This window comes from Acinetobacter towneri DSM 14962 = CIP 107472 (assembly GCF_000368785.1).
Lineage (GTDB): Bacteria > Pseudomonadota > Gammaproteobacteria > Pseudomonadales > Moraxellaceae > Acinetobacter > Acinetobacter towneri.
This window is the reverse complement of sequence record NZ_KB849688.1, coordinates 292,615-407,957: the sequence shown is the minus strand read 5'-3', so window position 1 is coordinate 407,957 and position 115,343 is coordinate 292,615. Positions and strand designations below refer to the sequence as shown.

The following is a 115,343-nucleotide window of genomic DNA, read 5'->3' as shown; positions in this document are numbered from 1 at the left end:
TCAGTGAATTTTTGCTTTGCTTCTTCTAAAGTTTTTACGATAGAAGCGCGAGCGCGTTCAATCAAGTCATTGGTTTGGTTTGCAGTGATGTATTCTGCAGCAATATACGGGTCAAGTGTAAGTACTTGTACCACAGTGATTTTACTACCAAATGCTTTTGCAAGTTCAGCAGCTTTTGCAACAGCGGCAAAAGAAGTTTCAGAACCGTCCACTGGTACGAGGATGTTTTGGTAAGCCATGAGTGTTTCTCCTTATTGTAATTTCAATACTTTAATAAAATATTCGCTCTGAGTCCTGTCTTATCTTACGCTGAATTCATATAGAATAAAACCCAGTAATTTCATAAAGATAATTGAGTGCTGTAAGTTCTTATTTCACCTTAATTTAGCATGAAATTATGAAGCTGTGCTTTCAATTCAACTAAAGTTTTAGTCATTTTTTGTTTGCATGTTTGTCAAAAAATCGATCAGTTGATTGACATCATTACTCTGCAATTGTTCGCGGATTTTCAGTAAATATTTTTCATCAAAATCATACAGTTTTAGCGCCAAAAGTTGAGCAATCTCTGTTTCACTAAAGCGGTATTTAATTACTTTGGCAGGCACACCTGCCACAATAGCGTAAGGCGGTACATCTTGCGTAACCACTGCACCTGTCGCCACAATTGCACCTTCGCCTAGTTCAACACCTTGCATAATCATGGCGCGACTGCCAATCCAGCAGCCATCGCCAATTGTGGTATCACCTGCCGCAACAAAACTGCGAGTATCAAACGGAAAAGCCGAAACCCAGTCACTGCGATGCAATTGATTGCCACCCATCATAATCACGCATTCCGCACCAAAACAGACAAAATTGCCAATATGTAATTGATCAATTGGCTTGTCTGCTGTTGCAGGTTTGTCATGTAAATAACGCACCACACAACGTTCAAAACCCTGATCCCAATAGGCTGAATAATAAGAGTAATTGCCTTTGATGTGGATGTTGGGGTTTTTCACAGTTTTGGAGATGAACTCAAATTCGCACCAGTGTTTAACAGGGGAATTAATCAGCGTTTCGGACATGGTTTTTTCGTGTGGAGAGATGAGGGGATTATATCTGAAATTTTGAACCTCTCCCTAGCCCTTTCCTAGAAGGAGAGGGAATGTTCAAAATATTAGTTGACCACTACACTTTAGTGATTTGAAAGCTTAAAGTATCTATCTTAAAAAATTCCACAAATACATAAAAACATTTTTAACACTGTTTGGAAATAAGAATCCCCAAATAGCAAAAAAGAGTGATGATGCCAATACGATACTGACAGGACTGGTTTGTGTATTGATAAAGAGTCCCCAGACTGGAATTAAAATCAGTCCTAACACAGCCCCAGAAAGCGCATAAACAAATGCATGAATGATGCGATTTTCCATCTTATTTTCCTCTATTTTTATCGCAGTATAATCTATAAGCTCGGCTGTATGATTTATAGGCAATAAAAAACCCCTCAAAGAGGGGCATCGCGTGTAGTCATCTTTATTAAAACTTAAAGATATTCTACATTCACAATTTCATATTCCACTTCGCCTTGCGGAGTGACAATTTTGGCTTCATCGCCTTCATTTTTGCCCAACAAACCGCGTGCAATAGGCGAATTCACTGAAATTTTATTGATTTTAAAATCAGCTTCATCATCACCTACAATTTTGTAGGTTTTTTGCTCTTCGGTGTCTAGGTTTTCAATGGTCACAGTCACACCAAAAACCACACGTCCGTTTTGTTCCAATTCTTTAACATCAATTACTTGGCAAGCGCCTAATTTACCTTCGATGTCTTGGATACGACCTTCGCAGAAACCTTGCTGTTCACGTGCGGCATGGTATTCAGCATTTTCTTTTAAATCGCCATGTTCACGCGCTTCTGCAATCGCTGCAGTAATACGTGGACGTTCAACCGATTTAAGTTGTTGTAATTCTTGCTCTAAAGCGTGTTTACCTTCAGGCGTCATAGGATAACGTTGCATGTTGTCCCTCTTTAAAAATATTGAAGTCTATAAATGAAAAAAGCCCGCCACCCGAAAGGTGACGGGACTTTATTGAAATGTATTAACCTACAGTAAGATCTTGCAGGCGATATACATCCATTGGTAATTTAATCGCTAAGGCTTGGCATACAGCATCTGCGCCATTCAAGGTCGTGGTGTAATACACTTTACCTTGCAATGCAGAACGACGGATTGAGAATGAATCCTGCTGAGCTTGTTTGCCTTCAGAAGTATTGATGATGAGGTGAATCTCACCATTTTTCAAGCGGTCTACAATGTGTGGGCGACCTTCAGTCACTTTATTCACACGTTCACACTCAATACCTGCATCGGTGATGACTTTATGCGTACCACCCGTTGCAACAAGTTTGAAGCCAAAATCAGCCAATTGTTTTGCAATACGCGCCACATGCGGTTTATCTGACTCACGTACAGACAAGAATGCATGTTTCACTTCGCCTTCAGTTGGGATTCCTGGTAAGCGATCATTCGAGCCTAGCACAGCTTTATAGAATGCTTCACCAAAAGTTTTACCTACGCCCATGACTTCACCTGTAGATTTCATCTCAGGCCCAAGCACTGGGTCTACACCAGGGAACTTGTTGAATGGGAACACAGCTTCTTTCACAGAGAAGTGTTGCGGAATAATTTCTTTAGTAAAGCCTTGAGCTTCTAAAGATTGACCCGCCATACAACGTGCTGCAACTTTAGCCAATGATTCGCCAATACACTTAGAAACGAACGGAACAGTACGTGATGCACGTGGGTTCACTTCCAAGATATAAACGTCATTGCCTTTCACTGCAAACTGTACGTTCATTAGACCAATAACGCCCAACTCTTTTGCCATTGCAACAGTTTGACGACGCATTTCGTCCTGTACTTCATCTGACAATGAATAAGGTGGAATTGAACATGCTGAGTCGCCAGAGTGAATACCTGCTTGTTCGATGTGCTGCATAATACCGCCAATCACCACATCTTTACCGTCAGATACGCAGTCTACGTCAACTTCAATCGCATCATCCAAGAAACGGTCTAACAGTACAGGTGCATCGTTAGATGCTTGAACTGCATCACGCAAGTAGCGTTTCAATTCTTCTTCGTTATACACGATTTCCATTGCACGACCACCCAATACATAAGATGGACGAACAACGAGCGGGTAACCCACTTTCGCTGCTTCTGCGATACCTTCTTCAGCAGATTTTACAATGCTGTTGTTAGGCTGACGCAATTGCAGACGTTGAATCATTTGCTGGAAACGCTCACGGTCTTCTGCACGGTCAATTGCATCTGGTGATGTACCAATAATTGGCGCACCTGCCTCTTCTAAAGCGCGTGCCAATTTCAATGGAGTTTGACCACCGTACTGTACGATAATGCCTTTTGGCTTTTCAGTACGTACGATTTCAAGTACATCTTCCAAAGTAATTGGTTCAAAGTACAAACGGTCTGAAGTGTCGTAATCGGTAGATACTGTTTCAGGGTTACAGTTCACCATGATGGTCTCAAAACCATCTTCACGCATTGCAAGCGCAGCGTGTACACAGCAGTAATCGAATTCGATACCTTGACCAATACGGTTTGGACCACCGCCAATCACCATGATCTTGTCTTTCGCTGAAGGATTTGATTCACACTCTTCATCGTAAGTTGAATACATATATGCTGTGTCAGATTCAAACTCTGCAGCACAGGTATCCACACGTTTGTAAACTGGGGTTACGCCCAAGTTCCAACGGTGTTTACGGAATTGCTTTTGTGAAATACCCATCAAGTTCGCAATACGTAGGTCAGATAAACCTTTACGTTTGAACGAACGGATGTTGTCAGCGTTTAGATCACCAAAACCTAAAGTTTTGATTTCATTTTCAGTGTTCACGATGTCTTGAATTTGAATTAAGAACCAACGGTCAATTTTGGTCGCTTCAAAAACCTCGTCCAAGCTAAAGCCATGACGGAATGCGTCAGCCACGTACCAAATACGCTCAGGGCCTGGAACTTTTAATTCAACTAAAATTTTGTCGCGTGCGCCTTCAGCACCCACTTCAATTTGTTCGTCAAAACCACACGCACCAGTTTCTAAACCACGAAGCGCTTTATTTACAGACTCTTGGAAATTACGGCCAATTGCCATGACTTCACCTACAGATTTCATCTGTGTGGTTAAAGTCGCGTCTGCTTGCGGGAACTTTTCAAAGTTGAAACGTGGAACTTTAGTGACAACGTAGTCAATTGATGGTTCAAATGCCGCAGGAGTGGTACCGCCTGTGATGTCATTTTTCAGTTCATCAAGGGTATAACCCACAGCCAATTTCGCTGCAACTTTTGCAATTGGGAAACCAGTGGCTTTAGATGCAAGTGCAGATGAACGAGATACACGTGGGTTCATCTCAATCACAACCATACGACCAGTATTCGGGCAAATACCGAACTGAACGTTAGAACCACCTGTTTCTACACCAATTTCACGAAGTACCGCTAAAGATGCATTACGCATCAATTGGTATTCTTTGTCCGTCAAAGTTTGCGCAGGAGCAACGGTGATTGAGTCACCAGTGTGCACGCCCATTGGGTCAAAGTTTTCGATTGAACATACGATGATACAGTTGTCGTTTTTATCACGTACAACTTCCATCTCATATTCTTTCCAACCAATAAGTGATTCATCAATCAATAATTGTTTGGTTGGAGAAAGATCGAAACCGCGTTCACAGATTTCAAGGAATTCTTCTTTGTTATATGCGATACCGCCACCAGAACCACCCATGGTGAATGATGGACGAATAATCACAGGGAAGCCAAAGCGAGATTGAATCTCAAGTGCTTCTTCCATAGATTCAGCAATTGCTGCTTTTGGACACTCAAGACCAATTTTGCGCATTGCTTCATCAAACAATTTACGGTCTTCGGCTTTTTCAATCGCGTCTTTGGTTGCACCAATTAATTCAACATTGTATTTGGCTAAAATACCGTTGGCATCTAATGCAAGCGCACAGTTCAATGCAGTTTGACCACCCATGGTCGGAAGTACTGCATCTGGACGTTCTTTTTCAATGATTGCTGCAACAGTCTGCCAAGTGATTGGCTCGATATAAGTTGCATCTGCCATTGCAGGGTCAGTCATGATGGTCGCAGGGTTCGAGTTTACCAAAATAACGCGGTAACCTTCTTCACGCAGCGCTTTACATGCTTGAGCACCAGAATAGTCAAACTCACAAGCCTGACCAATAACAATAGGACCAGCACCAATAATTAAGATGCTTTTAATATCCGTACGTTTAGGCATTATTTCGCTCCTTAATTACTTCTTAGCGGCTTCAATAAGTTCGATGAAATGATCGAACAAGAGTGCGCAGTCATGTGGACCTGAACTTGCTTCTGGGTGACCTTGGAAGCTAAATGCAGGCTTGTCTGTACGATGAATACCTTGGTTTGTGCCATCGAACAATGAACGATGCGTTGAACATACATTGCTTGGTAAGGTGCTTTCATCTACCGCGAAGCCGTGGTTCTGAGAAGTAATCATCACTGTACCAGTTTCTAAGTTCTGTACAGGATGGTTTGCGCCGTGGTGACCGTGCGGCATTTTCATTGTTTTTGCACCTGATGCAAGTGCAAGAATTTGGTGACCTAAACAGATACCAAATACAGGAATATTCGTGGTTTCTACAATTGTTTTTACAGCTTCAATTGCGTAGTCACATGCAGCAGGATCGCCAGGGCCATTTGACAAGAAAATGCCATCTGGGTTTAACGCAAGGACTTTTTCAGCAGGGGTTTGTGCAGGAACAACGGTTAATTTGCAACCGCGGTCTGCGAGCATACGCAGGATGTTGGTTTTGACACCGTAATCGTATGCAACCACATGATATTTAAGTTCAGGTTGAGTAAAGCCTTTGCCAAGTTCCCATGAACCTTCAGTCCATTCAAAACCTTCAGGGTCGCAGCATACTTTTGCAAGATCCAAGCCGTTTAAGCCGCTAAATGCACGTGCTTTTGCAATTGCTTCTTCTTCAGTGATATTTTCACCAGCAAGAATACAACCGTTTTGCGCACCTTTGGAACGTAAAATACGGGTCAATTTACGGGTATCAATATCGGCAATTGCAACAACATTGTGTTGTTGTAAGTATTCGCCTAAAGATTGAGTAGAACGGAAGTTACTGTGTAATAAAGGCAAATCACGGATAATTAAACCGTTTGCCCATACTTTATGAATTCGACCTGACTCAACATCTTCATCATTGCAACCAGTGTTCCCAATATGTGGGTAAGTTAAAGTCACAAGTTGTTGTGCATAACTCGGGTCGGTCAAAATTTCTTGATAGCCAGTCATGGCAGTGTTAAAAACGACTTCACCAGTCGTGCTTCCCGTTGCACCGATAGACGTACCTTTAAAGATTGTACCGTCGGCGAGGGCTAAAATGGCGGGGGTGCTCAAACCAAAGCTCCTGAACTAAAACCACAAAAATAGGGCTGTAAAAAAGCGAGTAGACGAAAAAAAAGGAAGGTCAATATTTAAACCTACCCTCCTATGTCTGCTCGCTTGAACTTAACATTGCATTATACGCATGAGCTCGCCAAAAGTCCATTGTGAATCTGACGAATATGTAAGATAAAAGACTTGCTTTTTTTGCTAGGTTTATGTTTTAGCGTGTAGTCCAAATGTAAGCAATCTACGATTGTTAGACAATCCAAAACCCATTTTAGTCTAAATTGCCTTATGCTTAATTTATAAACAACAACGACCTTGGGTAAAAGCGAATGACTGAACAAGATAAATCAGCCACTGAACCACAAAACAGTGCAATCAAAGCAGTAAGTGAAGGCGCTGAAAAGCTTGAAAAAGTAACGCATGATGCCAAAGAGCAGGTGCTTGATGTGGTTGCAGAAACGCAAGAAAAACTTCAAGCCGAAGCAAAACAACTCAATGCCAGCGTGCAAGAGCAATTGGGTCAGTTAAAGCAAGATGTGTTGCAAAAAATTGAAGCTTTAAAAGCACAATTTGGCAGTTCACCTAAAGATTTGGGCGAATTAAAAGACTTTGTAAAAACTGAATTTAGCGCAATTATTGAAGATCTTTCTAAACTTGGTAAAGAGTTGAAAGAAGATGTCAGCAGCATTTCAGTGAAACACAAAGACCAATTGGCTGAAACGTTTAAGCGTTCTAAAGAGCACACACTAGAAGCGTGGAAAAAAGTAAATCCATCAAAAACTGAAACTAATGATGAAACTGATCAAGCATAATCCAGTTTAATCTGTTGCTGATTCAGCCATAAAAAAAAGTGAGGTCATGCGCCTCACTTTTTTATTTAAATTTCTTGCTCAAACCAAAAACTAGTTGTTTCAATCTAAACTACTATTAATCACAGTTAGAACTGATGTAGCCAATCGCGCTTATTGTGAAAATCGGCGGCAGGGCTGCTGTGTTGCATGGCATAAAACTGCTCGCCCTGACTGGTTTTTAATACAGCTGTGAGCCCAATAAACAAATCTGTCCATTTCAGTTTATGTTTCAGTATAAATTCGGTTAAATCCAAACTGACATTTAAACCGTAATGCGTACGTTTTAGCTGATTCAACTCAATATCATAAGCGGCCACAGGTGGCATTTGCTCAGGATAACGATATTCTTCAAAGGCATAGGCTTGCCAAGCTTGAGAAGGGGAGAGATTGATTTCACGATAAAAATCTTCGCCCTTAACGCCAATGAAAATTTCAAAGCAGGTCTGTTCCCACAAAAAGTCATGACGTGGATGTGAAGTCACCAATGCAGGCCATTCGACCCACTGATTCGGATCACGCAGCCAATAACCTACATTTAAGCTAAACGGACTTTGTTGTTCAATTGCACCGACCAAAGAAATCGCTTGAAACTGACGATCAAAGGCGCTGAGTTCGTAACTTGCCATATAAGCTTAGTTAGACAAATGAGCGTGACGAACTAAATTTGACAACTTGGCATTTTGTTTTGCTGCTTTTTTATAAAGCAAAGCAATTTTACCAATTGTTTGTACCACTTCAGAACCTGTTGCTGCAGCAATTTCAGTAATTACAGCTGCACGTACTTCACGGTCTTCACCACCAATTTTAACTTTAATCAATTCGTGATCGTTTAAAGCACGGTTGGTTTCTTCAATTACATTTTCAGTCAAACCTTGACCGCCAACCATCACTACAGGGTTAAGTGCATGACCAATTTGACGTAAACGCTTGCGTTCCTGAATAGAGAGAGCCGCCATAAAGATAACCTAATTTTAAAAACGGCTTAGTATAACAAAAGCCAATTTGAAACGCTGTAAATTCTATGCAAATAATCCGCGAACATGCAGCAGTGCAAAAATATCAAAATCGAACATTTGCTTAGGTTTATCCATTAGTGATGAGAGAGGTTTTTTATGCCACAGTACAGAAATAAGCTATGGATTTAATAGAAAAAACTTGTTAGTTATTGGCATTTAGATACAGATGTCTACTGCAAGCTTGCTAATTTTCACGTACAATCGCAATTTAGATGGCTATTCGTTACTAAGAGAGTTATGGCAACACGCATTACCAACCAAAAGTTATCCAAAAGTAGTCGTGCGTGGATGAGAGAGCACCTAGATGATCCCTTTGTGAAAAGAGCGCAAAAAGAAGGGTATCGTGCACGTGCTGCATACAAACTACTTGAGATTCAAGAAAAATATAAACTGATCAAACCGGGCATGACGGTGGTGGACTTAGGTGCAGCACCGGGTAGTTGGTCGCAAATCGCAGGGAAACTTGTCGGCGACAAAGGTTTGGTGATCGCTTCCGATATTTTGGAAATGGACGCACTACCAGATGTGACCTTTTTACAAGGTGACTTCCGCGAAGAAGAAGTTTTCGAAAAATTGTTAAATATTTTAAACGGACGCACGGTAGACGTTGTAATTTCCGATATGGCCCCCAATACATCAGGTAATAAAGCTGTAGATCAACCGCGTCAAATTTACTTATGTGAGTTGGCTCTCGATTTTGCCAATCGCGTATTGGGACCTAATGGTCAGTTTGTGGTCAAAGTGTTCCAAGGTTCGGGATTTGACGAATTTCGTAAACAGGTCGTGGACAGTTTTGATGTGTTAAAGACAGCAAAACCCGCTGCTTCACGCGCGCGTTCCAAAGAAGTATTCCTTATTGGACAAGGACGTAAAAAAGCGTCTAAATAAAGTTTACTTGCCAAGCCGTTAAAAATTGTGCATTTTGTACGTTTTTAATGAATTGTCTAGCTGATCTTCAGCTTTTTGAATGAAAGGTCACCCAGTAACGGGCATGATCAAATTAGATTGATATGGGAATAAAGCTTTGAGCGATCTCTTCAAGAATGCCGTATTGTGGCTGATTATACTTGGTGTGCTGATTCTAATTTTCAGCAACATCAATAACAGTGAAAAGCCAACTGCAATGAACTATTCAGAGTTCGTTACAGCGGTGAATGCTGGTCAAATTAAGCAAGTCACAATTGATGGCGAAAGAATTAGTGGCGAAAAAGTCAACGGCTCGTCCTTTGAAAGCATTCGTCCAGCAGTTCAAGACCCTGAACTGATGCCGAATCTGATTAAAAACAACGTTGTTGTTGAAGGTACTGCACCTCAACGTCAAGGTTTGTTAATGCAACTATTGATCGCAAGTTTCCCTGTACTTTTAATCATTTTGTTATTCATGTTCTTTATGCGCAACATGGGTGGCGGTGCAGGTGGTAAAAACGGCCCGATGAGCTTTGGTAAATCTAAAGCCAAAATGTTGTCTGAAGACCAAATTAAAGTCACATTTGCCGATGTAGCAGGTTGTGACGAAGCAAAACAAGAAGTGGTTGAAATTGTAGATTTCTTAAAAGACCCTGCTAAATTCAAGCGTTTAGGTGCAACTATTCCTAAAGGTGTGTTGATGGTAGGTCCACCGGGTACAGGTAAAACCTTATTGGCGAAAGCCATTGCAGGCGAAGCCAAAGTTCCATTCTTCAGCATTTCTGGTTCTGACTTCGTTGAAATGTTCGTGGGTGTAGGTGCTTCTCGTGTTCGTGATATGTTTGAGCAAGCTAAACGCCATGCACCATGTATCATCTTTATTGATGAGATTGATGCGGTAGGTCGTCACCGTGGTTCAGGTACAGGTGGTGGTCACGATGAACGTGAGCAAACACTTAACCAAATGCTTGTTGAAATGGATGGTTTTGAAGGCAATGAAGGCATTATTGTTATCGCTGCGACAAACCGTGCCGATGTACTGGATAAAGCTTTATTGCGTCCAGGTCGTTTTGACCGTCAAGTAATGGTTGGCTTGCCAGACATTAAAGGTCGTGAGCAAATTCTGAATGTTCACTTGAAAAAACTGCCTTCAGTTACAGGTGTAGATGTCAAAGTCTTGGCACGTGGTACACCAGGCTTCTCTGGTGCGCAATTGGCGAACCTTGTGAATGAAGCTGCATTGTTTGCTGCCCGTCGTAATAAAAATACGGTGGATATGCACGACTTTGAAGATGCTAAAGATAAGTTGTATATGGGCCCTGAACGTAAGTCGATGGTGCTGCGTGAAGAAGAACGTCGTGCAACGGCTTATCATGAAGCAGGTCATGCGATTGTTGCTGAAATGCTGCCGGGTACAGACCCTGTGCATAAAGTGACGATTATGCCGCGTGGTTGGGCATTGGGTGTGACATGGCAATTGCCTGAACATGACCAAACTAGCCATTATAAAGACAAAATGCTGAACGACTTGTCTATCTTGTTTGGTGGTCGTATTGCAGAAGAAGTCTTTATTAATCAAATGTCGACAGGTGCATCGAATGACTTTGAGCGTGCGACTAAATTAGCACGTGCGATGGTGACCAAATACGGTATGTCTGACAAGTTAGGCGTAATGGTCTATGAAGACGATACACAACAATCATTCATGGGTAGTTTAGGCAGCCGTACCATTTCTGAAGCCACCCAGCAACAAGTGGATGCTGAAGTTCGTCGTATTATTGATGAGCAATATAAAGTTGCCCGCGATATTTTGGAAAATAACCAAGACATTGCCCACGCAATGGTAAAAGCATTGTTGGAATGGGAAACCATTGATCGTGACCAAATCCGTGACATTATGGAAGGTCGTGAGCCACAGCCACCGAAGGTGTATATTGCAGACAATCCTGTGATTGATGTAACACCAACCGATGGTCCAAGCACACCGCCACCATTACCAGCGAGCTAATCAGCTCACATGATGTTAAAAAAGAGTCTTTGTATAAAGGCTCTTTTTTTATTCGTGTGGTTTATGTGCAGTTGTGACCGGAATATTAGGGTCTGTTGACGCTCATCGAAAAGAATTCCACATCTTTAAAATTAGCCTTGTTAAAATAAGCTTTTCAAATTGAAAGGAAGACCAGCATGCAGCTAATGCCATTACCCAAACGTGTATTGCAATGTGGACGTTTGCGTTTAGATTTATCTCAGCCGCATGTGATGGGAATTCTAAATGTGACACCAGACTCGTTTAGTGATGGTGGGCGACATAATGAAAAAGATGCTGCTGTGGCGCGTGCTTTGGAAATGATGGCAGAAGGTGCAACCGTGATTGATATTGGCGGCGAATCAACACGTCCAGGAGCTAGTCCTGTGAGTGTAGAAGAAGAAATTCGTCGTGTGGTTCCTGTGGTAGAAGCCTTATCTGCTTATGATGTGGTACTTTCGATTGATACGTCACAGCCCGAAGTGATTCGTGCTGCCGTAGCTGCAGGGGCGCATATCTGGAATGATGTACGTGCGCTGACCCGCCCCAATGCGTTGCACACAGCCGCTGAGTTAAATATCCCCGTGATTATTATGCACATGCGTGGTGAACCGACCACCATGAACAATTTAGATCAATATGATGATGTCACTGCAGATGTGATTGCAGAATTGCAGCAACGTGTCGCTGATGCTTTGGCGGTAGGGGTCAAGCCTGAAAATATCATGATTGATCCAGGTTTTGGTTTTGCGAAAAATGCACAACAGAATCTGAAATTGTTAAATGAGTTGCATCAACTTAATGGTATGGGGTATCCAATTTTATCGGCATTGTCCCGTAAACGCTTTATTGGTGAAGCTTTGGGTGGGGCAGAGCCAACACAGCGTGCAGTTGGTTCTGTAGCGGCACATTTACTCAGTATTCAGCAAGGTGCTTGTATGGTGCGTGCGCATGATGTGAAAGCCATGTCTGACGCCATTAAAGTCTGGCAAGCAATGCAGTTGGCAAATTAATCGCAGTATGCAAATTGGGGCGAAGCTAGAATTAAAGCCTTGCTTATGCTATATAGGCACGCTTGAATCTCTGTATTTTTGAGTGCTTGTATGTTTGCAGATTTACTTCTCCCGATGTTTGATGATGAGTTTTATCCTGATATTTTAGTTGCTGAGTTAAAACAACTGATTCAACAGTTTGCAAAACACGTGTCTAAATCCAATTTATCTGAAACCGATATTTATCATTTTGCAGATCAGACCGTGCAAGCCATTAATAAAATGAAACCACAATTTAAAGATCTGGATTCAGATTTGGACGATACCGCAGCAGATTATATTGCTGAGGCGATGATGATGGTGCTGCAAGATCAAGGCTATTTCGAGATTGAAATGGAAGAGTTGATTGCAACGAGAGAGTGGTGATAGGTCACTCTCTTTCAGCTTTAATATATGGGTGATTCAATAAATCATCTAAAACATCATCCAAATGGCAACTTTGCTGTGTATGTAGTTCTGCAATTTCCCGAACATTCAACGTATATAGCCCATTATGTTCATTCGGCTGTGCAATTAAATTGACCCAAAACTTTGTATTTTGTTGCAGCAAAGTTTTGAGTTGCTTTTCTTCTTCAGGATTTTGGAAATTTAATAAATATAAATTGTTGCCTAAGCTGCAACGACGTAATTGTAATTCTTGATTTTTATATTGCAATGTTCCTGCAAAAACATCATAAAATTCTGCATCAGTTTCAATTGGGTTTACGGATTCGGTTGCTGACTCAAGGCTGGGATTTTGTGCATGGCTTGCAAAACTGAGCAAGCAGCATAAACAGATCACCCATTTGAAAGAGAAGATAAAGCGTTGTAGAGACATTTCAAATCATCGGAACATAAGTGTTATCGTTTTCAATATTATATTTTTTAGGCATAAAAAAACCAGCTTAATGCTGGAGTTCTTTATTTGCACCATTTGAATGATTTGATTCATTAAAATGGTGCCCGAGGCCAGACTCGAACTGGCACGCTTTGAGGGCGGGGGATTTTAAATCCCCTGTGTCTACCGATTTCACCACTCGGGCATGTGCGCAATAATAGAGGACGAAATAAATCTTGGCAAGTAAATTTATTTACAATTGCTTTCTTTTCAATCAATTCAACTTATTAGCTTGAAAAAAGTTCGGTTTGCAGTATATTTCTGCTGTTTGTCATCAATATTTCATGAATTTGAGATCAAAGCGAAATCATAAATTTCTATGTTGAGCGCTCAAGAAAAATAAAAGGAATATTCATGAACATTCGCTTAACTCGCCGAGAGCTGATTCAAAAAAGTTTGGCTGGTTTTGGGGCGTTGTCATTGCCAGTCGCATTAACTGCATGTGGTGATGACAATGAAAATACAGCAGAAAATGCATTAAAGGTGCAGTTTTTGCATGGTGTCGCCAGTGGTGATCCGCTGCATGATCGTATCATTTTATGGACACGTGTAACGCCAAGTGACATGGCAGCATGCATTGAAGTGGTTTGGGAAATTGCCAGCGATGAGGCGTTTAAGCAATTGGTAAATACTGGCAAAGTACAAACCAGCGCAGCGCAAGATTTTACTGTTAAAGTGGACGCAGATCGTTTACAGGCAGGGACTAAATATTATTACCGTTTCCGCTTTGGTAATACGGTTTCTGCTATAGGACAGACCAAAACCTTGCCACAACGCAGCGATCAAGTGAAATTTGCGGTCTGTTCTTGCTCAAACTATCCCGCAGGTTATTTTCATGTGTATAAAGAAATGGCACAGGAAAACAATCTGGATGTGATTATTCACTTGGGTGATTATATTTATGAATATGGACAAGGTGGCTACGCGACTGACGATGCAAAACAGTTAGGACGTACCTTTGCTGCAGACAATGATAAAGAAATTATCAAGTTAGATGATTATCGTAAACGTTATGCTTTATATCGTACCGATGCTGATTTGCAGACTGCTCACCAACGCCATCCATTTATTGTCATTTGGGATGACCATGAACTCAGTAATGATACTTGGGAAGCGGGTGCAGATAATCATCAAGAAGGTGAAGGCAGCTTTATAGAACGTAAAATTGCGGCATTACAGGCTTATTTCGAGTGGATGCCAATTCGTCCAGTTGCAGAAAATGATCATTTGAATATTTATCGCCAGTTTGATTTTGGTGGTTTGGTGAATTTGATGATGCTGGATACGCGTATTTTGGCGCGTCATAAGCAATTAGATTATGCTAACTATATGACGGCAGAAGGTATTGATGCTGCTAAATTTCAGGCAGATTTATTTAGTGATCAACGCACATTGATGGGTGGAGTTCAACGAGAATGGTTGCAAAAGCAGTTGGGGCAGTCTAAGGCTACTTGGAATGTTTTGGCTCAACAAGTGTTGATGGCGAAAATACTGATTCCACAAGAGCTGTTATTGCTTTTAGAACAAGTGACCAGTGGCAATGCTACTGTAGAAACGCTTGCACAGATTAAACAAAAAATTGCTGATTTACTCACACTGAAAATGCGTTTAAAAGCTGGTGATCCTACGCTATCAGCAATGGATAAAGCACGTTTGAGTACAGTTGCACCCTATAACTTAGATGCCTGGGATGGTTATGCCTACGAGCGCGAAGTTGTGTATGGTACCTTGCAACAGTTAGGCAAAAAAGCGGTAGTGTTGGCGGGTGATACGCATAATGCTTGGGCATCCAGCTTACATCCACAAAATAGCAATCATGTGGTTGGGGTAGAGCTTGCGACCAGTTCCGTATCATCGCCAGGAATTGAGTATTACTTAAATGTGCCTGCAGCGGAAATGGTAGAGTTAGAGAATGCCTTTAAATTGCTGATTGATGAGTTGGATTATTGCAACTTAAATCAGCGTGGTTATTTAACGGTGACTTTTGATCGTGCGCAAGTGGTTGCCGATTGGAAGTTTGTGGATACGGTGAAGGCACGTGAATATAAAATAGATTCAACACGTAGTCATCAAATGACCTACGATGTTCAATTGAATCCAATCATCGATGTTGCAAAATCGGCCTAAATTTATATGTTCTAAAAACCGAGCTCAAGTTGCTCGGTTTTTTTATAGATAAGTTGGATGAAAGAGATGATTTTTAATCCAGTTTATCTTGAATATAACTGTCTAAATCAATGTATTTAATACTTTTACATAAGGCTTGCTCAGCCTGCATAATCTGTTGATGTAACTGAATTGCATGTTGATATTGCTGATTCAATTGGGCAAAACGAGGGCTATTTTTATTGGAAAAATACATCCGATATTGAATTTTAGCAGCTTGACGATATGACCAATACGCAGCACGGCGAAATTGCGTTAAGCAATATTTTTGTTCAAGGCTTATGTGGTCACGGAACATATTCTCTTTATAGAAACGTACAAAACCAAAACTGATGCAGAAAAAGAATAAAATCCCTTGCAGAATTGCACTCTGAAAATAGGCGAAATTTACCGCTTGTAGCAGAATCAATACTGCTATTTTTATGGTGGCATGTTGCTGTAGTTGATACCACGATGCCGAACTGTGTTTAATTTGATACAACACATAAGGTAGAAGCAGCATAAAACCTAACATGATGGCTAAAATCGCCAATGCCTTGGCTTGAAAGGCATCGTACTGCGGTGCAAAGTTTTGAATCCCGTGCGCCAGACTGATTGAAATAGGAATAAAAATCAGGCAGGCCAAGACCCATGGAATCATTTCTTTCCAATCATCCAGCATGCCTTTGCTTTGAATAAAACCATAAAACAAAATATTTCTTTTAAATGCAGCAGGGTATTGTTGTTGCAATTGCTGCAAATCAAGAAGCGCTTGTTTAGGGTTCATAGAGGCATCATTGAATATTGAATAAAGAGGGGAAAACCTAAAATTTAGGCATAAAAAAACCAGCTTAATGCTGGGTTCTTTATTTGGACCATTTTAATCTATTTTAAAATGGTGCCCGAGGCCAGACTCGAACTGGCACGCTTTGAGGGCGGGGGATTTTAAATCCCCTGTGTCTACCGATTTCACCACTCGGGCATAGTTTTACAAGATTGGAGGCGGAGGTCGGAATCGAACCGGCGTCCACGGAGTTGCAGTCCGCTGCATGACCACTCTGCCACCCCGCCGCGTCTTGTGATGCGTATATTAGCAAGCTCTGAAAAAAAAACAATACTATTAAATGAGCAGATGCACATTAATTCGACATATAGAATAAAATAGTCTAAATAATCATGTATTATTTGCAAAATTGATTCATATCAACATTTGGAGATGTGCCGTGGCATTAATTTTAGACGGTCGTGCATTGGCAAAACAAATTGAAGCTGATCTGTTAACACGTGTAGAAGCGTTAAAAGCAAAATCAGGTCGTACCCCAATTCTAGCGACTATTTTGGTCGGTGATGACGGTGCATCTGCAACTTATGTACGCATGAAGGGCAATGCTTGCCGTCGTGTGGGCATGGATTCTTTAAAAGTAGAATTGCCAACAGAAACCACCACAGAACAATTATTGGCAGAAATTGAAAAATTGAATGCCAATCCTGATGTGCATGGTATTTTGTTGCAACACCCAGTTCCTGCGCAAATTGATGAGCGTGCTTGTTTTGATGCGATTTCACTTGCAAAAGACGTAGATGGTGTGACCTGTTTAGGTTATGGTCGTATGGCAATGGGCGAAGCTGCATATGGTTCTGCAACACCTGCAGGCATTATGACCATTCTTAAAGAAAAAAACATTGAAATTGCAGGCAAACATGCCGTTGTTGTGGGGCGTTCGGCAATTTTAGGTAAACCAATGGCTGCGATGCTTCTTGAAGCCAATGCAACAGTAACCATTTGCCATTCACGTACCCAAGATCTTGCAAGTTTTGTGAAACAAGCGGACATTATTGTTGGTGCGGTTGGTAAAGCTGAATTGATTCAAAAAGACTGGATCAAACCAGGCGCTGTGGTTGTTGATGCAGGCTTCCATCCACGTGATGGCGGTGGTGTTGGTGATATCCAATTGCAAGGCATTGAAGAGATTGCTTCTGCATATACGCCTGTACCAGGTGGCGTTGGCCCAATGACCATTACAACTTTGATTCGTCAAACGGTTGAAGCGGCTGAGAAAGCGTTAGGTTGATGAAGACCTCTCCCTAACCCTCTCTTGCGCTTCAATTTAAAAGCAGTGCTTTAAATTTTGCTCAGGAGAGGGGAAATTCATTGTGAAAATAATGGATGCTCCTTCTCTTGCGCCGTATACGGCTCAGGGAGAAGGCTGGGATGAGGGCTTAAAAATTCTGTCCCTAACTCTCCTAAAAAAGAGTGGGGAATTCATTAGATCTCTTGCGAAAGTATCGTTTTACCTAGGTATTGAATTAGCTAAAACCTTATAAAATGTAGCTTTGGGCTGTTTAAATTTTGACTAACGCAAGAAGTCTATTGTAAAAATAATGAATGCTCCCTCTCCTTTAAAAAAGCAGAGGGAACTTTTTAAATTAGAACGAATAAAAATCCAATGAGCTGTACCTTTCAATTTCCTAAAGCCCCTGAACATCTTTTAGATGCTTTACATGATGTAATTCCAAATTGTGAATTACTGGCACAGCAATTGCCTGAAACGCCTATTTCACTTTGGCTTATTCCACCAGTATTTCCTACCGACAAGCTAGATGATGAAGTGATTCGTCGTATTTGGAATGATACGCCGTACTGGATTTTCTGTTGGGCTTCAGGACTTGCAATGGCGCAATGGTTATTGGCAGAACCGCAGCAAGTAAAAAATAAAGTCGTTTTAGACTTTGGTGCAGGTTCGGGCGTGGTGGCGATTGCTGCAAAAATGGCAGGTGCCAAACGGGTAATTTGTTGTGATATTGACCCCATTAGCCTTGCAGCCTGTCGAGCCAATGCTGAATTGAATGATGTGGTGCTTGAATATTTAGATGATCTATACAAAGCAGAACAAGTGGATGTATTGTTGGCTGCCGATGTACTTTATGATCAATGCAATCGCTTTTTTTTAGATGAGTTCTTAAAGTTCGCCCCAGAAGTTTGGGTGGCAGACAGCCGAGTGAAAAACTTTAGTCATCCACAATATATAAAAATAGATGAACGCAGCGCGACCACATGGCCAGATTTGGATGAAGCCAAAGAGTTCCGTAATGTGAGTTTTTATAAGACGCGATAACTCATCACGTCTTATAGGAAGCCAGTTTTGTGGCGCGAATTAATTGCAGCTATAACGCACAATGCGCAGTGTGCTTGGGCGAGCATCTAAGGCCTGACGTGTAGCATAGTTTTCACTGCTATGTAGCTCAGGTGTGTTCGATAAGCCAATAGAGGTGCGGCTTTGCCCAAGTTGGCGACCATACGGGTCTTGTTGGTTGGCTGCAGGATTCACCACTTCATTAATACTTAAAATCCGCAATTGATAAGTTTTATGCGCACCAAGTTCTTTTTGGCAGGCACGCTGTAATTTACTTTCATCGCGCTGTTGGTTTTGACGTCCTGCAAGCGTATAAGCCAATACGGCAGTGCGATCAGTTTTGCTTTCGACTTTATAGCCAACAAAACTATTCTCGTTTTGCTCTGGCAAACTTTGACAAGCGGATAAACCTAACCCAAGTCCCGTCATAGCCAAAATAATCATTGTATTCTTCATGGTTTTGTTCATGATCATGTCCCATGTTTTTGATGTCATTTCATTCTTGTTTTAAGTATGCCATAGCTGAGAGGACAAAGCATGGCTTTGTTGGCGGTGTAGCAGGCTGTCTATATTTGAGCTGATAAGCGTGTGCTTGTGATGTCATGTTTTTACCTTGAATCTTCGTATTATTTAGTATTTACACATCAGGTGGGATTGTTGAAGAGCGGATTTCGGTGCTTTTAACACATAAAATATTAGGGCAATAAAAAAGGTCACCGAAGTGACCTTTTTTTAGTCATCAGCGTTGAATTACGCAGACTTAACCGCTTCAAGTAAAGCAGCTTGACGTGCTTTCAATGCAGCAGGTAAGCGCTCACCAAGTTTGTTGAATAACTCAGTGTGGCTTTCTAACTCTTTGATCCATTGTTCTTTGTCTTGCGCTGTTACAGTTTCAAATTGCTCTTTAGAGAAATCTAAACCAGTCCAGTTCAATTGCTCATACGTTGGAACAAAACCAATTGGAGTTTCAACAGCTTCTGCACGACCTTCGCAACGATCAATGATCCACTCAAGTACACGCATGTTTTGACCAAAACCAGGCCATACGAAGTTGCCTTCTGCATCACGACGGAACCAGTTTACGTTGTAAATACCTGGTAATTTGTTGCCTGCAGCTTTTGCTTTTTCGCCAACTTTCTCACCCATTTCTAACCAGTGAGAGAAGTAGTCTGCCATGTTGTAACCAGCAAATGGAAGCATTGCAAATGGGTCGCGGCGTACAATACCTTGTTGACCAACGGCTGCTGCAGTAGTTTCAGAACCCATCGTTGCAGCTTTATATACGCCATCTACCCAGTCAAATGCTTCTGAAATTAGAGGCACTGTGTCTGCACGACGACCACCGAAGATGAACGCTGAAATTGGAACACCTGCTGGATTTTCCCAGTCAGCATCAATAGAAGGACATTGACCTGCTGCAACAGTGAAGCGCGCATTTGGATGAGCTGCTTTTTCTGCGCCAGTGTGTGGTTGACCTTTCCAGTTGGTTAGGTTTGCAGGAACTTCTTTAGATAGACCTTCCCACCATACTTCGCCGTTGTCAGTCACAGCAACGTTGGTATAAATCACGTCTTTGTGCAGAGTTGCCATACAGTTCGGGTTAGTCTTGGTGTTTGTACCAGGAGCAACACCGAAGAAACCAGCTTCTGGGTTAATTGCATATAAGCGACCATCTTCACCTGGTTTGATCCAAGCAATATCGTCACCTACAGTTTCAATTTTCCAGCCTTCGTAACCTGCAGGTGGAATTAACATCGCAAAGTTGGTTTTACCACATGCAGAAGGGAATGCTGCAGCGATGTAGTGTTTTTCGCCTTGTGGATTGGTCACGCCTAAAATAAGCATGTGTTCTGCTAACCAGCCTTGTTCACGGCCCATTGCAGAAGCAATACGAAGCGCTAAGCATTTTTTACCCAATAATGCGTTACCGCCGTAACCAGAACCATACGACCAGATTTCACGAGTTTCTGGATAATGTACAATGTATTTTTCTTTGTTACATGGCCAAGCAACGTCTTTTTCGCCTTCAGCCAATGGTGCGCCCACAGTGTGTACGCAAGGAACAAATTCGCCATCTGTGCCCAATACGTCATAAACAGCTTTACCCATACGAGCCATTTTAGACATGCTGACAGCAACATAAGGAGAGTCAGTTAATTCAATACCGATGTGAGCAATGTGGCTACCTAATGGGCCCATAGAGAATGGAACCACATACATGGTACGACCAGCCATTGAACCGTCGAATAAACCGTTTAATTTAGCGCGCATTTCAGCTGGCGCTTCCCAGTTGTTCGTCGCACCAGCATCTTCTTTGTTTTCAGAGCAGATGTAAGTACGGTCTTCAACACGAGCAACGTCAGAAGGATCTGAATTTGCAAGGTACGAACCAGGGTGTTTTTCTTGGTTTAATGCTTGCATGGTGCCGTTAGCGATCATCAAGTCGATTAGACGTTGATATTCTTCTGCGCTACCGTCACACCATTCAATTTTTGCTGGTTTCGTTAACTTTGCAATTTCTTCAACCCATGCAATAAGCTTAGGGTGACGAACGAATTCTGGTGCGTTCACTTGGGTCATGGTGAGGCCTATCTTAAATGTGTACAAATCGTGTACAAAGTACAATCTGAACGATGGGGTACATGGTTCAGATGAAATATGAAAAAAAAGTGGCTGTATTAAAGCACAAAAACATAAAAAAAATAAGACATAGGCTTGATTTAGCTTTATGTGAAAAATACCCATATAAATAATGAATAACATATATGAAACATGGGCTTACAACTTTTTTGTGTTCCATTTATCATTATTTAAAAAAATTATGGGCATTATTTATTTTAATTATTTTTAATTAAAACATGTACTTATATCTTAAATTTTATAAAGAATGATTATTGATTTAATGAATGGTCGTCATTCGATTTTTACATAAAGCTGCTTTTCATTCTGCATCTATTGGTTGAAATTAGAGCAAAAGCTTTAAAATGATTGAAGAAAATGTCGACAACATTACAGCCTTTATCTCTTATTTATAATCAAAAATCAGGATTTCATGCCACACAGCAAGAAGGTGTATATGAAGAACTGTTGCATGTTTTGTCACAGCATGGTTTTGAAATCCAATTGTTTGAAATGGGTGAAATCGCCAATTTTGATCAACTGATGCAACAGGTGTTAGCACGGCATCAAGCAGCGCAGTTAAGCGGTGTTGTGGTTGCAGCGGGTGGAGATGGTACTTTAAATGCGGTTGCTGCAAAGTTAAAAGGGACATCTATCCCCATGGGTATTTTGCCTTTGGGCACGTTTAATTATGTGGCGCGCTTACTGAATATTCCGCTAGATTTAATTGAAGCAGCGCATGTCATCGCAACTGGCAGTACGCGTGCTGTGCATGTGGCACAAATCAATCAACACATCTATTTAAATAATGCCAGTTTGGGTTTATACCCTTTATTTATTCAAAAACGTGAGCGTTATAACCGTTATTTAGGACGCTTTCCTTTACATGCCTATACCTCGGCTTTAGATGTACTGCTGCGTGACCGTAAAGAATTAAAATTAGAAATAGAGGTCGATACAAAGCGCTATCCGCTGAAAACGCCGCTCATTTTCTTTGGGAATAATCAATTACAACTGTCTGAAATGAATTTACGTATTGCCAAAGCTGCTGCAGCAGGCAAAGTCGCAGGTGTTGCAGTGGCAAAGTCCGATAAATTGACTTTATTTAAAATTCTGTGGCAATTAATTCAGGGGAAGGCTGAGCAAGCCAATGATATGTACAGTTTTGCAGCAGAGCAGGTGGTCATTCATAGTAAACGCCAACAACTGACCGTGGCGCTTGATGGAGAAATTGTCAAAATGCGCCCACCACTGCGTATTTCTGTATTGAAAAATGCATTGAAGATTAAGGTGCCGCATGCTGCTGCATCTGTCTGATTTGCACTTTGGCACTGAAAATGTGGCTTGTATGCAGGCAGTACAACAACTGTGTGCAAGTATGCGACCGGAAGCGGTTGTGGTCAGTGGTGATTTAACCCAACGTGCACGCTATGCACAGTTTTATGCTTGTAAGCATTTTTTAGACAGTTTGAATTTACCGTATTTGGTTGTGCCAGGAAATCACGATATTCCGCTATATCATCTTTGGAATCGTTTTTTTAGTCCGTTTGCGCGGTATCAGTTGTTTTTTGGGCGCATGGAAAGTGTGTTGGAAACGCAACATTTTTATCTGATAGGCGTAAATAGTATTCGACGCCGTTTTCATACTCGCGGGCATATTTCTTTAAGTCAAATTCAGGAAGTTGAAGCTTTGCTACAAGTTGCGCCAAGTAATAAGTTTAAAATTTTGGTGGCGCATCAACCATTTTATACACCACCAGATGATCGCCACAGCATTAAAGATTGCCCAGTGTTGGGGCGAATTGCCTTAGAGCAGTGGAGTAAAAATGGTTTATATGCCTTGCTGCATGGGCATTTACATCAACCCGCAGTATATGACTTAAATCAAATTTATGCCTTAGGCGCAGCGCATCCTGTGCTGGATATTCATGCGGGTACTGCAATTTCATATCGTTTGCATCAAGGTATGCCGAATAGCTTAAATGTATTGTATAACAATGGTGATGTGCAGCATTACATTTTTGATGCTGAAAAAAAGCAATTTGTGTTGTGGCAACAAAATGCAGAATAAATCACCGATCTAGCCAACTTGTCTAAAAAAACAACAAAAATTGAAAAATTTTTAGCTTTTCCCCTTGAAGCGTTTTTTTCCATCCCCACAACTGTGTCATCTAAAATTTATTTTGATGATGACCAAAGGAATAATTAAGTCGTCATCAGGAATCTATACATTGACTTAGTCTAATGGAGTTATTTATGAGCAACATTCGTCCATTACATGACCGCGTAGTTATTCGTCGTGTTGAAGAAGAAACAAAAACAGCTGGCGGTATCTTGCTTCCAGGTTCTGCTGCAGAAAAACCAGCCCAAGGTGAAGTGATTGCAGTAGGGAATGGTCAAATTACAGACAATGGCGTACGCGCTTTAGACGTAAAAGTGGGCGACAAAGTCTTGTTTGGTACTTATGCAGGCACCACAGTTAAAGTAGACGGTGAAGAACTTCTAATTATGAAAGAGTCTGATATTTTAGCGGTACTTGAAGGCTAAGTTCAGAACTCATATTCAAAGCAAATTTGAACATTATTTAAAAATATTTGGAGTTAAACATGTCAGCTAAAGACGTAAAATTTGGTGATTCAGCTCGCACAAAAATGATCGCAGGTGTAAACGTACTTGCAGACGCAGTTAAAGTAACTTTAGGCCCTAAAGGTCGTAACGTAGTGATTGACCGTTCTTTCGGTGCGCCGCACATCACTAAAGATGGTGTATCTGTTGCGAAAGAAATCACCTTGAAAGACAAGTTTGAGAACATGGGTGCTCAGCTTGTACGTGAAGTGTCTAGCAAAACCAATGATATCGCAGGTGACGGTACGACCACTGCAACAGTACTTGCACAAGCCATTTTAAATGAAGGCATCAAATCTGTAACTGCGGGCATGAACCCAATGGATTTGAAACGTGGTATCGACCTTGCTGTAAAGGCAGTCGTTGCAGACATTAGAGCAACGGCTAAACCTGCTTCTGACACGAAAGCGATTGAGCAAGTAGGTTCTATTTCTGCAAACTCGGACACTACTGTGGGCAAGTTAATTGCAGAAGCAATGGAACGCGTTGGTAAAGAAGGCGTAATCACTGTTGAAGAAGGTTCAGGCTTTGAAGACGCGCTGGACGTTGTCGAAGGTATGCAGTTTGACCGCGGTTATATCTCACCATACTTTGCAAACAAACAAGATACTTTAACTGCAGAACTTGAAAACCCATTCATTTTGTTGGTAGACAAAAAAGTGGGCAACATTCGTGAATTAATCACAGTGCTAGAAGCAGTTGCGAAAACAGGTAAGCCATTATTGATTATCGCTGAAGATGTTGAAGGCGAAGCGTTGGCAACACTTGTTGTAAACAACATGCGCGGCATCATTAAAGTATGTGCAGTGAAAGCACCTGGTTTTGGTGATCGTCGTAAAGCAATGCTTCAAGATATTGCAATCTTGACAGGCGGTACGGTTATTTCTGAAGAAATTGGTATGTCTTTGGAGCAAACATCACTAGAGCATTTGGGTAGCGCGCACAAAGTTACAGTCTCTAAAGAAAACACCGTGATTGTGGATGGTGCTGGTGATGCAAATCAGATTTCTGAGCGTGTTCAGCAAATCCGTGCGCAAATCGAAGAATCTACTTCTGAATATGACAAAGAAAAACTTCAAGAACGTGTTGCTAAATTAGCAGGCGGTGTAGCAGTCATCAAAATTGGTGCTGCAACTGAAGTTGAAATGAAAGAGAAGAAAGACCGTGTGGATGATGCGCTTCACGCAACTCGCGCTGCGGTTGAAGAAGGTGTTGTTGCAGGTGGTGGTGTTGCACTGGTGCGTGCTGCATCTGCACTTGATGGTCTGACTGGTGCTAACGATGACCAAAACGTAGGTATCAACATTCTTCGTCGTGCAATTGAAGCTCCGCTTCGTCAAATCGTAGCCAATGCTGGTGATGAGCCATCTGTAGTAATCAATGCTGTGAAGAACGGTGAAGGTAACTATGGTTATAACGCTGCGACTGGTGAATATGGCGACATGTTGGAAATGGGTATTCTTGACCCTGCAAAAGTAACTCGTTCTGCACTTGAGCATGCAGCGTCTGTTGCTGGCCTGATGTTAACAACAGAATGTATGATTACTGAAATTCCAGAAGACAAGCCAGCAATGCCAGATATGGGTGGCATGGGTGGTATGGGCGGTATGATGTAAACCTCAGCGTACCCAAACTTCAAAAACCTCGTATCGTCAGATACGGGGTTTTTTTTATGGCGTAGTTTTTGTAATGTAGAGATTGCACACATGAAAAGACAAAATCACCTAGCTATTTTTTATTTACACATTAAATGTGTAATATGTATCTAAACTCCTTTTTTTTGTGAATAAAACTCATTATTCTTTTTAGAACAATAAGAAAAACAAATGATTAAATAAATGTAATGCAGATTGGAGTAGGCATAAAGGGGATAAAAATGGATAACCGAGAACACGAAATTATAGGCAGTATTTATGATGCCGCTGTAGATGTGAATTTATGGCCGCAAGTAATTGAAAAAATTGTTCAATATACAGACAGTAAAACCGCCATTTTTACTGCCTTAGATCAATTTAGTCCAAGTTACGATTTTTTATTTAGTCACAATATTCCAGATGAAGCTTTGCATGCCTATCGTGATGAGCGGATTCGTGTGATTGACATGCAGTTACACCGAGTATTGTGGGAAAATTTAGGTGTGGGCCAAGTAGCGAGCTCGGATTTATCGCATTATGGGGAAAACCCTGAAAGTGATGAATATATCTTTTATGAACGGTGTTTGAATCCGACGGGAATTAGTTATATCTCGGCTGTTTTGCTCGATCAGGGTTCACATCGCTGGGCGGTTTTGGGATTACACCGTGCGCCAGATGTAGCGCCGTATCAACAAAAAGAGTTGGATTTTTTAAAGCATTTGGGTGTGCATTTACGCCGTGCTTTACAAATCCATCGTCAGTTTAGTTTGGTTAAACAAGAAAATTTAAGTTTGTATAGCGTGCTCGATCATTTAAAAACAGGTGTAATTTTGCTTGATCATCAGCTGAGTTTGACTTATTCAAACCCTTTAGCTCAAAGCATGCTGGAACACGATTCATGTTTAGATTTGGATTTGTATAATCGATTAAAAACCCATGCTTATGATCAAAGTCGTTTAGATCAACTATTACATTCAGCGTTGTTGGGACAGTCGGCATTAAACGCAGATGTAGGCGGTGTATTGTCTTTGTCAGATGCGAAAGGACAACAATTAATGCTGACTATCGTACCTTGTTCTAAATTAAAAAATATGCAGCATCAAAATGCAGGACAACATCAAATTGCGGTATTTCTGACCGATAAACATCAGCACTATGCCTTGTCTAAAGCCTATTTGCAGCAAGCTTATCAATTATCTAAACGTGAGTTTGAGTTGTGTGAGTTGTTGTTGAATGGTTATAAGTTAGAAGAAATTGCGGAACATTGCGGGATTACCCTCAGTTCGGTGCGCACTTATTTTAAAAATATTTATGAAAAAACCCAATGCAACTCGCAAATTGAACTTATGCATTTATTAATGGGTTGTACCATTCATTTTGAGCATATTGGTTAAAGCTGCCTAAGTTTGGCTTAGGCAGCTTTAAAATATGTTTAGTTACTACGTTGTAGGGTAACAGAGTCTTCGCCTTGCGGATGCAAGGTTAGGCTTGTTCCGGAGATGCTATAAGTTGCATTCACTTTACTGCCATCCCAAGAGTCTTGTAAGCCACCGCAATCGTTGGTGTCATATAACACTTCTGTTGCGGTAAGTGTATTGGCTGTCATTGAATATTTGCCATATTCAATACCTGGGTTAGCGCAATCATCATCGCCTTCAGTGTCTAACAAGAAATAGAATCCTGTGTCAAAGAAAGCAAATAAATGAGTTTGATTAAATTGCCAAGTGCCGACTAAACCTGATGATTGTTTGACTTTAGTTAAAATATAGGTGCTATTACTTCCTACATCAGTCAGCACTAAATCTGTACCGTTATAACTTAGGCGGTAATGACCATCATTGTCTGGATGTGAAAGCCCGTAGTCTCCATTAGTATCTACTGAGATCACAGGGCTCAGCGCTGAAGTTAAAGCATTCCAATTTAGTCGTCCTGTTTCGATACCAGACTTCCCTGTTTCATCAGCTACATCTGCTTCACCTAGCGCATAACGTCCGTCTGGTAAAATATGTAATATAACAGCAGTGCTTTCAGTACGCCCAATTTCCCAAGTGCCTGCAATATCTTTATAGAAAGTGGCTTGGAAGTTTTCTGCAGCTTTTTCAGGTGTCACGATTCGATCTAGTGGGATATCGGTTTTAGGGATCACTTCATTGACAAACGTAGTTGAAAACTCTGCGGGTGTTTGCTCGAAATTCATATTCACAGCGGTTAAGGCTGTTTGAGTGTCTGCAGTAATTTCAATTCCATTGCTATGGTCGCCATCGCTATCTAAAGATTGTAAAAATACCATTAAGTTGGTACGGGCATTTTCACTTTCAGCCAAATCTAGTGGGGTAATACGTGCTTTAGCTTCAATGGCTTCACCAAGTTGCACATCACCAATAAAGAAGCGAACAGTATCACCCTCAGCATATTCAAACTCACCTTTATCATTGGTGATACCTTCAATACTTTCACCTGAACTCGAAGCTCTGAGATATTTAACCCCAGTTACAGGGCCATCGGTCAGTACACCAATCTGTGTTGCTGAACTCGGTGGCGGATTCTGATTGCTACCAGAATCATTGTCTGACCCGCCACATGCACTGAGTAAACCTGCTAAGGCTAAGCAAATTAACGTTTTTTTCATCATGATTTCCTTGTCATCTCGTTGTTTATAGACAAAGTATAAAAACATGGCTGAGTCGCTGCATATCCTAAAATGAGGAGGTTAAGGGCTTAAATCTGTGAGAAAAAATGAAGAAAAAACAATATTTTTGTGAAAAAGTATAATTTTTTGATTTTCAGTCACGGAAGATCCACTCGCCTATGTTAATTTGAAGAAAAATATTGCGTGTTTAAGCCCAATCGCCACCAGAAAGTGATCTTGTTCTATGCTGTCTAAATTTTTTATTGAACGTCCTATTTTTGCAGGTGTGCTCGCCATTGTGGTGATGGCACTGGGGATTTTTTCAGTATTAAATTTACCTGTAGAACGCTACCCAGACATTGCACCACCTCGTATCACCGTCAGCGCAACGTATACAGGAGCTTCGGCAGAAACTGTTGAAGAAAGCGTCACACAGGTTTTGGAACAGCAAATTAAAGGCTTAGATCACTTACTGTATTTCAGTTCTAGCAGTGATTCTTCAGGACGAAGTCGCATCAGCATTAGCTTTGAAAATGGTACCAACCCCGATACCGCACAAGTCCAGGTACAAAATGCGATTAATGGCGCAATTAACCGCTTACCTGAAGATGTGCAACGTCAGGGGGTAAATGTCTTTAAATCATTGGGTGATACCCACATGGTCATTGGGCTGTACGATGCCACAGGCAAAAGCAGCAATATTGCATTGTCTGACTATATGATGAGTCATTTAGAGCAAGAGTTGGCACGCATTGAAGGTGTGGGTGAGGTCGATGTTTTTGGTGCGCAATATGCAATGCGGATTTGGCTGAATCCGATAAAGTTAAAACAATATGTGCTGATGCCAAGTGATGTACGTGCTGCGGTATTGGCACAAAATACTCAAGTTGCAGCAGGGGCAATTGGTGAATTACCCACAGCACAAGAACAATATCTCAATGCCAAAGTCACCTCAGGTTCACGCTTAAAAACGGTAGAAGAATTTGAAAATATTATTTTAAAAGCAGATCAGGCAGGTGGCTTTGTTTATTTAAAAGATGTGGCACGTATTGAACTTGGTGCAGAAAATTATCAAAACTTTAATACCATTAATGGTTTTCCATCGGCAGGGATGGGGATTTCTTTATCGTCTGGTACCAATGCGTTACAAACTTCAGCCTTAATTCAAAAACAAATTGAGCATTTAAAACAACAATTGCCCGAAGGTTACCAAATTGTCTATCCACGCGATAACACACCCTTCGTGCAGGAATCAATTAATGAAGTGGTGAAAACTTTAATTGAAGCGGTGATTTTAGTTGTCATCGTGATGTTCTTGTTTTTACAAAACTGGCGCGCGACGCTTATTCCTACCGTAACCGTGCCTGTGGTGATTTTAGGCACTATGGCCGTGTTGCAACTCTTTGGCCTAAGTATTAACACGCTGACCTTATTCGCTTTGGTTTTAGCGATTGGTTTATTGGTGGATGATGCGATTGTCGTGGTGGAAAACGTCGAGCGTTTAATGCACGAACAGCAGCTCTCGGCTAAACAGGCATCTATCGCATCTATGCAGGAAATTAGCGGTGCTTTGGTCGGCATTACCTTGGTTTTGACCGCAGTATTTATTCCAATGGCATTTTTTGGTGGTTCGACTGGAGTAATTTATCGCCAGTTTTCTATCACCTTAGTGACTGCGATGGCGCTGTCTTTAGGTGTGGCCTTAATTTTAACGCCTGCTTTGTGTGCTTTGATTTTAAAACCCAATTCACAACCTGCTCAATGGGCCATCTGGTTTAATCAAAAACTGGAAAGCTTAAAACAACACTATCTCAAATTATCAGGCTGGACGATTCAGCATAAAGCGATTTGTCTGGTTATTTTTGCAGGCTTACTGACGGTTTTTGCTTTGTTTTACCGTGCCCTACCTACCAGTTTTATTCCTAATGAAGATCAGGGCATGTTGTCGGTGCAATTTAAATTACAGGAAGGTGCGCCGTTGTCTAAAAGTCGTGAAGTGGGCGAAAGCATACGCGAATACTTTATGCAGCATGAAGCCCATAATGTCGATTTGGTGATGATTCGTTATGGACGTAATTTTTCAGGAACAGGGCAGAATTTAGGTCAGGGTTTTATTGCGCTAAAACATTGGGATGAGCGTCAAGGGCAGCAACATACTGCACAAGCCATTCGTGAACGTGCCATGCAGCATTTTCGACAGCACCCCAATGCACAAATTACCATTGGTATGCCCGCGGCAGTCCGTGGTTTGGGACAAACCGATGGCTTAGAGTTTTGGATGCGAGATGTGAATGGTACAGGACGTGATTTTTTAACCCAGCAATTTCAAAATTTGCAGCAGCAAGCCACTCAATATCAAAGCTTTAAGAATTTAGATCAACGTGCCAATCCTGAAAAAGCAGAGCTAAACGTCACGATTGATCAGAAACAGGCGATGGCAGCAGGTTTAAATCAAACGGCGATTAACAGCACTTTAGCGGCAGCTTGGGGCGGTAGTTATATCAACGACTTTATTGACCGTGGTCGAATTAAACGTGTGATTATGCAGGGTGATGCCGAATTTCGTGGTAAACCTGAAGATTTGAATCAATGGTCGGTACGCAGTCAGCAAAATCAAATGGTACCTTTTAGCCAGTTTGCTCAACTCAGTTGGAGCGGTGGGCCAGAAGTCGTCAATCGTTTTATGGGGTATAGCGCCGTGCAAATGGAAGCCGATACTGCCGAAGGATATAGCTCAGGGCAGGCGATGCGTGATTTAGAACAGATGGTGGCACAGCAGCAGGGCATTGACTTGGCATGGAGTGGGTTGTCTTTTGAAGAAAATCAGTCTAGCAATCAGGCTTTGTTACTGTATTTGGTTTCCATCGGGTTTATTTTCTTGTGCCTTGCGGCCTTGTATGAAAGTTGGAGTATTCCAACAGCCGTGATGAGCGCCATTCCTTTAGGGATTGGTGGAAATATTATTTTTAGCTATTTGGCAGGTTTCCCGAACGATATTTATTTCCAAATTGCCTTGCTTACCACCATTGGTTTGTCATGTAAAAATGCCATCTTAATTGTGGAATTTGCTTCGGCTGCGCAGCAACAAGGCAAACAAGTCATCCAAGCCGCTTTGGAAGGTGCGAGTTTGCGGCTTAGACCAATCTTAATGACCTCATTGGCATTTGGTGCAGGTATTTTACCGTTGGTATTTGCGTATGGTGCAGGTGCAGCAAGTCGTCAGGAAATTGGGGTGAGTGTTTTGGGTGGGGTAATTTTTGGCACAATTTTAGTGCTCGTTTTTATTCCATTTATGTACGTGCTGATTCGTTCTATATTTCAAGTGAATCGTTCATCACCCATAAACTAAAGATGTTTTTTATTAGGCACTTAGCAAAATTATAGGCTATGATATGAAACGCTAAAAATCTTGCATAAATCTACAGATTTTCGGTTTTTTAAGGGTTGGTTTGGGCCGAGACACTGCGCCCATTCTTCATTTTACGTTTTTGGAATGATGGAGTGGGTGAGAGCAATGACCAATCTGCACGCTGAACAGTTAGAACAAGCCTTACAATTGCATCAGCCAAGCACAGTACACAGCCTGATCGACAGTATCAATCCTGCCGATTTAGCCGACTTAATGCAGTATTTAAGCCTGAAAGCACAGCTGAGTTTAATTGAACAAATTGACAGTGCTGCCTTGGTGATGGAATTTTTACCACTGCATTCACAACTTCAAATTGCCGAAGCGATTGCACCGCAGCAATTGGTCAAACTGATTTCAGCCATGCATTCAGATGACCGCACCGACTTATTTAAGTTACTTTCTCCGCATTTACAGCGTTTTGTCAGCTTACACATTACGGAAGAAAAACGCGCACAGATTCAGACTTTAGCGCGCTATCCTGAAGAATCTGCGGGCGCGATTATGAGTTCGGATTTCGTGGTGCTCTCGCCAGAACTGAACATGCAGCAAGCTATAGATGAATTGCGCAGAATGACCACAGATCGGGAAACTTTGTACCTGATTTATATTGTCGATGAACTAATGAAACTATTGGGGGTTATTTCTTTAAGGGAAATTATTCAAAACCCGCCTGAACAAAAAATTAAAAATGTGATGTGCACCGATTTGGTCACAGGTTTGGTGACTGAAGATCAGGAAAGTATCGCGCAAAAACTCAGCCATTATGATTTTTTGGCCTTACCGATTGTAGATGATGCACAGCATTTACTGGGGATTGTCACCTATGATGATGCGATGGACGTGGTACAGGCAGAAACTACAGAAGACTTTTTAAAATCCAGTGCGGTAGCGTCTTCACCTGGCATGAGTATAAAAACTGCGCCAATTTTATTTTTATATCGCAAACGTGTGTTTTGGTTGGTGATTTTGGTATTTGGCAGTTTATTGTCTGGAATTGGCATTGCGCATTATGAAGACACTATTGCAGCACATATTGTACTGGTTTTTTTCTTGCCGCTTTTGGTCGGTAGTGGTGGTAATGCGGGTTCTCAGTCTGCGACCTTAATGGTACGGGCACTGGCTACAGGTGATGTGCAATTTAAAGATTGGCTGCATTTACTCGGACGTGAAAGTTTGGTGGCGCTATGTTTGGGTGGAACTATGGCTTTTGCGGTTTCAATTTTAGGCTATTACCGTGGCGATATGATGGTGTCTGTGGTATTGGCACTGAGTATGCTGGGCATTGTGCTGATGGGCTGTTTAATTGGCATGAGTTTGCCTTTTATTTTGCATCGCCTGAAACTAGACCCTGCCAGTGCCTCTGCGCCTTTGGTAACCTCGATTTGTGATGCAACGGGCGTGGTGGTGTACTTATTTATTGCTTCACAGTTGTTACTTTAAACACTGTCGGTGATGATGACTTATTCAAGACCTCATCTTAAACTTTTTGCATTGATCAAAATTCTGTTTATAAAATCATAACAGACCTGAGTAAAAAACTGCTTTATTCTCAAGTAGATTGCATTTACCCAACGATACGTTTTCTATGCCAGAACCTGCATCTTCAAAAAAACTTAGCCAGCAAGAGGTGATTCGCTTAGAGCGCGATTTAGCCAAGTTTGCCAATATGATGGATTCTGTGGTGCGTATTCCATTTACCAAGCAGGGCGTGGGAGCAGATGCCGCATTAGGCACTGTACCTGTCGCGGGGGATGTCGCAGGTTTTGCACTGACCTGTTATGCGATTTATAAAGCCAAACAAATTGGTGTACCACAAACCAAACTCACTCCCGTGATTAAACTTGCTGTGATGGATGCAGTAGTTGGTTTTGTGCCAATTGTCGGCACAGTATTTGATGTATTTATTCGTCCAAGCCGTAAAGCTTTAGATGTAGTGCATACGCATATCCGTGAAGAATATCAGATTCACAGTGAGCATCATGTGGTACATCCTTTTTTACATGAGCGATTGGAACGTAAACAGCAGCAGTCAGCATTTTGGCGTAATCCTGTAGTGGCATGGCTGTGGCTACATTTGCCTGATTTGCTTGGTGTGATTTTTCTTATTTTCTTTATTTGGGCAGCATGGCTCGGTGCAAGTTGGTTGTGGCACTGGTCACAAAGTTTTGCTGTTTAAATGAACCTGTTTAAAGTACAAAACCATCTGGCAGATCTAATTTACAGACATGAAAAAAGCTTCCCTGAGGAAGCTTTTTGGTGTCGCTGTTACAATATCTTGCTAGCAGTATTAAGGTAAATTTAATTGCTGTAGAGCTGCAACACGTTGTTCAATGCTTGGGTGAGTTTGGAATAACGCTGCCAAGCTAAAACCTTCTTCTTTACCTGCAGAAATCGCAAAAGCTTTCATTTCTTTTGGCATTGCATCTGGCATTTCAGATTCTGCTTGTAAGCGTAATAATGCAGAAATCATGGCTTGTTTACCTGCCAAACGTGCACCTGCTTCATCGGCACGGTATTCACGTTGACGCGAGAACCACATCACGATTGAAGAGGCCAAAATACCAAATACGATATCCAGTACAATGGTAATTGCAAAATAAGCCAAGCCTGGTGCTTCGCCATCTTCACGACCAAATACGTTACGGTCAATGAAGTCACCTGCAACACGGGCAAAGAACATGACGAATGCGTTGACCACACCTTGAATCAGTGCCAAGGTCACCATGTCACCATTGGCAACGTGACCAATTTCGTGTGCCAAAACTGCACGTAATTCATCTTTGTTCATACGCTCAAGCAGCCCTGTAGATACAGCGACTAAAGCATCGTTTTTATTCCAACCTGTTGCAAAAGCATTCGATTGGTAAGAAGGGAAAATACCCACTTCTGGCATTTTGATACCAGCACGTTGCGACAATTGCGCAACTTCATTTAATAACCACGCTTCAGCTTGGTTACGAGGGGCATTCGGGTCAATTAATTCAGTCCCAGTTGTTTTTTTCGCCATCCATTTAGACATGAATAGTGAAATTAAAGAGCCAACCATACCAAAGACAAAACAGATGACCAACAGGTTGCCTAGGTTTAAGCCACCCGCGCCATGGTAACTACCGACACCGAAGAGTGACAAAATTATGCCAGCTACAACCAGTACCGCGAGGTTGGTTAGCAAGAACAAACCAATCCGCATCATTGAGTAAATCCTCTTATATTAAAAATGTAATCTGATTTATTAATAAACCATGCCGTAAATATGCGGTGTATGTATTAAAAATTCAAGAAAAATAATAAAACTGTACTAAAAATATTTTGAGCTGATACTGCAATCGGCACTTCATTTGAGCTTGCGGCAACGCAAGCTCAAATGAAGTGCTGTAGCTTTTATTCTGAAATAAAAATACGTGCCGAAGCCGTGGCATTCCCTGTCGCGTAAGAACCTGCAGGTGCATCGGTAAAGCGACCATCGGCAGCCATAATAATTTGACGTTGTGGACGTTTGTTTGCCGCCACTTGATGATTACTGGCAGTGTAATTGTCTGACTGCGCAATCACTTGTGCATTTTGACTCTGAGTATTGCTATTGTTATTTGCCGTAATCGCGTTACTGCCAGAACTTGCACTAACGCCGCTAGCATATAGGTTGCTATAGCGACTGGTCACACGACGTACATAATCCTGTGTTTCACGAAAAGGCGGTACGCCGCCGTATTTTGCAACATTGCCTTCGCCTGCGTTATAGCCCGCCAAAGCTAAAGTGGTGTTGCCATTAAAGCGTTTGAGTAACCAAGCCAAGTATTTTGCACCCGCCATAATGTTTTCATGCGGGTCATAAGCATTGCTAACATTAAAACGTCGTGCTGTCGCAGGCATGAGCTGCATTAAACCTTGCGCACCGACAGGCGAGCGGGCGTTGACATTAAAACCTGATTCGGTATGCATCACTGCTTTAATTAGACCTTCTGAAACACCGTGTTGTTGTGCTGCTTGCTGAATAATGTGGTCAAAGGCGTTTTTATTGCGGCTATAACTTGGCAATACCGACGCTTCGGAATTGCCCCAGTTGCGATAACTGTGAATATTGCTGTCTGGATAATATGTGACTTTTACTTTTGTCAGTGAACGATCTGCACTTTTACGGTTGGTCAGCAAGGTACTGCCATTGCTGTCCTTATACATATAAATTTGACCTGCGTGCGTTGTCGTTGCCAAAGGCATGATGCTGGCAGTCCCCAAAATATACAGTAAAAAGGCATTAATTTTATTGTTCATGCTGTGAATACACTAAAAGCTGTCCCCAAACAGTTATGAGGAGTTTAACAAAAATCTCACAGATGAAAAGGCTTTGTACAAATTCATTTACAGTAGTGTCGAAAAAAATCAAGCTTAATTGCTGACAGAGTAATCAAAAAAAATATTTATTTTTTTTTAATTGGATCAGCTTGACACACTTAAGTGTATGATTTTAAATTAAAATAAAATCGATTAAAAAGTGATCAATTTAAAGAGAAGCCTTAGAATAACGGCAAGAGGCGTTGTCAAGTTGTTTTAAATCCACAAAGTTATCCACAGCTTTTGTGGAAAACTGTGGAAAAGTCCAAAAGATAAGCATCTTGGCGAAAAAGTGAACCTGAGGGTTCAAACTTGCCACAGAAAAAAACGATCTGCGCAGATAGAAATAAAGTGTGTAAACAGAAATGAACGCGCAGTCAGAAATTAAGTTCTTTGACGAAAAGGAAGATTGCGATGAAATTACATTCTTTTGATGCGGGATTGGTCTGAATCGGCTAAAATTGCGCGGTAATTTTTTTCATGGGTTAATCGCGTCTATGTTCTCACCAGTTGAGTCCGATCAAGGCTTTAATTTCAAACCAGAACTTCCAACCAGCTCTGCGTATTATCGTTTGTTGAAAAAGCTGCGTCGTCAAGTCGGGCATGCGATTCGTGACTTCAACATGATTGAAGATGGCGATAAAGTCATGGTGTGTATTTCTGGTGGTAAAGACAGTTATACCTTGTTGGACATTATGTTGCAGTTCAAGCGCATCGCACCCATCAATTTTGATGTGGTGGCTGTGAACTTAGACCAAAAGCAACCAGGCTTCCCTGAAGATGTATTGCCGCGTTATTTAGAAGAAAATAACATCCCATATTACATATTAGAAAAAGACACCTATAGCATCACCAAGCGTTTAACGCCTGAAGGTAAAACTTACTGTGCAGTGTGTTCGCGTTTGCGTCGTGGTTCTTTGTATGGCTTTGCGCAGGAAATAGGGGCAACCAAAGTGGCGCTTGGGCATCACCGTGATGATATTTTGGCGACTTTTTTCTTAAACTTGTTCCATGGCGGTAGCTTAAAAGCCATGCCACCGAAGTTGTTGTCATCAGACAAGAAAAATATGCTGATTCGTCCACTGGCTTATGTGGAAGAAAAAGACATCATTAAATATGCAGAAATGCGTAAATTCCCAATTATTCCGTGTAACTTGTGTGGTTCACAGGAAAACTTACAGCGTGCCATTATTAACGACATGTTACGTGAGTGGGATAAAGCACATCCTAAGCGTTTGCACAGTATTTTTGGCGCATTACAGAATGTATCGCCATCGCAGTTGGCAGACCGTGAATTATTCGACTTTGAAGCGTTAGACAGCCAGCGCGTATTTGATTTTGCCGATCAGGCCGAAAAAAACGCAGCAGAGCAAAACAAACGCATCAATATGGTCAATTTAGGCTACGCTGCAGACTAAGCGATAACAGCCTGTCAATCCCTTTAAAATGTAATCAACACCAAGCCAGAGCTTGGTGTTTTTTTATGAATTTGATTTATTTGAGAAAGTCGTTATTTCGACTAAAAATACAAAAACTGAACGTCCCGTACAAAATTTCTTAGCCTTTCACGAAAGGTTCATGCTATAACAATCAGCAAGCAAAACAGCTTAATAATGATGGTGTCTGGATAGACAACACACATGCACAAATATATTGAGGAAAAATCATGCCTGCTTTTTTAACTGATGATTGGTTTGCAACTGTAGAAAATCTAACGGCTCAAGCTGGTGATTTAAACCTACCTCCAGCACTTGCAAATCTGGCAATTAACTTAGTGGTGACTGATGCTGCAGGCAACACAGAATTGTCTTTAGATGGCGGTAAAATCCAAAAAGGTTTGGCGGACAACGCAAAAACAACATTAAATATGGATGCGGAAACTTTACGTAAAGTATTCCTAGAGTTTGACATGGCGGCTGCTATGCAAGCCTTTATGACAGGTAAAATCAAAGTACAGGGCGATATGTCACAATTAATGGCATTACAAACTGCAAAACCAAGCCAAGAACAAAAAGACTTATTTAAGAAGATTCTTGAGCAATCTGCTTAATTCAAGCGATTTACGCTGTAGCAGGCGAATTTCCCGCTATAGTACAAAAAAGCCTAGCTGAAGTATCAACTAGGCTTTTTTATGCACTGCAGCTTTAACAGCGCATTATTCATGTTTGAATTGCAGCTGATATACACTGCAACTCAATCACGCGAGGTAAATTTTAGATATTCACCAATTGCGGTGTGGTCTTAATATGCTCAAGGTAGGCGCGAATACGAGTCACATATTGCACTGCTTGACGATAACGACCGTTGCTCGCTTTGTTACGGTCTAAATACGCATATAGGTTAACCCAATTGTTCGGGTTTTTGCCTTGTGAGCGAATACGCTTCTGAATTTGACTGACTGCACCAGGACCCATGTTATAAGCGACTAGGGCATACCAGTTACGATCAGGAAATGGAATATGCTCATAACGGCTCAGCATTTGGTCATAATACTTAGCACCACCCTGAATACTTTGTGCAGGATCGGTACGGTTGCTTACGCCCATTGCTTTGGCTGTATTATTGGTCAGCATCATAATACCGCGCACACCTGTTGGCGAAACCGAGTTGGGTTTGAGGTAAGATTCCTGATAACCAATTGCCGCCAAAAGATGCCAGTCTAAATCGTACTGCGTGGCAGTCTTTTTAAAGTTGGCCTTATATAAAGGTAAACGATTACGCAAATCCCGCTGGATCACATCCCACGATTCTTGCTTGACCACATTACGATTATAAAATGAAGCCAATTGGGTAATTGAGCCGTTTTGCTTGCCACGACAAACAAAGTTGCTTGCGGTTTGGCTAAGTGGATCATCTGCGTGTTTAAACACCCAGTTCAGCTCACTATTTAAACCATTACGCTTTAAAGTATTTAAATCGCCGCAACTGGCAGAAAATGCCGTGAGTTGCTGCTTTTCGATGCTTTGGATACTCGACGTGGTCATGGCAAAGTTCGCTTTACCAGAAGACACCCATTTTAAAGCGGTCGCATTGTCGCTTACCGTTTTAAATTCGAGTTTCACATTCATGCTGTCGGCATAGTTACGCACAAGGTCATAACCAAAGCCATGTAAATGTTGTCCATCTTTAAACACTGTGGTTGGATTTTCCACAGACACAACGGTCAATTTGTTCTGATTGACGACGCTGTCAAATTGATGAACGGCTTTGCCTGCGTTAATACTGTGGAATGGGAGAAGAACAGTACTGAAAGCGAGGACTTTGAATGGGAGGCGATTAAAAAATGAGTGAAGGCTAAGCCTAGACCCAGACGTTGAACTACTGTGCATGTTGGCTCCGCTACAAGTAATTTATGCCCTAAAAAGCAAAGGCAACACACCTTAAACTTTTTCAAGTTTGATAAATTCAATAAGGGTTGGGCAGTCATGACGTCATTCAAAATGACTTGGGATTAAAGGGAAAATGTGTAAAATTTATACACAGGTTAAAAAGTGATCAAAACTAAAAGATGTGCGAATAATAAAGATGAAAATTTTGGATGTCAAATTTTGTACATAAATTTTTTGAAAAATGTAACATAAGATATTCATTTCATTGAGAAATAAATTTTATAAATTTTTATTGTGTATAAAAATGCAATAAAATATAGGATTGATGTTAACCAAATGTAAAAAACCGGCTGCAAAAACACCATGAAATCTAACTTAATTACACGTTCTGGACACGATAAACTCGTGGCAGAGTTACAGCATTTGTGGCATGAAGAACGCCCTGAAATCACCAAAAAAGTAAACTGGGCGGCAAGTCTCGGCGATCGCTCTGAAAACGCAGATTACCAATATAACAAACAGCTTTTGCGTAAAATTGACCGTCGGGTACGTTATTTGGGCAAGCGTTTAGAAGAGCTGCGTATTGTCGATTTTGCACCAGAACAAGAGGGTAAAGTATATTTTGGCGCATGGGTCGAAATTGAAAATGAACAAGGCGAGCAAAAGACCTTGAGAATTGTGGGCGTGGATGAAATTTATGATCATCATCCACAACATATTTCGATTGATTCACCTATGGCTAGAGCTTTGTTGTCTAAACAGGTAGATGATGAGGTGGAAGTGCAGACGCCGCTAGGCAAAAAGAGTTGGTTTATTAATTCGATACGCTATGAAAAGCCTGAAATTGCAGAAAATGACTGATTTTTGATTTTATTTTGAACATTTGGATCATAATTTTTAGAAACTATTTGCCAAGCTGAATTTTTCTTTATATGATAGCCGCCATTGGAAGCGTGGCAGAGCGGTTTAATGCACCGGTCTTGAAAACCGACGAGGGTGTGAGTCCTCCGTGAGTTCGAATCTCACCGCTTCCGCCAAATTTTAAGATAAGCTCTTGTTTTTACAAGGGCTTTTTTTATGCCCTTGAGTTTGTCCCACATTGAAGCCCACATAAATTATTTGACTATTTTAGTCTTTTTTAAGTCGTTTAAGAGCTAAATGGACATTAGATGTATTTAATAATGGGATTTTGGGGTTTTTATAACTCATATACATTAATAGTCTACTTATCTAAAAAAGTGAGAAGCTGGAACTTATAAGCATCTTACAGATGTAGCATTACAATAATAGTTAAAAAATTGTGAGAAAGTCTCATTGGGTTCAAAAGCAAGAATGTGATTAAAAAAATTGAATAAGTAAGTGGCATTGGATATTTAGCATGCATTTTCTTAACAGAAGTGGCTACAACCAATAAACCATTATTTTTTATATGTTTTGAAGTTGACACTATTCAGTGCGCAGATTATCCTTTTTTTGCTGGCCTACATTGCTAGTGGGTTTTGACAGACCCAATAACAAAGACAATGTGTAAACTCTGTTTTACACATTGGAAACCCGTTCGTCCCCCTTTTCTCTATGGTAGGGCGGAAGGGGGACGCGCTTACGCGTGCTGGTTTCTTTGTTACCAGTCTGTCAACCCTCTTTCGTTCTGCCACCATCAATTGACAGTGATCTGGTAGAACTCTTTAAAACAAAGGAGTGAGCCATGTGTTTACTGAATTTTTTGCATAACTTTATCTTTCATTACCCGAACTATGAATATCGGCAGTGTTTTTAACATCTGCAAACAGACAACTGTTTTATAAAAATAAATATTCATAATGTGAGGGTAATCTATATGTGGGGATATCGTCCTTTATTGACCTGTATGCTCGGGTCATGTCTATTAGTGGGGTGTGGTGATCGCCCTTCGAGTAAAGAAACAGGAACTGCATCAAATAATCAAGCGATCAGTCAAAGAGTTACCTTTGATACGAGACCCGTGTTAATTCCTGGGGATCAGTTGCCACCATTTGAAATCGTTAATGATGACATTCCTTATGAAGTAGATTTGTTTAGCCAATACCTTCATCGTGATTTGGAGAGTAAAGAGCTATTTAAGAAACTACGTCAAGATTTGAAGTTAAGTGCTGATGAGTTATTGATCGTTGGTAATAGGGAGCCATTAATAACTCCTCAAAATCAAGGATTCTTTTTAGGTAGTCATCCTGAAGAAGGATTGTTCACAGCTGCAAATAAAGTGGTGATCGATCATGTACGCTTACTGAAAAAATATAACCCAACTGAGCGTCAGCCAACAGAAAGTACACAAATTTATCAACAGCGCATACTTCAAGAAAGGCAGCAACATGAAAAAGTAACATCTAATATGCAAGTAGATTTGGGGAGATTAGAGGATGCGCTAAATTTCTACACTCATCGTGGTCATCTACCTGACAACGATGGTGATGTTGCGCCAAGTTATTATGATCCAGATCGACAGATCATGCATTTGAAATACCCAAATCTTCATTATGAGGATAGTTATGATAGCGAAGGTTTGCTTGAGATACTCAGTGTTGAGTTTCGTTTAGTCCCTGCTGAAGCAGAAAAACTTTTAAAAATGATGCCTTATAGAGCTCCTAGCTTAGGTTTCGTCTATGGTGTTAAGGATGGGCGCTTAACATTGCTTGAGCTCGTTTTATATTCATTTGAAAAAGAAATTCCATTTATTATTACGACTATCCAACCAACACAATTCAAACGACAGTTTTTCAGAACTAAGGATGATCAAATCATCCAACCAGCAGTGTCCTCCCAAAATTTCACATTACATAAACCCTTCCAATTCCAATTTGGTATTAAAAGCTACGGCGCCAAACCTAAAGCGATGGATCCAAAACTGAATGAACTAGCGGCTTCGGAAGAAGATGCTGTAGCGCAGGAAAATAATGTAGAAGTGGAGGATGTGTCATGAAATTCAAGCAAAAATGGTTAGGTGGGATAAGTGGGCTTTTTATAGCTTGTAGCGTTCTAGTGGGATGTGGTGGCGTGCAATCTCAGAGTCCAAGCGCAGATACGATTTTGAAATATGCACGAGAAACAGATCCGAACATTGTGCAACTGCAGGTGCAAAAGTGTAAGGTATTTAATCTTTTTGAGGGTCAACCTGGAACAGGTCCTCAATATGATGTTCATCGCTGTACGATCCTTGTTGAGCGCATGAACCATGAGATTAATCAAACCTATACGCGAGAAGAGCTGTGGGATTTAGATCAGGATCAATATGATGGTTCGTGGTCAATATACAACTATAAATAATAGGTTTAATCACATGAAAAAAATCAATATGTGGATGTGCTGTATTGCCGCTGTAGTACTGATCAGTGGATGTTCATCAAAAGCAGAGTCAGAAATGAAGAAGGCTTGTAAGGCATCAGTAGGTGATCGTACTTTTTGCAATTGTCTCTATGACCGTATGGAAAAGCATTATGGTGAAGATGCACTCAATAAAATGGCTGACGGTGCAATGCCACCAGCTGGTTATGAGTCGAAGATGGAAATCTTTATGAATCAATGCCTAATGGAACAGCTCTAAATGCTTAAGCAAACTAAGGATATTTAAGGACTAAAATATGAAAAATTTTATAATCGCTTATGTGGTCGTTGCACTTTTATATTGGGCTAAATTGATCTTTGTGGGCGGATATTATGGCTCGGCTGCATTTTTATTGGGTCGAGCAATCATGTGGCCATTTATATTTTTAGGTTGGGTATTTGGTTGACCTAATAATGAAATGGTGAAGACTAAGTTGGGGAGGGATGGCATGCCGTCTCTCTTCATAAAGGATACATTTAAAAAATAAGAATAAAAATAAATCAAATACATATTACCTCAGTGAAGCATAAGCAGAAACAACGACACAGCAACGGCAGTCTCGCACTGCCATGTGTCCTTTAATTTTTCACTGAGGGAAAAAACTGATGAAAACAATGTTTAAACAATCCATGTGTTTTGCCGTGGTCATGTCTACGCTGGGTCTTGGACTCACAGGCTGCGGTGGCCTGCCTTCCGATGCACTGAATATTGAGCTCTTAGAAGAAGATACCAGTAACTGGTGGTCAGGCGATCAGCTTACGACGGTTATTCGGGTGCGCTCAACTGCAGCAGAAGACATCAGTATTCAAAATGTAGAGATCAACAACGGTGGCTGCCGTTACGGAGGCCGCCATAATCAAAGCACACAATTTCCAATCCGCTTATCCATGGGACAGTTTGTCCGTCTAGAATTAAAGAATTGCGACTATCAGGATGTGATTCAGGTGGATGTGGAAACCGATAAAGGCTTTGGCAGCTATAAATTCTAGCGTTTGAAACACATGAGACAATGCTCAACATTCTTGACCGTACCTTTTAAAGGTGCGGTTTTTTTATGCCGTAATTTTAGGAGGTCAGCCGATGACACAAATCACCTGTCCATTTTGTCACTCAGACAACTTAGTAACTCTTAGCCCACAGCAGGCAGGCTTGGGACAACTCGAAGTTTTACTGGAGGCGATGTCACCTGCAGCAATGGCAGCATTGGGCGTCAAGCTTTCCAGACAGCTCAACATTCCCCCAATCGTGGGTGGATTAATTGGTGTGGTGGTCGGTGGTGGATTAATGCTGATCAATCAGCAAATCCTGAGTAAATACCAGTCCTTAAATCACCGCTACCTCTGCAATGACTGTCAGAACAGCTTTGTCAGTGTTGCAGCCTGAATTCAGATTAAAACAGATTAAGGAATATCAAGATGGCACATCAAATTGAACAAATGGCATTTGTAGGACAAACCCCTTGGCATGGTCTGGGCAATCAACTCAGCCAAAACCAACCGATTGAAGTTTGGGCAAAGCAGGCAGGTATGGACTGGCGCATTGAGTCCTCCAATGTCAGCTACATGGCTCAAAACGCGCGTGGACAAAGCATTATCATGCCGTATGAAGAACAACGGGTACTGTATCGTTCAGATACCCATGCACCTTTATCGGTGGTCAGTCAGCGTTATCAGGAAGTCCAGCCGATGGAGATTCTGGAATTCTACCGTGATCTGACTGAACAATCAGGCTTTGAACTGGAAACCGCTGGTGTCCTAAAAGGTGGCAAGAAGTTCTGGGCGTTGGCGCGTACAGGACAAACCGCAGAATTGAAAGGTGGAGATGTCAGCAATGGCTATATTCTGCTGGCAACGGCATGTGATGGCACCTTAGCCACCACTGCACAATTCACCAATATCCGTGTGGTGTGTAACAACACTTTAGCCATTGCCTTGCGTGGGCAGAGTTCCAATGCAGGCGTGGTCAAAGTACCGCACAGTACCAAGTTCGATGCCGACAAGGTTAAAGATCAACTCGGTATTTCAGTCAAGACATGGAACGAGCATATGTATGAAATGAAACAGCTCACTCAACGTAAAGTCACCCAGAAAGAAGCAGCAGCTTATTTCGATGCGGTATTTAACAACAATAGCCTAAGTGCGATGGAACAGGAGGATAACATTATTCAGTACTACCGTAATGTTGCATCCCAAGCCAATACACAGCCCAATAAAACTGAACCGAATGGACGTGCCATGACCAAAGTCATGAATATGTTTACTGGGCAGGGACGTGGAGCAGACTTATCTTCAGCCAAAGACACAGCTTATGGACTGCTTTGTGCGATTACCGAGTTTGTGGATCACGAACGTCGAGCGATGAGTACCGATCACCGCCTTGACTCTGCTTGGTTTGGTGCAGGTGCAGCATTGAAACAACGTGGATTGGAACAAGCTTTACACTTGGCTGTTTAAGCTTGATTTAATCTTGAGATTTTATCATCAGGGCATGTGATCCGTACGATCAAGTGTCCTCCTAATTAACGATCCCTCTTTGCCACATCTTCGGATGTGGCTTTTTTTATGCCGTTTTTTTAGAACCTATTCAGATGAGGAACAGCACATGAACCAAAACATAACCACAATACCAACAGTAAATCCCACCACTTTAATCACCACTAATCCAACTGCTGTCGCTGATTCAGGACAGCTACATCCACCACAAGGCCCTTCAAAACGCAGCTTAAATGCCAGACGGCTGATCAACACCAAACAGCTGGACTATCAGGCATGGCTTGAAGTGCGTAAACAGGGGATTGGCAGCAGTGATGCCGCAGCCGCCTGTGGCTTGAATCCTTATATGTCGATGTTGGAACTGTGGATGATCAAAACAGGACGGGTACAACAAAATATTGAAGATGAAAGCTCAGGACATGCACCTTTATATTGGGGCAAGCAGTTAGAACCCTTGGTCGCAGAATACTATAGCATGCACACCAATAATAAAGTCCGTCGGGTCAATGCGGTGTTACAGCATCCTGATCCTGACAAAGCCTTTATGTTGGCAAACTTGGATTATGCCGTGGTGGGCAATGAAGACGTGCAAATACTGGAATGTAAAACTGCAGGGGAATATGGCGCCAAACTGTGGCGAGAAGGTGTGCCGTTATACGTGTTGTGTCAGGTACAACATCAACTGGCGGTGACAGGTAAGCAAGCGGCACATATTTGTGTGTTGCTGTGTGGACAGGAAACCAAAATCTACAAAGTCAGTCGTAACGAAGCCTTAATTGAACAAATCATTCAGGCAGAACGGCTGTTTTGGGAATGTGTAGAAAATGACGTTCCGCCAGCAGTGGATGCCAGTGAATCGGCAGCTAAAGCATTACAGCAACTCTATCCTGAACATACCCCTCTGAGCTGTGTTGATCTAACGGAGGTCGAACTTGCTAATGAACTGTTTGATCAGTTGATTGAAGAAAAGAAGCAGATTGAACAACACCAAAGTCAGTTTGACCTACTCAAACATCGTGTTCAGGCACTGATGCAGGAACATGAACGTGCTGTATTTCAGCAAGGTTCGGTGACATGGAAGAAAAGCAAGGACAGTATCAGCCTAGACACCAAGTCCTTACTTCAGCACCAACCTGAACTCATTCAACAGTACCCATTGCAGAAAGCAGGCAGTCGTCGTTTTAACATTTATAACGATTAGCTAAAAGCCTAGAGCCGAACACTCAGCAAGAAGAAACCTGAAATCCCGTGCAGCCCTGCATGGGATTTTTTATGCCGATTTCATTTTTAGCAAACAGTGCAACACATCTAAACATCAACATCTATACGAGAGGAATTTCAACATGATTAAAGGTCTAGCAATCACACCGCCCATCTTGGGACGGATCAGTATTGGTCGTGTAGTAGAAAAGAATGGCAAGCGTCTGCCAGAGAAAGACGATCAGTTCACCATTACCAGTCAAATACAGGGCAAGGACGGTTGGGTCAAACATCCCTTAGATGAGCAATTGCGTAGCCAAGCACCAAATCAAAAGTTGCGCAGCATCCCTGTGCGTATGATTTTCAATGACCCTGAATTGAACTTACGTGCGGAGTACAGCATGTTTGACCGACAGACAGGTCGCCCGATTTGTGTGGGGAATGGTCAAACCTGCCAACGCATGACATCACAGGGCGTAGAGCAACATCCTTGTCCATCTCCCGATTTATGCCCGCTTGGACAAGGTGGGCATTGCAAGCCTTATGGACGCCTGCATGTCAATTTGGGTGAAGCAGATGAGTTTGGAACATTTATTTTCAGAACTACAGGCTTTAACAGCATTCGCACTTTGGCAGCACGTTTGAATTACTACCATGCGGCATCAGGTGGTTTGTTGTCGTGTTTGCCGTTGCAGCTCACGTTGCGTGGGAAAAGTACCACCCAAAGCTATCGTCAGCCTGTGTATTACGTGGATTTAACTTTACGTGAGGGAGTGGATTTGCAAACAGCGATTCAGACCGCGAAGGAGATTGACCAGCAGGGTAAGCAGGCGGGGTTTGATCAGGCAGCATTGGATCAGATTGCACGGCAGGGTTTTGCCAATGCCAAGTTTGAGGTGCATGCAGAGGAGGGGATGGAATTACTGGAAGAGTTTTATCCACACAATGACAGTGCTGTAGATACAGAGCATTCAGCGCAATTGGGTTATGTGCAAGAGATTCAGCAAGGTTTGAAGCAGAGTGTGCAGGCAGTGAATTAGATCTGTTTGGACGTCTTCGAATTAGTTTTTTTACGGAACGTCCTGATTATTTGAGCGGAAGACAGCTCGCTTAAATAATCTTAGGAGAACATGTCATGAATGCATTTGTTGGACAAACCTTTCAAATGAATCAATTGATTAACTTAAAACAAGTTGTGGAGTTAATTGGTGTGTGTCGATCAACTATCTATGAAATGATGGATGAAAACTCACCGTACTATGATCCAACTTTTCCAAAGAAAGTGAAAATTACACAAAATCGTATTGGCTGGTCAGCTTGGGAAATCAATCAGTGGATTGAGGCCAAACTTGCGAGTCGAGAATAGATGGGAGCTTCGGCTCCCTTATTTTTTTTAGTTTTTTTATTTAATTACCAATTTTTAGTAATCCTTGCCAGCTGAAATAGTTCTGGGTCAAATGAGTACGGTTCATCGACCACTTTCGTTGTGGTAAGTAGCAGCTGCCAACAGCTAATTTAGTTTTCCCATATCGAGCCTGTAGCGCTTCTAAAGTTTGCATGAGGTTTTCATTATTTTCACGCTGGCTATGGTCGGTCAGCAGATCAGGAGTAAAGCGCTGCTTAGCAATTAAATCCGTCAGAATTACACCACACTTTTTATATTTCACGTCAGATTTATAAATGTGTTCCAGCAGTCGCATAGCTGTTTTAATCAGATCCAAAACACAATCCGTCGGTTCAGGAAACTCAAAAGCCAACGATTTACTGTAATAGGGAACCTTTGAATCAAAAGGATTCGATTGCACAAAAGCAATGACACATCCACATAAGGAAGCGTCTGCTCGTAAACGTATGACCGCATCCTGTACATATTTGCCCATAGCCTCTTTGAGATCATCTAGCTCGGTAACTTTTTCACCAAATGAACGACTTGCTATGATTTGCTGTTTGGGGGGAGGGGAATCATCTAACTGCATACAAGAAACACCTTGCAGCTCCAATACTGTTCTTTGCATTACCACAGAAAAAAGGCTCGCCATGCGATGAGCATCTTGCACTACTAAATCAAGCACCGAATAGATTCCCATGGCATTTAGTTTTTTAACTAACTTACGACCAACGCCCCAAACTTCACCGACCTCAATGTCTGAATAAAGCATTTCCTGATCTAGGAAATCCATATTGAGTAAGTTACACACACCCTTGAAACCCTGTCTTTTTTTAGCAAGATGGTTGGCCATTTTGGCTTCAGTTTTACTACGCCCGATACCAATCGAGACGGGTAAGCCGATCCAATCTAACAAGCGTTGTTTCATGTGATACGCATACTGAGTTAAGTCAAAATTTTGTGCATAACTGGTCAGGTCTAAAAAACACTCATCAATTGAATAGATTTCCTGTTCATGTGGCGCAACAAAACTAGCCAAAATTGAATGAAAACGCTTGGACATTTCAGCATATAAAGCATAGTTACTGGATAACACCACGACCTGATGTTGCTGAACAATATCTTGTATTTGAAAGAGAGGAACGCCCATTTTGATGCCCAGCGCTTTGGCTTCATTACTTCTTGCCACAGCACAGCCATCGTTATTGCTGAGCACAATCACAGGTTTATTGTTTAGACTGGGATTAAATACCCGCTCACAACTGACATAACAGTTGTTAATATCAATCAGGGCATAAATCCGCTCGTAACTGCTCATCTGAACTTCTTGATCACACTGGTAACCACACCCCAAATCAGCATGGTTTGATTATCTTTTAAATGGATATCGGAAAAATCTGGATTGGCTGCCTGCAACCAGCATTGATCACCCTCAATCATCAAGCGTTTGATCGTAAAATCATTGTCAATCAATGCCAGAACAATATCCCCATGCTTGGCTTCAATACTACGGTCAACGATTAGCTTGTCATTCAGATCAATCCCTGCATCACGCATGGATAAGGATTCCACTTCAACGATAAAGGTTGCCTGTTGGTTTTGAATAAGAAACTCGTTTAGATCAAGGGTCTTATCGATATAGTCCTGAGCAGGGGAAGGGAAGCCTGCAGCAACTTTTTGCAAAGCAACAGGAATCTCGTAATGTGTTTTTGTCTCAAGAAATGTAATAGAGGAAATATCGTTAAACTTTGGAGTGTCATTTTTCTTCAGGTATTGTTTGATTTCCAATACACGAGACTCTGGCACCCGAATGACCTTGGTCGGTTCGTTATAGACAAAAGGACGGCCAGAACCTTTGCGTGCACCACCATGCTTATTTTGCGTCATTTTTATTATCAATCTTGATTATGTAACATAATTAGGATTATAGAAAACTCAGAATATAAAAACAAGATTGTCCGTTCTTTAATAAAGTATTATCCCAAATCTTGGGATTGCCATGATATTAGCAAAGCCACAAGATCAATCAGACGACACAATAAAGATTGTCTAATCCTTGATCGTAGAGACTTTATATTTGAAGCAACAGAAGACCTAAAGGGCTTTACTGGTATCCATTGATTGTTCAGCAACATTAAATAAAACCGTGGAACATTGTTCAGTTATTGATCGTGGAACGTGAACAATCATAAAAAAAGCCCACTCGAGGGTGAGTGGGCTGTAAACTAGGTGTTAGCATACTGAATTATAACACAATTTAAAAATGATTGCGTATAAGGTGTATTGTGTTAATTTTAGGGAAACTTAAATAAAAAAGTCTCCGACAAACTCGGTACGGTTCAGATAAAACTATTTTAATGCTTGCAATAAGCTAAGGGACTTTTGCAGTTTTTGTAGAGTTTTTTGTGCATCTACTGTTTGCTTATTATAAATTTCAGCATTTTCTTTAATATCTTTTAATGCAATTCTAAGGTTACTCAATTCCATAAGAAACTCATATTCTATTTCGGCTGTAATAAATTCTTCACCGCAGGCTTTACATCGTCTACCTCGTTGAAAAAAATTAAGATCTGGATGGTTTGTTAGATACATCCTTTGCGAGTAATCACTAGAGTCATATGTAATGTGAGGTACAGGAATAGCTTCACAAATCTGAATTTCCTCACACGATGGACAATAAATTTTAGTTCCACCATTTTTACCCATAAAATTCACCTCTAAAATTATAAATAATTACTCTGATATTACATACGAAAAATAAATTTTAATAAGGAAAGCTATTTAGCCCTCTTGCATTAGTCAAAATTTAAACAGCTACAGGCTATGTTTTATAAGGTTTTAGCTAATTCAAACATTAGGTAAAAGCATACTTATGCAAGAGGTCTAATTTATACAGATTTAAATCCCATCAAGACTGTAAAACATATTTAGCATTAAAGACCAAACCAGGTAATACTGTATCTGGCTTATCATTGAAGCAAACGTACTTAACAACCATGCCCGAAGGGTTTACTACATTGTATTGTGTGCCTGATTTAGAAACATACACCAACGAGCCGTTATCAAGTTTTCGGAGACCCGTGTTTACTACATGAGATGATTGTGTAAATGACTGTCCGACATTTCCGACTGCGACAAAATAACTACAACCTAGTTTGATAGAGGTTTCAGCTGCTTTGCGAATCGAGTACTCCCTTCTTAAGTAAGGTGGCGTAGATTGATTGATTCTAGATGTAACTTCAAATACATTGTCATCTATGATGGTAGCTTTAACACCCAAATTACCAGGACCGCCTGCTTCTCTGTAAGATGTAGCACAACCGGTAGATATTACAGTCAAAATAGCTATTAGAAGTATACGCATTTTAATCAACTCTTAGATTTTTAATTAGAACAGTAACTAATTTTCAATATGATGAAAAAATTACATATTTAAAAAATTTTGAGATTAATTATACACTATTTTATTAATCAAAATTGAATAGCCCTCTTGCGTTAGTCAAAATTTAAACTGAACCGTACCGGGTTTGTCGGAGACCACTTTTCTTGAGATGAGAAGCATTGCTTCGCAAGACGTAGCGAAGCGTAGTGTCCCGATGAAAAAAGTAAAATACACCCCTGAAATCAGAGATAGAGCGGTTCAATTATTGATTGAATCCGAAAAAGATTATCCTTCTATTTGGGCTGCAATCACAGCAATTGCGCCTAAGATTGGTTGTACTCCTGAAACACTTCGTGCCTGGCATCAAAAGCATTTAGATCAGCAAAATCCTATTAAAGTACAACAGATATCTGATCAAGAAAAAATGAAGCAAATGGAACGTGAAATTAAAGAATTAAAGCGTGCCAATGAAATTCTACGTAAAGCAGCCGCTTTTTTCGCCCAAATGTATAACGAAGATGCTTATATTCTTTACGATGGGAAGTTAATTGCCAATATTGATAGACCTGCAGAAAACTTCAATCAACCATGGACGATTCGAGCGATTTGGCAGATTCAGCCAAATAATTTGCCTTTAACTTGGAGTAATTTCTTGCGCTATCGTTCAAGCCAAGAAGCAATGACAAAAAAAATATTGGCTAAAGATCAGCAATTTGAATATCAGGGGGAGATCGTAAAAAGTAGTTATGATGCCCAACGCGTAGGTGCAAATTTTAGCTGGGATACACGTTTGAGTTATAGCTTAAATGTAGGAAAAGCCAATCAAGCTATACTTGGTTTAACCATCAATAATATTTTTGATCGACATAATAAGTACATAGCAGGAAATGGTCGTATCTTATCAGAAATAGGGCGTCAATATTTTGCAGATATTACTTTTAAGTTCTAAAAATTCTGATTAATCCATTTAAGTATAGAGGTAAATTATTCCATAGACTTCTTGCGTTAGTCAAAATTTAAACAGACTAAAGCTACATTTAATAAGGTTTTAGCCAGTTCAAAAATTAGGTAAACGATACTTTCGCAAGAGGTCTCATGTTTAAAGATGTGTTTCTCATGCACAATTCACAAAAAAATGTATTCATACTCATGTCTTCGGTGTTTTTACTGGCATGTACCAATCAACAGGTGTCGTCTCAAAAATTTATACAGGAATCTGGTGGGGAGAAAAAATGTCAGGTGAATATGCAGATTGAGCGTAATGCAATTCCCAAAACGCCACACAATATGAGTCTGCCTGAATTTGGACAAGGTGTCATTGGATGGAAAACAGGACCTGAAGGAGCAAAGGGGCGGCTAAACAGTATCAAAAAGGAGGATTTAAAAGAAATTCAGGATAAAGGCACAAGCCTGGAAATGATTAAAGAATGGCAAGCATTTTATGAAAATGAGGTTCGACGAAACCCTTGCAATCCAACAGCACCATATCGTGCTGAGCTAATGAAAAAAATCGCTGAGTTATGGGAGAATTAGGTTAGAAATAATTAAATTTAGGAGTCTGAAATTAACTAGGGGGTGTTGCCATTACATAAATGGCTTGTGATGTAGGTTAAAACTAAGCACTGCTTTATTTGCTGCCCAAGACAACAAGCATATTTTTTGCTGCTATTACGGTGAGCGTACCTACAATTATGGCAGCAGGTGTTGCAACAGTGTCTAGTAAATTATCGACCCACAGCATAATTTACTGTTTTGTTTGCTATGCAAGGAGGTATAAATTTCAGCTAATTTAAAAATAAGTGTTCAGCTGACAACGACATACAGTGACGTGCTGAAATTTTTGTTTATTGAAAATTCCCCACTTGATTTGTGCAAGTGGGGATTAGGCGTATGAGACTACTCCCAATCTGAATTTATTTTGTTGTCCCAATCTCTGTATGCTTGCGAGGTGAGTTCATGCGCGATTGAACGAAGGTAATCCTCTATAGATTCATCAGTATACGCAGAGATATTTGTAAAGCGATCCGACACGCTCAAATCCATGTAATCTGGGTCTATAAGGTGATAATGCAGTAAAAGCTGTTCTTCTTGAGGCAAAGCTTTAAAGCATTCCAACACCTTATCTTCAACATCAGAAAGAGCATACTCAAAGTCAGTTTCTACAGCCAAATAGCCAATTTGCTCCCAACCATTCGCAGGCGCATCATCTTCATTTAAAGTAAAAGGGGCGGATGCTCGGAGTTGGTCATATACTGTTTTTGAAATTTTTTTGTTGAGCGAGTACTCAGACTCTTCTGCAATTTTTTTAATATCTTTAATCACTTGAAAAAAAGGATGTGATCTAGAACCCCAGTCATCTTTTAGTGTTTCTAATTGATGTAGCTTTGCATACCATTTATACGCTTTGGCTTGGTTTCCAAAAAGATTGATTAAATTTACAAAATCTGGGCAGAGCAAAAATAATTTGTCTTCGATACTGTCTAGGATCAACGAATCAAAAATATCAAGCTTAGCGTCATGAAGTCTTTCGCTAATTTCGTAAAGATGAAGGATGTTGTCATGAATGAATGCTCTTAACTCATTTTCATCTTCATCGATAGATTTGCAATCTACATCTGCTGCCAAATCAGGCGTGTAAACCTCTAACTTATATTCACTGTCAGGGAAGTCATACTGTAAATGTTCTCTTAAAATATAGAGCGCAGGTGTATCGGGTTCACACTTGATCATACGAATTGAAGGATCAAGCAGCGGGGCAAAACAGTTTTTGAGTAGTACGGTAACATCACTTTGAGTAGGTAAGGCTTGAAAGTCATTCTTACGAGAGTGAAAAAATCCCTGTTGTTGTCTGAATTTATCTGCCGTAGAAATATCTTCTTTAATTTTGCCTAGGTGGTATGTTATCCAGTTTGCTTGTTGCATAGTTTTACCAGTTTATTCTTTTATATTAAATTTCGTTTAAAAGCATAAGCGAAGTAGATAAAAAGGTGAAGCGTCCAACCATTTTTAGGCGACAGCTTGCGTCGTTTTTGAAGATTTTATCTCATTAAAACTTTTAAATTGAATGATCCTACTTACTAACGACACAATGTGACGTGCCGAAATTTATGTTGATTTAAAATTCCCCCAAATAATTTAAATTACTGTAATATTTTCCAATAGTTAAAACATTGCCAGTAGCATCATCAACTTAAATGTACTGTGTTGCAGGTAATAGAATTAAGACATCAGGAATAGCTTTATCACCATGACCAATAATAACTTTTCACAAATCGCTTCTTTTATTTGGTCGGTTGCCGACTTATTACGTGGTGACTTCAAACAGTCGCAATATGGCCGCATCATTTTGCCATTCACGCTATTACGTCGTTTGGAGTGTGTGCTGGAAAGCAGCAAAGCAGCAGTGTTGGCGAAACATGAAGAAGTAGCCAAAATGAACCTGCCCGAAGAAGCACAAGAAAAGTTTTTGTTGAGCGCCACCCAAGGTCTGGCTTTCTTTAATAGCTCACCCATGGATTTAAGTAAAATGGGGCAGAGCGATATTAAAGCGAACCTGAGCACTTATGTGCAAAGCTTTTCCAAAGATGCCCGTGAGATTTTTGAATACTTTAATTTTATCGAATTTGTAGGTTTGTTGGATGATGCAAACCTGCTGTATAAAGTGGTACAGAAATTTGCAACAACCGATCTTAGCCCTAAAAGCATTTCCAATCATGACATGGGTTTGGTCTTTGAAGAGCTGATCCGTCGTTTTGCCGAAGGCTCTAATGAAACAGCAGGTGAGCACTTTACCCCGCGTGACATCGTACGTTTGACTACAGCATTGGTCTTTATGGAAGATGATGATGTACTGACCAAAGATGGCATTATCCGTACCATTTATGACCCAACCGCAGGCACGGGCGGTTTCTTATCATCAGGGATGGAATATCTACACGAATTAAACCCAAATGCGGTGATGCGTGCTTTTGGTCAAGAGCTGAACCCTGAGTCCTACGCCATCTGTAAAGCCGACATGCTCATTAAAGGTCAGGATGTAAGCCGAATCAAACTGGGTAATACCTTGTCGAATGACCAACTCGCATTAGATAAATTCGACTACATGCTTTCTAACCCACCTTTTGGTGTGGACTGGAAAAAGATTGAACAAGACATTAAAGATGAGCATGAGCACAAAGGCTTTAATGGTCGTTTTGGTGCAGGCTTGCCACGGGTGTCGGATGGTTCGTTACTGTTCTTAATGCATCTGATTAGCAAGATGCGCGATACCAACAGTACGGAAAGTGGTAGCCGTATTGGTATTATCCTGAATGGTTCGCCATTGTTTACGGGCAGTGCAGGCAGTGGTGAAAGTGAAATCCGTCGCTACATTTTAGAAGCCGACTTACTTGAAGCCATTATCGCTTTGCCAACCGATATGTTCTACAACACAGGCATTGCCACTTATGTTTGGGTACTCAGCAATAAAAAAGCTGCTGAGCGTAAAGGCAAAGTACAGCTCATTAATGCTGCAAACCTCAGTACCAAAATGCGTAAGTCGCTTGGCTCAAAACGCAACTATTTAACTGAAACAGAAATTGCCACCATTACCCAAAACTACGGTGCGTTTGCTGCGGTAGATACTTTAGCCAGCGATGGTGAAAGTGAACAGCAAAAACCATTCTCCAGCAAAATTTTTAACAGTTATGAATTTGGCTATCGTCGTGTGACTATTGAACGTCCATTACGCTTATCGGCACAAATGACCGACGATGCTATTGCATCTTTACGCTTTGCACCAAAACCATTCAATGCCGTGATGCAAACCATTTATACGCAATTAGGCACGGAATTTGGTGCTGCATGGACAGAAGAAAATTACGGTCAATTGCAAGATGTCGCCACTGAAGTTCGTGCGCTGATTAAAGCCGAATTCCCTGAGTTAAAAGAAAAAGACATTAAAGATGTGCTAGATAGCAAAATTTGGTTATTCCAAAAAACGCTGATGCGAAAAGCCCAAGCCCTACAAGCGGTGATGGGTACGGCACAGTTTGATGACTTTAACCAGTTTGATGAGCAGTTAAAGAACGCCTTAAAGCAGACCAGTATTAAGCTAGATGCCAAAGAGAAAAAACAACTGTTAGATGCGATTACTTGGAAAAACCCTGAAGCTGAGCCTGTGATCAGCAAAGTGGTGAAACAAGCTGAAAACCCGTTATATGGTCAGTTTAGCTACCAAGGCAAAGTGGTGGAATTTGTGCAGGATGGGGATTTACGTGATGCCGAGAATATTGCGCTGAATCCAGAAATCAGCACTACAGAATTGATTGAATCTTACTTTAAGCGTGAAGTTCAACCGCATGTCGCAGATGCTTGGATCAATGCCGATAAGCGTGATGAACAAGATGGCGAGATTGGTATTGTCGGTTATGAAATTCCGTTTAACCGCCATTTTTACGTGTATCAACCACCGCGTGACCTAGCCGAAATTGATGCGGATTTGGATGCGGTGAGCCGTGAGATTATGCAGCTGCTTCAAGAGGTACATTCATAATGGCAAAGTACCAAAAGTATGCTGAATATAAAGATTCTGGTGTGGATTGGTTAGGAGAGATTCCTCAAAAATGGTCAGTATGGAAACTTAATCATTTTGCACCGATCGTTACATGTGGTGTTGCAGCAACTCCTGAGTATCAAGATGAAGGTATTCCATTTTTATCGGCACAGAATGTTAAAAAGAAGAAAATTGATCTCAGTAAGGGATATAAATTTATTTCTACTGAAAAGCATGAAGAGCTGACTAGAAATAGGAAACCTGAAAAAGGTGACATTTTATTAAGTCGCGTAGGTACTATTGGTGAAGGCTGTATTGTTGATGTTGATTTTGAATTTTCAATATTTGTAAGTTTGACCCATTTACGGCTGATTCAAAAAGTCTGTGTGAATGAGTTTTTTATCTATTTAACTGAATCAAGTTATATTAAAGCATTACATGGCGCTGTTACTTTGGTCGGTGGAGGTGTTGGTAATTTAAATGTAAATGATTTACGCGAATATAAATTACCTATTCCATCGGTAAGTGAACAAATTCAAATCGCCAATTTCCTCGACCATGAAACCGCAAAAATTGACAGCCTGATTGAAAAACAACAAAAGCTGATTGAACTGCTTAAAGAAAAACGCCAAGCGGTAATTAGTCATGCAGTAACCAAAGGCTTAAATCCTGATGTACCGATGAAAGATTCAGGTGTGGAATGGTTAGGGCAAGTGCCGGAGCATTGGGAGATTCCTAGATTAAAGCAATTGGTTAGGTATGGTTCATCAATATCTTATGGGATTGTTCAGCCAGGCGATGCTTTAGAAGAAGGAGTTCCATTTATTCAAACCACTAATATTTCTAAAGGGAGTTTTAAATTAGAGGATTTTCAAAAAACTTCTGCTTCAATAGAGAGTAATTATCCTAGATCGAGATTAGAAGGTGGTGAAGTCATATTAGGTATTCGAGCTTCAATTGGTGCAGCATTTGTAGTGCCAATGAGTTTTAAAGGTGTCAATCTTTCTCGAGGAATTGCTCGTATTTTACCAATTGACTTCTTATCTTCTGATTTTTTGGTTTGGTATTTCAAATCAAATGCTGTTGATCAATATTGGGGATTAAGCAAACAAGGGAGTACGTTTAGTGAAGTATCAATCGAAACTGTTAAAGAGTTGAATGTTGTTATTCCACCAATAAAAGAACAGGAAGCTATTTCAGAGTTTTTACTAATCCAATCTGATAAGTTTAACAATCTTATTGAGGCTGCCACATCACAAAAGCAATTACTTTTAGAACGCCGCACTGCACTTATTTCCGCAGCCGTCACAGGAAAAATTGATGTGCGCAACTGGCAAGCGCCTAATGCGACTGAGCGAGAAATGGAGGTCAGCACATGAGTCTAGATGCAACCCGTGAAAGTATTTTTCAGAATGACATCATTCAGCAGATGTTGGCTCAAGGTTGGCAGCTTGGCACACCACAAGGCTATAATCGAGAAAATGCCTTGTATGAACAAGACGTTTTAGACTTTGTGCAGCAGACCCAAGCGCAGGACTGGCAGAAGTTTCAGCGTATCTTTCCGCAGGATACTGAACGTCACTTTATTGATGCTGTCGTGGCGCAGCTTAAAAAAGCTGACATCAATGCGACCGATGAACAATCACGTACCTATGGCACCTTGGGCGTATTACGTCACGGTATTAAAACCCGTAGCACACGTTTTTTTCTGTGCCAATTTAAACCTGAACATGCACTGAATCCCGACACCTTAGCCAACTATAAAAACAACATCTGCCGCATTGTGCCTGAATTGGTGTATAGCCCTTATGCGACTGCCAGTGAATTACAAGCCACGGGCAAACAGGCGAAAAAGTGGCGCATTGATTTAGTCCTGTTTATCAATGGTTTTCCTGTAGCAACACTGGAACTTAAATCTGAGTTTAAACAGGCAGTGCAAAATGCCATGGCACAGTACAAACGTACTCGCTTGCCCAAAGACCCAGAAACCAATAAGCCTGAACCCTTGCTGACCTTTAAACGTGGTGCATTGGTGCACTTTGCGGTGAGCCAGTACGAAGTCTATATGGCAACCCAATTGGCAGGCGATAATACTTATTTCTTACCATTCAATAAAGGGACGCACGAAGGCGGTGCAGGCAATGACGTACCCGAAGATACAAACCAATACGCCACAGCCTATTTGTGGAATGAAGTGCTCACACCCGCCAATTTGTTGAATATCATTGGGCGTTTTGTGCATCTGCAAATTGAAGAAAAAGAAGATTGGGAAGGGCGCAAGTACAAAAAAGAATTACTGATTTTCCCTCGTTACCATCAGTGGAATGTGGTCACTAAACTGATTGATGCCGCCTTAGTTGAAGGCACTGGGCAAAAATATCTGATTCAACACAGTGCAGGTTCAGGAAAATCTAACTCAATTGCTTGGACAGCACATCAGCTCTCGACCTTGTACGATCAACATAATCAAAAGCTGTTTGATTCAGTGATTGTGGTGACAGACCGAACCATTCTTGATGCGCAGTTACAGGACACGATTTATCAGTTTGAACATGCCGATGGCGTGGTCGGACGCATCAATAATAAAGAAGGAGATGGCTCTAAATCGGAAAAGCTCGCCAAAGCACTGGAAAACTCACAGCCGATTATTATTGTCACGATTCAGACTTTCCCTTATGTACTACGTGCCATTGAAAACAGCAGCAACTTAAAGCAAAGACGCTATGCCGTCATTGCCGATGAAGCACACTCATCCCAAAGTGGTTCAACCGCACGTCAGTTAAAAGAAGTGCTGATGCTGGAAGAACGCGATGAAGATGCAGAACTGTCTTCTGAAGATATTCTAGATGCAGTGGTGGCAGCACGTAAGGGAAGCAATAACCTAAGCTACTATGCTTTTACTGCAACCCCAAAAGATAAAACCCTGCAACTGTTTGGTCGTGTACCGAATCCTGATTTACCGCCATCCAAACAAAACAAGCCTGAAGCTTTTCATGTCTATTCCATGCGCCAAGCCATTGAAGAAGGCTTTATTTTGGATGTGCTGAAAAACTACACCAATTATAAAGTGGTATATAAGCTCAAGCAGAAAATTGAAGAAGCGGATAAACAGGTCGATGCCAAGAAAGCCAAGATCAAACTGAATCAGTGGGTGCGTTTGCATGACCACAATATTTCACAAAAAGTAAAAGTCATTGTTGAGCATTTTAAAAATAACGTGATGGGCTTACTCGGTGGGCAAGCCAAAGCCATGGTGGTCACCAGTTCACGTAAAGAAGCGGTACGCTACAAACTCGCTTTTGATAAATACGTGGCAGATCAGGGCTATAAATCCATTCAAGCCATGGTCGCTTTTTCAGGTGAAGTCGAGTTTACCGACAAAGATGCTGACAGTGGCGGTTTAGTTGGACAGAGCTTTAATGAACGCAACATGAACCTAGGACTCAAAGGCAGAGAAATGCGCAAAGCCTTTGACAGTGATGATTATCAGGTCATGTTGGTTGCTAACAAATTCCAAACGGGTTTTGACCAACCAAAACTATGCGCCATGTACGTGGATAAAAAACTGGGTGGGGTGGAATGCGTCCAAACCCTGTCACGTCTAAATCGAACCTACCCAGGTAAAGCAGAGTCGGGCACGTTTGTGTTGGACTTCTTTAATGCGCCTGAAGATATTCTGGCTGCATTCCAACCGTATTACCAAACTGCAGAACTGGCAGATGTGTCCGATCCAGATCAGATTTTTGACCTGTTCGATAAACTTAAAGCCGCTAAGATTTTTCAGTGGGTTGAAGTTGAACAATTTGTTGAAGCCTTCTTTAGCAAAAACAAATCCAATGCCGCCATTAGTAATATTTGCAAGCCTGCAGTGGAACGCTGGCAGAAGCGATATAGCCAAGCGGTTGAAGCCTATAACTCCACACGTGAAATGCTAGAACGCTGTAAAAAAACCAATGATGCGGTACTGATCGCGAATGCCGAAAATGCCTTTAAAGATGCCAAACTGGAAAAAGACAAACTGGAAATCTTTAAAAAAGACTTGGGGAGCTTCACGCGCTTCTATGAGTTTATGTCGCAGATTGTGGATTACGATAATAAAGAACTGGAAAAGCTCAGCCTTTATGCACGTAACCTACGTCCATTACTGCGTGAAACGACAACACAGGATGATGAGGTTGACCTAAGTAATGTCAGCATGAGCCATTATCGTCTTTCTAAGATACGTCAACAGGATCTTAAGCTACAAGAAGATGCTGAGGATTCCAAGATTGAGCCAGGTAAAGACCTTGGTGCAGCCAAGCCACGTGACAAGAAAGAAGAATTTTTGTCACAGATCATTGAGCGCCTGAATGAGGTTTTTATTACGGACAATCTGACCGATGGTGACATGCTGAATTATGCTTATACCGTCCGTGACAAACTGGCAGAAAATGAAATTGTGATGAAGCAGATTGCCAACAATACCCGTGAACAAGCGATGCTTGGTGATTTCCCGAAAGCTATGGATGATGCCATTCTTGGAAGCAGTGCCGCACATCAGGAGCAGATGATGCAGTTGCTGTCTGATCCAGCGAAGGCAGGGGTGTTTGCTCGGGTGATTTTTGATATGTTGAGTCATAGATAATTTTTTGGCATTGGCGGTACAACAAGTCGTTTTATATCAATACTAAAAGAGTCTAATCATTAAGGCTCTTTTATTGAAAGATAAGCATTGGTTATCGGGCAGTTGGAAACCAATACATAATTTAAAAAACCATAGCTACACTTCGCAGCTATGGTTGATTTGACTTGATCAGGATTAGAATGCGAACTCAGTGTATTCATATTTCAATGAGCTTTCACCGAATGGACGTAGCCAATAATCCGTGCCCACTAGATACATTTTCAGCTGGTTCAATTTGCTGCCTATTAGCGACTGATCTAGGTCATAAAAATTTAATGGAGCTATCGGCTCTGGGTAGGTATGAAACAGTGCCCGTACCAGTGTGGGATCAAGAAAGGGGAGTTGTCTAATATCGAGCTGCTCTGTAGTGCTGTACCCCACAAATGGCTGTAGATCCTGACATAAGATCGTTTCATTAAATGGCACAAAGTTAGTATCGTCCTTTTTGACAAAGAAGATCAAACGCTTCGTGAGTGTGCCATCTAAATGCATTTCCCATTTCGCAAGAATCGAAAAAACGTGATTGTTATTACGATTTTTCCATACTGCTTTGATGAGTGGCTGAGAAATTTCATTCAGAATATCAGTGTCTGTGTAGTCCTGAAACCCATCGCCATAAGCTCTAATCGTGGTATTTTGATCGAATCGGACTTGCTTCACTGTGATCGAGTAGATTTCAAACATCTTATTCGACTCGTAAATATTTCGCTCACAGAAACGATCATATTTGCTGCTCATCTGCTTGTATGAATTGATCCATCGTGTAGTTTTACTGCGTTGCTCACGGGTTTTCAGTTTAATTTTAAAGTCCTGCATAAAGTAATCGAACGCGTGTTCAAGTGCTGGGCTCACGAATCGAACACCCACCAAATTGTATCTTTGAAACATTGCATATAATAACTCTACAATTGGAAGCATCCTGCAATTGGGGATTCCAGGGTTGAAATACTGGTTGCAGCTCATGTCATCTGAAAGTTCAAAAAATGATTGACCAAGTTTGGTAGGCGTGAACATAGTTTGATAATTGGAATCGGCCGCGTGGAGCGTTACAAGTTTTGATGTTTTTCGCTTTGCTAGTAACTTGGCGAAACTTTCATACACATCTAGATGGCACCACTTAATTCTTGGTTGAACAGTCACGCCGACATTATGAGAGAATGCCTGCGTAATGTAATTTAATGCACTCAGTGAGTTGAGTCTATCTTGTGCGGTTTTCATCATTGTGACCTCAAGTTAAGAATTTGAATGAGTTGAAGGTTGGTGTTTGCGTGGTCTACCAGCATTCGATTTCTTTTTAACAACACGACTAATTTGGAATGAACGAGCCGCCTTCATGTTGGTGAACATAAAGTACTGATCAGTTTTGCAAATGTAGTCAAAGGTCTTGATGAGGTTTTCAAGCATTTGTTGGTCGTTGTGGTGAAGCATCCCAATCGCAAGGTCTTTATATTTGTGTTTTTGCATGTTGCAGATAAATGTAGAGCCTTGACCACCACACAGCTTTTTCCAGTAATCTTTAATATATTGCCCAAGACTCATGTCCTGTTGATGTTTATTGCCATCAAAGAAGAAGTAAGCATGGGCATGAAAGCCAGCCCGAACTGTATATTCAAAGCGCAAGATGTAGCCTTCAATATCGTTCAGAATTTTATTGTGGCGAGCATTATTTAAAAACTTGTTTACATAGTCCTTCAGTGCTTTCAGGTCATCTTTTGAATGAAGCTCACATAGGGTTTTATTCCGCATTTTAATGGTCATAGGGTCTCTAACCATTGAAAGATCGACACGAACAACCAGTACCTTAGAAAAGTTCGCTATCAAGCTTCGAATGAGCTGAACGCAACTCTTTTTATTTCTGTTCAGGTTAGAGCGACGATCCGCCAATTTCTTTTTAATCTTAGGTATTCTGAAATAAGCGCGAATCGATTCTATAAACCGATTGATGATGTCTACTTTTTCCTGAATGCTAGTCTGGTCAAAATAGTAATGTCCAAAAATATGAGGATTGCGAATAATCTCAGCATCTGTAGAGGTGAGTTGATCTCTCACCCATAGAAATGCTTCGATTTCAATGCCAAAGCTGCAGATCTTCTCATCAGGGAATGGTCTAACCATAATTTCAGCTAAATTGCATAATTGGTCTTGATACCAAGGCTTGATCATTAACTGATAAGCTCCCTGCTTCGATTTCAAGTGATTCGGGTTCCATTGAAAGCTCGCTACATCACCTTTGTGTTTGTTCACGAGAGAAACGAATGAAGCCGCCTTAATGAGAGGAGCTGAGTACATATCCATATCGTGGATAAACATGAAAGGTTGATTGTGCTCGTCGCAATAAAAATCAGTGCTTTTTAGAAGCTGCTTCTTCATTTGAAGGATGCTGAAATCATCTGCATCATAATTCAGGTTTAATTGATTAATGCTCATAGAGCTATATCTCCAGAAAATGTGCCAGAGATAGCCATGATTATTAAAGATGAGTCTTCCCTTGGACACTGTATTAGAGCAGTGTCCATCCATATATATTATTGAATATAGAGTATTTAGGTCATTACGCTATTGCTTGCTATGCAATAGCTCATCAGTATGTATATAAGTAATCTGTTAATTATGTTACCTAAGTAAATGATTTAATACCTAAATTGCTCAATCAAAAATCTGCTATGATTCGTGGGAAGCGCAAACTTTAATGTATCGGCTACACAAGCACGTGCAAAAAAATTGAATGTACGAAATTAGTCCGCTTAGACAGACTGATTACGCAACACAGCTTTAGACTCGATCCAGTCAAGCACTTCGCTTAGTCGCCAGCGACTTAGACGCCCAAATTTAATTGGCTGTGGAAAGGTTGGATCGTATCGTTTGGACTTTCGACTGAGTCGGTCATAAATTGTTGACCGTGACAGTCCTAGTAGTGTTTCGAGCTGTGCTCGGCTGATCATTCTTAACTCGGGGTTGTGAGTATCCATCGGTTACCTACCTAATTAAAAAGGTTAAAGATCACGTTGTCGGTATGGAGTGAGACAACGTAGAACCAATTTAGAAAATTAGGAGGAGGTTTTAAAACGAACTGCGTGGAGGAAAATGCACTTTTATAAAAAAAGTGAAAAAATTTATGTGGAGCCTTATTTTGAGGTCGTGGGGGTCAATTTTACTTTGACATTTGTAAGTAAAAAGGGGGCAATTTTTGAATGCTGTTGACAACACAGGGGCTGGCTTTTAGGTAGCTCGCTGAACAATAGTTAGTGAGCTACTAATATCATCACACTCATCTAGTCAGCGAAACTGAATGGGTTACAGCTGTTAAGCTATGTGTGAGCTGCTTGAAAGGTTGCTGACGTTTAAAATGCCCATATTGAAGAACTACAGGCATATCAGCTAGACACCTGACCTAAATTTAAAATAGGCATAGGCTTCAGGTCTCACTTAAAATTAAGCTTTCAAGTTTTTGTTTTAGTTCAGGATGTTTGTTTAAAAAAACTTTGGTATCTGGAAGAAAACGGTACACGTATGGTAAATTCTTTTTTTCACTATCTGCAGCATTAAGGGACTCGATCTCATTTTCTTTTTCCTTACTTTTTGCTTCATTTTTTCTTTCAAGGTCTTCATTATCCTGAAATGTCCTAACTTCAATGAGATTTTCGAGAATTTTTTTGTATTTAGATTGTAATTTGATCTTATTATTTTTGTTTTTTTCCCACAATTCCTTCCCAAGGAGTGGTCCAGGGTATATTGCCTCTACTTCTTTACATCGCTTAGACTTAGGCACTCTACAATGCCTAAATTTTATACATTGCTGAGATTTTTTACACAGCTGAGATTTCTTACACTGTTTAGATTTCTCACACTCATTAGGTTCTTTACACTCATTAGGTTCTTCACACTCATTAGGTTCTTCACGCTCATTAAGTTCTTCACACTCATTAAGTTCTTCGCACTGCTTAGATTTTATACACTTCTCAATTTCTTCTGATTTTAGACTTATTATTCTATTTAGTGTCAAGGGATCGATTATTCTTATAACTCTTGAAGTTTTCTTCCTACTTTTCTTTCTACTTGTATTCCATGACTGCTTCCCTAAGATTTGATTAATTTGACCAATACTTTTCGTCAAATCACTTATGCGTATTTCATAATAATTTATAATGCTTTCTTTCACATCAGGAAAAATAATTTCGTTAATATAATCCGCTAGATTGTCAAAACGCTTATTATAATTATCTTTAAGCTCGCGTTTTTCTGCTGACGAAAGTTTGTTTTCAGGGTTTTCGTTGAGTATATGTTGACTGTACTTTTTTAGTTTTTTGACATCATTTGGGTGAAATCCGACTAATTCCCAAAGTGATTCTTTGTTGTCTTTGTATTTTAGATAAAAATTTTCCAACCACGTCTTATATAAAGCATCCTTTAGTTTATTGAGCTCATGAGATAGGTTACTTAACTGAATTTTTTCAATTTTATTTAATATTTCATGAATTCTCTGGAGATACTTATAGTAGGTAATTACATACTCTTGTTGTGGTTCTAGCTGAATTTCGGGTTCACTCACTGAATGGTCTTGTGTTTGGTTTTGCTGAGAACCTAGGTCTGAGTTTGATTGCTGCTCAGTTTGCAGATTTTTATTCTGAACTACATGCTTGAAACGTAAACCTTCAATATGATTTGCAAAAATTTTAAAGATGTATTTTCGCTGTTTTTCAATTTCCTGATCAGAGACATCTGTATATAAGAGTTGATTGAAGTCTCTTATTGCGGATAGCAAATCATGAAAATGGGTTGGCAACATCTCATCGGGATGCTTGTGAATGACTGACTGATCTTCTACATGATATTTAATGGGACTCTCTCTTTTTTCTCGGTCGGCTTCCGATTCTTTGAAGATGCCTTGATCAAGTAATTCATACACCTCTTTTTTAAAAACCTGCATATTCGGTGCGGATAAAAGAGCAGGTTTTACGGTACGAAGTGGGGAAGCGAATGATGTTTGTAGGCGATAAAAAATATATCCCTCAATTTCGTTTACATATTCGATTGCTTGCTCACGTTCTGATTTTTGTGCGCTAGTAGAATTTTCTGTCATATTTATTCTCAGGTTAATTTTGCCTCAAAATTATGTGCTGCTTGGGCTAGATTTCACTGTACAACATGTCAATTTTTTTGTACGGACTTGACATTTTTTTATTAATTATCAGTTGATTGCTAGGGTAGTGTTTTTGGGCGATATTTTCACTGTCCACTGGCTTCAAGTGCTGGGTATTTGCCAAGAAAAACAGCCAATATTTCTACCCAAGTTGGCATGTTTTACTGCAGTTTGATCCTAAGCAAAACATGAGCGAGCACCCTAATAAATGTAACCGATATTCGATGAGTGTGCCAAGATTTTTGACTGAATTCCAGTGGAAGGTATCAATTAACTCGCTGATACCATATTGGATGAATAGACTAAATAAGTGGCTACGTGAAATATTTGTTTACAAAATGAGTGTCGGTACTTATTCAATGTTGTTGGATGTTTTTGATCTGTCTAAGTCACTCTAAGTCATTATTTATTATGAATTATTTTTTGACATCGTGTGTTAAATATCAGTATATTTCTGTCATCCAAATAGCAAAGCTCTACTATTAGTGCAGGGCTTTACTGTAATGGTAAATGGCATTTTATTGGGTAGTCATTCATTCATGCGTCAAATTTGTGAGGTTTGGCTACCCTTGTGTAGTTGTTGTAGGACACGCGGAGGAGGAGGAGTTATGTGGCATGGCGGTTGGTGCACTGTGTTGCTGCCGAACCATGCAAGTTACAGGATGAGCGCACAGGGTTTCAGTCTAAGTTGATACCCGTGAACCACTTGTAGCTGTGTAAGCCGCATGAGAGTTGTGCTCTGTTGCATGACTTCATATTTTTTTACATTGGATCACGTCTGTACTGTATTCAGCTGGTGAGGCTGCGTCATGTCTGGTGTGTAGTCAGTATATGTTGTGCTGTTCGGTATCTGTTTATGCCTTGTATAAACAGAGGAGTAGCAGCTGTTGTATTGTCTTGCAATTGCTTGTCCTTTGAGGGGGCTGAATGGCAATCAGGCAGTATGGGCTTCTTGGCGATTTATGCTAAGGTTTCGAAAACTAATTTTTATAGTGTGGATTTGCTGTGCGAACATTTCATGATGTACTCAATCCTGAAAAGGCGCTGATTTGGCGCATAGTTCATCGTGACAATATCCCTTGGATATTGGCGAATGGTCTGCATTGCAGTAACAGCAGTAAACTCAATGAACATTGGGTGCCAATTGGCAGTTCTGAGCTGATTGAAAAGCGTCAGCAGCATCGGGTTCCTGTGGGCACTGAGGGTGTGTTGGGTGATTACATTCCCTTTTATTTCACACCGTTTTCACCCATGCTACTGAATATAAAAAGTGGTCGCGGTGGTGTACGTCAGCGTGCGAATGATGAAATTGTAATCTTGGTTTCTAGTTTGCATGATCTGAAAAAACAGCAGATTCCTTTTGTTTTTACCAACAGCCATGCTTATTACCAATGGACTGAATTTTACACGGATTTATCCGACCTTGATAAAATTGACTGGTCAATTTTGCAGACACGAGATTTTAAACGGGATATGGATGACCCTGCGAAATTTGAACGCTATCAAGCGGAAGCTTTAATTTATCAGCATTGCCCGACAGCAGCGTTGCTTGGAATGCTATGTTATAGTGAGCAGGTCAAAAGCCAATTAGAGTATTGGTTGCAACAAGCTAAAATCAATATTCCTGTGCATGCTCGACGAGGAGTGTATTTCTAATGATTCGATATACCACGGGTAATCTACTCGATGCACCTGTAGAAGCATTGGTGAACACTGTCAACACCGTGGGTGTGATGGGGAAAGGGATTGCCTTGATGTTCAAGGAGCGTTTCCCTAAAAATATGGCAGCGTATAGTCAAGCATGTAAAGCGGGTCAGGTTGTGACTGGTCAAATGTTCGTGACTGAGACTGACGAGTTAATTGGTGCGCGTTGGATTATCAACTTTCCGACTAAGCAGCATTGGCGTGACAAATCTAAAATTGAGTGGATTGATACAGGGCTACAAGCACTTAAAGCATTTATTATTGATCATCAGGTTAAATCTATTGCGATTCCGCCTTTGGGTGCAGGTAATGGTGGCTTAAGTTGGAGTGTGGTCAAGCCTCGAATTGAAGCTGCCTTGTCAGAGCTAGATGGGGTCGAAATCATCATATTTGAACCTACCTCCCAATATCAAAATGTTGCAAAGAAAACAGGGGTAACTCAACTGACACCTGCTCGTGCAATGATCGCTGAACTAGTGCGTCGTTATTGGGTTTTGGGGATCGAATGCAGTCTGTTGGAAATTCAAAAATTAGCGTGGTTTTTACAGCGGGCGATTGAAAAACAGAAATTGTCCAATGAGCTGAAGCTGAACTTTCAAGCGAATTTCTATGGCCCTTACGCTGTTAATTTAGGGCATTTACTGAATGCCTTGGATGGTAGTTATTTAAAATCAGATAAACGTATTCCTGATTGTGATCCACTGGACGTTATTTGGTTTAATGACCAACAGAAACAGAATGTGCAAACCTACCTTTTGACTGAAGCTAAAGGCTATATGGCTGCAGTAGATGAGGCTGCGACTTTAATAGAAGGCTTTGAGTCTCCCTTTGGCATGGAATTATTGGCAACCGTGGATTGGCTTATTCACAAAGAGGGGTGTCAAGCGAATGTTGATGCAATTCAGCAAGGGTTAGCACGTTGGCCAGCTGGTGAACGGTGGGCGCAGCGTAAACTGGACTTATTTAAACCAGAGCATATTCAGTATGCACTGGATAAACTCAATCACTTTGAGCCTACCCAGACGGCATAAGCAGTATTGCATCAGAGTTAAACAGACTTTGAAAATGCATTACAAAATTTAGCCCAATCATTCATTAATCCTTTACGCTTTTCCAGATAGGCACCACGTAAATAGGCGGCTTCCACTTCATCTGGTAATTTATGGGCAAGCACATGCTCACAGACTTCGCGTGGGTAATCGGTTTTGTCAGCTGACCAATCACGGAATGTGGAGCGAAATCCGTGTGTCGTGATTACTCGGTTTTGTTTTGGATCAATATAGCCTAAGCCATTTTCTTTCAGCTTCTGCTCATGCATGCGTTTGATCAACGTGGTCAGAGACATATCTGAAAGCATGCCATCGTTACGTGGAGACGGGAAAATAAAATCTGAAGCCTTGGGATTAAAATGGATTGTATGCAATATTTCCAGTGCTTCTTGAGATAATGGTACGCGATGCTCTTTGTCTGCTTTCATGCGTTCTTTCGGTATAACCCAAATTTTTGATTTAAAATCAATTTCCTTCCAAGTCGCCCCGAATACCTCACCAGAACGGCACGCAGTTAAAATTACAAACTGTAGCGCTTTGGCTGAAATACTTTGTTTTTGCTTTAGCTGATCTACAAATTCAGATACATGTTCGTAAGGCAAAGATGGGTGTGGTCGAGGGGTTTGCTTGAGATTACCTAAGATTGGCTCTAAATTGCCTTTCCATGCTGCAGGGTTGTCTCCAACAAAATATTCCATCGCTTTTGCGTAGTCAAAAATCATTTCTAAGCGACCACGGATGCGTCTAGCGGTCTCATTTTTATCGAGCCAAATTGCTTCCAGTACAGTAGCAATATCAATTTTATTGATGCTGGAAATGGGTCTGTGCCCTAGAGTCGGATATACATAGGTTTCTAGGGTTGTAGACCATTGTTGAATGTGCTTTTGGTTTTTGAGTTCTCGTGTTTTGTTGGCAATCACAATTTGTGCACAATCAATGAAGGTTTTTTCTCGCTGTTTCTGAATACGCAACTTTTCAAGTTCTTCTAGTCTCTGCTTAATTGGGTCGATGCCATTGCGGATTTGCTGCTTTAACTCTCTTGCTTTTTCTCTTGCCTCAGCCAAAGAAACTTCAGGATAGGGGCCTAGACCAATATCTCGACGATGGGTTTTATTTTTTCCGTGATCATCTATGCGCTGTCCAACAGAGACACGCAGTACCCATGATTTAGAATTATTGAAAATACGAAGATGTAAACCATCAACGCCACCTACTGCATGTCTACCATTTTCTTTTAATCTTGAAACGCTCAGTGCTGATAATTCTTTTGCTTTGATTGGCATAGTCTTTGTCCCACATACTGACCCACATAAAGTATTAGAAATGATTAAGCATTGCAAGATTATATTGGAATGTGCTTGATTTAACACTATGAAAAATATAAATATATTGTTTTAATTTGGATATGGTGAAACACTGCTTTTACGGACACCGCTTCCGCCAAATATTACCAACAAAGCCCTGACATTGTCAGGGTTTTGTTGTTTTTGGGGTTTATGCAACGTAAGCCTGTAGTAAGCAAAAAAATAAAACCACATAGCCTTATTGAAATTAAAAATTTTAGCTCTATTAAACTTTAAATATTAGTAAAAAGTTTTGGAATAATGAGCTTAGAATCAGAACAACAAGATTATGAAGAAAGATTAAGGTATAGACTTAAAATTCTTTCAGAACAGTTAAAAGCCGATAAAGTAAAAATCGCTTCACACCTAGCTGAAGGTTTCGAAGAGAGTTTTCGAAATATCAAATATGATGAAAGTGGCGAGATCATTTTAGAGTCTGTTGATGGGCGAATTCGTTCAATGGCTTTGGCTATAGAACATTTCGACACAAGGGAAAAATTAAAAAAAGAAATTTCTTTAGTTGAAATTCAAAAATTATATTTTGACCTGATAGAGCATAATTTTGATTTTATCTATCAACAAATGCTTAAGGCGAACTCTACGCCTCACCATATTGCGGAATTTTTATCAACAAAAGCCGATTTTGTTGACAATATGTTTGAACAAATTCCTGGTTTTATGGATGCAATTATATCATTTTGGAAACAAGTAGGTGATATAGGTTATTGGCATTTAGAAGACAATCACTCAAATCTTACTGGTGTATATGGAGGAGATTTATTTCCTACCCACGATGAAAATATTGCTTCAAAATGTGGTATTTACACGGACACAATTGTTCTACCAGATCCTTATGTACGATCACAGCATATATTTGAATTTTATCCAAAAGAGAAAGCTGTCTTTTTCTTAATAAAGCATGCTATGAATATTCTCAAATATAAAAATTTAGCATGTGTTGAAGATGGAATGCCAGTGGTTGTAATACTCCCTGATTTATCAAATTTGGAAGAGGGTGGTAAAGATTTTATCTATAACTTTTCCCAAAATGATGCATTAATTCATGGTAGTAAATTATTCGGTCAAAATTTTGAGAGTATTGAGGAATTTAATGAGTTTTGTTTAAGCCTTAATACTGTAGAAAAAACAATTCGAGCAATTAAAGATAAGAATAGGTTCTTATTTGATACAAATTGGAAAGGTTCTTTAGAGGAACAAATAAATAGGGCTTTAAATGGAGATGAGCTAAAAGCTCTTAATAGAACAGAGCCAGGTTTGTTACTCCAAATGCAAGCTGTTGGCAGAATGTCGGTGAGTAATGAATTATTACTCAAAGCACGACAGCTTTCAGGAACCCCAATTATTGAAGCTGAAACATCGTGGCAATATTTTAACTGGAAATTAGAATATGATGCCGATAAGGCTCAAGAATATTACGGTTCTGAAAATTTGCACATAATGAAAGGACTAACAGATTTATCTCAAACGGATTTACCTTGGTTAGGCAATATTCCTCCAGAATCATTGTTGGAGCTTAGAAAGCAAGGAGCTTTAGAAGAAATCCGCAATATTTTAGGAAATAATATCAAGGAATTAGTAGAAACTAATCCTACTAATTGTTTTAGAACTAGAGATCAAATATTAGAAAATATTGAGCAAAGTTTTGATAAACATCGTAAAAAACTTGATGAGTTGAAAGCTAAAAATTGGAAATTTGCTGGATTCGATATTGGATCTTGGATTGTTTCTGGAGGAATAGAAATAGGGGCAGCTTTAACTGGAACACCTACATGGGGATTAGCAGTATTAGCAGCTGATCAATTACTTGATGCTCCTAAATTGAGAGAAATACCTGAAAGATTTCGTGATTTGGTTGATCAGAATAAACAAGTTAAGCAATCTCCAGTTGGAATGCTTTTCAAGGTAAGTAAAAAGTTGATTAATTAATTCCTAGTATCGTCAACTAATTGTTGTTGATGTAATACAGCAATCGCTTCCCATTCATCATAAGACAAAATAGGCGGAAAAGCGGCTACTAACAACTAAATAGTAGTCGCTTTGTTCTTTCTATGGGTTTCGTTTAGCTGAATACCTTTCCCATAGAGGTGAGAAAACACCTTTAACAGTCAAATTACTCAACAAATTTAGATTAAGTAACGAACTGCCCATAAAACAAAAAACCAGTGAATTTTACAATTCACTGGTTTTTGAAATGACATTATGTAGAGCGCATGGGCCGATGTACTACCCAAGCGGCATAAAGCAATTAATTAATCGAATCATCCAAGTTTGGAGCTAACCAACGCTTCGCTTCATCTAAACTCCAGCCTTTACGCTGTGCGTAATCTTCAAGCTGATCTAACGAGATTTTACCTGCGTTAAAGTACTCAGAAGCAGGGTTGGCATAGTAGAAGCCACTCACAGATGAAGGCGGCCACATCGCAAAGCTGCTGGTCAGCTGTGTGCCAATCTTTTCAGTCGAACCTAACCAGTTAAACAGTGTGGCTTTTTCAGAGTGCTCAGGGCACGCAGGATAGCCCGGTGCAGGACGAATCCCTACATATTTCTCTTTAATCAGCTCTTCATTGCTTAGCTGCTCATTCGGCTGATAGCCCCAGAATTCTTTACGAATACGCTCATGCAAATGCTCTGCAAATGCTTCTGCAAAACGGTCACCCAAAGACTGCACCAAAATGGCAGAATAATCATCCCCTTTGGCTTTAAACTCATTGGCCATTTCCTCCGCACCAAAAATCGACACGGTAAAGCCGCCCAAGTAATCTTGCCCTTGCTCTGCAGTTGCAACAAAGTCTGCCAAAGACAAGTTTGGTTTGCCTGTGACTTTGTCAGACTGTTGGCGAATATGATGGAAGGTGTGCGTTACTTGATTACGTGCTGCATCATATACTTGTACTGAATCTGCCGCAGAACGGTTGGCAGGGTAAATCCCAAAGACTGCACGTGCATCAAAGCGATTATTTGCAATAATATCTTTGAGCATGGCTTGCGCTTGGTTATATAAGTCGGTTGCAGCTTCGCCCACCACGTCATCTTCCAAAATTTTCGGGAATTTGCCCGCCAAACTCCAAGAAATAAAGAATGGTGTCCAATCAAAGTATGGCAACAAGGTTTCAAGCGGATAATTAGTCAGCACTTGAGTTCCAATTAAGTTTGGTACTGCAGGCGTATAGTTGTCCCAATCAATTTTCAAACCATTGTCGATGGCTTCTGCATACGACAATTTCGCAGCTTTTGGTTGCTTATTGGCAATACGTTCACGAATTTTAGCGTATTCCGCACGGTGCTCTGCAACAAAAGCAGGTTTCATTTCAGGAGAGAGTAAGGTTGTCGCAACACCAACGGCACGCGAAGCATCGGCAACGTAAATGACAGCATCGTTTGAGAACTGTGGATCAATTTTAACTGCAGTATGTGCTTTAGATGTGGTTGCGCCACCAATCAACAATGGAATGTTAAAGCCTTTACGCTGCATTTCTTTGGCAACAAAAACCATTTCATCTAAAGATGGGGTAATCAGACCAGACAAGCCAATGATATCGACTTTTTCGTCAATGGCAGTTTGCAGGATTTTTTCTGCAGGTACCATCACACCGAGATCGACAATATCGTATCCATTACAGCCCAAGACTACGCCCACAATATTTTTACCAATGTCGTGAACGTCACCTTTTACCGTTGCCATCAAGACTTTACCTTTAGACTGACCTTCGGTTTTTTCAGCTTCGATGTACGGGTTGAGCCATGCAACGGCTTGTTTCATCACACGGGCAGATTTCACCACTTGTGGCAGGAACATTTTACCTGCACCAAACAAGTCACCGACCACGTTCATGCCATCCATCAACGGGCCTTCAATCACATCTAATGGACGTTTGGCTTTCAGGCGCGCTTCTTCGGTGTCTTCATTAATAAAGGTGGTGATGCCTTTAACTAAAGCGTACTCAAGACGTTTTTCGACAGATTCACTACGCCATTCTAAGTTTTCTTCGGCTTTTTGTGCGCCTGATTGACCACGATATTTTTCTGCCACTTCTAGCAGTTTTTCTGTGGCATCCTGACCGCTTTCACCTTGGTTCTGGTTCAGAATAACGGCTTCAACTGCTTCTTTCAGTTCTTTCGGGATGTCATCGTAAATTGCCAACTGACCTGCGTTGACAATCCCCATGGTCATGCCTTGCTGAATAGCGTGATATAGGAATACCGCGTGAATGGCTTCACGTACAGGTTCGTTACCACGGAATGAGAAAGATACGTTCGATACACCGCCTGAAATCATGGCATGCGGCAGGTTTTGTTTAATCCAGCCTGTGGCTTCAATAAAATCGACTGCGTAGTTGTTGTGTTCTTCAATACCTGTCGCAACTGCAAATACGTTCGGGTCAAAAATAATGTCTTCGGCAGGGAAGCCAACATCATTGACCAAAACATCATAAGAGCGTTTACAAATTTCGCGTTTACGTGCTGCAGTATCGGCTTGTCCGACTTCGTCAAAGGCCATAACAATGACAGCTGCGCCGTATTGGCGGCAGAGGCGGGCTTTTTCGACAAACTCGTCATAACCTTCTTTTAGGGAAATAGAGTTGACAACGGCTTTACCTTGTACGCATTTTAAGCCTGCTTCAATGATTTCCCATTTAGAGGAGTCAATCATGATAGGTACGCGAGAAATATCAGGCTCAGATGCCACCAAGTTCAGGAAGTGCACCATCGCACCTTCTGAATCGAGCATGCCTTCATCCATGTTGATGTCGATGATTTGCGCACCGCTTTCTACCTGTTGACGCGCAACATCTAAGGCTTCGGCAAAGTTTTCTTCACGAATTAAACGCAGGAATTTTTTAGAACCTGTGACGTTGGTACGTTCGCCCACGTTTACAAATAAAGAGTCATCATAAATGTTAAATGGTTCTAAACCACTTAAACGGCATGCAGGTTTAATCTCTGGAATTTTACGCGGTGGAATGTCTTTTACCGCATTGTAAATCGCGCGGATATGATCAGGCGTTGTACCACAGCAACCGCCTGTAATATTGATCAAGCCGCTTTCAGCAAATTCTTTGAGGAAAGCTGCGGTTTCTTCAGGCGTTTCATCATAACCACCAAATGCGTTGGGTAAGCCCGCGTTCGGGTGTGCAGAAACAAACACATCGGCAACGTCTGAAACGGTTTTAACGTGTGGACGCATGGCATCTGCGCCCAAAGCACAGTTAAAACCAATTGAAAGTAAATCGCCATGACGTACCGAGTTCCAGAAAGCTTCTGCAGTTTGACCCGTTAAGGTACGTCCTGAAGCATCGGTAATGGTACCTGAAATCATCAACGGCAATTCACGCCCGAGCTGTTTAAACACTTCTTTGACCGCAAAAATCGCAGCTTTACAGTTTAAGGTGTCAAATACAGTTTCAATGAGCAGGATATCTGCACCACCTTCAATTAAGGCATGCGCAGCTTCAATATAGTTTTCTTTGAGTGCATCAAAGCTAATGTTACGAAATGCAGGGTCGTTTACATTTGGTGAAATTGAACAGGTACGCGATGTTGGCCCAAGTACACCTGCCACAAAACGTGGTTTGTCTGGTGTTGAATATTTTTCACAGGCAGCTTTGGCTAAACGCGCTGCTTCGCGGTTAATTTCTGGAACCAAATCTTCCATGTGATAGTCAGACATAGAAACGCGTGTGCCGTTAAAGCTGTTGGTTTCAATAATGTCTGCACCCGCATCTAAGTAGGCTTCGTGAATACCCTGAATAATGTGCGGTTGGGTCAGTACCAATAAATCATTGTTGCCTTTGAGGTCATGTGCCCAATCTGCAAAACGCTCACCACGATAATCGGCTTCTTCCAATTGATGGCGTTGAATCATAGTACCCATAGCACCATCGATAATTAAAATTCTTTGGGCAAGAAGCGCTTTCAGGGTGGTAAGCGTGGACATAAAAAACCCTTTATGACTGAATCCGAAATGAGCGCTATTTTAGCAGAGTTCGCACGGCTTTCGTGCACTTGAAGCGACCAGAGAGAGTGGAAGTCGTAAAAATAGTGCATAAAGCAGTATTTTTAGGATTTTGCTGTAGCTTTTGAATCTAAATAAAAGTTGTGATGAGGAACTTCTAATTTTGATTTTACTTTGATGCGTCATCGCTTTGTCATATTGCTCAGGCAAAATTGGCTCACGGTAAATTTTGTCTGAAATTTTAGGCAAATATGACAAAGGTGTAACAATCTAAATTTGAGAGAATGGCATAAGAAAAGTAGGTTTATTTATTCTAAGTGTTTAAATTTAAATGTTAATTTTAATTTTATGCACAAAAAAAACAGCTTAAAGTGTGAAAATAAAATATGAAAGTTGCTTTATATAGCAGCTCTTTGTCATATAATTGTCACAATTTAATTGAACAATAAGGGGATTTTAAATCCTCTTTTCTGCTTGCATGAATTCTAATCCAACTCCTGTAGATTCAGCACACAAGTCGACCACTAAATCGACCAATGTTCATGTGCCTACACCGAAATTTTTTATGCCGGTGTTTTTAACGATCATCGTTTCTACCCTTATTTATATTGGTTTCCAATTGTCTGCGGACTTATCCCACGTGCCTGCGCTAAGCATGTACTCGGTGATTTTATTGGCGACCGCTTTATTCATTGCCTTAGGCTTTGAATTTGTGAATGGTTTCCACGACACAGCTAACGCAGTGGCAACGGTTATTTATACCAATGCCCTGTCTGCACCTGTGGCAGTAATGTGGGCGGGTTTCTGTAACTTCCTTGGGGTGATGGTCGCCAGTGGCGCAGTTGCCTACGGTATTATTGCCTTACTTCCAGTCGAATTGATTATGAATGTCGGTTCAGGCGCAGGCTTTGCCATGGTTTTTGCCATGTTGATTGCCGCGATTGTCTGGAACTTAGGAACGTGGTTTTTCGGTATTCCTGCTTCAAGTTCGCACACTTTAATCGGTTCGATTTTAGGTGTGGGGATTATGAACTACTTGCTGAACTCAGGTGCGGGTGCAAGTGGCGTAGACATGGAACAAGTCATGAAAGTGGGCAAGGCTTTATTGTTCTCGCCACTGATTGGTTTTGCCTTTGCTGCGATTTTGTTCTTCTTGGTGAAAAAAATCTTCAAGAAACAAATGGAGTTGTTCCAGCCACCTGAAGGCAATAAGCCACCACCACCACTGATTCGTGCCATTCTAATTTTTACTTGTACTGGGGTAAGTTTTGCGCATGGTTCAAACGATGGTCAAAAGGGCATGGGTTTAATCATGTTGATTTTGATCGGGATTGTGCCGTTGGCGTACTCGTTAAATAAAGAGTTAGACCAAAACCACATTCAATCGTTCCAACAGCTTTCAACGCAAACAGCTGATGTGATTTATGCACAACATGTCGATATGCCAGATGAAAAAGCACGTCAGGTCATCACTAGCTATATTCAGACCAAAGAAATTACCCCTGAAGTCGTGCCTGCTTTGGCAAGCTTAACTGACCATTTGGGTGAGCGTGTGGGTCAATATGGCAACTTGAAAGATGTGCCTGAAGCTGAAGTAGCAGAAATGCGTAATGATATGTATTTAAGCACGACTTCATTCAAGCGTTTAGACAAAGCCAATGCCTTGCCTGAAATGTCGGAAGAACAGAAAAAAGTGGTTAAAAGCTACCGCAGCCATTTAGATTCATTCTTACAATACATTCCAACTTGGGTCAAAGTTGCCGTTGCCTTAGCACTAGGCTTGGGTACGATGGTCGGCTGGAAACGTATTGTGGTGACTGTTGGTGAACGTATCGGTAAGCAGCACATGACTTATGGTCAAGGCATGTCTGCCGAGCTTGTGGCAATGTCAACTATTGCTGCTGCAGATGGTTTGGGGATGCCAGTTTCAACTACACACGTACTGAACAGTGCGGTGGCAGGTACCATGGTGGCAAATAAATCGGGTCTGAATTTCCAAATGGTGCGTACAATTCTTTCGGCTTGGATTTTCACTTTACCTGCGACAATTTGTTTATCGGGTAGCTTGTTCTGGTTGTTCTTAAAAGTGTTTTAATCCATTCTCAACTTTTTTGAGTGGTTGAAAAAAGCGCTGTGATGATACAGCGCTTTTTTTATACCTGCAGATCAGTCTAGAGAAATATTTGCAGGCAAGTTTTTGAATAGATAGATTAGCGGTTTACATTACTTTTTAAATTTTTGGATGACTTTGTCCAGCGGTAATTTATCTGCAGCAAAGCCATAGAGCGCAGCGAAAGGTAGGGCCGTTCGTGCCAAATACGCCACGCGCCACAATCCACCATGGTTCGCACCTTCCATCATCAATTCGAGCGGATGCTCAAGTTTCACTTCAGGATTGGCTGCCGAGTTTGGATTGCGTAAGTCATGAATCCACAATGCCGCCATAATCGCATTGGTGGTTTCAGGGCTAAATGCTTCAACATCAAACAAACTTGCGCCACTAAATGCTGCTTTGAGTAATGGATTTTTGGTCACAGAGTGTGTGGTGGTCGAAGGTGCAATATTGATGCTGACATGCTGTCCTTGATGACGCGCTAAAATTGCACGCCATTGCTGGATGCGTTTTGCTAAAGCATAGTTTGGCCCTTGTTCAACCACCAAACAGTCGGCAATACCATAATGTTGACCATTGTCTGAAGCAATTAAATTATGCAGATTCTTTTGGAAGAAATGACTGCGTGAAATGGTTTCAATACTTTTGGTGAGTAGCTTTTGCCCTTGTGAACGCTGCTGAAACTTCTCTGCCGATGCGCTAATCACTTCTTCAGGAACGGCATAAACATCGGTTGGGGTACACATAAACATAAGGCTGCTATCAGCTTTGTGTTCGCTGACATATTGCATAATGGCATCCATCGCCATCGCAACACGCACGTGTTTTTCACCATCTAAATAGGCAATGGCTGCTAAATCTAGCGTTTCAGGTTTTTGAGCTAACCATTGTGCAATTTCTGGGGTTTGTGTCAGTAGATTTGCACCCAACTGTTCTGTTAAAATATCAAGTGGGGTATCTGCCGCGAGTTGTGTTGTACTGGGTGCATATAAGGTGGCATTGCCTTGTTGCACAGTGCTTAAAATTTTATTCCACACACGGCTATTTGGTAAATCGACTGCAATAATATTGGCTTTCCATTTGGCTAACCATGTGAGTGGCCCTGCTTCTGAAGCTGCACCAAATAGCACCATGTTACGGTCAGACAAATCAAACCATTCAGGATGCGCCATTGCAGCATTTAACGCTTCGGCATGACTTGGTTCAATAATGCCTGCTGCTAGCCAAATTGCAATTTGATCTAGTAGAGCTTGACCTTGTAACTTTTGCCCACGATACGGCACATACCATTCGGGTGCTGCTTGGCTGCTGCCTTGTAATTTAAAGGTATGTAAAGTTTCAGTAGGCAAGAGCATGACATCTTTCAGCACATATTTTTGCTCATGACGATAAAACTCAAAACTTTGATGCGCTTTTCTTAAACCATCTTCTGCAATTTGAATTGCGTTAGCTTGTTCACGAATACCATTGGTCACGAGGGCTTTAAAGTATTTTGGATAGTGTTTACGCCAGTTTTTTTCTGCCAAAGCATCGACTGAGCTTTGATGATCGACTGTGGCTAAGGCTTCGGCAATAATTTGTTTGCCCGTGCTTGAGGTGCTGGGTTTATGATTTTCTGGATGAATTGGAAACTGTAAGCCATCGTAAGAAGTGGACATGCAAAAACTCGCAAACTAAATTGAAATTAATATACAGATGTATACATTATCTATGCCAAGTTGCGATATGGGGTAGCAAAAACTACCAAAATTGAGTGAAATTTGAATAAAAAAACCTTCACGAAGTGTAAAGGTTTTTAATGTGAATGAAATGTTGTTGAGATTTAAAGGTTAGTGTTTAAATGTCTAGGTTCGAATCATAAATGAGTCTGATGCTGTATCAACAATGTTTTATTCACTCAGACCAACAGCTTAACAACGTCCTTTTTTCGCCTGACCTGGAGGACAAAAATCACCATCACCATGCGGATGTTGGTGTGGATAATAGCCTTTCGGGTAGATCGTGCGGTCAGGATCAATCACCACACTGCCTTCAGGGGTATGTACGGCACAGGCGCTTAATCCTAGACTGAGTAACAGGGCGCTTAGAAGTGCAAACTTTTTCATGGCTGACTCCTGATTGCTTGATAGTTTTAGTCTTTATATTCTTAGTATAAGTGCTTGTCGAGTAACTGCATGTTATTTGTTGTGTGCTTTATGCTGTATTGGATCATTCAGATGCTTTCATCAATCAAAAATACTTATCAGCAGTTCATAAAATGACGATTGAAAGTCGTTTTTCCCAATGAGAGAGGCTGAAGATGAGAGGCAATAAATGATGGTGTTAAGCGGATTTATGAAAGCAGTCTATTGACGGATTTGAAAATTCTTTAAAGTAGCAACGACTCAGTGGTAGATGTACCGAGTCGTTATAGTTTCAAAAGTTAAAACGGCAGTTGCGCCAGTTTATTCAGGAAGTGAGGCAAGATGCGTGGTTCAATTAAAATAGTCACAATCACACCATAGGCCGCACCCCATAAATGCGCACTGTGATTAATATTGGAATTGCCGCGTTTACCCGACCAAATGCTATACGCTACATACAGTATTGCAAAAATAATGGCAGGCACTGGAATAAAGAACACGAAAATCAACTTCCACGGCTCAAACAAAATATAGGCAAACAACACCGCAGATACAGCACCAGATGCGCCTAAGCTGGCCCAACGATGGTCATTTTTATGCTTTAAATAACTTGGAATAATCGCGGCGATTAAACCACCCAAATAGAATAAAACAAAGCCTAAATCATAGACGTATTGGCGATAAAAACTTTCAATAATGCTGCCAAAGAAAAACAGGGTAATCATATTGAACAGCAAATGCGCACCATCGGCATGCACAAAACCATGGGTAATGAAGCGGTCATATTGACCACGTTGCATAGCAGGCGGCCAAAAAATCAGACGATTCATTAATTCTTGTTTGGAAAACGCCAACATAGACACAATGACCGTAATAATGATAATGGTCACGGTATGATTAAAAGGTAAATCGAGCATAAACGCCTATTCTTTTACTTGAATTCTGCTGTAATAATGCATCAAAACTGAGTTTGAGTCGAACTTTAGGAATAAATCCGACAATTTTGGTTGATTTTTTTTTATTCCCCCGCATCTTCAGTTAAAATAGCCACTTCAGCTTGAGGAAATTATTGTTATGTCGACTGAGAACAGCAGCACAGCAGTTGTAGATGAAATTCCAAACTTATTGATTACGCCAACTGCTCAAGAGTATTTGAAGGATTTATTGGCAAAGCAAAATACACCGGGTATTGGTGTGCGTGTTTTTGTGGAAAATCCTGGTACACCGCGTGCTGAATGTTGCATGGCTTATAGTGCGCCCGATGAAGTTGTACCTACAGACTACAAACAGGAATATCCAGACTTTCCTGCATTTATTGATACGCCGTCTATTCCGTATTTATTGGATGCCGTAATTGACTACAACAAAGACCGTTTTGGTGGTCAATTGACTTTCCGTGCACCGAACTCAAAAGTGCCACGCGTAGGCCCAGATGCTTCAGTAGAAGAACGCATTACTTATGTTTTACAGTCTGAAATTAACCCAGGTTTAGCAGGGCATGGTGGTAACTGTGCTTTGGTTGAAGTGGTTGAAGATGAAGAACACGGCTTAACTGCAGTATTGAAATTTGGTGGCGGTTGCCAAGGATGTTCAGCGGTTGATGTGACTTTAAAGCAAGGTGTTGAAACAACCTTGAAACAACACGTACCTGAATTGATGCGTGTGGTGGATCAGACTGACCACAGTCAATCTGAAGGTGCTTATTTTAAATAAGTTCTAAGCCTCGCTTAAAAATAACCTCCTAAATTTTAGGAGGTTATTTTTTATCTGAAATTGTCAACAGACCCTATTCATTCGTTTGTAGATTTAAAATTTGTTGTGTTTTTTCAGAATAATAAAATTTCTCTAAATAATGGCGCGCACGTTGCTTTAAATAGCCTTCAGCGATCATTTTTTGAATGACTGGATTTAACAGTTGTTGTAATTGATGTTGGACTAGTGCTTCATCAATGTTTAAGTCGTGCAATAACAAGTCAAAAGGGCGCGCCTGATTGCGTACATACCACGCATAAACCCCATCATGCACTTGCTGTTTCAAATAGTCACTTTGGCGTAAATGATCCCAAATTTCATGTCCTAAATTGACAGTTTGGGATAGGTCTTGTACTTCAATATAATTTTTTAAAACGGAAAGTGGCAAGTCTTTAACTTTGTGCCATAAATTGGCTTGGAAGTGATACAGTTTTTCCTCATCAAAATGTTGATTAAGCACCGACTCGCTCATTTGAGTCAGCTTCTGCACATTTTTTTGCAAATAAAGCTGAATGGTCTGGTCTAAATTGGTATCGGTAACGCTTTCCAAAACCGATTTACCCATTTTCATAAAACGCGATACGCCAGGCACGCTTTTGGCGATCACCGAATTATCCATATAATCCTGAATGGAATGTTGAATGAGTTGGGTAATCATGGCGGCAAAGGCAGGATTATTCACCACGGCTTTAATCAAACGTTGACGATGTCCACTTTTACTTGCAACATATTGTGCAATTTTGTCGATGGTCAGCACAGGTATCACATCGGCAATTTTACTGCTGTCATTAACAGGGTGTACCAGTGCAAAACGAATATGCTCAGCAATTTGTTCCACTAAAAATGAACTGGCAGGTGTATTTAAAATTTGATGTTGAATCAGTTGATGAATGGCTTCAGATGTCCATAAATCTTGTAAGCTTTGTTTGCGAAACCATTGGTAAAACTGCACAAATTCAGTTTGTACCATTTCACTTTGGTTAAATTCTTGATCTAAAAAATCAAGCTGAGCTTCAATTAGTTGCTCAATGATGGGATGTTTCTGCATGAAGGTTTTATATAATAATTAATTTAGAGGAATCAGTTTATCAGCAAGTGGGTTTTTTAGGTTCTGAGTTTTAGCCAGAAACGGCAAATAATATTGTGCGACTTGTTTTTCAGCTTCCAATAACGGCATGTGTCCAACATTATTAAGAATCACAGGTGTTTCGGCGCGTTTGAGTAAAGATTGTAATTCCTTCGCCACTTCAACATTAATAATGCGATCTTGCTTACCCCATAAAATCAGGGTCGGTGCTTCAATTGATCCTGCTAAACGTGCAAATGAGTCTGGAGTATAAATACGGTTGAGTTTGACAATTTGCTCAATTGCTTTACGGGTTTGTTCTGAGCGAGAAATCAGGACTTCTTCTTGCGCATGTTGAATTTGTGAGGTCATGGCAGGCGGGCTTTGCATGATTTGTTTGGCGACGTCGGCTAAATCGCCATGTTTGCTCACAATTAAGTCATTTAAAGATAATGGATTTTTGGTGTAAGGCGTATTAGCAAGTTTATAAATGCCTGCACTATTGAGTAAAAATAAACTTTGCGTATCAAAAGGATATTGCGAGGCATACACGGTTGCAATTGAGCCGCCTAAAGAATGTCCTGCCACGTGTAAGTTTTCTTCACAGTCAATTGCTTCAATAAATTGACGCAGTTGTGAAGTTACATTCGGAACTGAATTATCAAAATTGCTTGGAGTTTTGGTGTCACCGCTATTGGGTAAATCTGGAATAATCACATGATAATGTGGGGTTAAAAATTGCGCGACACGGTTCCAATTATCACGTGTGCCTGCCAAACCATGAATCAATAAAATTGTGGGTTTGCTGTGCGAGCCACCTTCGTTATAGCTCCAGACGACATCTCCAACACGAATGCTTTTAGAGCTTAGTCCTGCTTGTTTGCGCTGTTGCTGAAAATGATTTTGTAATAGTTTAAGTTCAGTTGCGTTGCTGTTACTGGCGTTATTGTTTTTTGTGAAGGTATATGGATTGGGCGCAGCGCTTTGCACAAGGCAAGATGTACTTAGTCCCAAAGCCAATAAAGTCGTATGTAGATAACGTGATCGAATAAATTTCATCATGAAAACGTCTTCCCCTGACGAACCCAAAACAGGCTCCAATAATGATAGGCACTAGCTCTTAGGTCTAATTGCACAAGTGTATTCTGTCTATTGTAGGCGTTTAAAAATGAAAGTCATCCCTTGCTTTTTTGATCAAAGCTTTGAAATTGGTAGAAAATGTGACCTATCTCAATAAAAAGTGAAAAAATTTATAACAAAAATGAATAAAGAAAAGCGCAGCTGCATATTTTTTTGCAAGTGACATTCATAAAAACTGGCTTTAGAATATCGCAACTTCAAAGATCGGTGGTAAATCAAGAATGCTAACAGCTCAAGAAGCTTTAGAACGTCTTAAACAAGGAAACCAACGTTTTGTTTCTGGTGATACCAGACATCCGAAGCAATTGTCGCACCAACAGCGTGCAGAAATGGCAGAAGACCAAAATCCATTTGCCATTATTTTAGGATGTTCAGATTCACGTGTTCCTGCAGAAATGGTATTTGACCAAGGATTGGGTGATCTTTTTGTAATTCGTGTTGCGGGCAACGTGGTTGCGCCATCACAGGTAGGTAGTGTTGAATTTGCGGCAGAGCGTTATGACTGTGCTGTGGTTGTTGTCTTAGGACACAGTCACTGTGGTGCAATTCAAGCGACAATTGATACTTTAATGTGCCCAGACTGTCCACCATCGGCAAATTTAATGTCGATTGTGAACCGTGTTCGCCCTTCAGTTGAAACCTTAATGCAGACTGAACTGAAAAATGATTTGGCGAAATTGTCTAAGCATGCAGTACGTTCCAATGTATTTGCATCGGTAAATCAATTGCGTCATGGTTCAGCAGTTTTAGAAAACCTGATTGAACAAGGTCAGTTGAAAGTAGTCGGTGCAGAATATTCACTGGAAACAGGTGAAGTGGTTTTTTTTGATTTTTAATCCGAACCGCACAGCAATTAGATTTTCCTCAAAGGCGCTTTATAAAGCGCCTTTGATATATGGATAAGCATTATTTAGCAAAATAGGCTGAGCTTTGGCATTTGGATGAATTAAATCTTTTTGCATCAATTGCTTATTGCCCGCTATACCTTCCATAAAAAATGGCAGTAATTTGACTTTATATTGCTGACTCACCACTTTATAGTTATTTTCAAATGCTTTGCTATACGCCGAGCCGTAATTTGGCGGCATTTTCATCCCAAAAATCACCACTTTCGCTTTGGCTTTTTGGCTATGCTGAATTAAGTTCGCTAAATTTTTTTGAATCATTTGTGGCGGTTGTCCACGCAAGCCATCATTTCCGCCTAACTCAATGACTACAACGTCTGGACGATGGGTCTGCAGCAATTTAGGCAGACGCGCCAAAGCACCACTGGTGGTTTCGCCACTGACACTTGCATTGACCACTTTATGCTGTTTCGGATACTGTTGTTCTAAACGTTTTTGCAATAAGTGAACCCAACCTTGTTGTGGTTGTATGCCGTAACCTGCACTTAAGCTGTCACCTACAATCATAATGGTTTTTGCAGATACCACGAATGGGCTGAAACATAGTCCGAGCAGCAACACACGCGGGAAGACACGACTAGTTAGATTGCGATTTTGCATAATGGGAAACGTATGACTCAAAACACTAAAGAATCTAATATCATGCCACAAACGATTATTTCTGCCCAAAATTTGACACAAAAGATACAACTTGCACAAAAACAATTGACCATTTTTGAGAATTTAAACTTCGATATTCAGGAAGGTGAACAAGTGGCCATTACAGGTCGTTCGGGTTCAGGAAAATCGACCTTATTGGGTATTTTGGCAACATTAGATCAGGCCAGCAGTGGAAAATTGGTGGTATGTGGTGAGTCAATTGCAGAATTAAACGAAGAACAACGTGCAGAAGTTCGTTTAAAGCATATTGGTTTTGTGTTCCAGTCATTTCAGTTATTGCCGCATTTGACGGCACTGGAAAATGTGATGTTGCCACTACGTTTGCAGGAAAAATTTAAATATGCAGAGGCAGAACAAAAAGCCCTCAACTTGCTGAAACGTGTGGGTTTAGAACGACAAGCACAGCAAACGCCGAAAGTGCTTTCGGGAGGCGAGCAACAACGTGTCGCCATTGCACGTGCTTTAATTCGTGAACCTAAAATTATTTTTGCCGATGAGCCGACAGGAAATTTGGATGGTGAAACTGCAACTGAAATTGAGCAATTGCTATTTGAGTTGAACCGCGAGTTGGGCACAACTTTGGTGTTGGTCACGCATGACCCGAAACTGGCGGCACAATGTCAGCGTCACTATGCCTTAATTGATGGGCAATTGGTTGAGCAATTTGCAGCTAAGCCAACTGCTGCCATAACAGGAGGATGAAATGAACGCATTATTTCATCCGCTGTTAAAGCAGAGTTTTAAAAGCAGTGGTGTATATTTACTGATTATTGCGCTGACTTTAGCGATTAGTGCGACCACGGCCTTAAAGTTTAGCAATGAACAAATTCAAAATGCGGTAGCGTTGCAAGCGGCAGAAATGTTGGCGGGTGATTTAGTCCTGAGTGACAATGAGCCCATTGCGCAAGACTGGCAGGATCAGGCGACTGCACATCAGTTACAACAGTCGCATGTGACTGTATTTAGTTCGATGGCACATACTCAAGCACAATTTGTGATGGTGAATGTCAAAGCGATTGAGCACAATTTTCCGTTACGCGGTGAATTACGGGTCAGTCCTGCAGCGGACAAGATTCAGTCTGGCGAAATTTGGCTAAGCCAACGTGCTATGGATTTACTTCACGTTAAACTGGGTGAAACAGTAAATATTGCCGATGCAGCATTTACCGTAACTGCCAAAATTGAACATGACTCCAATCAGGAACTCGGTTTTTCAGGTTTTTCGCCGACAGTAATTATTTCACAGGCCGATGTGGCACGTACCCACGCGATTCAAGTGGGTAGCCGCATAGATTACCGTTTGTTGTTGGCAGGCAGCGCCAAAGATACACAAAATTTTGAGCAGTACTTTAAAACACATACACAACAGCCTGCACAGGCACAGCAAACGGCCAGCCCTGAACAAAACTTTGAAGAACAAAGTAGTTTAAGACTACGCAATGCCAGTGAAGGCAATACTCGCTTAATGCGCCCCATTGCCAATTTAGATACCTTTTTACAGTTGGCTAACATCCTGACCATTTTATTGTGTGGGATTGCGATTGGTTTGACCAGTCAGCGCTATGTGCAACAAAATCAGGATCATATCGCCTTATTACGTTGTATTGGTGCAAGTAAACGACAAATTTTAGCCGCTTATTTGGCTTTGCTTGCTTTGGTCTTAATTATCGCTATGGGCATTGGCAGTATTTTGGGCGTGACGTTGGGCTATGCTTTGTTGCAAATCATGCTGCAACTGATTCCGCACCTGGAAATTCAATTTTCAGCCATGGCAATGTTGCTTGGGCCATTGCCAATCGCCATGCTCACCAGTGCTGTGGTGTTGTTGGGTTTTGTGCTGCCTAATTTATTGCAATTGCTGAATACCGCACCGATTCGCGTGATTCGCCAACAAGACAAAAGCATGCGCGCTTGGTGGTGGATGTTGCTTACAGGGACGCTAAGTCTAATCGTATTTTGTGTGGTCTTGACCGAAAGTTTAGTGCTTAGTACATGGGTGATTGGTGCGATTATTGCGCTGTGCGTATTGCTGTATGGAGTGGTGTGGAGTTTATTAAAATTATTGCGTCATTCTAAAGGCAGACTCGCAGCGTATATTCGTGCGCCTGCTGTCACGGCATTTCAAATTACTGCATTGGCTTTAGGATTAAGTTTAATTACGGTACTTGCAGTGTTGCGTACCGACCTGCTAGATCGTTGGCAGCAGCAATTGCCCGAAGGAACACCCAATCAGTTTGTTTACGGCTTGCCACCGTTTGATATGCCTGAGTTTCAACAACAATTAACGCAGCAGCAGTGGCACAGCACGCCACTTTATCCAAATATACGCGGGCGTTTGGTCGCCAAAAATGATCAACCTTTTGCCGACGCCTTAATTCAGCAAAGCAATACGTTAAGACGCGAACTCAACCTGACACAGTCTGACCGTTATCCTGCCGATAATATCATTGTAAATGGGCAAGCCAATTTCAGTGCAGTGGGACAAGTGTCAGTAGAAGCAGATACGGCTGCCGAGTTGGGCATTCAAATTGGTGATCGACTCAGTTTTAGTTTGCCTGAAGGCATACTTGAAGCCGAAGTGATTAATCTGCGTACGGTGGAGTGGGAAAGCTTTAGTCCAAATTTTTTCTTTATTTTTTCACCGCACACTATGGATGAAAATGCAGGCAGTTATTTGGGCAGTTTCTATGTGCCTGAAGCAGATAAACCGAAACTAATTCAATTGATTCAGCAATTTGCCAACACAGTGTTTATTGATGTCAGCCTAATTTTGGATGAAATTAAACGCATTGTGAATGTGTTGGTGCAGATCATCACCATTTTAGCCATTTTGGTGAGTGTGTCTGGGCTGTTGGTATTAATCGCGTGTTTAAACTTGCTGATGGATGAGCGCAAACGCGAAGTCGCATTACTGCGTTCTTTTGGTAGTTCTAAACAAAAACTCAAACGTATGTTGAGTCTGGAAATCGGTTTTATGGGCTTTATAGCGGGAATAGTGGCGTGTTTATTTGCCGAAGTCATTAGTGCTGTTGCCAGTTACCGCATGGATTTAATGCTGCAACCACATTGGGAAATCTGGCTGATTTTGCCTGTATTTATGACCGTGCTGTGTGCCTTGATTGGACGTTATCGTTTAAGTTATTTATGCGATATTCCGCCACTGCAAAGTTTAAGGGAGATGAATCAGTCCTGATTCATCTCTAGTTGATGTTGTTTTACTTGCTGTAAAGGTTGATTGTTCAACCCAGACTGCGTTGCATCATGCTAAGCAGTTCTTGCCAAAGGGGTTGAATTGGAGCAAGCAGTTTATGGCAATACCAGTAAAATGCAGCACAACCCAATGGTGCAAGGAGCATCGCAAAACTGTTCACTAAGTTACTGTGTTTGCTGCGTTGTCCAAGGTACCAAATGAGTGTCATGGCTGCGCCCATGAGCATGCCGCCAATATGTGCAGCATTATTAATGCCACTGATCATAAAGCCCATACCTAAGTTCAGTGCCATCACCATCACCAAAGTCTTGCCATCCAACAGAAATTTTTGGCGAGGTAATTGGGGCAATAACGCCAATACCGTCAGTGCAGCTCCAAGTCCCATCACTGCACCCGATGCACCTGCACCCACGCTAGGTAACAGCTTTGGATTAGCGACACCTTGTTCGAGCAGGGTATAGCTGTCTTGAATGCTGACATAGCCACTAAGCAGGCTACCCATCAAACCTGCGCAAACATATAACACTATAAAATAGACACGCCCAAACAACTGTTCACTGACGCTGCCAAAAATATACAATGCCCACATATTTAACATTAAATGTACTAAACCGAAATGAAAAAACATGCTGCTGAACAGGCGAATGGGTTCCGCCAAAAAGGTTAAAGGTGCATAATCAGCACCCCAGCGTATTGCATCTTGCGGGCTAGGATTGCTAATGTTCATGCCGTTGAGCACTTGCCATGCAAACAAAGCCACGTTTATTGCAATCAGGGCTGCGGTAATCCACCACAGGTGAATTTCAACTTTATTGTTGCGCAGGTTTGGGGGATGTTGGGACATATATTTGAATATTGTGTCGTAGTGATCAATCTAAGCTTAACACGAAAAAATAACGCTTCAGGAGCCATGCACCAAGATGAAAGCTTTTTTTATACGAACTTTGTTAATTCTTGTCAGTGTGGTGCTTTTGGTTCAATTATGGATTTTTAGCAGCTTGGTGTGGTGGCGTACGCAGCCTGTGCAATCGACCATGATGATGCGTTTGGATTATTGGGCTGAACCGAGTAAGCCTATACAACATCAATGGCGCGACTATGACCAACTCAGTGATAATTTAAAGCGAGCTGTGGTGACTGCCGAAGATGGCAAATTTATGCAACATCATGGCTTTGACTGGGAAGGTATTCAAACTGCGCTGGAACGGAACAAAGATGAAGGCAAGGTTGTTGCAGGTGGTTCCACAATTTCTCAGCAGCTCGCCAAGAATTTGTTTTTATACAATAAGCGATCTTTTTTGCGTAAAGGGCAAGAAGTTGTGGCGACATGGATGATGGAACGCATGTGGTCAAAGCAGCGTATTTTAGAGGTCTATCTCAACTCGGTAGAATTTGGCGATAATATTTATGGTGCCGAAGCTGCGGCACAGCATTATTTTGGCAAAAGTGCAAAAAGTTTAAGCCGTGATCAAGCAATTTTCTTGGCTGCGATTTTAACCAATCCAAAATATTTTCAGGAACATCGTAATGCGGGGGCATTAAAAGCCCGTAAACAGATGGTGCAGCGCTATATGCGTTATGCGGAAATTCCCTAAATTGAGCGAAAACAAACTATAAAATGTGAAAATATCCACAAAGCCTAATTTTTTAGGCTTTTTTTATGAAAATGTCACAAAATTGAAGCATACTTGTAGCAGTGCCAAACATTTTAAAAAAGCATAGGTGGGTATGAATACGGCAACAGGCGCGACTCCTGCGCAAACAGAATATACATATAATGATCGCTACATTAACCGCGAACTGTCTATTTTAGATTTCCATTTGCGCGTGCTTGAGCAAGCTGTCGATCCGTTGCATCCTTTGTTGGAACGCATGAACTTCCTGCTGATTTTTTCACGTAACTTGGATGAGTTTTTTGAAATTCGTGTTGCGGGCATGATGGAACAATTGGACTTGGGCAATGAAAGCCGAAGCCCAGATGGTTTAACACCTAAACAAGTGTTAGATCAAATTTCTAAAACAGCACATGCTGCTATTGAACGCCAGTACCGTATTTTAAATCAGGAAATTTTGCCAAAATTACGTGAAGAAGACATTTGTTTCTTACGTCGTGGTGAATTAACCCCTACACAATCGGCATGGGTGAAAAAATATTTCCAAGAGCAAGTTGCCCCTGTATTAACCCCAATTAGCCTAGACCCTGCACATCCATTCCCACGTTTGGTCAATAAAAGCCTGAACTTTATTGTGACTTTGGAAGGGAAAGATGCTTTTGGTCGTCAAATTGATTTGGCGGTTGTTCCTGCTCCTCGTTCATTACCACGTGTAGTGCGTTTACCCGATGAACTTACAGGCGGTAAAGAGCACCACGTCATGCTTTCAGCAATTATTCATGAGCATGTGTCTGACTTATTCCCAGGCATGACTGCGACAGGATGCTATCAATTCCGCGTGACCCGTAATGCAGATTTGGCCTTAAATGAAGATGTTGAAGACTTGGCTAAAGCCCTAAAAGGCGAATTAAACTCACGCCGTTTTGGTCGTGCGGTACGTTTAGAAGTAACGCAAAACTGCCCGAAAGCCATTTATGATTATTTGTTAGATGAGTTTGATCTTGAAAAAGAGCAACTTTATAAAGTAGATGGCCCAGTGAACTTGGCGCGTTTATTGTCTAATTTTAAACGTCCACATTTACGTTATGATTCACATACACCCGCCATTCCAAAGGTGTTAAAAAAGTCTGAAAATATTTTTTCAGCGATGCAAAAGCAAGACATTTTATTACACCATCCGTTTGAATCTTTTGCACCCGTGATTAACTTGCTGCGTGAAGCTGCACGTGATCCACAAGTCTTGGCAATCAAACAAACTTTATATCGTAGTGGCGCAGATTCTGAAATTGTACAAGTGCTTGCAGAGGCTGCACGAAACGGTAAAGAAGTGACTGCGGTGATTGAACTGCGTGCACGTTTTGATGAAGAATCTAACATTGCTGTGGCTAACGTGTTGCAAGAAGCGGGCGCTGTGGTTGTGTACGGTATTGTGGGGTATAAAACCCACGCCAAAATGATTTTGGTGGTGCGCCGTGAAAATAATAAATTGGTGCGTTATGTACATTTAGGCACAGGTAACTACCACGCAGGCAATGCGCGTATTTATACCGACTATGGTTTACTGACCACAGACAAAGAGCTGTGTGAAGATGTGCATCGTATTTTCCAAGAGCTAACAGGCATGGGTAAAATGGCAAAACTGAAAAAGTTGTTGCATGCACCATTTACCCTGCACGCACAGTTGGTGAATTATATTGATGAAGAAATTGCCAATGCTAAAGCAGGTAAGCCCGCACAAATTATTGTGAAAGTGAATGCACTGACTGAAATGCAATTGATCAATAAATTGTACGAGGCGTCTCAGGCGGGTGTGCAAATTGATCTCATCATCCGTTCAATTTGCTGCTTGCGCCCAGGTTTGCCGGGCTTATCGGAAAATATCCGTGTGCGTTCGATTGTCGGACGTTTCCTTGAACATACCCGTGTCTATTATTTCTCTAATAATGGCAATCCACGTATTTATTGTTCAAGTGCTGACTGGATGGATCGTAACTTATTTAACCGCGTTGAAGCGTGTTTCCCAATTGAAGATCCAGCTTTGAAAAAGCGTATTTATGAGCAAGGTTTATTGACCTACATGCAAGACAATCAACAGGCGTGGCTGTTGCAGGGTGATGGAACTTGGGTGCGTGTAAAAGCAGCTGAGGGTGAAGAACCACACAATGCGCAGCGTATCCTGACCGATAGTATTGTTTAGTTTCAAACATTTATAACAGGTAAAAAGAGCGATGCCAGACATCGCTCTTTTTTTGTTTCTAATATTTATTTAAGACTTATATTTTTGATTGATATTTATTGATCAATAATTTAAGAAAAACAGCACATCGCATCATCCGCATTCATAATTTTGCGATAAATACTTTTCACATAACCATGCACCAGTTGTTCTGAAGCATTCAGGTTGGCAGCAACTTGTTGTGAAGGTAAACCTTGTCCTGAAAGCGCCAATATTTCATGTTCAGTTTTAGAGAGTGCCAAAGAATGACCATGTGCGACAATGGATTGTTCGCAGGCTAAGATTTCATTGGCTAAGTTGCCGTCTAGCGGTGAGCCGCCACGTAAAATGGTGCGAATCTGGTTTTGCATGCCTGTTGCAGATTGGTCGCTAAAGACATAGGCTGAAATGCCTAAATGAATAGCTTGTAGCAATTGTTTTGGCATACTTGAAGGCAGCACCGCCACAATTAAGGTATCTTTACGGAAAAGTTTGAGATTTTGGATAAAATCAATTTGAGCTTTTGACCAAGACTGTAAATTGATAAATACCAAATTAGGCAAATGTTGCTGCACCATCAGCACTGCATTTGCGAGCGATGGGCTGCAAAGTAGAACCTCTTTAGGGTAGCCAAAATTTTGTAAAATGTGGCTTAAATTTTGTGATGCTTCTACCTGATCATCAATCAGCAGAACAGGCACAGGTAAAATGAGATCTCTGTGAATCATGACAAATACTCCTGTGCTGTTCTATAAATAATTTTGATAAATAGATTGTGCGTGATATTGCTGTAACTGAATATCCTTAAATATAGTGATTTTTATATAAAAAGGGTAAATATAAGTAATTGTTGCTGAATATGTTTTTTTGAAATGTGTTGAAAATGTGAGTAATGTAACTCGATCCTGTTCTTTCGTTCAGTGGTAAGAGTGAATTGTTGAATTTGTGATGAATCTCACATTTTAAAAACTTGTTCATATTTATAAGGCACTTAAATCATCCTGAACTGCAAAAACAATACACATTTTTGAACGAAAAATAAAAAAGGAGCCAGATTGGCTCCTTGATTACAACAGCATTTTTATACTGTAGTTTGAGTGATCTTTTGTAAAATTTGTAGCAAAACGTCAAATTCACTTTGTAATGGCGTGCTTTTACGCGTCACTAAAGCCAAAGTACGGCTTGGTGCAGCCTCAATACTTTTGATCTGTAAATCTGGATTCGATTTGATCATGGCATTATGAATTGCAATTTCAGGCAATAGGGTAAAGCCTAAATTTGCAGACACCATTTCAACCAAGGTCGGCAAAGAGCTGGCTTTTAAACGATGATCGTTTTTGCGTTCACCAATCGGGCAAGCACTTAAAGTGTGATCACGTAAGCAATGACCTTCTTCAAGCAGCATTAAACGCGATAAATCCAAATCATCTAAAGAATTGGCCTGCGCCGATTTTTGATCGCCCTTGTGATAAACCAAGAACAAATCTTCTTTAGAAATTTCAGCCACTTTCAAACCACGCGTATCGAATGGCAGGGCTAACACCACCATATCTAAATTGCCGTGTTCCAGTTTTTCGACAATTTTTTCACTTTGCGCTTCGTGTAAATGCAATTGAATTTTAGGTAGCTGCTTATGCACTTCATCTAACAGTTGCGCCAAAATAAATGGGGCAATGGTTGGAATCACGCCTAAGTGTAAATCACCTGTGAGAGGCTCACTCATTTCACGGCTTAAACGCATTAAGTCCTGTGCATCTGCTAACAGAACACGGGCGCGTGCTACGACTTGTTCACCCAATGGGGTTAAACGTACATTCTGTCGATCACGTTCTACCAGTACGCCGCCAAGCAGGCGCTCCAGTTCCATGATCCCGCCAGACAAAGTCGACTGAGTTACAAAAGAACGGCGAGCCGCTTCTGTAAAATGTAACGTTTCAGACAGTGTAACGAGGTATGACAGCTGTCTTAAAGATGGTAATGCAGCCATAGTGTCCTAATGATTATGATCTAAAGTGGTGAGCAAACAGTTCGCTAAGATGAGGAATAAAGTGTGGAGGAATATCATGCCCCATTCCTTTGATTAATTCAAACTTAGCGCCCGGAATCGCTTTCGCAACAGCCTTACCATGCCCTGGTGGGAGCAAACGATCTTGCGAACCATGTACCACAAGGGTAGGTTGCTGAATTTGTTTGTCCAGTTGTAGCAACGAGCCTGTACATAATATTGCTAAAAACTGTTGAAGTACACCCGCAGGGTAATAACTTCGCTGATATAATTTGCGTGCAGTTTGCATCGCTTCGAGTTGATTCACATAGCCTGGTGAGCCTATCACCTTAAAGAGTTTTAAACTATGATCAACAATGCCATTTTCATCTTGCGATTTTGGTCTTTCTAGCAAACTGAACAGTTGTTTCGGAAATGGTGGTGGTAAAAAAGGCTGGTTATTACTGGTAAATAATAAGCCTAAATTATTCACGCGATCTGCATATTTGGCAGCCAAAATTTGGGCAATCATGCCGCCCATAGAAGCACCAATCACTTCGGTCTTTTCAATGCCTAAGCGCTCTAATAGCAATGCAGCATCATCCGCCATATCAAATAAGTTATAAGGCGCACCGTGGTTTTGCAGACCTAAGCTAAAACGCCCCATCATTTTATAGGTGTTCAGACGTGGACCTTTGTGGCGAATTTTGGATGACAAACCAATATCGCGGTTGTCATAGCGAATGACACGATAGCCCTGATCAATCAGTGATTTACAAAAGAAATCGGGCCAGTACAACATTTGTGCGCCTAAACCCATAATCAGCAAAATAGGTGGATCTTCAGTTTTGCCGCCCACTTCGACATGCAGCTGAATTCCGTTGCCTAAATCGACTTTGGTTTCGTGCATAAATGCCGTATAGGGCGATGTGGTGAACTGAAGTGCACTATTCATGTTGTGATCCTCATGTCAGGCAAGGGCGAAATCAATCGCCCTTTATTGTTTTTATTTTATTCCGATACAGGCAATAAGTCTGGCACTAATTTGGTCAAACTCAAGCGTTGTTTGGCCGCTGTTGCGCCTAATAGGACAAAGCCACGTAAGGTATCGGTTTGGTCATAGGCTCTGGCAATCATGCCATCGTCAAATTCTTCGGTATGCCAGTTGACATCTACCCCTAGTGGCGCAGGTAAAACGGTCAGTGGTGCAGCAGGTGTTTTCACTGCAACAGGCATGGCAGGGTAGTGTACCTGAGTAGTTTCACCATTTAAGGTTTTGGCTAAGGCACGTGCTTGCTGCATGATTGGCATCACATACGGCAATAAAATACCATTCACTTCCGCACAGTCACCTACTGCATAGATATCAGCTTGGCTGGTTTCAAGTTGCGCATTGGTTAAGACCCCACGACTGGTTTCGATGCCTGCTGTTTTAGCCAAAGCAATGTTTGGTTGTAAACCAATGGCAGACAGTACCACATCGGCAATTAAAGACTGACCACTGGTAATGGTCACTAAATAGTCGTCATTTTTAATTTTCGAAACTTTTTCAACGGTTGTACCCAATACAAAATGGATACCCGTTTCTTCTAGGTTTTGTTTAAAAGCACTGGCTACATAATCCGGCAATAAACGACCTAGTGGTTGTGGTGCAAGGTCAATCACCGTGACTTGGTGTCCTGTTTGCTGCAAGTCATTGGCAAATTCACAACCAATTAAACCTGCACCTAAAATCACCACACGTTTGTCTTGACGTTGTTCAAGCTGTTGGCGAAATGCGGTGTAATCACTTAAATTATTTACCACATGAATGTCATCACTGCCATCGCCCGCAATGGCTAAACGTACAGGATTCGCACCCACTGCCAAAACCAATTTAGAATAAGATTGTTGGCTGCTTACACCCTCTTTTTCTAATTCAAGTACATGCGCTTCTGCATCAATTGCTTTAACCCAAGTGTGGGTTTCAATACGCATATTGAGTTGGCTTGCCATTTTAGCTGCATCGCCCAATGCAATTTGAGCAGGGGCTTTATTGCCCGCCAATGCGTTAGATAAAGTTGGTTTGGCATAATTGGCAGCATCATCTGCACAAATCATGACTAACTCTTGTTCTGCATTTAGCTTACGAAACTCGCGTGCAACAGTATAACCTGCCATGCCTGAACCAATAATAACGATAGGATGCATAAGGTGTACTCCAAATGAGGGCATAGAAATTGGCGTTAAAAAAAGACCATCGGACATGGTCTTTTCGTGGTCTTAAACTTCAATCATTTCAAAATCAGCTTTTGAAACGCCGCAGTCTGGGCAAGTCCAGTCATCAGGAATATCTTCCCATAATGTACCTGCCACAATACCATCTTGAGGCCAGCCTTCTGCTTCGTCATAAATCCATCCACAAACGATGCATTGATACTTTTTCATTCAATTCTCCATAAACCGATCTTTAAATTTCCAGATCAGCAAAAAACTTATCTACGACTAGTTGTATGATATATCTATTTGATTAAATTTTTACGCAGTTATACGGCTAAAGTAAAGTAAATAAGCGATTTTAATCTGTGCTTTTATAGAATGAATAGCTGCATGGGACATAACCGCGCAGAAAAGACCTCTTTTGATATAGATACGGCATTGTAATGAGAGAATGGCTGCAGGAAAAATCACGTTTTTATGCGTTTAAAAGCCATTTAAGACCTTGGTCGTACAGTAAAAGTCTTATATTTTTGCTATTTTATTATGGAATAAATATATATTAATATTTTTAAGTATATTAAAGTTTATATAAATCAAAACCTTGTAGTGTTTTGATGCGTGATTGATGGCAGTCTTGCCGATTCGATCACTAGCCTTATGTGAAAATAAACGGTAAAATTCAACCATTCTTTAGTCACATTTCTGATCTTCCATGAGCAATTTGTCTACTTTTTTGTGGTCGCATATTCGTACAGTTCCTCATTTTCCAAAACCAGGCGTAGATTTTTATGATTTAACGCCTTTGTTTATGAATAATTTGGATTCATTAACAGATGCTTTAATTGCCAGCATTCCTGCAGAAAAATTAGCTGAAGTTGAAAGCTTTATTGCAGTAGAAGCACGTGGTTTTGTATTGGCGAGCCTTTTGGCACAGCGTACAGGCAAAGGTTTGGTACTTGTGCGTAAAGCAGGTAAATTGCCACCACCAGTTGTGGGTGTGGGTTATAGCTTAGAATACGGTTTAGACCGTTTAGAAATGGCTGCCGATGTGCAAGCGCAAAAAGTCATTATTGTAGATGATGTATTGGCGACAGGTGGCACTTTAAAAGCAGTGAAACAATTGGCTGAAAAATGTAATCATCAAGTTTTAGGTGCAAGCATTTTCCTAGACTTACCAGATTTACACAAAAATTTAGGTTTAGATATTTGGTCCGTATTGGACAATAAATCTAAACCAGAACAAGCAGTGGCTTAATCCTTTTAAGTTATTGTAACTGCTGTAAAAAAGCCTGATCTCCATAGTTGTGATCAGGCTTTTTTAATGGGTGATGTTTAATTGATTATTTTTAATGGATAGCTTTGACTTTATTTGGCAAGATAAGCTTGTTCGATTTGCTGAATACAAGAATTAATATTTTCTGGATGCAATAAGCGATGATGCCCAGACTCAAAAGTAGAGGTCTGCATATAGTTTTCTAAAAATGCTTGCGCGGCATGCATATCCAAAATTTCATCGCCCAATTCTAAATAAGCCAATTGTGGAATATCGTGCTGCAAGTCATCATCTGAAATTGCAGGATAGTCATTGCGAAACGTGGGAGCTAAACTTGGATTTGCCACCACACACGGAATATGGTGCGACAAAGACATTTTGAGTGCCCAATAGCCGCCTAGACTATGTCCCACCAAAATTTCAGGCTTAATTTTTTGAATGATATTGTGATAAAAATCGGCAACAGTTTGATAATTTAAGTTGCGATAATCGACATTGATACAAAATTTTTGTTTTGCATCTATGGCATGGAATTTAGTCGACTCCCGCGAGGAATCTAATCCATGTAAAAACAAGACTTTTAAAGCACATGTATTCATTGCCAGATTCACAAAGTTAAACATCTTGAGTCAAACTGAGCCTAAAGATAAAGTGGATAGAAAATAAAATATTTAGACTGATACATCAGCAGGTTTAAAAACAGCAAAATACGGTCTTTTTCATCTATTTTCTGAACAATATTGTAGTGCGCTTAGCCTGAGAAAGAAGTTAGCTTTTGGTCTAAGTCTACAAAAAATCACAAAAGCAAGTGGCAATTTAAAAAATAAATTGCTCGAGTCAGAGAAGGCATACGAAATCGTGTCTAAATCTGCTATTCTATTGAACTTCTTTTTTAGTAATTATTCGAGGCAGAGATGACGCAACATAACGCTCAATCGACTTCTGAACCCACTATTTCCGAAAACGATTTAATTGCGCAGCGTCATGCCAAGTTAAAGCAAATTCAAGAACAAGCGCAGGCGAAGGGAACTAGCCCTTGGCCAAATACGTTTAAGCGTGAAAACTACGCAGAAGATTTGCAGGCACAATTCGCAGAAGTTTCTAAAGAAGAAATTGAAGCAGGCGAAAAAGTGTATGTGTCTGTAGCAGGTCGTGTGATGTTGAACCGCGGTTCATTCATCGTAATTCAAGACATGACAGGTCGTATTCAGTTGTATGTGGCGCGTAAAGAACTTAGTGCTGAAACATTAGAGACGATCAAGAGCCTAGATTTGGGCGATATTATCGCAGCGAAAGGCTATATTGGTCGTTCAGGCAAAGGCGATTTATATGTTCATATTCAACATTTTGAATTGTTGACCAAATCTTTACGTCCATTACCAGACAAATATCATGGTTTAAGCGATACCGAAGCGAAATATCGTAAGCGTTATTTAGACTTAATCGTAAATGAAGACACCCGTAAAACCTTTGAAATTCGTGCCAAAGTGGTTTCGGGTATTCGTGCATTTTTAACTGAACAGCGTTTTATGGAAGTTGAAACGCCAATGATGCATGTGATTCCTGGCGGTGCATCGGCACGTCCATTTGAAACGCATCATAATGCTTTAGATATGCCGTTATTCTTGCGTATTGCGCCTGAATTATATTTAAAGCGTTTAGTGGTTGGCGGTTTTGAACGTGTGTTTGAAATTAACCGTAACTTCCGTAATGAAGGGGTGTCTACACGTCATAACCCTGAATTTACCATGATCGAATTCTACCAAGCTTATGCCGACTATAAAGATTTGATGGCATTGACTGAGCAAATGCTAGAAAAACTGGCTTTGGATATTTTGGGTACTACCGATGTGCCGTATGGCGATGAAGTGTATAGCTTCAAAGGCCCATTCAAGAAAATTTCTATGTTTGATGCCATTCTTGAGCATAATCCACAATTCACGCCAGAAAATGTTAATGACCGTGATTTCTTGGCTAAATTTGTGCAGGAAGAATTGAAAGAACAGGTGAAGCCTGGTTTTGGTTTGGGCAAACTACAAACCATCGTGTTTGAAGAAACCGTAGAAACTCAATTACGTCAGCCGACTTTCATTACAGAATATCCTGCAGAAACGTCGCCTTTGGCACGTCGTAATGACGATAACCCACACATTACTGACCGTTTTGAGTTCTTTATTGGTGGTCGTGAATTGGCGAATGGTTTCTCAGAATTAAATGACCCGATTGACCAAGCTGAGCGTTTCCAAGCACAGGTTGCAGAAAAAGACGCAGGCGATGATGAAGCGATGCATTACGATGCAGACTTTGTTGAAGCTTTGGAATACGGCTTACCACCAACTGCAGGTGAGGGCATCGGGATTGACCGTTTGGTAATGTTGTTTGCCAACGCTGCGAGTATCCGTGATGTGATTTTATTCCCACACATGCGTCATAAAAACTAAGTTTTAGCGCATCGTTGACGACATAAAAAACAACCTGCAGAAATACAGGTTGTTTTTTTGTTGTAACTTAAAGTTAAACACTTGCCACCAATTTTTTGATCATAGGTCGCTGGCGTTGACTGGCAAGCCATAAATCATGCTGCATTTGTAAATTCAACCAAAACTCTGGTGAGGTTTCTAAGGCTTCACTCAAACGAATCGCCATATCTGCAGAAATTCCAGTATGACCATTCAAAATGCGAGATAGGTTTGCACGTGTCACTCCAAGTGCTTGAGCCACTTCAGTCACAGAAGTTTCACCAATATATTCGCGCAACATTTCGCCCGGATGAGGTGCATTAAACATCATATTCATCTTTGTACTCCTGCGCTAGAAGCTATGTGATAATCCAAATAATCTACAATGTAGACATCACCATCTTCAAATTTAAAAATTACACGCCAATTACCATTTACTGTTAGTGACCATTGATCTTGTAGATTTCCACTCAATTTATGTAAACGCCAATTGGGTGGAGTTCGCAAATCATTCACCGTAGATGCAGCATGTAGTGCTGCAAGTATTAAATGTAATTTTGTAGAATGCGCTGCTTGAATACCTGCTGTTGAACCAGTTTGGAAAAAAGCCTGAAGACCTTTATGTTTAAAACTCTTAATCAAGCCTTAGTATCCAAGTGTATTGTGTATATGTACAGTATACGATAATTTCGAGTTTAATCAATCAACCAGTTTTGGCGGGGTTTAAGTGCATCTTGCGTAATCCGCAGAAACTTAAAGTGATGATGCTTATAACAACGCCGTTTGAATCCGTACTTTCATCTCTAAAGCTTGCTGCAAAATATGCGCTTTCATCCAAGTTACTTGTGTACCCATGGGGTTGGTTTTAATAGCAGTGTTTAAGAAATCCAGTTTTTCTTGCGAAAATAATTGCGTTTCAATCGCTTGATGCAGTTCTGCCGTGGTTGCATTTAAAGGCACATCTACCAAATAAAAACCTTTAGGATAATTATAAAATGCATACATTAAGTTAAAGGCTTTTTGTTCGGCCTTTAAATTGCCCACACCAATTTCATAGCTGCGGTCTTGATTGCTATGCGTCACGCCTATTAAAAAGGAGAGTTGTTGATCACGGCAACGCAAACCAAATTGCAGCCCAATCTGATCTGCACTGAGTTCATGTTGCACAAAAACATTCAGCATTGAAGCATCATCGTTTAAAGGCTCTTGTAGGACGAGTAGCTCAGGGCTGTGCTGATATAAAAAACCAGCCAGCTGCGCCTGTTCAAGTTTGGATTTGATCTGTTCAATCTGTGGCATGGGAGCATCTTAAAAATAAAAAAATATGTTTTTACTTTAAGCATTTTTTGTTCATGCTTGAAGCACTGAATTAGATGAATAATCTATGAAGTTATTCAAAAATGAGCAGCTTGTAAGCGCGATTTGTATGTATCAAACGTAGCGAGAATGACGTTAAATTTCAATATATGATGGAATAAACTATTGATTAAATAAAACTTATACTGCTTATTGGTTTTCTTTTATATGAGCTTTTTGCATATAAATATAATAAAACAAGCAATAGTCTGCATAACTAAGTCACTATAATGAAAATCAAATTCTATCTGTGTTATTCGTACACAAGTTTAAGTACATCTGGTGTGATCAATGTCAATAAATCAGGAAAGACTTACTCATCTTAAACAGCTTGAAGCTGAGAGTATTCATATTATCCGTGAAGTTGCAGCCGAGTTTGAAAATCCAGTCATGTTGTATTCGATTGGTAAAGATTCAGCGGTAATGTTGCATTTGGCTTTAAAAGCATTCTATCCAGCGAAACTGCCATTTCCACTGTTACATGTGGATACAGGCTGGAAATTCAAAGACATGATCACTTTCCGTGACAACATGGCAAAACAGCACGGTTTTGACTTGATTGTTCATCAAAATAAAGAAGGGGTAGATGCCAACATTAACCCATTCGATCATGGCAGTTCTAAATATACCGACATCATGAAAACCCAAGGCTTAAAACAAGCTTTAGATAAATACGGTTTTGATGCGGCATTTGGTGGCGCGCGTCGTGATGAGGAAAAATCACGTGCCAAAGAACGTGTTTATTCTTTCCGTGATGCAAAACATCGTTGGGACCCGAAAAATCAGCGTCCTGAATTGTGGAATTTGTATAATGGCAAGGTCAATAAAGGCGAAAGTATTCGTGTGTTCCCATTGTCTAACTGGACTGAATTGGATATTTGGCAATACATTTACCTCGAAAGTATTCCATTAGTACCGTTGTATTTGGCTGCAGAACGTCCTGTCGTTGAGCGTAGCGGCACTTTAATTATGGTCGATGACGAACGCATGCCGTTGCTAGAAGGTGAAGTTCCACAAATGAAATCGGTACGCTTCCGTACTTTAGGTTGTTATCCACTTACGGGTGCAGTCGAATCAGAAGCGAATACCTTGCCTGAAATTATTCAGGAAATGCTATTGGCAACCAGTTCAGAGCGTCAGGGTCGTATGATTGACCACGATGAAGCTGGCTCGATGGAAAAGAAAAAGCAAGAAGGTTACTTCTAATCTCTCCTGAAAAATCTCCCCAAACCCCTCTTTATAAAAGAGGGACTTATAAAAAGCGGAGCAAAGCCTCCCTTTATAAAAGGGAGATTTAGAGGGATTAAAGATTAAAAAACCGATTTCTAAAAAATATGTGGAGCTTTGAGCAATGTCTCATCAATCGAATTTAATTAGCCAAGATATTTTGGCGTATTTAAAACAGCACGAAAACAAAGATCTACTGCGATTTTTAACTTGCGGTAACGTAGACGATGGTAAATCGACATTAATTGGTCGTTTGTTGTATGACTCAAAATTGATTTATGAAGATCAATTACAAGCCGTGACTCGTGACTCGAAAAAAGTCGGCACTACGGGCGATGCACCTGATTTAGCTTTATTGGTCGATGGTTTGCAAGCCGAGCGTGAGCAGGGCATTACCATTGATGTGGCTTATCGTTATTTTTCTACTGAAAAGCGTAAGTTCATCATTGCCGATACACCTGGGCATGAGCAATATACACGTAACATGGCAACAGGTGCATCGACTTGTGACTTGGCGATTATTTTGATTGATGCGCGTTATGGCGTACAAACTCAGACCCGTCGTCATACTTTTATTTCTAGTTTATTGGGCATTAACAATATTGTGGTTGCCATCAATAAAATGGATTTGGTGGATTATTCAGAAGCACGATTTAACGAAATTCAGACGGAATATGCGAACTTTGTGAATCAACTGGGTGATCGTAAACCATCGAATATTATTTTCACGCCAATTTCTGCCTTAAATGGCGATAACGTGGTGAACAAGTCTGAGCATACCCCTTGGTACACAGGCGATACTTTAATGGGAACATTGGAGTCGGTAGAAATTAACCGTAACTCGGCTCAAAATGATTTCCGTTTCCCTGTGCAGTATGTCAACCGTCCAAACCTTGACTTCCGTGGTTTCTGCGGCACGATTGCTTTGGGCGATATTCATGTGGGTGACCGCATTGTGGCATTGCCATCGGGTAAAAGCTCGACAGTAAAAGAGATTGTGACTTTTGATGGCAATCTTGAACATGCAATTGCAGGTCAAGCAGTTACCCTAACACTGAACGATGAAATTGATATTTCACGTGGTAATGTGTTGGTGCGTGAAGATCAAGTGCGTCCTGAAATTTCACGTGCTGTAAATGCCACTGTGGTGTGGATGGCTGATCAGCCACTATCTATTGGCAAGCTGTATAACTTAAAAGTGGGTACACAAACTGTGCCTGCAAAAGTCACAGCCATTCATTACCGTACCAATGTGAATACTTTGGAACAGGTGCAGGTTGAACAGCTTGAACTGAATGCAATTGCCAATGTCACCATCGAATTTGATGCGCCTGTGGTATTTGACCGTTATCAAGACAGTCGTTATACGGGTTCGTTTATTTTCATTGATCGTTTAAATAACGTGACCATTGGCGCAGGTATGGTTGAAGCTTGCGTAGAATGGACTGCACACAGTACACCTGTAACAACCGAAGACCGTGCTGCACGTTTGGGTCAAAAACCTGCAGCGGTATGTGTACCAAGCCAAGCACTTGAACAGGCACAAACACTTGAAAGCTTGCTGATTCAGCAGGGTATTGTTGCCATTGCCAAAGCAGGTTTAGATGCTGCGCAGGTTGCATTACTCCGCGAAACGGGCATTGTGGTCATTAGTGATGTAAACAGTGGTGCAGATGCAGAGTTGACTGCGACAGCTACAGAAGAACTGGCAGAAAAAATTATTGCCCTAGTTCGCTTATAAAATTAGATTCGTTTATAAAATCGAATCCACATCCCCAAAAAACCGCTTTCACCTGAAAGCGGTTTTTTTATGTGCGTTCACTATATTGGAAAGTTTGTTTTTTAAGTGTGCTCTAAGGGTTCGCCATTGAGATGTTTGAGCATGGGTGTGAAGTGCCCATAGCTAATTTTTTGAGGTTGTATTTCAAAGCCATTTTTTTCATAAAAACTTAAAGCAGTCTGTGTGCTAAATACACTCATGTGCGATACATTTTTGCGCTTTAAATCGCTTATTGCTTCAAATAACAAGGCTTGACCAATACCGCGTTGTTGTACTTCGGGGGCAATGGCATGTTGTAAAATTTGCCCGCGATCACTCATCATAATAAAGCCAACCACCACATGCTGTAAGACATAGACCCAACAATTGTTGTAATGCAGCAGCATTAAAATATTTTCATAGCTTTTATTTTCTAGCCATGACTGAATTTTGGCTTCATTGCGTTGATGATCTTGAATACAAGAGCGAATACTGGCGTGTAATACCGCAACCAAATTGGCGACATCTTGAATTTGTGCAGCTCTAATCATCTAGGCTTAGGGTGATAGATAAAAACAAGGCTCTATTGGAAGCGAAAAGTGTTTAAAGAAATAGCAGAAAATTGTTGTGTTTTACTGCGTTATACTGCAGCACAAGTCCTATTTTTAAGGCAATCGGTATCATTGTGTAATTGAGCATTGCACTTTTTAGCGATGCATGGATGGAATCATCTGTTAAAGCATAAGCGTTGAAGCGTGCAGCAGCGAATAGACGCTAAGCCCTGAAATGGTTATACTTTATTGAAACGCCTGAAATAAGAGCGAAGACCAAGATGGCAAAACTATTGTTATGGATTTTGTTGTTGATTGCCGTATATGCAGTCTGGAAAGTCTGGTTCAAAATAAAAATTAATCGTACTTTTCAGCAAAGCTGTCAAGATATTGCCAATATTGTCCAAGACCCGATTACCCACAAAGCACCGCGCCCTGTAGAAGAGGTGGTGGAAGAAGTTGCCGAATACGAACAGCAATTATTTGATGATATCGCAGAAATATTTTTAAGCTTAAAAGTATCTAGTCGTGACCCTGAAGATGCCGAAACTATTCAACAAGAAGTGCTGAATAAAATGCCTGCCAAAGCACATACGCAAATTCGTCAGTTAGACTTGGGGGAGTGGTCAATTTACTGGAGTTTTTACGAGCAATCCCTTGAATATTTTGTCGGCAAATACGGAGTTTTTATTACCCATGTAGACCGCTTTGGGCGAGAGCATAAATACAATAATTCAGAGCAGTTTCAAACAGATTGATTTTCATGCCTGATTTTCTGTTTATGATTTTACAGAGGTTTCTTGAAAATTAATTGCAGCATCTTCTTGTCAGTTAAGTGTTTGGTTAAATGTTGAGTTTTGCGCTATTTTCCCGAAAAGAGGTATCATGCCTTTTTCTTTTACATAGGCAGCATCAATGTCAGTTTTAGAAATCATTGCTGTGTTGATTAGTGTTTTAGGCGTGACCTTAACCATTAAGCGACATATAGCTTGCTGGGTGGTGAATTTTATTGCCTGTTTGCTGTATGCCTATTTGTTCTTTGAATATCAATTGTATGGCGAAACGGTATTACAAACCCTATTTATGGGCATGGCTGTTTATGGTTTTTTCCAGTGGAAAACTGCACAGCAGCAAAAACAACATATCATCATTCAAAGCTTGCCACTCTCTAAAATGTGGCTGCAAATTGCACTGAGTAGCATACTGGGTTTACTGTTTGGGCTAAGTTTAAAGTGGTGGACGCAGGCTTCACTGCCTTTATTGGATGCACAACTGGCAGCTATGAGTCTATTGGCAACCTATTGGACCAGTCGTAAATACTTGGCTACATGGGTGTTATGGATTGTGGTCGATCTGGTGTATATCGGCATGTTTATTTACAAAGAGTTGCTGTTAACGGCTGTGTTATATGCAGGTTTTGTGGTTCTTGCTTATTTGGGCTGGCGTGAATGGCATAAAATCCGACAACAACATGCGGCACATTCTGCGGTGTGATGGCGTGTAGCGATGAGCAATTTAATTGATTTTAAACAGGCGCAGCTTAAACAATTTGATTTATTGGCATTGGATATTTTAGCGTATCCTGAGCGTTATTTACAGTTTGATTCGATTGCAGATTTTTACCAAGCCCAGTGGTTAGATGATTTCCCCAAAGGGACGACATGGTGTTCCACAGGACTAGATGATGGCGCAGAACATTTTTATGCCAAAATTGAATTTTATGGGCATTATTTAACTATTTATAGCCATGAAACCTATGCCGCTGAATTTGGCATCATTTACACAGAATAGACAAAATAGAGTCAATGACAGCAGGCGGAAAAAACATTTTAATAGCCTGAAAATAAAGTTGTATTTAGGATATAAAACAGCTTATACCCGTTGAGCATCAGCCAAATTATATTGCACGATGATGCTAGACCTACTCCATCAATAAACAAAATAAAAGGAACTCAAATGGCTCATCAATTTACTGTAAACGCCACCATTCATGGCGTTTCAATTGACGAATTTAAGCGTTTAGTGGCAGATGTTGCTTTGCATGAAGCAGTCTGCAAGCGTATTCCTGGTGAAAATTTGGAAATTTTAGAATCTAAAAAGAACGGTGATATTTACACTTTACGCCGTGCTTATAATTTAGATGTGAATATTCCAGATATGGCTAAAAAATTATTAAAAGATGCATTTCGTTTAAAACGCAATGATGTGACCCATTTAACGGCGCTTACTTCTACCGTGGAGCTTGGTGCAAACTTGCCTTTAGAAGCTAAAGGCGAGCGTAGTGTGACAGGCAACCATGAAAAAATTGATATTCAATTAAACTGGACAATTAAGGTTAAAGTGCCATTGATTGGCGGCATGTTGGAAAAACATGCAGAAGGGGAAATCCGTCGTTTCAGTGAGTTGGAAATTGGTATTGTAGAAGATGAACTCAAGAAAAATTTAGCGGCTTAACCCTTCATTTCTACTAGAAAAGATTGCTCTTAAATACATGCTTGGCGCTGCCGTTTTCGGTGGCGCTTTGTTTTTTGGACGTATTGAATTGTGATTGTTGATGCTGGGGTCATTTTACAGTGATCAATTTTTAATTTTTGAAAAAGTTTAGTGCTTGGCTTTATTGCATACAGACTATCGTTTTAATTTATTATTTAAATATAGTATATTTATTATGCTAATATTTTGACCAGATTTAAATTGAGTGTGAGTTCTGCCATGAAATTGATTCAGTTGTTATGTTTATCGGTTTTGCTGACCTTTGCCAGTCTATCTCCAGCAATGGCAGAGAGCAAAAAAGATCCACTTTTTGTCTTGCTTACCAGCAGTGATGCGCACCGCACCAAAATGGCAATTGGCATGAGCAATAACCAATTTGGCAAAGGTCATCCACTGACGATTTATTTGGTCGATCAAGGCGTAATGTTGGCATCTAACCGCTTTGAACATAAATATGCAGAGCATCAGAACATGCTGAAAAGTATTATCGCCAAAGGTGGTGATGTGTATATCTGCAAAATGTGTATGGAGCAGTACGGTGTTGTTGAAGGTGACTTAATGAAAGGTCTGAAATATGCCAATCCAGATGCTATGGGTGAAGCAATTTTCCGTCCAGGCACTCAGACACTGAGCTGGTAATTCGGCTGCTTGAAATGCAAAAGCCTTGTTGAAAAACAGGGCTTTTTTATTGCGGAATTTCTAGCGCATGGCGTATTTTTTTAAACGATAATCCAGTGCAGCGCGGGAAATTCCCAATAAGCGTGCCGCTTCAGATACATTGTGTTTGGCTTTTTGCATCGCGGTGATAATCAGTTGTTGCTCATGCTGTTCTAAATCAAAACCTTCGGTTAAAAGCGTGTCTAAATCTACGCTGTCTTGCTCATCTACAGTATGGTCGCTGTGCATTTGCGGAAACAGGGCATTCAGTTTAATCAGTTGTTGATCTTCCGTCAGTAGTACCGCACGTTCGAGCAGGTTTTCCAGTTCACGAATATTGCCAGGCCACGCATAGCTTTGCATAAAGTTAGTGGCTTTTTCACTGACGCCTTGAATTTGTTTGTCATACATTTTTTCAAAGCGTTTTAAGAAATGTGCAACCAATAATGGTAAATCTTCACGGCGTTCACGCAGCGGAGGAATCTGCACAGGAAAAATGTTTAAACGGTAATATAAATCGGCACGGAAACGACCTGCTTTAACCGCTTGTTCTAAATCTTCATTGGTTGCAGCAATCACGCGAACATCAATATGACGGGTTTGCGAATCTCCAACGCGTTCCACTTCACCTTCTTGTAGCACACGCAGCAAAGCCGCTTGAGCGCGTGGCGAAAGTTCAATCACTTCATCTAAAAAAATAGTACCGCCATGGGCGCGTTCAAATTTACCTAAGCGTGATTGATGTGCACCTGTAAATGCACCTTTTTCAACACCAAACAGTTCAGATTCAATCAGTTCAGGCGGAATTGCCGCACAGTTGACCGCAACAAAAGCATGTTCTTTACGCTGACTCAGTTCATGCACACCACGGGCAAAGGCTTCTTTCCCGACCCCTGTTTCACCTTGCAGCAAAATGGAAACTTTGGCACCTGCGGCTTTTTTGAGTAAGTCACACACCCGCTGATAAGCCGCCGATTGTCCGACTGAGCTGAACATGCTGTAGTCATTTTTACTGGTGGCATAAATCGACTTTTTCAGTTCATACAATTCGGCTTGCAGTGCAATGAGTTCCTGTTCCATCGGTTCAGGCGACATGAACTGAATCAGCTCATCGGCATTTTCCCATTCACTGAGTTGTTTACCAATAATACGGCAATGCTCACGCCCGCAGGCTTTACATTCCACTTCCTGATAAATAATGGTCATGCCTGTGGCAAAACTGCTGTAACCGCAAGCATAGCCCAGCAGCATCCAGCAGGAAGGTTCGTGACTCAGTCCAAATTGCTCAACATGCACATCGGCTTCAAAAGAGTTATGCCAGTTTAAGTCTGCATAAAACTGTTTTTTCTTTTGATTTAAAATCAATTGATTGGCAGAAACTTGCACCATGCCACGAATACCGTGCATTTGCGGCCCTGCCATAAAAGCCTGTTCTTCATTTAAACCTGGGCGCATTTTAGTAGTGACTTCTGCATCTTTCAGACCTGCCTGATAGCCCAAACGAATAAAAAAGCGTTTGGTGCGTTCCATTCCAATCATATTGGCAAGGTCTTTACGCAAATAGCCCATGATGCTGGTATGCATCAGCAACATGCGATATTCATCAAACCAGATTTGTCCACGCTCAGTGTCAAAATGTAGTTTGGAAAGCAGGTCGTGAATTTCCTGAGGATGACCTGCATATTTGCCGCTGCTGTCGTATTTTACTCGTACCATGCGCCGTGTTTAATCCATTAAATTCGAGGCTGTTTAGCCATCTTATGCAAATTCGTGAAAATTCAATAATACCTAAACAGCATCATGCCAAACCTTAAAAGTATTTAGTTGTATCTATATGTTTTTGTTGTTTTTATTCCGTCTTTATCTTAAGCGAATTGCATAAAGCCCAAGGGTAAATTTTTGTATCTGTACGGGCTGTATTTCATCAAATCATGAAATCTTAAATTTTTTAAACATCAAAATTCATCAAATCATGAAATCCAAATTCTTATAAAAACACTCAGATTTTTTAAGTTGCTGTTTTTCAATGTTTTTATAAAGTTGGCACGCTTGTTGTAATAGTAAAAGTAAGCAACAGATGCATGAAGCAACTGAAGCAAGTTCTGAATGAATCAGATCTTGTAGGAGAACAATATGAAGGATGCAACAGGCGCATTGCCCTTAACCAAATATATTCGGGTAACGGGCGATATTAATGCCGCATTTGTCGAGTTCGACTTTGCCATTCACGATCCCACTTTATATGTGGAGTTGGTGTTACCGCAGCAAGCATTCCGCGAGTTCTGCGCAACCAATCAAGTGGTGGAAATGAGCGAACAACAGCAAGCCGTGAATGATGCTGAAGAAGACAAATGGCGTTACGGCATTGAACACGACACTTTAGTCGGTGCACAGCGATACAACATTGATCATGAAGATCAACACTGAATGCTTAAGGAGATAAGCGATGACTTTAGAAATTAAAACAGCGGGTATTGAGCCAATTCGTCAAAACTATGCCTATATTGAGCGCCGTTTTGGCAACAAGCCAGCCACCCGTTATCAGGAAGTCAGTTTTGATATTCAGGCGGAAACCAACTTTCACTATCGTCCGCTGTGGAAACCTGAAAAAACCTTAAATGATAAAACCCATACTGCAATTGAAATGCAGGATTGGTATGCATTTAAAGACCCGCGTCAGTTTTATTACGGAACTTATGTGCAGCATCGTGCGCGTTTGCAGGACATTGCCGAAAGTAACTTTAGCTTTTTTGAAAAGCGTCAGTTGGCAGAGCATATTTCTGAAGATGTCAAAGCCAAAGTGATTGCCTTGTTTTTGCCGTTTCGTCATATCGAACAGACTGCCAATTTACACATGATGTCGGGCAGTGCTTATGGTTATGGCACGGTGCTGACCCAAGCCTGTATTTATGCTGCGATGGATCGTTTAGGGATGGCGCAGTACATCTCACGGGTTGGTTTGGCACTCGATGGCAACACGGGCGAATCTTTAATTCCAGCCAAACAAGCATGGATGCAGGATGAAGCATGGCAAGGACTGCGCAAGTTGTGTGAAACCAGTTTGATCGAGCAGGACTATTTCAAACTGTTTTTATTACAAAACTTGGTGATTGACAGCTTTATGAGCGAATTGGTTTACACCCAATTTGATCAATGGCTGGCACAGCATCAAGCACGTGACTTGGCGATGCTGATGGAATTTATGCAGGAAGCCATGGCAGATTTACGCAAATGGTCAGACAGCGTATTTAAAACCGCAGCTGCAGAATCTGCACATAACAAACAATTGTTGAGCCAGTGGTTAGCCGAATATTTACCTGAAGTGAAAGCGGCATTTGCAGCGTGGGCAGCTGAGGCGTTGTCTGCAGATGCAGTCGACATTGCAGAACAAAAACTGCTGGAACGCAGTAAAAAAATTGGCATCGAACTCGAACAAATTTTGCAGGCTTAAGGAGAAGCAGCATGTCTAAGGTTTATCTCGCATTACAGGACAATGACACGTCGCGCTACATCATTGAAGCGATTGAAGAAGACAACCCAGATGCCACGATTCAATATCTGCCAGCCATGATTCGGGTAGAAAGCGAAACAGGTCTGATTGTTAAAGCAGAAACGGTATCTGAAAAACTTGGACAAGATTGGGATATTCAGTCTTTACAACTCAACATGATTACGTTGGGCGGCAACGTCGAAGAAGATGATGACAGTTTCCGTTTGCACTGGAACTAGGAATAAGGATGTGCACTGAGCCAATTTGAGTACAGTGCCGCCAGAACATATTGCTGCATAGATTGCCGCTAAAAAATTTAAGGATGATGAGCATGAATTCACAAGTTAAAACCCCAGCAAAAAAACTGAATGCCAAAGACCGTTATCGCGCACTTACTCGTGACTTGGATTGGGACTTTTCTTATGCAGACCGCAAAGAAGCCTTTCCATACGAAGAATTTGAAGGCATTAAAATTACAGACTGGTCTAAATGGGAAGATCCATTCCGTTTAACCATGGATGCTTACTGGAAGTATCAGGCAGAAAAAGAGAAAAAACTTTACGCCATTTTTGATGCTTTTGCACAAAACAACGGTCAAATGAACGTGACCAATGAGCGTTATTTGAATGCCATCAAACTGTTTTTAACTGCGGTAACTCCGCTTGAATATCAGGCATTCCAAGGTTATGCACATGTAGGGCGTCAGTTCAGTGGTGTAGGTGCACGTATCGCATCACAAATGCAGTCGATTGATGAATTACGTCACGTGCAGACGCAAATTCATGCCATGAGCCATTACAACAAATTCTTTGATGGTTTTCAGGATTGGTCGCACATGCATGACCGCGTTTGGTACTTGTCTGTACCAAAATCTTTCTTTGAAGATGCGCGTTCAGCAGGGCCGTTTGAGTTCTTGTTAGCCATTAGCTTTGCCTTTGAATATGTATTGACCAACTTGTTGTTCGTACCGTTCATGTCAGGTGCAGCACACAATGGCGATATGGCAACGGTCACCTTTGGTTTTAGTGCACAGTCCGATGAAGCACGTCACATGACTTTAGGTCTAGAAATCGTGAAATTCTTGTTAGAACAACACGAAGATAACGTGCCAATCGTACAGGAATGGATTGATAAGTGGTTCTGGCGTGGGACTCGTCTGTTATCTATAGTTGGCATGATGATGGACTACATGCTGCCAAACAAAGTGATGTCGTGGAAAGAAGCGTGGGAAACCTACTTTGAAGAAGCGGGCGGTGCGTTATTTAAAGACTTGAGCCGTTACGGTATTCGTATGCCGAAATATTCAGAAGTAATTACCAAAGAAAAAGAACACGTGTCGCATCAAGCGTGGTGGATTTTCTATAACTTCGGTCATGCAGCAGGTTTCCATACTTGGATTCCAACCGATCAGGAAATGGATTGGTTATCTGAAAAATATCCAGACACCTTTGACAAATACTACCGTCCAAAGTGGGAGTTAGCACGCAAGATGGAAGCAGAAGGCAAGCGTTTCTACAGCGCAGGCTTACCGCAATTGTGCCAAATTTGCCAAGTGCCAATGACTTTCACCGAAATGGATGGCGATCCGACCATGTTTACGTATCGTGAGTCTGTTTATAAAGGCGAGCGTTACCACACCTGTTCAGATGGTTGTCACGATATTTTTGAACGTGAACCTGAAAAATATGTGCAGGCATGGTTGCCAGTGAACCAAATTCTACAAGGCAACTGTGGTGGCTTAGATTTGGAAAACATGCTGCGCGAATATTATCGCTTCAATGTCGGTGCAGATAACTTGGATATTGAAGGTTCACCAGACCAGCAACGCTGGAAAAAATGGAAAGGTGATGCGGCTTAACGCTCATTCACTATCTAAAGTAAATATCTAAAATTTAAGTTATTTCAAGATTCAAATTTAAAAGGATTTCGGTTTGAGTCATTTGCGGCTCAAACCACCCCAATACGGAGAATGACCATGTCAGTACGCGCTATTCGCCCAGATTACGACTTTGAACCACGCGACCTACAAAAACACTATGGCGACAACATTTTGGTGTATGTGGGTTGGGATCATCACACTTTATATTGTTCTGCACACGCCATGTTGGTTTCGCCGCAGCAAACCTTTCAGGAATTTTTGGATCAGCAAATGCAGGCGGGTTTCCATCAACATCCTGACTTTGAAAACATTAAATGGGATGAAGTGCAATTTACTTTAAACAAACAGGTAATTCAGCCACGCCCTGAACAGACCTTGGCAGAAATTGGCTTCGATCAAAAATCACTACTGCGTTTTGTGACCACAGGACTGAATGGGTACAAGGGCGCACACGTTTAAAACAGTAAGATCACAACAAAATAAAGACAGCAAAGCACAGTCAGTAAGTACAAGACAGGAGGTCGCAGATGAGCTATCAAGTCACAATTGAGCCAATTGGCACAACCATTGAGGTTGAAGAAGATCAAACCATTTTAGATGCCGCGTTACGTCAAGGCGTGTGGTTGCCATTTGCTTGTGGGCATGGCACTTGCGGCACTTGTAAAGTCCAAGTCACCGATGGTTATTATGATGTCGGCGAAGCGTCACCTTTCGCGCTGATGGATTTGGAACGTGAAGAACACAAAGTGTTGGCGTGCTGCTGTAAGCCTGAATCAGACATGACCATTGAAGCCGATGTTGATGAAGACCCAGATTTCTTGGGATATTTGGTTCAGGATTATCAGGCCAAAGTCCTTGAGGTAAAGGACTTATCTCCAACCATTAAAGGTGTGCGCTTGCAGTTAGACCGCCCGATGGAGTTTCAGGCAGGGCAATACATTAACG

Annotated in this window: 103 protein-coding genes, 4 tRNA genes and 1 pseudogene (2 of these 108 only partly in view); 60 read left to right on the top strand and 48 right to left on the bottom strand. The window is 40.9% G+C overall.

Annotation, left to right across the window (positions count from 1 at the left end; genetic code table 11):
• The 6 genes from F947_RS03470 to carA form a co-directional block, all read right to left on the bottom strand.
• Positions 1 to 239 carry the 5' portion of a universal stress protein gene (locus tag F947_RS03470; protein WP_004972175.1) on the bottom strand. Its footprint begins 202 nt before the window's first position, so 239 of the gene's 441 nt are visible here — the first part of the coding sequence; the start codon lies at positions 237 to 239; its stop codon lies off the left edge, out of view.
• Between the two features lie 189 nt (positions 240 to 428).
• Positions 429 to 1,067, bottom strand: a complete 639-nt coding sequence (locus F947_RS03465; RefSeq protein ID WP_004972173.1) for a CatB-related O-acetyltransferase — start codon at positions 1,065 to 1,067, stop codon at positions 429 to 431.
• Between the two features lie 135 nt (positions 1,068 to 1,202).
• Positions 1,203 to 1,415, bottom strand: a complete 213-nt coding sequence (locus tag F947_RS03460; RefSeq protein WP_004972171.1) for a hypothetical protein — start codon at positions 1,413 to 1,415, stop codon at positions 1,203 to 1,205.
• Between the two features lie 113 nt (positions 1,416 to 1,528).
• Positions 1,529 to 2,005, bottom strand: coding sequence for a transcription elongation factor GreA (greA, locus tag F947_RS03455; protein ID WP_004972169.1), 477 nt, complete (start codon positions 2,003 to 2,005; stop codon positions 1,529 to 1,531).
• 82 nt (positions 2,006 to 2,087) lie between these two features.
• The gene (gene carB / locus F947_RS03450) at positions 2,088 to 5,318 is read right to left on the bottom strand and encodes a carbamoyl-phosphate synthase large subunit (protein ID WP_004972166.1); all 3,231 of its coding nucleotides are present in this window, start codon (positions 5,316 to 5,318) and stop codon (positions 2,088 to 2,090) included.
• A 15-nt stretch (positions 5,319 to 5,333) separates the two neighbouring features.
• Complete coding sequence (gene carA / locus F947_RS03445; RefSeq protein ID WP_004972164.1) at positions 5,334 to 6,473, bottom strand: glutamine-hydrolyzing carbamoyl-phosphate synthase small subunit; 1,140 nt, start codon at positions 6,471 to 6,473, stop codon at positions 5,334 to 5,336.
• A 323-nt stretch (positions 6,474 to 6,796) separates the two neighbouring features.
• Here carA and F947_RS03440 point away from each other — a divergent pair, with 323 nt between their 5' ends.
• Positions 6,797 to 7,279 (top strand): hypothetical protein, encoded by a 483-nt coding sequence (locus tag F947_RS03440; RefSeq protein WP_004972162.1) that lies wholly within the window; start codon positions 6,797 to 6,799, stop codon positions 7,277 to 7,279.
• Positions 7,280 to 7,404: 125 nt separating this feature from the next.
• Here F947_RS03440 and F947_RS03435 read toward each other — a convergent pair whose 3' ends face one another.
• Together F947_RS03435 and yhbY are read right to left on the bottom strand one after the other, a co-directional pair.
• Positions 7,405 to 7,944 (bottom strand): DOMON-like domain-containing protein, encoded by a 540-nt coding sequence (locus tag F947_RS03435; protein WP_004972160.1) that lies wholly within the window; start codon positions 7,942 to 7,944, stop codon positions 7,405 to 7,407.
• 6 nt (positions 7,945 to 7,950) lie between these two features.
• Positions 7,951 to 8,274: a ribosome assembly RNA-binding protein YhbY gene (gene yhbY / locus F947_RS03430; protein WP_004972158.1), complete on the bottom strand. Its 324-nt coding sequence runs from the start codon at positions 8,272 to 8,274 to the stop codon at positions 7,951 to 7,953.
• Between the two features lie 297 nt (positions 8,275 to 8,571).
• Here yhbY and rlmE point away from each other — a divergent pair, with 297 nt between their 5' ends.
• The 4 genes from rlmE to F947_RS03410 all read left to right on the top strand — a co-directional run bounded on the left by rlmE (position 8,572) and on the right by F947_RS03410 (position 12,684).
• A complete protein-coding gene (rlmE, locus tag F947_RS03425) occupies positions 8,572 to 9,222 on the top strand; it encodes a 23S rRNA (uridine(2552)-2'-O)-methyltransferase RlmE (RefSeq protein WP_004972157.1) in 651 nt (216 codons plus the stop codon).
• Between the two features lie 136 nt (positions 9,223 to 9,358).
• A complete protein-coding gene (ftsH, locus tag F947_RS03420; RefSeq protein ID WP_004972155.1) occupies positions 9,359 to 11,248 on the top strand; it encodes an ATP-dependent zinc metalloprotease FtsH in 1,890 nt (629 codons plus the stop codon).
• A 176-nt stretch (positions 11,249 to 11,424) separates the two neighbouring features.
• The gene (gene folP / locus F947_RS03415) at positions 11,425 to 12,279 is read left to right on the top strand and encodes a dihydropteroate synthase (protein WP_004972153.1); all 855 of its coding nucleotides are present in this window, start codon (positions 11,425 to 11,427) and stop codon (positions 12,277 to 12,279) included.
• Positions 12,280 to 12,369: 90 nt separating this feature from the next.
• Complete coding sequence (locus F947_RS03410; RefSeq protein ID WP_004972150.1) at positions 12,370 to 12,684, top strand: DUF5713 family protein; 315 nt, start codon at positions 12,370 to 12,372, stop codon at positions 12,682 to 12,684.
• Positions 12,685 to 12,688: 4 nt separating this feature from the next.
• Here the strand turns inward: F947_RS03410 and F947_RS03405 are convergent, their stop codons facing one another.
• Positions 12,689 to 13,135: a hypothetical protein gene (locus F947_RS03405; protein ID WP_004972147.1), complete on the bottom strand. Its 447-nt coding sequence runs from the start codon at positions 13,133 to 13,135 to the stop codon at positions 12,689 to 12,691.
• A 119-nt stretch (positions 13,136 to 13,254) separates the two neighbouring features.
• A tRNA-Leu gene (locus F947_RS03400) sits at positions 13,255 to 13,340 on the bottom strand.
• A gap of 209 nt (positions 13,341 to 13,549) precedes the next feature.
• Between F947_RS03400 and F947_RS03395 the strand changes: the two genes are divergently transcribed.
• Positions 13,550 to 15,322, top strand: coding sequence for an alkaline phosphatase D family protein (locus tag F947_RS03395; protein WP_004972146.1), 1,773 nt, complete (start codon positions 13,550 to 13,552; stop codon positions 15,320 to 15,322).
• Between the two features lie 73 nt (positions 15,323 to 15,395).
• On the opposite strand, the gene F947_RS03390 is transcribed toward F947_RS03395, so the two are convergent.
• The 3 genes from F947_RS03390 to F947_RS03380 all read right to left on the bottom strand — a co-directional run bounded on the left by F947_RS03390 (position 15,396) and on the right by F947_RS03380 (position 16,411).
• Positions 15,396 to 16,127, bottom strand: a complete 732-nt coding sequence (locus F947_RS03390; RefSeq protein ID WP_004972144.1) for a hypothetical protein — start codon at positions 16,125 to 16,127, stop codon at positions 15,396 to 15,398.
• A gap of 109 nt (positions 16,128 to 16,236) precedes the next feature.
• Positions 16,237 to 16,322 (bottom strand) — tRNA-Leu (locus F947_RS03385).
• 15 nt (positions 16,323 to 16,337) lie between these two features.
• A tRNA-Cys gene (locus F947_RS03380) sits at positions 16,338 to 16,411 on the bottom strand.
• A 152-nt stretch (positions 16,412 to 16,563) separates the two neighbouring features.
• On the opposite strand from F947_RS03380, the gene folD reads away from it, so the two are divergent.
• Together folD and F947_RS03370 are read left to right on the top strand one after the other, a co-directional pair.
• Positions 16,564 to 17,412: a bifunctional methylenetetrahydrofolate dehydrogenase/methenyltetrahydrofolate cyclohydrolase FolD gene (gene folD, locus F947_RS03375; RefSeq protein WP_004972142.1), complete on the top strand. Its 849-nt coding sequence runs from the start codon at positions 16,564 to 16,566 to the stop codon at positions 17,410 to 17,412.
• Positions 17,413 to 17,787: 375 nt separating this feature from the next.
• The gene (locus tag F947_RS03370; protein WP_004972140.1) at positions 17,788 to 18,456 is read left to right on the top strand and encodes a class I SAM-dependent methyltransferase; all 669 of its coding nucleotides are present in this window, start codon (positions 17,788 to 17,790) and stop codon (positions 18,454 to 18,456) included.
• 39 nt (positions 18,457 to 18,495) lie between these two features.
• Here F947_RS03370 and F947_RS03365 read toward each other — a convergent pair whose 3' ends face one another.
• Both F947_RS03365 and F947_RS03360 read right to left on the bottom strand, forming a co-directional pair.
• Complete coding sequence (locus F947_RS03365; RefSeq protein ID WP_026438295.1) at positions 18,496 to 18,930, bottom strand: hypothetical protein; 435 nt, start codon at positions 18,928 to 18,930, stop codon at positions 18,496 to 18,498.
• Positions 18,931 to 19,224: 294 nt separating this feature from the next.
• Complete coding sequence (locus tag F947_RS03360; RefSeq protein ID WP_004972137.1) at positions 19,225 to 21,054, bottom strand: phosphoenolpyruvate carboxykinase (GTP); 1,830 nt, start codon at positions 21,052 to 21,054, stop codon at positions 19,225 to 19,227.
• Between the two features lie 417 nt (positions 21,055 to 21,471).
• Between F947_RS03360 and F947_RS03355 the strand changes: the two genes are divergently transcribed.
• The 5 genes from F947_RS03355 (at position 21,472) to F947_RS03335 (ending at position 26,746) form a co-directional block, all read left to right on the top strand.
• On the top strand, positions 21,472 to 22,410 hold the full coding sequence (locus tag F947_RS03355; RefSeq protein WP_004972135.1) for a diacylglycerol/lipid kinase family protein: 939 nt from the start codon (positions 21,472 to 21,474) through the stop codon (positions 22,408 to 22,410).
• Positions 22,391 to 23,164: a metallophosphoesterase family protein gene (locus F947_RS03350; RefSeq protein WP_004972133.1), complete on the top strand. Its 774-nt coding sequence runs from the start codon at positions 22,391 to 22,393 to the stop codon at positions 23,162 to 23,164. The genes F947_RS03355 and F947_RS03350 overlap by 20 nt, the downstream gene beginning before the upstream one ends.
• 185 nt (positions 23,165 to 23,349) lie before the next feature.
• Positions 23,350 to 23,640: a co-chaperone GroES gene (locus F947_RS03345; protein WP_004972131.1), complete on the top strand. Its 291-nt coding sequence runs from the start codon at positions 23,350 to 23,352 to the stop codon at positions 23,638 to 23,640.
• A 59-nt stretch (positions 23,641 to 23,699) separates the two neighbouring features.
• Complete coding sequence (gene groL, locus F947_RS03340) at positions 23,700 to 25,334, top strand: chaperonin GroEL (RefSeq protein WP_004972130.1); 1,635 nt, start codon at positions 23,700 to 23,702, stop codon at positions 25,332 to 25,334.
• Positions 25,335 to 25,594: 260 nt separating this feature from the next.
• A complete protein-coding gene (locus F947_RS03335; RefSeq protein WP_004972128.1) occupies positions 25,595 to 26,746 on the top strand; it encodes a helix-turn-helix domain-containing protein in 1,152 nt (383 codons plus the stop codon).
• 38 nt (positions 26,747 to 26,784) lie between these two features.
• Here the strand turns inward: F947_RS03335 and F947_RS03330 are convergent, their stop codons facing one another.
• Positions 26,785 to 27,981, bottom strand: coding sequence for a hypothetical protein (locus F947_RS03330; protein ID WP_004972126.1), 1,197 nt, complete (start codon positions 27,979 to 27,981; stop codon positions 26,785 to 26,787).
• A gap of 244 nt (positions 27,982 to 28,225) precedes the next feature.
• Here F947_RS03330 and F947_RS03325 point away from each other — a divergent pair, with 244 nt between their 5' ends.
• From F947_RS03325 to F947_RS03315, 3 genes are all read left to right on the top strand, one after another.
• On the top strand, positions 28,226 to 31,330 hold the full coding sequence (locus F947_RS03325) for a multidrug efflux RND transporter permease subunit (RefSeq protein WP_004972124.1): 3,105 nt from the start codon (positions 28,226 to 28,228) through the stop codon (positions 31,328 to 31,330).
• A 165-nt stretch (positions 31,331 to 31,495) separates the two neighbouring features.
• On the top strand, positions 31,496 to 32,830 hold the full coding sequence (gene mgtE, locus F947_RS03320) for a magnesium transporter (RefSeq protein ID WP_004972121.1): 1,335 nt from the start codon (positions 31,496 to 31,498) through the stop codon (positions 32,828 to 32,830).
• A gap of 145 nt (positions 32,831 to 32,975) precedes the next feature.
• Positions 32,976 to 33,566, top strand: a complete 591-nt coding sequence (locus F947_RS03315; protein ID WP_004972119.1) for a DUF4112 domain-containing protein — start codon at positions 32,976 to 32,978, stop codon at positions 33,564 to 33,566.
• A gap of 111 nt (positions 33,567 to 33,677) precedes the next feature.
• Here F947_RS03315 and htpX read toward each other — a convergent pair whose 3' ends face one another.
• Both htpX and F947_RS03305 read right to left on the bottom strand, forming a co-directional pair.
• Positions 33,678 to 34,583 carry a protease HtpX gene (gene htpX / locus F947_RS03310; RefSeq protein ID WP_004972117.1) on the bottom strand — a complete coding sequence of 302 codons (906 nt, stop codon included), beginning with the start codon at positions 34,581 to 34,583 and terminating at the stop codon, positions 33,678 to 33,680.
• A 188-nt stretch (positions 34,584 to 34,771) separates the two neighbouring features.
• Positions 34,772 to 35,659 carry a lytic transglycosylase domain-containing protein gene (locus F947_RS03305; protein ID WP_004972115.1) on the bottom strand — a complete coding sequence of 296 codons (888 nt, stop codon included), beginning with the start codon at positions 35,657 to 35,659 and terminating at the stop codon, positions 34,772 to 34,774.
• 557 nt (positions 35,660 to 36,216) lie between these two features.
• Here F947_RS03305 and ttcA point away from each other — a divergent pair.
• Both ttcA and F947_RS03295 read left to right on the top strand, forming a co-directional pair.
• Positions 36,217 to 37,137 (top strand): tRNA 2-thiocytidine(32) synthetase TtcA, encoded by a 921-nt coding sequence (gene ttcA / locus F947_RS03300; RefSeq protein WP_004972112.1) that lies wholly within the window; start codon positions 36,217 to 36,219, stop codon positions 37,135 to 37,137.
• Positions 37,138 to 37,385: 248 nt separating this feature from the next.
• Positions 37,386 to 37,769, top strand: coding sequence for an SCP2 sterol-binding domain-containing protein (locus F947_RS03295; protein WP_004972111.1), 384 nt, complete (start codon positions 37,386 to 37,388; stop codon positions 37,767 to 37,769).
• Positions 37,770 to 37,932: 163 nt separating this feature from the next.
• Here F947_RS03295 and F947_RS03290 read toward each other — a convergent pair whose 3' ends face one another.
• Positions 37,933 to 39,048 (bottom strand): MltF family protein, encoded by a 1,116-nt coding sequence (locus F947_RS03290; RefSeq protein ID WP_004972108.1) that lies wholly within the window; start codon positions 39,046 to 39,048, stop codon positions 37,933 to 37,935.
• Positions 39,049 to 39,411: 363 nt separating this feature from the next.
• Here F947_RS03290 and greB point away from each other — a divergent pair, with 363 nt between their 5' ends.
• The 12 genes from greB (at position 39,412) to F947_RS03235 (ending at position 47,464) form a co-directional block, all read left to right on the top strand.
• The gene (gene greB, locus F947_RS03285) at positions 39,412 to 39,909 is read left to right on the top strand and encodes a transcription elongation factor GreB (RefSeq protein ID WP_004972106.1); all 498 of its coding nucleotides are present in this window, start codon (positions 39,412 to 39,414) and stop codon (positions 39,907 to 39,909) included.
• An 86-nt stretch (positions 39,910 to 39,995) separates the two neighbouring features.
• Positions 39,996 to 40,085 (top strand) — tRNA-Ser (locus tag F947_RS03280).
• Between the two features lie 800 nt (positions 40,086 to 40,885).
• Positions 40,886 to 42,004 carry a hypothetical protein gene (locus F947_RS03275; RefSeq protein WP_004972104.1) on the top strand — a complete coding sequence of 373 codons (1,119 nt, stop codon included), beginning with the start codon at positions 40,886 to 40,888 and terminating at the stop codon, positions 42,002 to 42,004.
• Positions 42,001 to 42,348: a hypothetical protein gene (locus F947_RS03270; protein WP_004972103.1), complete on the top strand. Its 348-nt coding sequence runs from the start codon at positions 42,001 to 42,003 to the stop codon at positions 42,346 to 42,348. Before F947_RS03275 ends, F947_RS03270 begins: the two co-directional genes overlap by 4 nt.
• A gap of 13 nt (positions 42,349 to 42,361) precedes the next feature.
• On the top strand, positions 42,362 to 42,625 hold the full coding sequence (locus F947_RS03265; protein WP_004757428.1) for a hypothetical protein: 264 nt from the start codon (positions 42,362 to 42,364) through the stop codon (positions 42,623 to 42,625).
• Positions 42,626 to 42,662: 37 nt separating this feature from the next.
• Positions 42,663 to 42,812, top strand: coding sequence for a hypothetical protein (locus F947_RS14685; protein ID WP_004757430.1), 150 nt, complete (start codon positions 42,663 to 42,665; stop codon positions 42,810 to 42,812).
• A gap of 199 nt (positions 42,813 to 43,011) precedes the next feature.
• Positions 43,012 to 43,395, top strand: coding sequence for a hypothetical protein (locus tag F947_RS03260; RefSeq protein ID WP_004972101.1), 384 nt, complete (start codon positions 43,012 to 43,014; stop codon positions 43,393 to 43,395).
• Between the two features lie 91 nt (positions 43,396 to 43,486).
• Positions 43,487 to 43,789, top strand: a complete 303-nt coding sequence (locus F947_RS03255; RefSeq protein WP_004972099.1) for a hypothetical protein — start codon at positions 43,487 to 43,489, stop codon at positions 43,787 to 43,789.
• A gap of 32 nt (positions 43,790 to 43,821) precedes the next feature.
• On the top strand, positions 43,822 to 44,859 hold the full coding sequence (locus tag F947_RS03250; protein ID WP_004972096.1) for a DUF932 domain-containing protein: 1,038 nt from the start codon (positions 43,822 to 43,824) through the stop codon (positions 44,857 to 44,859).
• A 148-nt stretch (positions 44,860 to 45,007) separates the two neighbouring features.
• On the top strand, positions 45,008 to 46,099 hold the full coding sequence (locus F947_RS03245; protein WP_004972094.1) for a YqaJ viral recombinase family nuclease: 1,092 nt from the start codon (positions 45,008 to 45,010) through the stop codon (positions 46,097 to 46,099).
• Positions 46,100 to 46,241: 142 nt separating this feature from the next.
• The gene (locus F947_RS03240) at positions 46,242 to 47,138 is read left to right on the top strand and encodes a recombination directionality factor (RefSeq protein WP_004972092.1); all 897 of its coding nucleotides are present in this window, start codon (positions 46,242 to 46,244) and stop codon (positions 47,136 to 47,138) included.
• Positions 47,139 to 47,233: 95 nt separating this feature from the next.
• A complete protein-coding gene (locus F947_RS03235; RefSeq protein WP_004972090.1) occupies positions 47,234 to 47,464 on the top strand; it encodes a helix-turn-helix transcriptional regulator in 231 nt (76 codons plus the stop codon).
• Between the two features lie 40 nt (positions 47,465 to 47,504).
• On the opposite strand, the gene F947_RS03230 is transcribed toward F947_RS03235, so the two are convergent.
• The 4 genes from F947_RS03230 to F947_RS03215 form a co-directional block, all read right to left on the bottom strand.
• Complete coding sequence (locus F947_RS03230) at positions 47,505 to 48,803, bottom strand: Y-family DNA polymerase (RefSeq protein WP_004972088.1); 1,299 nt, start codon at positions 48,801 to 48,803, stop codon at positions 47,505 to 47,507.
• Positions 48,800 to 49,372: a LexA family protein gene (locus F947_RS03225; protein WP_004972086.1), complete on the bottom strand. Its 573-nt coding sequence runs from the start codon at positions 49,370 to 49,372 to the stop codon at positions 48,800 to 48,802. Before F947_RS03225 ends, F947_RS03230 begins: the two co-directional genes overlap by 4 nt.
• A gap of 462 nt (positions 49,373 to 49,834) precedes the next feature.
• A complete protein-coding gene (locus F947_RS03220; protein ID WP_004972083.1) occupies positions 49,835 to 50,191 on the bottom strand; it encodes a hypothetical protein in 357 nt (118 codons plus the stop codon).
• A gap of 202 nt (positions 50,192 to 50,393) precedes the next feature.
• Positions 50,394 to 50,849, bottom strand: a complete 456-nt coding sequence (locus tag F947_RS03215) for a hypothetical protein (RefSeq protein WP_004972081.1) — start codon at positions 50,847 to 50,849, stop codon at positions 50,394 to 50,396.
• 232 nt (positions 50,850 to 51,081) lie between these two features.
• Between F947_RS03215 and F947_RS03210 the strand changes: the two are divergent.
• Positions 51,082 to 51,366: pseudogene (locus tag F947_RS03210) on the top strand (transposase); the annotation flags it as partial.
• 596 nt (positions 51,367 to 51,962) lie between these two features.
• Positions 51,963 to 52,400 carry a DUF4951 domain-containing protein gene (locus F947_RS03205; protein ID WP_004972076.1) on the top strand — a complete coding sequence of 146 codons (438 nt, stop codon included), beginning with the start codon at positions 51,963 to 51,965 and terminating at the stop codon, positions 52,398 to 52,400.
• A 363-nt stretch (positions 52,401 to 52,763) separates the two neighbouring features.
• Here the strand turns inward: F947_RS03205 and F947_RS03200 are convergent, their stop codons facing one another.
• Positions 52,764 to 53,789: a hypothetical protein gene (locus F947_RS03200; RefSeq protein WP_004972072.1), complete on the bottom strand. Its 1,026-nt coding sequence runs from the start codon at positions 53,787 to 53,789 to the stop codon at positions 52,764 to 52,766.
• Between the two features lie 325 nt (positions 53,790 to 54,114).
• Between F947_RS03200 and F947_RS03195 the strand changes: the two genes are divergently transcribed.
• The 3 genes from F947_RS03195 to F947_RS03185 are packed head-to-tail and all read left to right on the top strand — an operon-like array spanning position 54,115 to position 61,024.
• On the top strand, positions 54,115 to 56,400 hold the full coding sequence (locus tag F947_RS03195) for a type I restriction-modification system subunit M (protein ID WP_004972070.1): 2,286 nt from the start codon (positions 54,115 to 54,117) through the stop codon (positions 56,398 to 56,400).
• Positions 56,400 to 57,779 (top strand): restriction endonuclease subunit S, encoded by a 1,380-nt coding sequence (locus F947_RS03190; RefSeq protein ID WP_004972069.1) that lies wholly within the window; start codon positions 56,400 to 56,402, stop codon positions 57,777 to 57,779. Before F947_RS03195 ends, F947_RS03190 begins: the two co-directional genes overlap by 1 nt.
• Positions 57,776 to 61,024: a type I restriction endonuclease subunit R gene (locus F947_RS03185; protein WP_004972067.1), complete on the top strand. Its 3,249-nt coding sequence runs from the start codon at positions 57,776 to 57,778 to the stop codon at positions 61,022 to 61,024. The genes F947_RS03190 and F947_RS03185 overlap by 4 nt, the downstream gene beginning before the upstream one ends.
• A 174-nt stretch (positions 61,025 to 61,198) precedes the next feature.
• Here the strand turns inward: F947_RS03185 and F947_RS03180 are convergent, their stop codons facing one another.
• The 4 genes from F947_RS03180 to F947_RS03170 form a co-directional block, all read right to left on the bottom strand.
• A complete protein-coding gene (locus tag F947_RS03180) occupies positions 61,199 to 62,284 on the bottom strand; it encodes a hypothetical protein (RefSeq protein ID WP_004972066.1) in 1,086 nt (361 codons plus the stop codon).
• Between the two features lie 12 nt (positions 62,285 to 62,296).
• Complete coding sequence (locus tag F947_RS03175; protein ID WP_004972064.1) at positions 62,297 to 63,490, bottom strand: YagK/YfjJ domain-containing protein; 1,194 nt, start codon at positions 63,488 to 63,490, stop codon at positions 62,297 to 62,299.
• A 317-nt stretch (positions 63,491 to 63,807) separates the two neighbouring features.
• Positions 63,808 to 64,032 (bottom strand): helix-turn-helix transcriptional regulator, encoded by a 225-nt coding sequence (locus F947_RS14170; RefSeq protein WP_004972062.1) that lies wholly within the window; start codon positions 64,030 to 64,032, stop codon positions 63,808 to 63,810.
• A gap of 446 nt (positions 64,033 to 64,478) precedes the next feature.
• Positions 64,479 to 66,143 (bottom strand): hypothetical protein, encoded by a 1,665-nt coding sequence (locus tag F947_RS03170; protein WP_004972058.1) that lies wholly within the window; start codon positions 66,141 to 66,143, stop codon positions 64,479 to 64,481.
• 1,065 nt (positions 66,144 to 67,208) lie between these two features.
• Between F947_RS03170 and darT the strand changes: the two genes are divergently transcribed.
• Together darT and darG are read left to right on the top strand one after the other, a co-directional pair.
• Complete coding sequence (gene darT, locus F947_RS03165) at positions 67,209 to 67,859, top strand: type II toxin-antitoxin system toxin DNA ADP-ribosyl transferase DarT (protein WP_004972057.1); 651 nt, start codon at positions 67,209 to 67,211, stop codon at positions 67,857 to 67,859.
• Complete coding sequence (darG, locus tag F947_RS03160; RefSeq protein WP_004972055.1) at positions 67,859 to 68,938, top strand: type II toxin-antitoxin system antitoxin DNA ADP-ribosyl glycohydrolase DarG; 1,080 nt, start codon at positions 67,859 to 67,861, stop codon at positions 68,936 to 68,938. Before darT ends, darG begins: the two co-directional genes overlap by 1 nt.
• A 17-nt stretch (positions 68,939 to 68,955) precedes the next feature.
• On the opposite strand, the gene F947_RS03155 is transcribed toward darG, so the two are convergent.
• Positions 68,956 to 70,239 (bottom strand): tyrosine-type recombinase/integrase, encoded by a 1,284-nt coding sequence (locus F947_RS03155; RefSeq protein WP_004972053.1) that lies wholly within the window; start codon positions 70,237 to 70,239, stop codon positions 68,956 to 68,958.
• Positions 70,240 to 70,560: 321 nt separating this feature from the next.
• Here F947_RS03155 and F947_RS03150 point away from each other — a divergent pair, with 321 nt between their 5' ends.
• The gene (locus tag F947_RS03150) at positions 70,561 to 72,246 is read left to right on the top strand and encodes a hypothetical protein (RefSeq protein ID WP_004972052.1); all 1,686 of its coding nucleotides are present in this window, start codon (positions 70,561 to 70,563) and stop codon (positions 72,244 to 72,246) included.
• Between the two features lie 319 nt (positions 72,247 to 72,565).
• Here the strand turns inward: F947_RS03150 and metH are convergent, their stop codons facing one another.
• Positions 72,566 to 76,255: a methionine synthase gene (gene metH / locus F947_RS03145; RefSeq protein WP_004972050.1), complete on the bottom strand. Its 3,690-nt coding sequence runs from the start codon at positions 76,253 to 76,255 to the stop codon at positions 72,566 to 72,568.
• Between the two features lie 496 nt (positions 76,256 to 76,751).
• Here metH and F947_RS03140 point away from each other — a divergent pair, with 496 nt between their 5' ends.
• Positions 76,752 to 78,368, top strand: coding sequence for an inorganic phosphate transporter (locus F947_RS03140; RefSeq protein ID WP_004972047.1), 1,617 nt, complete (start codon positions 76,752 to 76,754; stop codon positions 78,366 to 78,368).
• Between the two features lie 128 nt (positions 78,369 to 78,496).
• Here the strand turns inward: F947_RS03140 and F947_RS03135 are convergent, their stop codons facing one another.
• From F947_RS03135 to F947_RS03125, 3 genes are all read right to left on the bottom strand, one after another.
• Positions 78,497 to 80,044, bottom strand: a complete 1,548-nt coding sequence (locus F947_RS03135) for a hypothetical protein (protein ID WP_004972044.1) — start codon at positions 80,042 to 80,044, stop codon at positions 78,497 to 78,499.
• 252 nt (positions 80,045 to 80,296) lie between these two features.
• Positions 80,297 to 80,491, bottom strand: a complete 195-nt coding sequence (locus F947_RS03130; RefSeq protein WP_004972042.1) for a hypothetical protein — start codon at positions 80,489 to 80,491, stop codon at positions 80,297 to 80,299.
• A gap of 317 nt (positions 80,492 to 80,808) precedes the next feature.
• Entirely contained in the window at positions 80,809 to 81,426 is a 618-nt protein-coding gene (locus tag F947_RS03125; RefSeq protein WP_004972041.1) for a rhomboid family intramembrane serine protease, read from the bottom strand.
• Positions 81,427 to 81,583: 157 nt separating this feature from the next.
• Between F947_RS03125 and nfuA the strand changes: the two genes are divergently transcribed.
• The gene (nfuA, locus tag F947_RS03120) at positions 81,584 to 82,222 is read left to right on the top strand and encodes a Fe-S biogenesis protein NfuA (RefSeq protein WP_004972039.1); all 639 of its coding nucleotides are present in this window, start codon (positions 81,584 to 81,586) and stop codon (positions 82,220 to 82,222) included.
• Positions 82,223 to 82,295: 73 nt separating this feature from the next.
• Here nfuA and F947_RS03115 read toward each other — a convergent pair whose 3' ends face one another.
• Together F947_RS03115 and F947_RS03110 are read right to left on the bottom strand one after the other, a co-directional pair.
• Entirely contained in the window at positions 82,296 to 83,309 is a 1,014-nt protein-coding gene (locus F947_RS03115; protein ID WP_004972035.1) for a hypothetical protein, read from the bottom strand.
• A gap of 18 nt (positions 83,310 to 83,327) precedes the next feature.
• Positions 83,328 to 84,389, bottom strand: a complete 1,062-nt coding sequence (locus F947_RS03110) for an alpha/beta fold hydrolase (protein ID WP_026438298.1) — start codon at positions 84,387 to 84,389, stop codon at positions 83,328 to 83,330.
• Positions 84,390 to 84,688: 299 nt separating this feature from the next.
• Here F947_RS03110 and F947_RS03105 point away from each other — a divergent pair, with 299 nt between their 5' ends.
• Positions 84,689 to 85,303, top strand: a complete 615-nt coding sequence (locus F947_RS03105; protein WP_004972031.1) for a carbonic anhydrase — start codon at positions 84,689 to 84,691, stop codon at positions 85,301 to 85,303.
• Positions 85,304 to 85,342: 39 nt separating this feature from the next.
• On the opposite strand, the gene F947_RS03100 is transcribed toward F947_RS03105, so the two are convergent.
• Entirely contained in the window at positions 85,343 to 85,972 is a 630-nt protein-coding gene (locus F947_RS03100) for an arylesterase (RefSeq protein WP_004972029.1), read from the bottom strand.
• A 12-nt stretch (positions 85,973 to 85,984) separates the two neighbouring features.
• On the opposite strand from F947_RS03100, the gene F947_RS03095 reads away from it, so the two are divergent.
• Complete coding sequence (locus F947_RS03095; protein ID WP_004972026.1) at positions 85,985 to 86,734, top strand: ABC transporter ATP-binding protein; 750 nt, start codon at positions 85,985 to 85,987, stop codon at positions 86,732 to 86,734.
• A 1-nt stretch (position 86,735) separates the two neighbouring features.
• Positions 86,736 to 89,225: an ABC transporter permease gene (locus F947_RS03090; protein ID WP_004972024.1), complete on the top strand. Its 2,490-nt coding sequence runs from the start codon at positions 86,736 to 86,738 to the stop codon at positions 89,223 to 89,225.
• Positions 89,226 to 89,271: 46 nt separating this feature from the next.
• Here F947_RS03090 and F947_RS03085 read toward each other — a convergent pair whose 3' ends face one another.
• The gene (locus F947_RS03085; RefSeq protein ID WP_004972022.1) at positions 89,272 to 90,087 is read right to left on the bottom strand and encodes a rhomboid family intramembrane serine protease; all 816 of its coding nucleotides are present in this window, start codon (positions 90,085 to 90,087) and stop codon (positions 89,272 to 89,274) included.
• A 76-nt stretch (positions 90,088 to 90,163) separates the two neighbouring features.
• On the opposite strand from F947_RS03085, the gene mtgA reads away from it, so the two are divergent.
• Positions 90,164 to 90,838 (top strand): monofunctional biosynthetic peptidoglycan transglycosylase, encoded by a 675-nt coding sequence (gene mtgA, locus F947_RS03080; protein WP_004972019.1) that lies wholly within the window; start codon positions 90,164 to 90,166, stop codon positions 90,836 to 90,838.
• A gap of 133 nt (positions 90,839 to 90,971) precedes the next feature.
• Complete coding sequence (gene ppk1 / locus F947_RS03075; protein WP_004972016.1) at positions 90,972 to 93,053, top strand: polyphosphate kinase 1; 2,082 nt, start codon at positions 90,972 to 90,974, stop codon at positions 93,051 to 93,053.
• 110 nt (positions 93,054 to 93,163) lie between these two features.
• Here the strand turns inward: ppk1 and F947_RS03070 are convergent, their stop codons facing one another.
• From F947_RS03070 to rubA, 5 genes are all read right to left on the bottom strand, one after another.
• Complete coding sequence (locus F947_RS03070; protein ID WP_004972014.1) at positions 93,164 to 93,799, bottom strand: LuxR C-terminal-related transcriptional regulator; 636 nt, start codon at positions 93,797 to 93,799, stop codon at positions 93,164 to 93,166.
• A gap of 353 nt (positions 93,800 to 94,152) precedes the next feature.
• A complete protein-coding gene (gene oxyR, locus F947_RS03065; RefSeq protein ID WP_004972012.1) occupies positions 94,153 to 95,058 on the bottom strand; it encodes a LysR family transcriptional regulator OxyR in 906 nt (301 codons plus the stop codon).
• A 13-nt stretch (positions 95,059 to 95,071) separates the two neighbouring features.
• Positions 95,072 to 96,010, bottom strand: coding sequence for an alpha/beta fold hydrolase (locus tag F947_RS03060; protein ID WP_004972010.1), 939 nt, complete (start codon positions 96,008 to 96,010; stop codon positions 95,072 to 95,074).
• A gap of 56 nt (positions 96,011 to 96,066) precedes the next feature.
• Positions 96,067 to 97,245, bottom strand: a complete 1,179-nt coding sequence (locus tag F947_RS03055) for an FAD-dependent oxidoreductase (RefSeq protein WP_004972008.1) — start codon at positions 97,243 to 97,245, stop codon at positions 96,067 to 96,069.
• A 72-nt stretch (positions 97,246 to 97,317) separates the two neighbouring features.
• A complete protein-coding gene (gene rubA / locus F947_RS03050) occupies positions 97,318 to 97,482 on the bottom strand; it encodes a rubredoxin RubA (RefSeq protein ID WP_004972007.1) in 165 nt (54 codons plus the stop codon).
• Between the two features lie 484 nt (positions 97,483 to 97,966).
• Between rubA and F947_RS03045 the strand changes: the two genes are divergently transcribed.
• On the top strand, positions 97,967 to 98,509 hold the full coding sequence (locus F947_RS03045) for an adenine phosphoribosyltransferase (RefSeq protein WP_004972003.1): 543 nt from the start codon (positions 97,967 to 97,969) through the stop codon (positions 98,507 to 98,509).
• 110 nt (positions 98,510 to 98,619) lie between these two features.
• Here the strand turns inward: F947_RS03045 and F947_RS03040 are convergent, their stop codons facing one another.
• Positions 98,620 to 99,126 (bottom strand): YqiA/YcfP family alpha/beta fold hydrolase, encoded by a 507-nt coding sequence (locus tag F947_RS03040; protein ID WP_026438299.1) that lies wholly within the window; start codon positions 99,124 to 99,126, stop codon positions 98,620 to 98,622.
• A 315-nt stretch (positions 99,127 to 99,441) separates the two neighbouring features.
• Between F947_RS03040 and lysS the strand changes: the two genes are divergently transcribed.
• Complete coding sequence (lysS, locus tag F947_RS03035) at positions 99,442 to 100,968, top strand: lysine--tRNA ligase (protein WP_004971996.1); 1,527 nt, start codon at positions 99,442 to 99,444, stop codon at positions 100,966 to 100,968.
• A 73-nt stretch (positions 100,969 to 101,041) separates the two neighbouring features.
• On the opposite strand, the gene F947_RS03030 is transcribed toward lysS, so the two are convergent.
• From F947_RS03030 to F947_RS03020, 3 genes are all read right to left on the bottom strand, one after another.
• Entirely contained in the window at positions 101,042 to 101,323 is a 282-nt protein-coding gene (locus F947_RS03030) for a HigA family addiction module antitoxin (protein ID WP_004971994.1), read from the bottom strand.
• Positions 101,320 to 101,628, bottom strand: coding sequence for a type II toxin-antitoxin system RelE/ParE family toxin (locus tag F947_RS03025; protein ID WP_004971992.1), 309 nt, complete (start codon positions 101,626 to 101,628; stop codon positions 101,320 to 101,322). Before F947_RS03025 ends, F947_RS03030 begins: the two co-directional genes overlap by 4 nt.
• A gap of 126 nt (positions 101,629 to 101,754) precedes the next feature.
• The gene (locus F947_RS03020) at positions 101,755 to 102,285 is read right to left on the bottom strand and encodes a hypothetical protein (protein WP_004971990.1); all 531 of its coding nucleotides are present in this window, start codon (positions 102,283 to 102,285) and stop codon (positions 101,755 to 101,757) included.
• Positions 102,286 to 102,639: 354 nt separating this feature from the next.
• Here F947_RS03020 and cysD point away from each other — a divergent pair, with 354 nt between their 5' ends.
• Positions 102,640 to 103,548, top strand: a complete 909-nt coding sequence (gene cysD, locus F947_RS03015; protein ID WP_026438300.1) for a sulfate adenylyltransferase subunit CysD — start codon at positions 102,640 to 102,642, stop codon at positions 103,546 to 103,548.
• 145 nt (positions 103,549 to 103,693) lie between these two features.
• A complete protein-coding gene (gene cysN / locus F947_RS03010) occupies positions 103,694 to 105,310 on the top strand; it encodes a sulfate adenylyltransferase subunit CysN (RefSeq protein WP_004971986.1) in 1,617 nt (538 codons plus the stop codon).
• A gap of 101 nt (positions 105,311 to 105,411) precedes the next feature.
• Here cysN and F947_RS03005 read toward each other — a convergent pair whose 3' ends face one another.
• Complete coding sequence (locus F947_RS03005; RefSeq protein ID WP_004971985.1) at positions 105,412 to 105,879, bottom strand: GNAT family N-acetyltransferase; 468 nt, start codon at positions 105,877 to 105,879, stop codon at positions 105,412 to 105,414.
• Positions 105,880 to 106,160: 281 nt separating this feature from the next.
• Between F947_RS03005 and F947_RS03000 the strand changes: the two genes are divergently transcribed.
• The 5 genes from F947_RS03000 to F947_RS02980 all read left to right on the top strand — a co-directional run bounded on the left by F947_RS03000 (position 106,161) and on the right by F947_RS02980 (position 109,011).
• A complete protein-coding gene (locus F947_RS03000; protein ID WP_004971983.1) occupies positions 106,161 to 106,637 on the top strand; it encodes a hypothetical protein in 477 nt (158 codons plus the stop codon).
• Between the two features lie 157 nt (positions 106,638 to 106,794).
• On the top strand, positions 106,795 to 107,373 hold the full coding sequence (pnuC, locus tag F947_RS02995) for a nicotinamide riboside transporter PnuC (RefSeq protein WP_004971981.1): 579 nt from the start codon (positions 106,795 to 106,797) through the stop codon (positions 107,371 to 107,373).
• 12 nt (positions 107,374 to 107,385) lie between these two features.
• A complete protein-coding gene (locus F947_RS02990) occupies positions 107,386 to 107,670 on the top strand; it encodes a hypothetical protein (RefSeq protein WP_004971980.1) in 285 nt (94 codons plus the stop codon).
• 165 nt (positions 107,671 to 107,835) lie between these two features.
• Positions 107,836 to 108,333, top strand: coding sequence for a DUF2505 family protein (locus F947_RS02985; protein WP_004971978.1), 498 nt, complete (start codon positions 107,836 to 107,838; stop codon positions 108,331 to 108,333).
• A 258-nt stretch (positions 108,334 to 108,591) separates the two neighbouring features.
• On the top strand, positions 108,592 to 109,011 hold the full coding sequence (locus F947_RS02980) for a DsrE family protein (protein WP_004971976.1): 420 nt from the start codon (positions 108,592 to 108,594) through the stop codon (positions 109,009 to 109,011).
• A 60-nt stretch (positions 109,012 to 109,071) separates the two neighbouring features.
• Here F947_RS02980 and mobR read toward each other — a convergent pair whose 3' ends face one another.
• Complete coding sequence (gene mobR / locus F947_RS02975) at positions 109,072 to 110,745, bottom strand: phenol degradation transcriptional regulator MobR (RefSeq protein ID WP_004971974.1); 1,674 nt, start codon at positions 110,743 to 110,745, stop codon at positions 109,072 to 109,074.
• A 417-nt stretch (positions 110,746 to 111,162) separates the two neighbouring features.
• Here mobR and F947_RS02970 point away from each other — a divergent pair, with 417 nt between their 5' ends.
• The 6 genes from F947_RS02970 to F947_RS02945 all read left to right on the top strand — a co-directional run.
• Positions 111,163 to 111,456 (top strand): phenol hydroxylase subunit, encoded by a 294-nt coding sequence (locus F947_RS02970; RefSeq protein ID WP_004971972.1) that lies wholly within the window; start codon positions 111,163 to 111,165, stop codon positions 111,454 to 111,456.
• 19 nt (positions 111,457 to 111,475) lie between these two features.
• Positions 111,476 to 112,480 carry an aromatic/alkene monooxygenase hydroxylase subunit beta gene (locus F947_RS02965; RefSeq protein WP_004971970.1) on the top strand — a complete coding sequence of 335 codons (1,005 nt, stop codon included), beginning with the start codon at positions 111,476 to 111,478 and terminating at the stop codon, positions 112,478 to 112,480.
• An 11-nt stretch (positions 112,481 to 112,491) separates the two neighbouring features.
• Complete coding sequence (locus F947_RS02960) at positions 112,492 to 112,758, top strand: MmoB/DmpM family protein (RefSeq protein ID WP_004971969.1); 267 nt, start codon at positions 112,492 to 112,494, stop codon at positions 112,756 to 112,758.
• Positions 112,759 to 112,850: 92 nt separating this feature from the next.
• Positions 112,851 to 114,377 carry an aromatic/alkene/methane monooxygenase hydroxylase/oxygenase subunit alpha gene (locus tag F947_RS02955; RefSeq protein WP_004971966.1) on the top strand — a complete coding sequence of 509 codons (1,527 nt, stop codon included), beginning with the start codon at positions 112,851 to 112,853 and terminating at the stop codon, positions 114,375 to 114,377.
• Between the two features lie 117 nt (positions 114,378 to 114,494).
• Positions 114,495 to 114,857 (top strand): phenol hydroxylase subunit P4, encoded by a 363-nt coding sequence (locus tag F947_RS02950; RefSeq protein WP_004971964.1) that lies wholly within the window; start codon positions 114,495 to 114,497, stop codon positions 114,855 to 114,857.
• Between the two features lie 68 nt (positions 114,858 to 114,925).
• Positions 114,926 to 115,343 carry the 5' portion of an NADH:ubiquinone reductase (Na(+)-transporting) subunit F gene (locus tag F947_RS02945; protein ID WP_004971960.1) on the top strand. The gene runs 644 nt beyond the window's last position, so 418 of the gene's 1,062 nt are visible here — the first part of the coding sequence; its start codon is at positions 114,926 to 114,928; the stop codon falls past the right edge of the window.

Excerpts from the sequence above, each read along its gene's own strand:
- F947_RS03345 (WP_004972131.1), top strand. The coding sequence starts at position 23,350 with ATGAGCAACATTCGTCCATTACATGACCGCGTAGTTATTCGTCGTGTT.
- F947_RS03230 (WP_004972088.1), bottom strand. The coding sequence starts at position 48,803 with ATGAGCAGTTACGAGCGGATTTATGCCCTGATTGATATTAACAACTGT.
- F947_RS03185 (WP_004972067.1), top strand. The coding sequence starts at position 57,776 with ATGAGTCTAGATGCAACCCGTGAAAGTATTTTTCAGAATGACATCATT.
- F947_RS03440 (WP_004972162.1), top strand. The coding sequence starts at position 6,797 with ATGACTGAACAAGATAAATCAGCCACTGAACCACAAAACAGTGCAATC.
- folP (WP_004972153.1), top strand. The coding sequence starts at position 11,425 with ATGCAGCTAATGCCATTACCCAAACGTGTATTGCAATGTGGACGTTTG.
- F947_RS03090 (WP_004972024.1), top strand. The coding sequence starts at position 86,736 with ATGAACGCATTATTTCATCCGCTGTTAAAGCAGAGTTTTAAAAGCAGT.
- greB (WP_004972106.1), top strand. The coding sequence starts at position 39,412 with ATGAAATCTAACTTAATTACACGTTCTGGACACGATAAACTCGTGGCA.
- mgtE (WP_004972121.1), top strand. The coding sequence starts at position 31,496 with ATGACCAATCTGCACGCTGAACAGTTAGAACAAGCCTTACAATTGCAT.
- F947_RS03460 (WP_004972171.1), bottom strand. The coding sequence starts at position 1,415 with ATGGAAAATCGCATCATTCATGCATTTGTTTATGCGCTTTCTGGGGCT.
- rubA (WP_004972007.1), bottom strand. The coding sequence starts at position 97,482 with ATGAAAAAGTATCAATGCATCGTTTGTGGATGGATTTATGACGAAGCA.
- groL (WP_004972130.1), top strand. The coding sequence starts at position 23,700 with ATGTCAGCTAAAGACGTAAAATTTGGTGATTCAGCTCGCACAAAAATG.
- F947_RS03275 (WP_004972104.1), top strand. The coding sequence starts at position 40,886 with ATGTGGGGATATCGTCCTTTATTGACCTGTATGCTCGGGTCATGTCTA.
- F947_RS03290 (WP_004972108.1), bottom strand. The coding sequence starts at position 39,048 with ATGCACAGTAGTTCAACGTCTGGGTCTAGGCTTAGCCTTCACTCATTT.
- F947_RS02950 (WP_004971964.1), top strand. The coding sequence starts at position 114,495 with ATGTCAGTACGCGCTATTCGCCCAGATTACGACTTTGAACCACGCGAC.
- F947_RS03155 (WP_004972053.1), bottom strand. The coding sequence starts at position 70,239 with ATGCCAATCAAAGCAAAAGAATTATCAGCACTGAGCGTTTCAAGATTA.
- F947_RS03170 (WP_004972058.1), bottom strand. The coding sequence starts at position 66,143 with ATGACAGAAAATTCTACTAGCGCACAAAAATCAGAACGTGAGCAAGCA.
- F947_RS03265 (WP_004757428.1), top strand. The coding sequence starts at position 42,362 with ATGAAAAAAATCAATATGTGGATGTGCTGTATTGCCGCTGTAGTACTG.
- F947_RS03350 (WP_004972133.1), top strand. The coding sequence starts at position 22,391 with ATGCTGCTGCATCTGTCTGATTTGCACTTTGGCACTGAAAATGTGGCT.
- F947_RS03135 (WP_004972044.1), bottom strand. The coding sequence starts at position 80,044 with ATGTCCACTTCTTACGATGGCTTACAGTTTCCAATTCATCCAGAAAAT.
- F947_RS03045 (WP_004972003.1), top strand. The coding sequence starts at position 97,967 with ATGAGCAATTTGTCTACTTTTTTGTGGTCGCATATTCGTACAGTTCCT.
- F947_RS03000 (WP_004971983.1), top strand. The coding sequence starts at position 106,161 with ATGGCAAAACTATTGTTATGGATTTTGTTGTTGATTGCCGTATATGCA.
- F947_RS03395 (WP_004972146.1), top strand. The coding sequence starts at position 13,550 with ATGAACATTCGCTTAACTCGCCGAGAGCTGATTCAAAAAAGTTTGGCT.
- F947_RS03240 (WP_004972092.1), top strand. The coding sequence starts at position 46,242 with ATGATTAAAGGTCTAGCAATCACACCGCCCATCTTGGGACGGATCAGT.
- F947_RS03150 (WP_004972052.1), top strand. The coding sequence starts at position 70,561 with ATGAGCTTAGAATCAGAACAACAAGATTATGAAGAAAGATTAAGGTAT.
- pnuC (WP_004971981.1), top strand. The coding sequence starts at position 106,795 with ATGTCAGTTTTAGAAATCATTGCTGTGTTGATTAGTGTTTTAGGCGTG.
- F947_RS02990 (WP_004971980.1), top strand. The coding sequence starts at position 107,386 with ATGAGCAATTTAATTGATTTTAAACAGGCGCAGCTTAAACAATTTGAT.
- F947_RS03250 (WP_004972096.1), top strand. The coding sequence starts at position 43,822 with ATGGCACATCAAATTGAACAAATGGCATTTGTAGGACAAACCCCTTGG.
- F947_RS03355 (WP_004972135.1), top strand. The coding sequence starts at position 21,472 with ATGTCGACAACATTACAGCCTTTATCTCTTATTTATAATCAAAAATCA.
- F947_RS03335 (WP_004972128.1), top strand. The coding sequence starts at position 25,595 with ATGGATAACCGAGAACACGAAATTATAGGCAGTATTTATGATGCCGCT.
- F947_RS03225 (WP_004972086.1), bottom strand. The coding sequence starts at position 49,372 with ATGACGCAAAATAAGCATGGTGGTGCACGCAAAGGTTCTGGCCGTCCT.
- F947_RS03175 (WP_004972064.1), bottom strand. The coding sequence starts at position 63,490 with ATGAGCATTAATCAATTAAACCTGAATTATGATGCAGATGATTTCAGC.
- F947_RS03370 (WP_004972140.1), top strand. The coding sequence starts at position 17,788 with ATGAGCTGTACCTTTCAATTTCCTAAAGCCCCTGAACATCTTTTAGAT.
- cysN (WP_004971986.1), top strand. The coding sequence starts at position 103,694 with ATGTCTCATCAATCGAATTTAATTAGCCAAGATATTTTGGCGTATTTA.
- carB (WP_004972166.1), bottom strand. The coding sequence starts at position 5,318 with ATGCCTAAACGTACGGATATTAAAAGCATCTTAATTATTGGTGCTGGT.
- F947_RS03270 (WP_004972103.1), top strand. The coding sequence starts at position 42,001 with ATGAAATTCAAGCAAAAATGGTTAGGTGGGATAAGTGGGCTTTTTATA.
- F947_RS03105 (WP_004972031.1), top strand. The coding sequence starts at position 84,689 with ATGCTAACAGCTCAAGAAGCTTTAGAACGTCTTAAACAAGGAAACCAA.
- F947_RS03245 (WP_004972094.1), top strand. The coding sequence starts at position 45,008 with ATGAACCAAAACATAACCACAATACCAACAGTAAATCCCACCACTTTA.
- F947_RS03205 (WP_004972076.1), top strand. The coding sequence starts at position 51,963 with ATGTTTAAAGATGTGTTTCTCATGCACAATTCACAAAAAAATGTATTC.
- F947_RS03060 (WP_004972010.1), bottom strand. The coding sequence starts at position 96,010 with ATGAATAGTGCACTTCAGTTCACCACATCGCCCTATACGGCATTTATG.
- F947_RS03215 (WP_004972081.1), bottom strand. The coding sequence starts at position 50,849 with ATGCGTATACTTCTAATAGCTATTTTGACTGTAATATCTACCGGTTGT.
- F947_RS03235 (WP_004972090.1), top strand. The coding sequence starts at position 47,234 with ATGAATGCATTTGTTGGACAAACCTTTCAAATGAATCAATTGATTAAC.
- F947_RS03360 (WP_004972137.1), bottom strand. The coding sequence starts at position 21,054 with ATGACCCAAGTGAACGCACCAGAATTCGTTCGTCACCCTAAGCTTATT.
- mtgA (WP_004972019.1), top strand. The coding sequence starts at position 90,164 with ATGAAAGCTTTTTTTATACGAACTTTGTTAATTCTTGTCAGTGTGGTG.
- F947_RS02960 (WP_004971969.1), top strand. The coding sequence starts at position 112,492 with ATGTCTAAGGTTTATCTCGCATTACAGGACAATGACACGTCGCGCTAC.
- F947_RS03365 (WP_026438295.1), bottom strand. The coding sequence starts at position 18,930 with ATGAAGAATACAATGATTATTTTGGCTATGACGGGACTTGGGTTAGGT.
- F947_RS03305 (WP_004972115.1), bottom strand. The coding sequence starts at position 35,659 with ATGAACAATAAAATTAATGCCTTTTTACTGTATATTTTGGGGACTGCC.
- F947_RS02980 (WP_004971976.1), top strand. The coding sequence starts at position 108,592 with ATGAAATTGATTCAGTTGTTATGTTTATCGGTTTTGCTGACCTTTGCC.
- F947_RS03295 (WP_004972111.1), top strand. The coding sequence starts at position 37,386 with ATGCCTGCTTTTTTAACTGATGATTGGTTTGCAACTGTAGAAAATCTA.
- F947_RS03040 (WP_026438299.1), bottom strand. The coding sequence starts at position 99,126 with ATGAATACATGTGCTTTAAAAGTCTTGTTTTTACATGGATTAGATTCC.
- F947_RS03220 (WP_004972083.1), bottom strand. The coding sequence starts at position 50,191 with ATGGGTAAAAATGGTGGAACTAAAATTTATTGTCCATCGTGTGAGGAA.
- metH (WP_004972050.1), bottom strand. The coding sequence starts at position 76,255 with ATGTCCACGCTTACCACCCTGAAAGCGCTTCTTGCCCAAAGAATTTTA.
- greA (WP_004972169.1), bottom strand. The coding sequence starts at position 2,005 with ATGCAACGTTATCCTATGACGCCTGAAGGTAAACACGCTTTAGAGCAA.
- F947_RS02970 (WP_004971972.1), top strand. The coding sequence starts at position 111,163 with ATGAAGGATGCAACAGGCGCATTGCCCTTAACCAAATATATTCGGGTA.
- F947_RS03330 (WP_004972126.1), bottom strand. The coding sequence starts at position 27,981 with ATGAAAAAAACGTTAATTTGCTTAGCCTTAGCAGGTTTACTCAGTGCA.
- lysS (WP_004971996.1), top strand. The coding sequence starts at position 99,442 with ATGACGCAACATAACGCTCAATCGACTTCTGAACCCACTATTTCCGAA.
- ppk1 (WP_004972016.1), top strand. The coding sequence starts at position 90,972 with ATGAATACGGCAACAGGCGCGACTCCTGCGCAAACAGAATATACATAT.
- nfuA (WP_004972039.1), top strand. The coding sequence starts at position 81,584 with ATGTCGACTGAGAACAGCAGCACAGCAGTTGTAGATGAAATTCCAAAC.
- F947_RS03195 (WP_004972070.1), top strand. The coding sequence starts at position 54,115 with ATGACCAATAATAACTTTTCACAAATCGCTTCTTTTATTTGGTCGGTT.
- F947_RS03020 (WP_004971990.1), bottom strand. The coding sequence starts at position 102,285 with ATGCCACAGATTGAACAGATCAAATCCAAACTTGAACAGGCGCAGCTG.
- F947_RS03465 (WP_004972173.1), bottom strand. The coding sequence starts at position 1,067 with ATGTCCGAAACGCTGATTAATTCCCCTGTTAAACACTGGTGCGAATTT.
- oxyR (WP_004972012.1), bottom strand. The coding sequence starts at position 95,058 with ATGGCTGCATTACCATCTTTAAGACAGCTGTCATACCTCGTTACACTG.
- F947_RS02965 (WP_004971970.1), top strand. The coding sequence starts at position 111,476 with ATGACTTTAGAAATTAAAACAGCGGGTATTGAGCCAATTCGTCAAAAC.
- F947_RS03070 (WP_004972014.1), bottom strand. The coding sequence starts at position 93,799 with ATGATTCACAGAGATCTCATTTTACCTGTGCCTGTTCTGCTGATTGAT.
- F947_RS03180 (WP_004972066.1), bottom strand. The coding sequence starts at position 62,284 with ATGATGAAAACCGCACAAGATAGACTCAACTCACTGAGTGCATTAAAT.
- F947_RS03100 (WP_004972029.1), bottom strand. The coding sequence starts at position 85,972 with ATGCAAAATCGCAATCTAACTAGTCGTGTCTTCCCGCGTGTGTTGCTG.
- ttcA (WP_004972112.1), top strand. The coding sequence starts at position 36,217 with ATGTTCTCACCAGTTGAGTCCGATCAAGGCTTTAATTTCAAACCAGAA.
- F947_RS02955 (WP_004971966.1), top strand. The coding sequence starts at position 112,851 with ATGAATTCACAAGTTAAAACCCCAGCAAAAAAACTGAATGCCAAAGAC.
- F947_RS03110 (WP_026438298.1), bottom strand. The coding sequence starts at position 84,389 with ATGATGAAATTTATTCGATCACGTTATCTACATACGACTTTATTGGCT.
- rlmE (WP_004972157.1), top strand. The coding sequence starts at position 8,572 with ATGGCAACACGCATTACCAACCAAAAGTTATCCAAAAGTAGTCGTGCG.
- F947_RS03255 (WP_004972099.1), top strand. The coding sequence starts at position 43,487 with ATGACACAAATCACCTGTCCATTTTGTCACTCAGACAACTTAGTAACT.
- F947_RS03405 (WP_004972147.1), bottom strand. The coding sequence starts at position 13,135 with ATGTCTCTACAACGCTTTATCTTCTCTTTCAAATGGGTGATCTGTTTA.
- F947_RS03085 (WP_004972022.1), bottom strand. The coding sequence starts at position 90,087 with ATGTCCCAACATCCCCCAAACCTGCGCAACAATAAAGTTGAAATTCAC.
- F947_RS03130 (WP_004972042.1), bottom strand. The coding sequence starts at position 80,491 with ATGAAAAAGTTTGCACTTCTAAGCGCCCTGTTACTCAGTCTAGGATTA.
- F947_RS03200 (WP_004972072.1), bottom strand. The coding sequence starts at position 53,789 with ATGCAACAAGCAAACTGGATAACATACCACCTAGGCAAAATTAAAGAA.
- mobR (WP_004971974.1), bottom strand. The coding sequence starts at position 110,745 with ATGGTACGAGTAAAATACGACAGCAGCGGCAAATATGCAGGTCATCCT.
- F947_RS03095 (WP_004972026.1), top strand. The coding sequence starts at position 85,985 with ATGACTCAAAACACTAAAGAATCTAATATCATGCCACAAACGATTATT.
- F947_RS03260 (WP_004972101.1), top strand. The coding sequence starts at position 43,012 with ATGAAAACAATGTTTAAACAATCCATGTGTTTTGCCGTGGTCATGTCT.
- F947_RS03435 (WP_004972160.1), bottom strand. The coding sequence starts at position 7,944 with ATGGCAAGTTACGAACTCAGCGCCTTTGATCGTCAGTTTCAAGCGATT.
- F947_RS03325 (WP_004972124.1), top strand. The coding sequence starts at position 28,226 with ATGCTGTCTAAATTTTTTATTGAACGTCCTATTTTTGCAGGTGTGCTC.
- F947_RS03140 (WP_004972047.1), top strand. The coding sequence starts at position 76,752 with ATGAATTCTAATCCAACTCCTGTAGATTCAGCACACAAGTCGACCACT.
- F947_RS03410 (WP_004972150.1), top strand. The coding sequence starts at position 12,370 with ATGTTTGCAGATTTACTTCTCCCGATGTTTGATGATGAGTTTTATCCT.
- htpX (WP_004972117.1), bottom strand. The coding sequence starts at position 34,583 with ATGATGCGGATTGGTTTGTTCTTGCTAACCAACCTCGCGGTACTGGTT.
- F947_RS03190 (WP_004972069.1), top strand. The coding sequence starts at position 56,400 with ATGGCAAAGTACCAAAAGTATGCTGAATATAAAGATTCTGGTGTGGAT.
- F947_RS03030 (WP_004971994.1), bottom strand. The coding sequence starts at position 101,323 with ATGAATATGATGTTTAATGCACCTCATCCGGGCGAAATGTTGCGCGAA.
- F947_RS03125 (WP_004972041.1), bottom strand. The coding sequence starts at position 81,426 with ATGCTCGATTTACCTTTTAATCATACCGTGACCATTATCATTATTACG.
- F947_RS03390 (WP_004972144.1), bottom strand. The coding sequence starts at position 16,127 with ATGAACCCTAAACAAGCGCTTCTTGATTTGCAGCAATTGCAACAACAA.
- F947_RS02985 (WP_004971978.1), top strand. The coding sequence starts at position 107,836 with ATGGCTCATCAATTTACTGTAAACGCCACCATTCATGGCGTTTCAATT.
- F947_RS03005 (WP_004971985.1), bottom strand. The coding sequence starts at position 105,879 with ATGATTAGAGCTGCACAAATTCAAGATGTCGCCAATTTGGTTGCGGTA.
- F947_RS03315 (WP_004972119.1), top strand. The coding sequence starts at position 32,976 with ATGCCAGAACCTGCATCTTCAAAAAAACTTAGCCAGCAAGAGGTGATT.
- F947_RS03055 (WP_004972008.1), bottom strand. The coding sequence starts at position 97,245 with ATGCATCCTATCGTTATTATTGGTTCAGGCATGGCAGGTTATACTGTT.
- yhbY (WP_004972158.1), bottom strand. The coding sequence starts at position 8,274 with ATGGCGGCTCTCTCTATTCAGGAACGCAAGCGTTTACGTCAAATTGGT.
- darG (WP_004972055.1), top strand. The coding sequence starts at position 67,859 with ATGATTCGATATACCACGGGTAATCTACTCGATGCACCTGTAGAAGCA.
- F947_RS14170 (WP_004972062.1), bottom strand. The coding sequence starts at position 64,032 with ATGGATACTCACAACCCCGAGTTAAGAATGATCAGCCGAGCACAGCTC.
- F947_RS14685 (WP_004757430.1), top strand. The coding sequence starts at position 42,663 with ATGAAAAATTTTATAATCGCTTATGTGGTCGTTGCACTTTTATATTGG.
- F947_RS03115 (WP_004972035.1), bottom strand. The coding sequence starts at position 83,309 with ATGCAGAAACATCCCATCATTGAGCAACTAATTGAAGCTCAGCTTGAT.